The sequence below is a fragment of the Paenibacillus suaedae genome, from assembly GCF_032337355.1.
In the GTDB taxonomy this organism is placed as follows: Bacteria; Bacillota; Bacilli; order Paenibacillales; family Paenibacillaceae; genus Paenibacillus_B; species Paenibacillus_B suaedae.
Window position 1 is genome coordinate 1 of sequence record NZ_JAVYAA010000006.1, and the last position, 115,343, is coordinate 115,343.

The 115,343-nt window shown below is 45.4% G+C and carries 110 protein-coding genes, 2 riboswitches and 1 other annotated feature (1 of these 113 running past the window's edge); of the genes, 34 read left to right on the top strand and 76 right to left on the bottom strand.

Annotation, left to right across the window (positions count from 1 at the left end):
• Window positions 1–399 precede the first annotated feature (399 nt).
• From RQP50_RS21320 to RQP50_RS21415, 20 genes are all read right to left on the bottom strand, one after another.
• On the bottom strand, window positions 400–2,391 hold the full coding sequence (locus RQP50_RS21320) for a S9 family peptidase (protein ID WP_315746680.1): 1,992 nt from the start codon (window positions 2,389–2,391) through the stop codon (window positions 400–402).
• Window positions 2,392–2,524: 133 nt separating this feature from the next.
• Window positions 2,525–3,685 (bottom strand): DUF6348 family protein, encoded by a 1,161-nt coding sequence (locus RQP50_RS21325; protein ID WP_315746681.1) that lies wholly within the window; start codon window positions 3,683–3,685, stop codon window positions 2,525–2,527.
• Window positions 3,686–3,834: 149 nt separating this feature from the next.
• The gene (locus RQP50_RS21330) at window positions 3,835–4,743 is read right to left on the bottom strand and encodes an ABC transporter ATP-binding protein (RefSeq protein ID WP_072732225.1); all 909 of its coding nucleotides are present in this window, start codon (window positions 4,741–4,743) and stop codon (window positions 3,835–3,837) included.
• Window positions 4,743–5,396, bottom strand: coding sequence for a hypothetical protein (locus RQP50_RS21335; protein WP_315746682.1), 654 nt, complete (start codon window positions 5,394–5,396; stop codon window positions 4,743–4,745). Before RQP50_RS21335 ends, RQP50_RS21330 begins: the two co-directional genes overlap by 1 nt.
• A 51-nt stretch (window positions 5,397–5,447) precedes the next feature.
• Window positions 5,448–5,615 carry a hypothetical protein gene (locus tag RQP50_RS21340; RefSeq protein WP_175560838.1) on the bottom strand — a complete coding sequence of 56 codons (168 nt, stop codon included), beginning with the start codon at window positions 5,613–5,615 and terminating at the stop codon, window positions 5,448–5,450.
• Window positions 5,603–6,928 carry a hypothetical protein gene (locus RQP50_RS21345; protein WP_315746683.1) on the bottom strand — a complete coding sequence of 442 codons (1,326 nt, stop codon included), beginning with the start codon at window positions 6,926–6,928 and terminating at the stop codon, window positions 5,603–5,605. The genes RQP50_RS21340 and RQP50_RS21345 overlap by 13 nt, the downstream gene beginning before the upstream one ends.
• 20 nt (window positions 6,929–6,948) lie before the next feature.
• On the bottom strand, window positions 6,949–7,608 hold the full coding sequence (locus RQP50_RS21350) for an ATP-binding cassette domain-containing protein (RefSeq protein ID WP_315746684.1): 660 nt from the start codon (window positions 7,606–7,608) through the stop codon (window positions 6,949–6,951).
• A gap of 223 nt (window positions 7,609–7,831) precedes the next feature.
• A complete protein-coding gene (locus tag RQP50_RS21355) occupies window positions 7,832–8,035 on the bottom strand; it encodes a hypothetical protein (RefSeq protein ID WP_065290921.1) in 204 nt (67 codons plus the stop codon).
• Between the two features lie 143 nt (window positions 8,036–8,178).
• Entirely contained in the window at window positions 8,179–8,787 is a 609-nt protein-coding gene (locus RQP50_RS21360; RefSeq protein ID WP_072732229.1) for a helix-turn-helix transcriptional regulator, read from the bottom strand.
• Between the two features lie 236 nt (window positions 8,788–9,023).
• Window positions 9,024–9,827: a 2,4-dienoyl-CoA reductase gene (fadH, locus tag RQP50_RS21365; RefSeq protein WP_021252412.1), complete on the bottom strand. Its 804-nt coding sequence runs from the start codon at window positions 9,825–9,827 to the stop codon at window positions 9,024–9,026.
• 196 nt (window positions 9,828–10,023) lie between these two features.
• Window positions 10,024–11,082: a right-handed parallel beta-helix repeat-containing protein gene (locus tag RQP50_RS21370; protein WP_315746685.1), complete on the bottom strand. Its 1,059-nt coding sequence runs from the start codon at window positions 11,080–11,082 to the stop codon at window positions 10,024–10,026.
• 100 nt (window positions 11,083–11,182) lie between these two features.
• Window positions 11,183–11,731 carry a GNAT family N-acetyltransferase gene (locus RQP50_RS21375; RefSeq protein ID WP_315746686.1) on the bottom strand — a complete coding sequence of 183 codons (549 nt, stop codon included), beginning with the start codon at window positions 11,729–11,731 and terminating at the stop codon, window positions 11,183–11,185.
• A 194-nt stretch (window positions 11,732–11,925) separates the two neighbouring features.
• On the bottom strand, window positions 11,926–12,357 hold the full coding sequence (locus tag RQP50_RS21380; protein WP_065290924.1) for a GNAT family N-acetyltransferase: 432 nt from the start codon (window positions 12,355–12,357) through the stop codon (window positions 11,926–11,928).
• Between the two features lie 159 nt (window positions 12,358–12,516).
• Window positions 12,517–13,296: a 3-oxoacyl-ACP reductase FabG gene (gene fabG, locus RQP50_RS21385; RefSeq protein WP_028532735.1), complete on the bottom strand. Its 780-nt coding sequence runs from the start codon at window positions 13,294–13,296 to the stop codon at window positions 12,517–12,519.
• 149 nt (window positions 13,297–13,445) lie between these two features.
• Complete coding sequence (locus tag RQP50_RS21390) at window positions 13,446–14,582, bottom strand: FtsW/RodA/SpoVE family cell cycle protein (protein ID WP_315746687.1); 1,137 nt, start codon at window positions 14,580–14,582, stop codon at window positions 13,446–13,448.
• 4 nt (window positions 14,583–14,586) lie between these two features.
• Entirely contained in the window at window positions 14,587–15,732 is a 1,146-nt protein-coding gene (ftsW, locus tag RQP50_RS21395) for a putative lipid II flippase FtsW (RefSeq protein ID WP_315746688.1), read from the bottom strand.
• 38 nt (window positions 15,733–15,770) lie between these two features.
• A complete protein-coding gene (locus RQP50_RS21400) occupies window positions 15,771–16,757 on the bottom strand; it encodes an LCP family protein (protein ID WP_315746689.1) in 987 nt (328 codons plus the stop codon).
• Between the two features lie 3 nt (window positions 16,758–16,760).
• Window positions 16,761–17,315, bottom strand: a complete 555-nt coding sequence (locus RQP50_RS21405) for an FG-GAP repeat domain-containing protein (RefSeq protein WP_065290928.1) — start codon at window positions 17,313–17,315, stop codon at window positions 16,761–16,763.
• Between the two features lie 82 nt (window positions 17,316–17,397).
• Window positions 17,398–18,807: a sensor histidine kinase gene (locus RQP50_RS21410; protein WP_315746690.1), complete on the bottom strand. Its 1,410-nt coding sequence runs from the start codon at window positions 18,805–18,807 to the stop codon at window positions 17,398–17,400.
• Window positions 18,807–19,538 carry a response regulator transcription factor gene (locus tag RQP50_RS21415; RefSeq protein WP_072732219.1) on the bottom strand — a complete coding sequence of 244 codons (732 nt, stop codon included), beginning with the start codon at window positions 19,536–19,538 and terminating at the stop codon, window positions 18,807–18,809. Before RQP50_RS21415 ends, RQP50_RS21410 begins: the two co-directional genes overlap by 1 nt.
• A 155-nt stretch (window positions 19,539–19,693) precedes the next feature.
• Window positions 19,694–19,866, bottom strand: a riboswitch (M-box (ykoK) riboswitch).
• A 358-nt stretch (window positions 19,867–20,224) separates the two neighbouring features.
• Here RQP50_RS21415 and RQP50_RS21420 point away from each other — a divergent pair.
• Complete coding sequence (locus tag RQP50_RS21420; RefSeq protein ID WP_315746691.1) at window positions 20,225–21,574, top strand: lytic polysaccharide monooxygenase; 1,350 nt, start codon at window positions 20,225–20,227, stop codon at window positions 21,572–21,574.
• 63 nt (window positions 21,575–21,637) lie between these two features.
• Here RQP50_RS21420 and RQP50_RS21425 read toward each other — a convergent pair whose 3' ends face one another.
• From RQP50_RS21425 to RQP50_RS21435, 3 genes are all read right to left on the bottom strand, one after another.
• Complete coding sequence (locus tag RQP50_RS21425) at window positions 21,638–22,300, bottom strand: winged helix-turn-helix domain-containing protein (protein ID WP_315746692.1); 663 nt, start codon at window positions 22,298–22,300, stop codon at window positions 21,638–21,640.
• A 156-nt stretch (window positions 22,301–22,456) separates the two neighbouring features.
• On the bottom strand, window positions 22,457–23,392 hold the full coding sequence (locus tag RQP50_RS21430; RefSeq protein ID WP_315746693.1) for an aldo/keto reductase: 936 nt from the start codon (window positions 23,390–23,392) through the stop codon (window positions 22,457–22,459).
• A 44-nt stretch (window positions 23,393–23,436) separates the two neighbouring features.
• The gene (locus RQP50_RS21435; RefSeq protein WP_072732214.1) at window positions 23,437–24,597 is read right to left on the bottom strand and encodes an MFS transporter; all 1,161 of its coding nucleotides are present in this window, start codon (window positions 24,595–24,597) and stop codon (window positions 23,437–23,439) included.
• 259 nt (window positions 24,598–24,856) lie between these two features.
• On the opposite strand from RQP50_RS21435, the gene RQP50_RS21440 reads away from it, so the two are divergent.
• The 8 genes from RQP50_RS21440 (at window position 24,857) to RQP50_RS21475 (ending at window position 31,854) form a co-directional block, all read left to right on the top strand.
• Complete coding sequence (locus tag RQP50_RS21440; protein ID WP_315746694.1) at window positions 24,857–25,948, top strand: hypothetical protein; 1,092 nt, start codon at window positions 24,857–24,859, stop codon at window positions 25,946–25,948.
• Between the two features lie 49 nt (window positions 25,949–25,997).
• Window positions 25,998–26,552: a GNAT family N-acetyltransferase gene (locus RQP50_RS21445; RefSeq protein ID WP_072732212.1), complete on the top strand. Its 555-nt coding sequence runs from the start codon at window positions 25,998–26,000 to the stop codon at window positions 26,550–26,552.
• 344 nt (window positions 26,553–26,896) lie between these two features.
• Complete coding sequence (locus RQP50_RS21450; protein ID WP_072732211.1) at window positions 26,897–27,376, top strand: DUF6530 family protein; 480 nt, start codon at window positions 26,897–26,899, stop codon at window positions 27,374–27,376.
• Between the two features lie 2 nt (window positions 27,377–27,378).
• Window positions 27,379–28,593 carry an MFS transporter gene (locus RQP50_RS21455; RefSeq protein ID WP_315746875.1) on the top strand — a complete coding sequence of 405 codons (1,215 nt, stop codon included), beginning with the start codon at window positions 27,379–27,381 and terminating at the stop codon, window positions 28,591–28,593.
• A 12-nt stretch (window positions 28,594–28,605) separates the two neighbouring features.
• Window positions 28,606–29,724, top strand: coding sequence for an AAA family ATPase (locus RQP50_RS21460; protein ID WP_072732209.1), 1,119 nt, complete (start codon window positions 28,606–28,608; stop codon window positions 29,722–29,724).
• A gap of 140 nt (window positions 29,725–29,864) precedes the next feature.
• Complete coding sequence (locus tag RQP50_RS21465) at window positions 29,865–30,824, top strand: vWA domain-containing protein (protein WP_315746695.1); 960 nt, start codon at window positions 29,865–29,867, stop codon at window positions 30,822–30,824.
• Between the two features lie 40 nt (window positions 30,825–30,864).
• Entirely contained in the window at window positions 30,865–31,224 is a 360-nt protein-coding gene (locus RQP50_RS21470) for a GIY-YIG nuclease family protein (RefSeq protein ID WP_315746696.1), read from the top strand.
• 150 nt (window positions 31,225–31,374) lie between these two features.
• The gene (locus RQP50_RS21475; RefSeq protein WP_021252431.1) at window positions 31,375–31,854 is read left to right on the top strand and encodes a DUF6530 family protein; all 480 of its coding nucleotides are present in this window, start codon (window positions 31,375–31,377) and stop codon (window positions 31,852–31,854) included.
• A 160-nt stretch (window positions 31,855–32,014) separates the two neighbouring features.
• Here RQP50_RS21475 and RQP50_RS21480 read toward each other — a convergent pair whose 3' ends face one another.
• From RQP50_RS21480 to RQP50_RS21490, 3 genes are all read right to left on the bottom strand, one after another.
• Window positions 32,015–32,998, bottom strand: coding sequence for a hypothetical protein (locus RQP50_RS21480; protein ID WP_315746697.1), 984 nt, complete (start codon window positions 32,996–32,998; stop codon window positions 32,015–32,017).
• Window positions 32,999–33,212: 214 nt separating this feature from the next.
• Window positions 33,213–34,190 (bottom strand): NAD(P)H-quinone oxidoreductase, encoded by a 978-nt coding sequence (locus RQP50_RS21485; protein ID WP_072732205.1) that lies wholly within the window; start codon window positions 34,188–34,190, stop codon window positions 33,213–33,215.
• 427 nt (window positions 34,191–34,617) lie between these two features.
• Entirely contained in the window at window positions 34,618–34,776 is a 159-nt protein-coding gene (locus RQP50_RS21490) for a hypothetical protein (protein ID WP_315746698.1), read from the bottom strand.
• A 304-nt stretch (window positions 34,777–35,080) separates the two neighbouring features.
• Between RQP50_RS21490 and RQP50_RS21495 the strand changes: the two genes are divergently transcribed.
• Window positions 35,081–36,553, top strand: coding sequence for a fused MFS/spermidine synthase (locus RQP50_RS21495; protein WP_315746699.1), 1,473 nt, complete (start codon window positions 35,081–35,083; stop codon window positions 36,551–36,553).
• Between the two features lie 104 nt (window positions 36,554–36,657).
• On the opposite strand, the gene RQP50_RS21500 is transcribed toward RQP50_RS21495, so the two are convergent.
• Window positions 36,658–40,917: a beta strand repeat-containing protein gene (locus RQP50_RS21500; protein ID WP_315746700.1), complete on the bottom strand. Its 4,260-nt coding sequence runs from the start codon at window positions 40,915–40,917 to the stop codon at window positions 36,658–36,660.
• Between the two features lie 90 nt (window positions 40,918–41,007).
• Complete coding sequence (locus tag RQP50_RS21505) at window positions 41,008–41,457, bottom strand: DUF3888 domain-containing protein (protein WP_315746701.1); 450 nt, start codon at window positions 41,455–41,457, stop codon at window positions 41,008–41,010.
• A 327-nt stretch (window positions 41,458–41,784) separates the two neighbouring features.
• Here RQP50_RS21505 and RQP50_RS21510 point away from each other — a divergent pair, with 327 nt between their 5' ends.
• Window positions 41,785–42,150 carry a hypothetical protein gene (locus RQP50_RS21510; protein WP_139295434.1) on the top strand — a complete coding sequence of 122 codons (366 nt, stop codon included), beginning with the start codon at window positions 41,785–41,787 and terminating at the stop codon, window positions 42,148–42,150.
• 86 nt (window positions 42,151–42,236) lie between these two features.
• On the opposite strand, the gene RQP50_RS21515 is transcribed toward RQP50_RS21510, so the two are convergent.
• Window positions 42,237–42,986 (bottom strand): SDR family NAD(P)-dependent oxidoreductase, encoded by a 750-nt coding sequence (locus RQP50_RS21515; protein ID WP_021254718.1) that lies wholly within the window; start codon window positions 42,984–42,986, stop codon window positions 42,237–42,239.
• A gap of 170 nt (window positions 42,987–43,156) precedes the next feature.
• Between RQP50_RS21515 and RQP50_RS21520 the strand changes: the two genes are divergently transcribed.
• The 6 genes from RQP50_RS21520 to RQP50_RS21545 all read left to right on the top strand — a co-directional run bounded on the left by RQP50_RS21520 (window position 43,157) and on the right by RQP50_RS21545 (window position 50,775).
• Complete coding sequence (locus tag RQP50_RS21520; protein ID WP_072731656.1) at window positions 43,157–44,041, top strand: LysR family transcriptional regulator; 885 nt, start codon at window positions 43,157–43,159, stop codon at window positions 44,039–44,041.
• A gap of 109 nt (window positions 44,042–44,150) precedes the next feature.
• Window positions 44,151–44,345: a binding site (T-box leader), on the top strand.
• A gap of 98 nt (window positions 44,346–44,443) precedes the next feature.
• Complete coding sequence (gene nhaC, locus RQP50_RS21525; RefSeq protein ID WP_072731658.1) at window positions 44,444–45,868, top strand: Na+/H+ antiporter NhaC; 1,425 nt, start codon at window positions 44,444–44,446, stop codon at window positions 45,866–45,868.
• Window positions 45,861–46,724, top strand: a complete 864-nt coding sequence (locus tag RQP50_RS21530; protein WP_072731659.1) for an MBL fold metallo-hydrolase — start codon at window positions 45,861–45,863, stop codon at window positions 46,722–46,724. Before nhaC ends, RQP50_RS21530 begins: the two co-directional genes overlap by 8 nt.
• 256 nt (window positions 46,725–46,980) lie before the next feature.
• Complete coding sequence (locus RQP50_RS21535; protein WP_072731661.1) at window positions 46,981–48,090, top strand: GerAB/ArcD/ProY family transporter; 1,110 nt, start codon at window positions 46,981–46,983, stop codon at window positions 48,088–48,090.
• Entirely contained in the window at window positions 48,077–49,588 is a 1,512-nt protein-coding gene (locus tag RQP50_RS21540) for a spore germination protein (RefSeq protein ID WP_072731662.1), read from the top strand. The genes RQP50_RS21535 and RQP50_RS21540 overlap by 14 nt, the downstream gene beginning before the upstream one ends.
• Complete coding sequence (locus RQP50_RS21545; RefSeq protein ID WP_072731664.1) at window positions 49,585–50,775, top strand: Ger(x)C family spore germination protein; 1,191 nt, start codon at window positions 49,585–49,587, stop codon at window positions 50,773–50,775. The genes RQP50_RS21540 and RQP50_RS21545 overlap by 4 nt, the downstream gene beginning before the upstream one ends.
• Before the next feature lie 45 nt (window positions 50,776–50,820).
• Here RQP50_RS21545 and RQP50_RS21550 read toward each other — a convergent pair whose 3' ends face one another.
• The 5 genes from RQP50_RS21550 to RQP50_RS21570 all read right to left on the bottom strand — a co-directional run bounded on the left by RQP50_RS21550 (window position 50,821) and on the right by RQP50_RS21570 (window position 58,611).
• Window positions 50,821–53,241, bottom strand: a complete 2,421-nt coding sequence (locus RQP50_RS21550) for an endo-beta-N-acetylglucosaminidase (protein WP_175560809.1) — start codon at window positions 53,239–53,241, stop codon at window positions 50,821–50,823.
• A gap of 500 nt (window positions 53,242–53,741) precedes the next feature.
• Window positions 53,742–54,908 (bottom strand): MFS transporter, encoded by a 1,167-nt coding sequence (locus tag RQP50_RS21555; RefSeq protein WP_315746876.1) that lies wholly within the window; start codon window positions 54,906–54,908, stop codon window positions 53,742–53,744.
• A 182-nt stretch (window positions 54,909–55,090) separates the two neighbouring features.
• A complete protein-coding gene (locus RQP50_RS21560) occupies window positions 55,091–56,224 on the bottom strand; it encodes a zinc-dependent alcohol dehydrogenase (RefSeq protein ID WP_315746877.1) in 1,134 nt (377 codons plus the stop codon).
• Between the two features lie 293 nt (window positions 56,225–56,517).
• Window positions 56,518–57,552, bottom strand: coding sequence for a FecCD family ABC transporter permease (locus tag RQP50_RS21565; RefSeq protein ID WP_315746702.1), 1,035 nt, complete (start codon window positions 57,550–57,552; stop codon window positions 56,518–56,520).
• Window positions 57,553–57,555: 3 nt separating this feature from the next.
• Window positions 57,556–58,611: a FecCD family ABC transporter permease gene (locus tag RQP50_RS21570; protein WP_315746703.1), complete on the bottom strand. Its 1,056-nt coding sequence runs from the start codon at window positions 58,609–58,611 to the stop codon at window positions 57,556–57,558.
• Between the two features lie 395 nt (window positions 58,612–59,006).
• Between RQP50_RS21570 and RQP50_RS21575 the strand changes: the two genes are divergently transcribed.
• Window positions 59,007–60,635, top strand: coding sequence for a multicopper oxidase family protein (locus tag RQP50_RS21575; RefSeq protein WP_315746878.1), 1,629 nt, complete (start codon window positions 59,007–59,009; stop codon window positions 60,633–60,635).
• A gap of 186 nt (window positions 60,636–60,821) precedes the next feature.
• Here RQP50_RS21575 and RQP50_RS21580 read toward each other — a convergent pair whose 3' ends face one another.
• The 4 genes from RQP50_RS21580 to RQP50_RS21595 form a co-directional block, all read right to left on the bottom strand.
• Window positions 60,822–61,502, bottom strand: a complete 681-nt coding sequence (locus RQP50_RS21580; RefSeq protein ID WP_315746704.1) for a response regulator transcription factor — start codon at window positions 61,500–61,502, stop codon at window positions 60,822–60,824.
• The gene (locus tag RQP50_RS21585) at window positions 61,492–62,310 is read right to left on the bottom strand and encodes a sensor histidine kinase (RefSeq protein WP_315746705.1); all 819 of its coding nucleotides are present in this window, start codon (window positions 62,308–62,310) and stop codon (window positions 61,492–61,494) included. Before RQP50_RS21585 ends, RQP50_RS21580 begins: the two co-directional genes overlap by 11 nt.
• Before the next feature lie 471 nt (window positions 62,311–62,781).
• Complete coding sequence (locus RQP50_RS21590) at window positions 62,782–63,243, bottom strand: CcdC protein domain-containing protein (RefSeq protein WP_072731673.1); 462 nt, start codon at window positions 63,241–63,243, stop codon at window positions 62,782–62,784.
• Between the two features lie 306 nt (window positions 63,244–63,549).
• On the bottom strand, window positions 63,550–64,749 hold the full coding sequence (locus RQP50_RS21595; RefSeq protein ID WP_315746706.1) for an oxalate decarboxylase family bicupin: 1,200 nt from the start codon (window positions 64,747–64,749) through the stop codon (window positions 63,550–63,552).
• A 307-nt stretch (window positions 64,750–65,056) separates the two neighbouring features.
• Between RQP50_RS21595 and RQP50_RS21600 the strand changes: the two genes are divergently transcribed.
• Both RQP50_RS21600 and RQP50_RS21605 read left to right on the top strand, forming a co-directional pair.
• Window positions 65,057–65,683 carry a hypothetical protein gene (locus RQP50_RS21600; RefSeq protein ID WP_072731675.1) on the top strand — a complete coding sequence of 209 codons (627 nt, stop codon included), beginning with the start codon at window positions 65,057–65,059 and terminating at the stop codon, window positions 65,681–65,683.
• Window positions 65,684–65,736: 53 nt separating this feature from the next.
• Window positions 65,737–66,099 carry a winged helix-turn-helix transcriptional regulator gene (locus RQP50_RS21605; RefSeq protein WP_072731676.1) on the top strand — a complete coding sequence of 121 codons (363 nt, stop codon included), beginning with the start codon at window positions 65,737–65,739 and terminating at the stop codon, window positions 66,097–66,099.
• Window positions 66,100–66,166: 67 nt separating this feature from the next.
• On the opposite strand, the gene RQP50_RS21610 is transcribed toward RQP50_RS21605, so the two are convergent.
• The 9 genes from RQP50_RS21610 to RQP50_RS21650 form a co-directional block, all read right to left on the bottom strand.
• Window positions 66,167–66,691, bottom strand: coding sequence for an NAD(P)H-dependent oxidoreductase (locus tag RQP50_RS21610; protein WP_072731677.1), 525 nt, complete (start codon window positions 66,689–66,691; stop codon window positions 66,167–66,169).
• Between the two features lie 299 nt (window positions 66,692–66,990).
• Window positions 66,991–67,257, bottom strand: coding sequence for a hypothetical protein (locus RQP50_RS21615; RefSeq protein ID WP_315746707.1), 267 nt, complete (start codon window positions 67,255–67,257; stop codon window positions 66,991–66,993).
• 235 nt (window positions 67,258–67,492) lie between these two features.
• Complete coding sequence (locus tag RQP50_RS21620; RefSeq protein WP_315746708.1) at window positions 67,493–68,266, bottom strand: ABC transporter substrate-binding protein; 774 nt, start codon at window positions 68,264–68,266, stop codon at window positions 67,493–67,495.
• An 88-nt stretch (window positions 68,267–68,354) separates the two neighbouring features.
• Window positions 68,355–69,524 carry an efflux RND transporter periplasmic adaptor subunit gene (locus RQP50_RS21625; RefSeq protein WP_072731679.1) on the bottom strand — a complete coding sequence of 390 codons (1,170 nt, stop codon included), beginning with the start codon at window positions 69,522–69,524 and terminating at the stop codon, window positions 68,355–68,357.
• Between the two features lie 24 nt (window positions 69,525–69,548).
• Window positions 69,549–70,418 (bottom strand): carbohydrate ABC transporter permease, encoded by an 870-nt coding sequence (locus tag RQP50_RS21630; RefSeq protein ID WP_315746709.1) that lies wholly within the window; start codon window positions 70,416–70,418, stop codon window positions 69,549–69,551.
• A gap of 49 nt (window positions 70,419–70,467) precedes the next feature.
• Window positions 70,468–71,334 (bottom strand): carbohydrate ABC transporter permease, encoded by an 867-nt coding sequence (locus tag RQP50_RS21635; protein ID WP_315746710.1) that lies wholly within the window; start codon window positions 71,332–71,334, stop codon window positions 70,468–70,470.
• A 196-nt stretch (window positions 71,335–71,530) separates the two neighbouring features.
• Window positions 71,531–72,649 carry a HAMP domain-containing sensor histidine kinase gene (locus tag RQP50_RS21640; protein WP_315746711.1) on the bottom strand — a complete coding sequence of 373 codons (1,119 nt, stop codon included), beginning with the start codon at window positions 72,647–72,649 and terminating at the stop codon, window positions 71,531–71,533.
• The gene (locus tag RQP50_RS21645) at window positions 72,642–73,337 is read right to left on the bottom strand and encodes a response regulator transcription factor (RefSeq protein WP_072731684.1); all 696 of its coding nucleotides are present in this window, start codon (window positions 73,335–73,337) and stop codon (window positions 72,642–72,644) included. Before RQP50_RS21645 ends, RQP50_RS21640 begins: the two co-directional genes overlap by 8 nt.
• Window positions 73,338–73,508: 171 nt before the next feature.
• A complete protein-coding gene (locus RQP50_RS21650) occupies window positions 73,509–74,498 on the bottom strand; it encodes a phosphotransferase (protein ID WP_315746712.1) in 990 nt (329 codons plus the stop codon).
• 197 nt (window positions 74,499–74,695) lie between these two features.
• On the opposite strand from RQP50_RS21650, the gene RQP50_RS21655 reads away from it, so the two are divergent.
• Genes RQP50_RS21655 through RQP50_RS21665 form a run of 3 tightly spaced genes read left to right on the top strand, consistent with a single transcriptional unit; the run spans window position 74,696 to window position 78,886 of the window.
• Entirely contained in the window at window positions 74,696–75,988 is a 1,293-nt protein-coding gene (locus RQP50_RS21655; protein ID WP_072731687.1) for a glycosyltransferase, read from the top strand.
• Window positions 75,989–76,004: 16 nt separating this feature from the next.
• Window positions 76,005–77,729, top strand: coding sequence for a CotS family spore coat protein (locus RQP50_RS21660; RefSeq protein WP_315746713.1), 1,725 nt, complete (start codon window positions 76,005–76,007; stop codon window positions 77,727–77,729).
• A 20-nt stretch (window positions 77,730–77,749) separates the two neighbouring features.
• Window positions 77,750–78,886 carry a glycosyltransferase family 4 protein gene (locus RQP50_RS21665; RefSeq protein WP_315746714.1) on the top strand — a complete coding sequence of 379 codons (1,137 nt, stop codon included), beginning with the start codon at window positions 77,750–77,752 and terminating at the stop codon, window positions 78,884–78,886.
• A gap of 50 nt (window positions 78,887–78,936) precedes the next feature.
• Here the strand turns inward: RQP50_RS21665 and RQP50_RS21670 are convergent, their stop codons facing one another.
• Genes RQP50_RS21670 through RQP50_RS21680 form a run of 3 tightly spaced genes read right to left on the bottom strand, consistent with a single transcriptional unit; the run spans window position 78,937 to window position 82,209 of the window.
• Window positions 78,937–79,887, bottom strand: coding sequence for an NAD-dependent epimerase/dehydratase family protein (locus RQP50_RS21670; RefSeq protein ID WP_072731692.1), 951 nt, complete (start codon window positions 79,885–79,887; stop codon window positions 78,937–78,939).
• A 55-nt stretch (window positions 79,888–79,942) separates the two neighbouring features.
• A complete protein-coding gene (locus RQP50_RS21675) occupies window positions 79,943–81,238 on the bottom strand; it encodes a UDP-glucose dehydrogenase family protein (protein WP_072731694.1) in 1,296 nt (431 codons plus the stop codon).
• Window positions 81,239–81,243: 5 nt separating this feature from the next.
• Window positions 81,244–82,209, bottom strand: a complete 966-nt coding sequence (locus tag RQP50_RS21680; protein WP_315746715.1) for a sugar phosphate nucleotidyltransferase — start codon at window positions 82,207–82,209, stop codon at window positions 81,244–81,246.
• Between the two features lie 226 nt (window positions 82,210–82,435).
• Here RQP50_RS21680 and RQP50_RS21685 point away from each other — a divergent pair, with 226 nt between their 5' ends.
• Window positions 82,436–82,909: a hypothetical protein gene (locus RQP50_RS21685; RefSeq protein ID WP_315746716.1), complete on the top strand. Its 474-nt coding sequence runs from the start codon at window positions 82,436–82,438 to the stop codon at window positions 82,907–82,909.
• A gap of 110 nt (window positions 82,910–83,019) precedes the next feature.
• Here the strand turns inward: RQP50_RS21685 and RQP50_RS21690 are convergent, their stop codons facing one another.
• From RQP50_RS21690 to RQP50_RS21705, 4 genes are all read right to left on the bottom strand, one after another.
• Complete coding sequence (locus RQP50_RS21690; protein ID WP_315746717.1) at window positions 83,020–84,270, bottom strand: TolB-like translocation protein; 1,251 nt, start codon at window positions 84,268–84,270, stop codon at window positions 83,020–83,022.
• A 108-nt stretch (window positions 84,271–84,378) separates the two neighbouring features.
• Entirely contained in the window at window positions 84,379–85,035 is a 657-nt protein-coding gene (bshB2, locus tag RQP50_RS21695; protein ID WP_315746718.1) for a bacillithiol biosynthesis deacetylase BshB2, read from the bottom strand.
• A gap of 68 nt (window positions 85,036–85,103) precedes the next feature.
• Window positions 85,104–85,448: a YojF family protein gene (locus RQP50_RS21700; protein ID WP_268626637.1), complete on the bottom strand. Its 345-nt coding sequence runs from the start codon at window positions 85,446–85,448 to the stop codon at window positions 85,104–85,106.
• Between the two features lie 129 nt (window positions 85,449–85,577).
• The gene (locus RQP50_RS21705; protein ID WP_315746879.1) at window positions 85,578–86,474 is read right to left on the bottom strand and encodes a DMT family transporter; all 897 of its coding nucleotides are present in this window, start codon (window positions 86,472–86,474) and stop codon (window positions 85,578–85,580) included.
• A 128-nt stretch (window positions 86,475–86,602) separates the two neighbouring features.
• Between RQP50_RS21705 and RQP50_RS21710 the strand changes: the two genes are divergently transcribed.
• Entirely contained in the window at window positions 86,603–87,484 is an 882-nt protein-coding gene (locus tag RQP50_RS21710; protein WP_315746719.1) for a LysR family transcriptional regulator, read from the top strand.
• 106 nt (window positions 87,485–87,590) lie between these two features.
• On the opposite strand, the gene RQP50_RS21715 is transcribed toward RQP50_RS21710, so the two are convergent.
• The 6 genes from RQP50_RS21715 to RQP50_RS21740 all read right to left on the bottom strand — a co-directional run bounded on the left by RQP50_RS21715 (window position 87,591) and on the right by RQP50_RS21740 (window position 92,764).
• Window positions 87,591–88,265, bottom strand: a complete 675-nt coding sequence (locus RQP50_RS21715; RefSeq protein WP_315746720.1) for an O-methyltransferase — start codon at window positions 88,263–88,265, stop codon at window positions 87,591–87,593.
• 29 nt (window positions 88,266–88,294) lie between these two features.
• Entirely contained in the window at window positions 88,295–89,197 is a 903-nt protein-coding gene (locus RQP50_RS21720; protein ID WP_315746721.1) for an aminoglycoside phosphotransferase family protein, read from the bottom strand.
• On the bottom strand, window positions 89,187–89,852 hold the full coding sequence (locus RQP50_RS21725) for an HD domain-containing protein (protein WP_315746722.1): 666 nt from the start codon (window positions 89,850–89,852) through the stop codon (window positions 89,187–89,189). The genes RQP50_RS21720 and RQP50_RS21725 overlap by 11 nt, the downstream gene beginning before the upstream one ends.
• Window positions 89,849–90,853, bottom strand: coding sequence for a Gfo/Idh/MocA family protein (locus tag RQP50_RS21730; RefSeq protein WP_315746723.1), 1,005 nt, complete (start codon window positions 90,851–90,853; stop codon window positions 89,849–89,851). Before RQP50_RS21730 ends, RQP50_RS21725 begins: the two co-directional genes overlap by 4 nt.
• On the bottom strand, window positions 90,850–91,509 hold the full coding sequence (locus RQP50_RS21735; protein WP_315746724.1) for a DUF2625 family protein: 660 nt from the start codon (window positions 91,507–91,509) through the stop codon (window positions 90,850–90,852). The genes RQP50_RS21730 and RQP50_RS21735 overlap by 4 nt, the downstream gene beginning before the upstream one ends.
• Before the next feature lie 385 nt (window positions 91,510–91,894).
• Window positions 91,895–92,764, bottom strand: coding sequence for an SDR family oxidoreductase (locus RQP50_RS21740; protein WP_315746725.1), 870 nt, complete (start codon window positions 92,762–92,764; stop codon window positions 91,895–91,897).
• A 120-nt stretch (window positions 92,765–92,884) separates the two neighbouring features.
• Here RQP50_RS21740 and RQP50_RS21745 point away from each other — a divergent pair, with 120 nt between their 5' ends.
• On the top strand, window positions 92,885–93,841 hold the full coding sequence (locus RQP50_RS21745; protein ID WP_315746726.1) for a helix-turn-helix transcriptional regulator: 957 nt from the start codon (window positions 92,885–92,887) through the stop codon (window positions 93,839–93,841).
• Window positions 93,842–93,846: 5 nt separating this feature from the next.
• Here RQP50_RS21745 and RQP50_RS21750 read toward each other — a convergent pair whose 3' ends face one another.
• Window positions 93,847–94,263: a hypothetical protein gene (locus RQP50_RS21750; protein WP_315746727.1), complete on the bottom strand. Its 417-nt coding sequence runs from the start codon at window positions 94,261–94,263 to the stop codon at window positions 93,847–93,849.
• A gap of 230 nt (window positions 94,264–94,493) precedes the next feature.
• Between RQP50_RS21750 and RQP50_RS21755 the strand changes: the two genes are divergently transcribed.
• Both RQP50_RS21755 and RQP50_RS21760 read left to right on the top strand, forming a co-directional pair.
• Window positions 94,494–94,814 (top strand): ArsR/SmtB family transcription factor, encoded by a 321-nt coding sequence (locus RQP50_RS21755; protein ID WP_315746728.1) that lies wholly within the window; start codon window positions 94,494–94,496, stop codon window positions 94,812–94,814.
• On the top strand, window positions 94,811–95,524 hold the full coding sequence (locus RQP50_RS21760; protein ID WP_315746729.1) for a PDZ domain-containing protein: 714 nt from the start codon (window positions 94,811–94,813) through the stop codon (window positions 95,522–95,524). The genes RQP50_RS21755 and RQP50_RS21760 overlap by 4 nt, the downstream gene beginning before the upstream one ends.
• A gap of 84 nt (window positions 95,525–95,608) precedes the next feature.
• On the opposite strand, the gene RQP50_RS21765 is transcribed toward RQP50_RS21760, so the two are convergent.
• From RQP50_RS21765 to RQP50_RS21775, 3 genes are all read right to left on the bottom strand, one after another.
• Window positions 95,609–95,758 carry a hypothetical protein gene (locus tag RQP50_RS21765; protein WP_315746730.1) on the bottom strand — a complete coding sequence of 50 codons (150 nt, stop codon included), beginning with the start codon at window positions 95,756–95,758 and terminating at the stop codon, window positions 95,609–95,611.
• A 171-nt stretch (window positions 95,759–95,929) separates the two neighbouring features.
• The gene (locus tag RQP50_RS21770) at window positions 95,930–96,631 is read right to left on the bottom strand and encodes a Type 1 glutamine amidotransferase-like domain-containing protein (RefSeq protein WP_072731716.1); all 702 of its coding nucleotides are present in this window, start codon (window positions 96,629–96,631) and stop codon (window positions 95,930–95,932) included.
• A gap of 70 nt (window positions 96,632–96,701) precedes the next feature.
• Window positions 96,702–97,298 (bottom strand): TetR/AcrR family transcriptional regulator, encoded by a 597-nt coding sequence (locus RQP50_RS21775; RefSeq protein ID WP_072731718.1) that lies wholly within the window; start codon window positions 97,296–97,298, stop codon window positions 96,702–96,704.
• A 235-nt stretch (window positions 97,299–97,533) separates the two neighbouring features.
• On the opposite strand from RQP50_RS21775, the gene RQP50_RS21780 reads away from it, so the two are divergent.
• Entirely contained in the window at window positions 97,534–98,790 is a 1,257-nt protein-coding gene (locus tag RQP50_RS21780; protein WP_072731720.1) for an MFS transporter, read from the top strand.
• Between the two features lie 227 nt (window positions 98,791–99,017).
• Here RQP50_RS21780 and RQP50_RS21785 read toward each other — a convergent pair whose 3' ends face one another.
• Window positions 99,018–99,506: a tetratricopeptide repeat protein gene (locus RQP50_RS21785; RefSeq protein ID WP_072731721.1), complete on the bottom strand. Its 489-nt coding sequence runs from the start codon at window positions 99,504–99,506 to the stop codon at window positions 99,018–99,020.
• Window positions 99,507–99,726: 220 nt separating this feature from the next.
• On the opposite strand from RQP50_RS21785, the gene RQP50_RS21790 reads away from it, so the two are divergent.
• The 4 genes from RQP50_RS21790 (at window position 99,727) to RQP50_RS21805 (ending at window position 102,348) form a co-directional block, all read left to right on the top strand.
• The gene (locus RQP50_RS21790) at window positions 99,727–100,161 is read left to right on the top strand and encodes a DUF3995 domain-containing protein (protein ID WP_315746731.1); all 435 of its coding nucleotides are present in this window, start codon (window positions 99,727–99,729) and stop codon (window positions 100,159–100,161) included.
• A 230-nt stretch (window positions 100,162–100,391) separates the two neighbouring features.
• On the top strand, window positions 100,392–100,763 hold the full coding sequence (locus tag RQP50_RS21795; RefSeq protein WP_315746732.1) for a GntR family transcriptional regulator: 372 nt from the start codon (window positions 100,392–100,394) through the stop codon (window positions 100,761–100,763).
• The gene (locus RQP50_RS21800) at window positions 100,760–101,656 is read left to right on the top strand and encodes an ABC transporter ATP-binding protein (protein WP_072731724.1); all 897 of its coding nucleotides are present in this window, start codon (window positions 100,760–100,762) and stop codon (window positions 101,654–101,656) included. Before RQP50_RS21795 ends, RQP50_RS21800 begins: the two co-directional genes overlap by 4 nt.
• Window positions 101,653–102,348 carry a hypothetical protein gene (locus tag RQP50_RS21805; protein ID WP_072731726.1) on the top strand — a complete coding sequence of 232 codons (696 nt, stop codon included), beginning with the start codon at window positions 101,653–101,655 and terminating at the stop codon, window positions 102,346–102,348. Before RQP50_RS21800 ends, RQP50_RS21805 begins: the two co-directional genes overlap by 4 nt.
• Before the next feature lie 100 nt (window positions 102,349–102,448).
• Here RQP50_RS21805 and RQP50_RS21810 read toward each other — a convergent pair whose 3' ends face one another.
• The 5 genes from RQP50_RS21810 to RQP50_RS21830 form a co-directional block, all read right to left on the bottom strand.
• Window positions 102,449–104,527 carry a serine hydrolase domain-containing protein gene (locus RQP50_RS21810; RefSeq protein ID WP_315746733.1) on the bottom strand — a complete coding sequence of 693 codons (2,079 nt, stop codon included), beginning with the start codon at window positions 104,525–104,527 and terminating at the stop codon, window positions 102,449–102,451.
• A 96-nt stretch (window positions 104,528–104,623) separates the two neighbouring features.
• Window positions 104,624–105,217 carry a hypothetical protein gene (locus RQP50_RS21815; RefSeq protein ID WP_315746734.1) on the bottom strand — a complete coding sequence of 198 codons (594 nt, stop codon included), beginning with the start codon at window positions 105,215–105,217 and terminating at the stop codon, window positions 104,624–104,626.
• A gap of 2 nt (window positions 105,218–105,219) precedes the next feature.
• Window positions 105,220–105,978, bottom strand: coding sequence for a MerR family transcriptional regulator (locus tag RQP50_RS21820; protein ID WP_315746735.1), 759 nt, complete (start codon window positions 105,976–105,978; stop codon window positions 105,220–105,222).
• A 142-nt stretch (window positions 105,979–106,120) separates the two neighbouring features.
• On the bottom strand, window positions 106,121–106,567 hold the full coding sequence (locus RQP50_RS21825) for a hypothetical protein (RefSeq protein WP_072731733.1): 447 nt from the start codon (window positions 106,565–106,567) through the stop codon (window positions 106,121–106,123).
• Window positions 106,568–106,572: 5 nt separating this feature from the next.
• Window positions 106,573–107,160 (bottom strand): hypothetical protein, encoded by a 588-nt coding sequence (locus RQP50_RS21830; protein ID WP_072731734.1) that lies wholly within the window; start codon window positions 107,158–107,160, stop codon window positions 106,573–106,575.
• A 286-nt stretch (window positions 107,161–107,446) separates the two neighbouring features.
• On the opposite strand from RQP50_RS21830, the gene RQP50_RS21835 reads away from it, so the two are divergent.
• Entirely contained in the window at window positions 107,447–107,971 is a 525-nt protein-coding gene (locus RQP50_RS21835) for a ClbS/DfsB family four-helix bundle protein (RefSeq protein WP_315746736.1), read from the top strand.
• Window positions 107,972–108,165: 194 nt separating this feature from the next.
• On the opposite strand, the gene RQP50_RS21840 is transcribed toward RQP50_RS21835, so the two are convergent.
• From RQP50_RS21840 to RQP50_RS21865, 6 genes are all read right to left on the bottom strand, one after another.
• Window positions 108,166–109,083 (bottom strand): alpha/beta hydrolase, encoded by a 918-nt coding sequence (locus RQP50_RS21840; protein ID WP_315746737.1) that lies wholly within the window; start codon window positions 109,081–109,083, stop codon window positions 108,166–108,168.
• A gap of 94 nt (window positions 109,084–109,177) precedes the next feature.
• Window positions 109,178–110,293, bottom strand: coding sequence for a DUF4179 domain-containing protein (locus tag RQP50_RS21845; RefSeq protein WP_315746738.1), 1,116 nt, complete (start codon window positions 110,291–110,293; stop codon window positions 109,178–109,180).
• Window positions 110,290–110,823 (bottom strand): sigma-70 family RNA polymerase sigma factor, encoded by a 534-nt coding sequence (locus RQP50_RS21850; protein ID WP_021253554.1) that lies wholly within the window; start codon window positions 110,821–110,823, stop codon window positions 110,290–110,292. Before RQP50_RS21850 ends, RQP50_RS21845 begins: the two co-directional genes overlap by 4 nt.
• Before the next feature lie 161 nt (window positions 110,824–110,984).
• A complete protein-coding gene (locus RQP50_RS21855; protein WP_227775138.1) occupies window positions 110,985–112,325 on the bottom strand; it encodes an alanine/glycine:cation symporter family protein in 1,341 nt (446 codons plus the stop codon).
• A gap of 146 nt (window positions 112,326–112,471) precedes the next feature.
• A riboswitch (glycine riboswitch) is annotated at window positions 112,472–112,577 on the bottom strand.
• A gap of 195 nt (window positions 112,578–112,772) precedes the next feature.
• A complete protein-coding gene (locus RQP50_RS21860) occupies window positions 112,773–114,230 on the bottom strand; it encodes a pyridoxal phosphate-dependent decarboxylase family protein (protein WP_315746739.1) in 1,458 nt (485 codons plus the stop codon).
• A 260-nt stretch (window positions 114,231–114,490) separates the two neighbouring features.
• Window positions 114,491–115,343, bottom strand: the 3' portion of a protein-coding gene (locus RQP50_RS21865) for an aldo/keto reductase (protein ID WP_072731742.1). Its footprint extends 125 nt past the window's final position; only the last 853 of its 978 coding nucleotides appear in the window; its start codon lies off the right edge, out of view — the gene reads right to left on this strand; it ends in the stop codon at window positions 114,491–114,493.

Below are 115,343 nucleotides of genomic sequence, written 5' to 3' on the forward strand. Positions count from 1 at the left end.
ATGCCCTTGCTACGATCCCCAAGTCACCGGCTACTACAAGTCTTCTTCCCTCACATTTACCATAGGGTGAAATCCTGCGAATTCATGAGTCTGAGTGAGGAAACTTAATCATTTTGAGGGAGCTTAATGAAGCAACGTCAGTCTAATACTTTATTTTCTTTCTTCACATACCGAATAAAAATGCACACTGACCCTACGGCAAACTGCAGTGTCATTCCAAAGAGGAATATTCATCTAAATTTATTAATTGAATCAGATATAAGTTGGCAATGTAGCTTAACATTTTAGTTGGAAAGGTTCATATAAAAAAGAACAGATGGAAAGCACATTCTTTCCAATCTGTTCTTATCCAATTCCTATTCGGATTTAATGATTGCTAGATGTCCATCGTTGGTAGACCTACACATATTGCTTCATCCAGCCAACAATTCGGTTCAGACGCTCTACACGAAGCTCTGGGTGCCCGTTGCGCGATAGATCATGATTCGCATCAGGGAACCGCACGAGCTGCGTAGTCTTGCCCAGGCGCTTCAAGGCTACATATAGCTGCTCAGCCTGCTCGATTGGACAGCGCAAATCCTGCTCTCCGTGCAAAATAAGGAGCGGTGTCTGCACATTGTCCACATAGGCGAGCGGTGAATGCTTCCAGAGCTTCTCCGGGTCTTCCCATGGCTGTGCACAGATCTGATACTCGGTAAAGAAATAACCGATATCGCTAACCCCATAGAATGAGAACCAGTTCGAGATCGAACGCTGTGTAACAGCTCCCTTGAAACGATTCGTATGGCCGACAACCCAGTTCGTCATGAATCCGCCATAGCTGCCGCCCGTAACGCCAAGTCTATCTTCATCGATGAAGTCGTAGCGGGCAATCGCCTGATCAACGGATTCCATAATGTCCTCGTAGTCCTTCCCGCCATAATCCCCACGGCAAGCATCCACGAACTTCTGGCCATGACCGAGGCTCCCGCGCGGATTCGAATAGAGAACCGCATAGCCTTGAGCGGCAAGCAGTTGGAACTCATGCATGAAGGAATTCGCATACATCGTATGCGGGCCGCCATGAATTTCAACAATTGTCGGTACCTTATCGCCTGCTGACATTGCTGGTGGCTTCATGATCCAAGCTTGCACCTTCCAACCATCGGTTGTCTGGAACCAGAACGATTCCGGCTGGCTTAGCGTCAGTTCCGCTAGTAAACGTTCGTTCGGGGCTTCAATCAGCTGTTCTTGCCCTGTGCCCAAATTCTTGATGAATAGCTCTCCGGGCTGCAGCCTATCAGCCGAAATGAATACAATCTGCTCTCCGTCCTTCGTGATCGTAAATTGAGTTATCTCCCGATCACCGACCGTTACATATTCACAGCTACCTTCTAACGAGATCCGTGCGAGCTGTACATTTCCTTCAGCTGAGACAAGCGAGTATACAGCAGAACCGTCTGATGTAAAGACGAGTGGCGAGGATCCAAGACCCTTCATATCGGTAACTGCTGCATTGCCTACGTACAGATCAAGGTCGGCAGTAACGCATTCAGGTGCTCCTCCTGCTGCTGGTACGGTGTATACCTTAAGCAGGGTGGCGTTCTCGTATTGTCGGTCATGTCCATAGAATGCAATCGATTGGCCGTCCGGCGAGAATGCAAGCTTCCCGATGACGAGACCAGATTCCGTTATACGGCGGCACACTCTATCCTCACAGTTTATGATATAAATGAATTGACTAAGAACCAGATCAGGGTCAACTTCTTTATCCTCAACACGATTCGTAGAAAAGGCCACTTCCTTCCCGTCTGGTGACCATACGGAATCATGGACATCATAATCTCCGGAAGTCAATTGAACGGATTGGCCTGTTTCGATATGATGAACAAATAAATGAGTGCGCTTGTCGTCCAGCAAGCCTCTTCCATCTGCCTTGCATCTTAACCGATCAACTACGATCACCTGCTTGGCTGACTTCTGACTGTCGTCCGCAAGCTGCTCCTTCTCTTCTTTCTTGGAAGAATCGATACTCGCTGTGTACAACAGTCGGGAACCATCCGGCGACCATGAGAATGCGCTTACTCCGAACTCCGCGCTTGTAATCGCCTCTGCTTCGCCGCCATCAGCTGCCATTGTCCAAATCTGCTGGTGCTTATCCTTCTTGCGAAGAAAGGCCAGCTTCTGGCCATCCGGCGACCAGACCGGAGCGCTATCCTGCTCTCCATGGGTAAATACCTTGCTCTTCGTTCCATCTGCTGACGAGATATGTATGCGAGAGCAATAACCGCTCTTCTCTTCATTGACCTGCTTCGCTACATAAGCAATCGTTCCGTCTGCAGGATTGACATCCGGATCAGACAACCAGACGAACTGGTACAAATCTTCTGCTGTGATGGTACGACGTTCCATTGCAACACCTCCCATGATTGATATACATAGTATGGCATTCTTTTCCGGAAAAAGACAAGTGCATTCGAGCTAACTTCCGCCAATTGCTCCCAATCTCGCAACAGGTTAATAAACTCGACGTGTCTCTCTTTCCTCAACTAAATCGATATTGCTCCGACATTCCGTAAGAAAGCGTCAAGACGCCGCCATCCTTCACCAAGTCCGCTCCCTGCTCCTTCGCTTGGCAAATTACGTTGTAAATAGAGCTGACACTTATATATTGCTTGTATATGTCATCATCAAATTCTCCTGTACGGAAGCCCTCAAACAATGCAGCAGAAATCATAAAATAGCTGGCAAATTGAGTCCGATACACACGGAAGGATTCATCTCCCCTATACAAAAGCATCTCTTCGTTGTAAGTAAGCATATCGAAAGCATGCTCTGCACAGATCTCAGGCAAAAAGGCGTATAGCTCTTGGGCTAAATCAGCATCCTGCAATCTCTCAGCCAATAAATCCGGGAAACTGTCGTACTTCTCCTGCGTATCGCACTCCATGAAGAGGCGTACCGCTGTATGCGTGGCATCCTCAATTTGCTCCGGCTGATATGGATACGGTGTATATGTGTCCTCCGACTGCTGTAAGAAAATAAACTGCTTCTGAGAAGCAAAGCCTTCCACCTGCCACTTACCAGCGATATCCGCTATTATCTGCCCCAATTCGGGACTCGGAATGTCATTAATGCGACACTCGCCAGTAATGTCGTCACCATGCTTTCCGGCATAAATTTTAATATAGCATAGCTTCTGATCGCCGATTCTCTTCGCGATTTCGTCCTTAAGCGTTTCCCAATATGGGGATTCTTCCATCTCAGGCGATGATTCTCCCAGGCCGACGATATTGCTCTTATACGCCTTCCAATGATGCACGGTATCTCCGTATGTCGTATGCAGCGTCTCAGGATTTCTGTCCTGCTCCATGGAGGCGATTCCTTCCATGAGTGAGAAGGCAAAGCCGCCTATTGCGGTTCCGAATGCATTTTTTAGATTACTGCCGATACCCGCCGTCGTTTCGAAAATATCGCGATCCCATTTCGGTGAACTTACTTGAAACTGTAGCATGACCGTCTGATCCGTCCACTTCGCCACATGAGGACGTATCGTAAGTTCCCATTTCGGGATGATGATACAGTCCCCTTCTATCATTTCCTCAGCCTCAAAAATTCCTCTCATCCCTTGATGAAGCAAAAAATGTGCGGGGTCATCAATCTTTTCTTCTTCCCAATCCAGCGCGATTTCTTGTTCTCTCGTCATCTTGTAGCTCCTCCCTATATGTCTGCTTGCTCATATGCTTTATCAAAGGATACCATATTTCAAGGGTTGCCGAGTGACACACCAAAAGAAAACAGCAGCATCACTGATGCTGCCTCTATCCGTTTCACCTGTTTAATTTTTTGCTGCAACTATTTTTCAAAGAAAATATCCTCTAGCGTAACTTGCTTCGGCTCCAATTTATAAAGACGCACTTTGTTGTCCACCAACGTTTGCACGATATCAGGGATGGCTTCCTCATCAGTGATTGTGCAAGTGATTTCCCTTTCTGAAACAGCGAGGTTCTCTGCGATATCGATGAGTTGCTTTTTTATATGTTCCCCCTGCTCGGAAGACAAAGGACTGATTTTGCATAATAATTCGATATGCTGCTGATATTCCTTTCTTAAGTCTTCCATCGTGCCGTATTTGGTAATGACGCCCTGTTCCATAATAGCGATTCTACTGCATAACATCTCCACTTCGTGGAGGTTATGTGAGGTTAAAAAAATCGTCTTACCTTGGATATGAAGGTTTCGAATAATTTGCTGAATATCGACTGCCGATTCGGGATCTAGTCCAGAAGTAGGTTCATCAAGGAAAATAAGTTCCGGGTCGCCGAGCAGCGCCTGCGCTATACCGAGCTTTTTTTTCATGCCAAACGAAAACCCTCTTACCTTGCTTTCTTCATGACCTCGCAGACCCACGATTCCCAAGAGTTCAACGAGATCATCTCGTTTCGATTTCATTCGTTTCAATTCAGAAAAATAAATCAGGTGCCCAAGTGCGGTCATGTCATAATAATAATTAGCTGCATCCGGCATAACGCCAATCTTGCTTTTGATTTCGTTAATCCGGGCATGATTCTCCCCCAGTATATGAATACTGCCTTCCGTCGGACGAACAATCCCGGTCAGCATATTGATAGTCGTTGACTTCCCCGCTCCGTTTTTGCCAAGAAATCCGAACAATTCCCCACGCTTTACTTCAAATGTAACTCCCTTAACGACATATGTATCTTTATATTTCTTTTTCAGACCGTGTACCTCGAGCGCATTCATTATAAGTCCTTCCTCCTGAAAATGAAAATGGACACATATACAAACAGGATGGAAATCACGGTCGGAAAATAGGATTTCCAGTTCGATTCAATGAGATAATAATAAGGAGTTGCATATTTAATGAGCTGAGATGCTTGATTTTCCGTAAAAACGCTCCACATTCCAGCGGCTGGTAACAGTAGTCCACACAGCAAGCTCCCGAAAATCGAATAACTACCTTTGGGAATGATTGTGGATAACAGCATATTCACACCGACGGCAAACGAAATAAACACGATTAGTCGAATATATTCTAAAATATAAAGCTTCCCGATACTTAGGAAAATGACTATGAATGAACAGGCCAGACATACTGCCCAGAACAATAAAATGCCGAGATATTTCCCGAAAACGATGGACGTCTTCGGTACTTTAGTCACGATAAATCGAATGGTTTGGCTCTCCACTTCCCGATTAATCGTATCGTGGGAAAGGGTTAAGACAAATAAAAAACCAAGCACCGTTACAAGGAAACGAATACCTGATACATAGGGATTTGATTCTTCTCCGAACATCAAACTCGGATTATTTTTCACGAAATTCGATATTGAGAAAGCAACGATACAAAACAATAGCACTATCGCAACGGATTTAAAGCTTTTAAATAACGTCAAAAATTCCCTCTTCGCAATTGCGTACATGCCGGTCAGGCCGCCCCCTTTTCTTTATTTGTCATGATGCTCAACCTGATCAGCGCCTTTCTTTTTTCTGTTCCCTGTGAACGCCATAACCAAGCCAACGATCATAATAACGACAAAAATATACTGATAAGGCGTGCTTGAGCGAAACACGATGTAACCAATAAGGCCGATAAGTATAATTAGATGCGCCATGTTATCTCCTCCCTTTTATTTCTTTTTCTGCTTGCCTGCCAGCCAAATGCAATAATGATGAACACGTCGATGATTATATGAAAGTTATAAATGATAACTAACGCTAACAGGCATAATGCACTGTATAACGCAACTAGTTTCAACCTATGTACTTTCGAAATAGGAGGACTTGCAATACGGAATCGGGTGCCGATCAAATAGCAGAAATTTAAGTAAAGAAGGCTTTTTGCCAATACAATGATTGAAATGTCTATAAGCATGTATCTGTAAATGAACCCGATTGATCCGAATAAACAGACAAACAGCAGCCCGCAGCTCTGCACGATCCTTCTTTCCACAAATATGGAAACCGGAAAAAAACGCAGCAGCGAGTGCTTTTCAAGCAGGAAATTCAATCGAATCTCACTGAAGAAGTAAATACTCATAATATAGGCCATTACCATGAAGTTTATCGAGCTGTTCGTGTCCTCTCGCAGCATATAGCTAAACGTAGAATATGCTACGGTCAATGATGCGATAAGAGCATACTTCGATAAAATTTGAATATTTCGTACGTAAGCCAATAATTGATATCCCATAAGCGATTTCCATTGCGAAGGCATGACATAGATGTGGGAGAGCTTAGACATTGAACGGCTTAACCGAATTACGGCAGCGGGGACAGACTTTTTTTGAGCTACTAGCAATTTGGACACAATGATGGGGCAAATGATGGCGGTCAACACAAATCCAGATATTATTATTATATCGAAATAATGGCTGAAAATCACCTGTATGTGATACTGAAGTTGTTTTGCATTGCTGACGAGTAAGCTGATAACCAGCAAAAGAACCGGAAACGCAAAATGATAAAGAAATTTTTCTTTATAAAATATGTAAACATACTCAATCATCTGAGCTATAAAGAGCATGATGAACAGCCTTGTAAACAAAATCAGCACGTCTACCCACGCAACCTGGCACAGAAGAAAAACAAGAATGAAAACTGCATATAACAGCATTTGATCAAGATTTAAAACTTTGCATACATAATTCATCCTAATAATAAGTGCTTTTCTTAGAGGTGTCGTCTTTAGAAACGAAAACAAGTGGCCCATGTTCCCTTTTTTCGGGTCTTCCATAAAAATTGCAATGACATGCAAAAAGAAAAGTATGGAAGGAATGGATTTCAAAACAAGCTCTGTATCTGTTACATACAATAAGGCTACGAACGCCAATCCCCCTGCAATTAGAGCGCTGATAATCGACAGCGCCCACGAAAACGAATACCCAAGTATTCTCGAATAAAGCTGCCGATATTCCTTCATTAACATAACGTCTCTGTCCTCACTCGCTATTTGGCTATCTGCATAATCTGATTGTTCTCTATCCGGTACACGACTGTAGATACTGATTCGAGCAAGTCTTGCAAATGAGTCGTAAATAATACAGACCTATTATTCCTAGCACGTTCTTGAAATAGACTGATCACGGCTTCCACTGAAGATTGATCAAGTCCCTCAAATATCTCATCACATATCAATAATGCAGGATCATATAATAAGGCGCCTAGAAGCAGGGCTTTCTTTTTCGTTCCAAAAGACAATTCCTTCATTAGCCGTTCAAGGTGGGATTCTATTCCTAGCCGTTTGGAAAGATCACGGGCATAATGCAGCGTTTCTTTTTCAGGCAACTGATAAACAGCTACTATGAATCGATAATATTCCAGGGGAGTCAGCAAGTCGCATAGGTCATGACCGTCAGACGGGATATAGGCGGAGTGCAGCCTAATCTGTTCACGATTGTTCAAATGGTGACCGGCAATCGTAACTTCTCCGTCATCGAACGGTTCATAACCTAATATGCATTTTAAAAATATGGTTTTCCCCATCCCATTCTTGCCGACGAGCGCGCAAATTTCTCCCGAGCGGATTTGAAGGTTTACGTTTTCGAATAACGATTGCTTTTGAAATGCCTTGGATAAATTAGAAACTTCTAAAGTAGAATGTGGCATATTTGAATTCTTCCCCAATATAATGTAATATGTGGTGACGGCAGCAAATATAGGTTATCGACAAATCAGATATCAATAACAGGCAAAAGGAAGCAACCGGCAAGTTATTCCTTTTGCGTCATACCCGCTTAGCATGTAATGATGAACAAGTATAGATGACGCCTCTTCTATTCTTGAACCGGGATGATAGGTTCATATCGTAGCGTGCTAAGCGTTTTCTTTATTACAGCCCCAAAATGCGTGCAATAGCTTCCAACACGGACTGGCCGAAACCGGACAAGTAGTTCACCAAAGCATCGTATCCGTTCATAATCGCCTCAACGATCGCCGATCCTGCAATGTACTCAATTGCTTTCTTCACCCAACTGCTGAGACCATTCCATCTGCTGATCAAATACCGAGCAATTCTTGAAATCAAAGCACCCATTCAAAATCCCTCCATTTTCATAGTTTCAACCTACATTTGCTGCCTACCTCAAATATAAGGGTTACTATCCCGAAATTGGAATTAGGTGGAAAACGAATTTTTTGCTTCGGTATCCCGCAACAGTCTCTTCGGTATTACGACTTTTACTGATGAATGTTTCTACTCTTCATCATCTCAATACATTCCCCTCTTGAACGGACGCCCAGCTTTTCATAGATTCGCCTCAAGTAATTCTCGACGGTTCTGGTACTTACAAAGAGCTGTTTTGCAATTTGCATATTCGTAAATTTGCGGAGGACAAAAGACAAGATACGTTGTTCATGTACGGTCAGCACTTTCATGCTGTCATTGGGGGAATATAGTTGGGTTATGCTGGAGATGGGGACAATCGTTTCCCCATGCATAACTGTACTTATCATTCTGGTAATCTGATTCTTTTTCGATTTCCTAGGAAGAATACCGCTTAAACCCAGCTCTGACATGTGATAAAATGAGATATGATCTGAAAGTACAACGATTTTCGATGTGGGTAGAGTTTTATTTATGATCGAAATGATGTCCAATTGATTATCGAATTCTTCCATAGCCACTAGCGCCACATCTATATTGACATTTGGCAATTGGTCAAATGCCGATTTGTCGGGATCCTCCAATAACATTGCCTCTGTAAGACTGACTCCTTCCACAATTTCTTTTAATGCAGATGCTTTTAAAGGGTGATCGCAAACAATTAACACTTTACAAACATCCACTATAATTGCAACCTCCTTATATTCCACGAATATCAACACAAATAGTACTATATTAGGAAAATATCTCCATAGATATGGTAGTCCACTATCCTTCTTCTGTCAACAATATCCCGCTGTACAATTTGTATCATTTCCGTTTTATCGTTTCCTGTCATGCATAATTAAAACGACTTCCTCATAAAGAAGTCGTTTTAATTATGTCCTCGTAATACTCATCATCAGAACGGTATGCTGTCTTACATTGCTCCAGTACGTTCCCACTGGTGAAGAAAGCCTTTATCCAGCCAGCTACCGCCGTCCACGGTAATCACGTCACCCGTAATGAAGGAAGAGTAGCGGGAGACCAAGAAAGCTGCGACAGAAGAAATTTCCTCTTTCGTCCCTAATCGCTTCAGTGCAACGTTATCAATTACCGCTTCCTTCATTTGCTCATTGGCCATCAGCTTCTCAATTCCGCCGGTTCCTTCAATCGGGCCTGGTGCGAGACAGTTGATGCGGATTCCGTATTTCCCCCATTCTGAAGCAAGCGTGCGCGACATGGCAATAACTCCAGCCTTCGCGGAAGCGGAATGCACGACTCCTGGACCTCCTGTCCAAGCATAACTGGCAACAATATTAAGAATCGCGCCTCCATTACCAGCCGCAATCATTTGTTTTCCAACAGCCTGACTGCAGTACCACGTTCCGTTAAGTACGATATTCTCCACTGCGTTCCAGCCATTCACGGTCAAATCCTCGGCCCTGCACACGAAATTGCCTGCCGCATTATTCACGAGAATGTCAATGCCGCCCCATGTCTGTACCGTTTCATGCACCATGGCTTGCACCGTTTCGGGATCACGTACATCGCACTCATATGCCTTTGCCTTTCCTCCATGCGATGTGATTTCTTCTACGACTGGACGCAATCGTTCCATGCTCCTACCACAAATCATGACTGAAGCTCCAAGACGAGCAAAGTAGAATGCCATATCCTTCCCCATCCCGGATGATCCTCCCGTAATTATAGCCACTTTACCCTGCAAAAGATCTTGCTCCATTTCTGCGTTCCCCCTTATTTGCTTCATCACACACAGGTTTCTGCTTCCATTCTGAGCAGATCGGAAATGAGGCATCACACTAGGGAGTTCGCAATCTTATCCGATCGTCACCTTGTTGATATTATGCAAGCGAATACAATACATAATTTTACATTTACCATACCACACGTATTTATATCTGTAAACGCTCTCCTACTTATTTCATTTGAACATCGGTTACATGTACAGTTATATTGCCTCTATACATATTCCCAGCGGGGGATCGAACCGTATTGGCTGCTTGAGCACTTGAATGATTATATGCAGCAATGACGTAGGCATCTGCATTATCCATGTACACAGTGTTATTCATGAATTGATTGTTGATTCCCCATCCGGTTACAACCTCATGGAGCTGGAAAGCATCTACGATCACATTGTTGTTGCCCTGATACCCCACATTATTGCGTATGATGGCATCATTGCCCTTCACATCGATAAAGCTGTCCGCATAGTTCGCCCCACTGATTCCCTCGCCGTAAAATGTGCAATTTTCCACAATAGTTCCGATTGTTCTTTCCTTAATATCAACATGTTCAGCAGTGACATGAGGGCCGAATCCAACATTGCGTATGGTGTTGTAGTGCGTCGCTTGATTGTAGCCAGCCCCTTCAGCAGAACCCACGTATACACCTTCCCCATATCCAGGAGACGTTCTTCCTGTGTGATGGATGCTTGAGTTCTGTATCGTGTTGTATGAGCTGCCATCTCGGAAATGCACACCCTCCATGCCTGTATTGTACACTTCTACATCGCTGATGAGCGAATAATTGGAATGATCCAGGATGATACCCTTCTGTGCATTCGTAAATTTGAGATTGCGTATCTCCCAATAATCGCCTCGTACCCGCAGGGCATATCCCGATGAGGTTGAAGTTCCGGATAGTACAGCAGGATTGGTAGGGTCAGCACTGCGAATTACAATAGGCTGGCCAGATGATCCATTAATGTCTGAGGAAAAACTGCCCGTATATGTTCCCGGCGCAAGCACGATAGAGCTCCCTGGACTAACACTCTTCAATGCCTTGGATAAACAGGATGCCGTATTGCAAGTTATCTCCTTCACATCAATTCTGATGCTTGCTGATAATGGTTCCCCGGCACTACTGCTCCAAGCTAAAGCTTGGGTTGGTACTGAGCTAATTACTAGTAACAAGATCAGGCCGTACATCCATCCTCGTTGTGATCGCAACGTACACGGATCAGCTATTCGCATCCCCATTCCTCCTCATCGTTTTGATACTTAAATATACTTTTCTGACAGAGGGTTCATACGATACAATTTACAATTGCAGCAGTTATAGCTATCGTGGATGTTATTCAGCTGAAAATCGTGCCATTACGATCGTGTTATAATAATGACCGTCTGATAAGAGCTTATCCTTTTTTAAAATTCCTTCTACCTCAAAGCCAAGCTTTTTGTAAAGGCGAATCGCACTTTCATTCGTTTCCACCACATTCAACGTAATTTTCTTAATCCCGTTGGCTTCTGCCCATGCAATCGACTGCTGCATTAGGTTTTTGCCAATGCCGTATCCCCAATATTCTTTCAATACACATACTCCAAATTCAACTTTATGTGAGAATCGTTTCAAATAAGTTCCCGCGCATCTCGAAAATCCGACGATTCGATTCTGTATAACAGCAACGAGAAACAAATTTCTTGAGCTCTCGGAGTCCGATTTGATTATCTGTTCGAATCCGCTGACATCGATGAAGGCCTCTCCTTGTTCGCGATCCATATTTTCGGTCTCTCCGTCAATTTGCATTCTTACTATAGATAACGCTGTCGCGTCGCTGTTCACCGCAGATCGAATCGTATAACTAAGACCGTTAACGTTGAATTCTCTATCATCTATTATCATTTCATATAATCCTCCTTGAAACCAGGTTACCGGAAAGCTAGAACCAAGCATACTTTCTAAACAAAACAAACAAGGATGAGTCTTTAAGCTAGGGAAATGACCCTTTCTGGACTCATCCTTTTATAAAATCTATTTCCTATCGCTTCTTAAATGGAGTACGTGCGTATTCTCCGCCAAATGATTACCTCGTCATACTATTTTGACAGCTTCAAATGCAAGATCGGATAAGGGCGTCCGCTACTATCCGTTTGCGATTCGTCTACGATCGAGAATCCATTTTTCAGATAATACATTTTTGCACGCTCATTATCTGTATTGACATCAACTGAATTCACCCCAAACTCCTTGATAAGCAATTGAATGATTTGTGTTCCGTACCCTTTTCCGATCTCGTCGGGATCTAAAAACAACATCTCCAAATGGTTCTCATTGGTACCCGAAAAGCCGACGAAAGAGCCTTCAACAAACCAAAGACGCACATCAAGATGAGGAAAATACAAAGGGATTTCTTTACGAATTTCCAGCTTATCTTCAAGTTTCAAAAAATGATGGGTAGCGGTTACGGATCTATCCCACAAATTCAAAATGAGCTCATGATCATTTACTGTCGCTTTTCTGTTTTTCATAATAACAATCCTCCTATTTTTTCATCACGCTCCTTTCCACGATTTATTAATGATCTTAATTACACTGCTCCAACCCATGTACGACATCATCATATTCTCCCTTTGCCGTTCTAATCGGTTATTACAAATGAACCTGCCTGTTTTCAATCATTTTATGTATCAGTTCTGCCCCATCGCTTCCAGACTCTCTGGAAGAAGCTGACCGCCATCAACGATGATAGTTTGACCCGTAATATAACCTGCCTCCCTCGAAGCCAAAAAAAGAGCGGCGTAGGCGATATCTTCGACGCTTCCAAGCCGCTTGAGCGGAACGGAAGCTGTCATCGTGTTCAGATAATGATCCCCAAGACCTTCCAAGCCTTCCGTCATGATGTTACCGGGCATGACGGCGTTGATTGTGATATTGTAACGCGCAAGCTCGAGCGCCGCACTGCGCATGAATCCAAGCTGAGCGGCTTTGCTCGCACCGTAGTGCGACCATCCGACATAACCGGTAGCCGGACCCGTAATGGAAGAGGTAACAATAATCCGGCCATACTCCGCTTTCTTCAAAAAAGGCAGGCAGGCTTGAAGGGAAAACAGCGTCCCGCGTGCATTCGTGTTCATCACCTGATCCCAATGCTCTCCTGTCATCTCCTCAATCGTTGCATTCGGAAAAATACCGGCATTGGCACAAAGCACGTCAATCCCCCCGAAAGTACTTGCCGTTTCGCTCGCAACGCTCTTCATCGATTCCAAATCGGCGACATTGCCTTCGAAGGCATGAGCAACGCCTCCGTTCTCTCGGATTTCAGTTGCGGTTTCCTCCGCTTTCGTCAGGCTGCGTGCGACAACTGCGACTTTCGCACCCTTTGCGGCGAATGTTCTCGCAATTCCTTTACCGATTCCTTTGCTTGCTCCAGTCACAACGACCGTCTTATCCTTCAGTGGCGTCAGCATGTAAAAGCGCTCCTATCCCCTGTAATATGTGCTACAATATCCCAGTACTTAGATTCCTTATTATCGTACTACATATCCAAATGTGGAGGCAACTTGAGTTATAAACGCTTGATCGCTCATAAAATCCTCTGAAGTTTGAGCCCTGCTTCTTATGCAGTAATTTGCAGAGGGATGGTATCCCGATGAACATGTACACTCATGACCAAGCCAATCGTAAGCATGTTCGTAAGCAAGGAGCTTCCTCCGTAACTAATGAACGGCAATGATAGCCCGGTTAGAGGGACAAGTCCGATGTGCATGCCTATATTCACGAACACCTGGAAGACGATCATGCCTACTAAGCCAATTACGAGATACCCCCCCGCCAGGTTCATGCTCATATTTGCAATGAGGACAATTCGATAGATAAGCATGAAGTACAGCAGAAGCAAGATGGAAGACCCGATAAACCCGTACTTTTCCCCAATAACAACATAGATGGAATCCGAATACGCATACGGAATGAAGCCCCGATCCATGTAAAATCCTTCACTTCCGCTTAGTCCGCCTGTCCCTATGGCGCTCATTGCATTTTTCACATGCCATGACTTATCAGGGTCGCTGGTTGGATCAAGAAAGGTCTGAATCCTCGACATCTGATGCGGCTTTACAAGTTTGGCCAGTAAATCATGATCCACGAAATAGAGCCAGCAGATCGTTCCAACCGCAATTGCGATCACGGAGAGGCAAATGATCATGTACATCGCCTTCACATTTCCCATCCACAGCATACTTATCATCACGGCGATAAATACGAGTGCGGTGCCTAAGTCCGGCTGCTTCATGATGATTACTGTGGGCAAGAGAAATACTGCGGCAAGTGGCAGGATGTCCTGTACGAAGCGAAGCTGATCCCCTCCCCGCTTCTGCAGCAGATGAGCCGCCAGCAATACTGTAGCAATCTTCATCATCTCTGACGGTTGCAGTTGGAAGCTTCCAATACTAACCCAGCGAACTGCTCCATTAATATTCTCCCCCTTGAACATGACGAGCAAGAGCAGCACAATACCCAATCCATACCATACATAGGATAGCTTCCCAACTAATATATTGTAGTCAATTGTTGCTAGAATCAGCATCGGGACACAGAATACGCCGAACAAGATGAGATTGTTAATATGAATGCCATGCAGTTTCGTATTTATCGTTGCCTCATAGACGGCTAACGTACCAATAGCTACTAGACATCCGACGATAACGAGAGTCAGCTTGTCAACCTTACTAAGTTTACGCAAAAATATGATCATAGGTCTATTCCTTTTGAATTCCTTTCCGACCGCTGCCTTGCAGCTGCTGTCTTCGATAATTATCACGAGAAATGCTAAGAATAATGCCCGTACTTGCCATACATAGAATTAAGGAGGAGCCTCCATAACTGACAAAGGGAAGCGGAACTCCAGTAATGGGAAGTAGACCGGTCACTGCTCCTAAGTTAAGCATGAACTGAATAAAGATCATACTGACGATTCCGGTACCTAGCATAATCGCAAATGGATCATCACTACTCAGCGCAGACATGAATCCTCTTACAACTAGGACAAAGAAAACGAATACAACCAGACATGAGCCAAGAAAGCCGAATTCTTCTCCGATGACCGCAAATATAAAATCCGTATGCGCTTCAGGTAGATAGAACAGCTTCTGAATTCCATGACCAAATCCGGTTCCTGTTACACCACCATGTGCCAATGCATAGATGGATTGAATCAGTTGATAGCCTGAACCCTGTTGGTCATCATACGGATTTATAAATGAAGCAATCCGTTGCAAGCGATAGCTCTGACTGAATGCCAAGAAGATGAGGACAGGGAGAGCAGCAAGAAATAAAACTGCTAGTTGACGCAAATGCACACCGCCAACAATCATGACGGTAAGGCAGATGAAGAGCAGCATAAGAACTGCCCCGAAATCAGGCTGCTTCATAATGAGCAAGGAAATGAAGCTGACGACAATGAGAATAGGCAGCAGGCCTTTCTTAAAGCTTCGAATGCGTTCTCCCTTGTTACTGATAAGTGATGATATGTACATAATGAGGGCAAGCTTCGTAAATTCCACGGGTTGAAACTGAAATCCGCCCACAACAATCCATCTTCTCGCCCCATTCATACTGCTTCCGGCTGCCATTACGACAATCAGCATCACTACTGTTAGCAGCAGGAGATAGGGTGCCGTCTTCTTCCAGACTCGTATTGGAATATTCATCATCACGAACATACCAAGGAGTCCAATGCAAGCGAACTTGACCTGTCTCGACGTGTAATACCATGGATCCTCATGCTTCAAGCTGCTTAACGCGGAACTAGCACTGAAGATCATAGCCGTTCCAAAACATGCGAGCAGCACGACCGAAAGAAGTAAGAGGAAATCAGGTCGGCCTCTTGTGATTGTAGGTTCCATCTCGTATGCCTCCGTTCTTGCACGGGAGAGAATGCAAACTAATGCTTAGATTTAGGCTCCATCAATTGTTCAGCTGTAATTGCAGGATCAAGCCAGTTCGAAATGAGTTCACGCGCATACGCAAGATCCTTCTCGTCCAACTTGTAATACCATATATCATGCATCATCATACCTTCCCCATCTAATGCATAGGTACTGAATTGTGGAATGCTTTCCTTCATGAAAATGGACTTGGCTAAGTCAATCAGATCAGTAGGGGCAATATCTGTTGAGAAGTGATCGCCAGCGAAATCGAGTATTTCTGGAATATGGCTAAATTTATCAAGCTGTACCGCCCGTTCTGCAACCGCCTGCAAAAAGATCCGATTGCGCATCATGCGATTCATATCGGAATCCTCGCGGTAGCGTACAAAGTTGAGCGCCTCAAGTCCGTTATAGATTGGCTTGTTCGCTTCAATTCTGAATTTGTCATGATTCCAGTTTTTATTTACGATATCCTCTGTTATCGGTAACTTAATTCCACCTAACGCATCCACGACGTTCTTGAATCCGGTGAAATTGATCGCTGCATAATGGGTAACGGGATGCTTAAGCAACTGCTCAACACTGTCGATGCTCATCTTCGCCCCGCCAAATGCATAAGCGTGGGCGATTTTGTCTTGCTTGTTCCTGCCTACAATCTCGGTGTAGCTATCGCGTGGAACGGATAATAATAAGATCCGATTTTCCTTACGCCTCACGATGGAGTAGATCATGGAATCGGATCGTCCTACTTCCTTATCCCGCTGATCGATGCCGAGAAGCAGAACCGAAAATGGCTCGTCATGCACTAATGGGTCTTTGATCGTTATCGGCTTATATGTCTCCTCCAGCTTCTTCTCCACCTGATTCGAGAGGAACATGTCAAAAGTCAGGAGGGCAAGTTCCTTGCGCAGTACATATCCCACTGTCATAACGAGCACGAATGACAGCGAGATTACGATCCACTTTTTCTTGATTTTCATAACTGCTCCTTTCTCTTTCATTCCCTACTTCTCTTGAGACTTCCCAGAATGATCCTCTTCATGGATATCAATTAGCCCGCTGTATGTTTTTTTGTCCCATAGTTTTACATCTTTATCTCTCCAGGTGTACACATCCAGTCCATTTTCTCCGCCACCCATTGTCCAACCCAAAATGATTTCCGGCAAGCCGTCCTTGTTGACGTCGGCCATACCTGCATAATCCAGTCCGTATCCATAGCCCTTCGTATTCCAGACAATGTTCCACTGCTTATTCTCATATCTGAGTAAGGCTGCTTTACGCAATTTCTCATTACGCACATTCTCTTCGTATACGATGATTGCTTCATCGTGGCCATCCCCATCAAAGTCGCCGTACGATATTCCTGTATTCCCTCCCCCATGCTTCGGGATTAATAATCGGGAACCGTCTGGTAATGCTCGGCGAACAGCAGCTTCATGGATATGACTGGCGGGTATCGGTGACTGAATGAGGTCGATTGGCGCTGCCGGAACACCACAGCCAACTGTCCAGATAAGAACACCCCAAATCAATACCTGCCGCACAATCTGTTTTTTCATTTGCTCACGCCCACTTTCCTTGCCTGTCCGTATTCCATGTACTAGTGTATATTTTCAATGCTATGAAAGGGTTATGAAATCGTTAAATTTCTCTGCCAATCTCGTGATGAATAGGAAGATAGATTCGAACTTCGGTACCAATGCCCTGCTCACTCTCCATCTCAATTCTGCCTTGATGTAGACGAATAATCTCTTCACTAATAGACAATCCCAGACCGCTACCCGTCGGACTATTCTTCCCTTTGTAAAATTTCTTCATGACCATGCCCAGTTCATGCTCTTGAATACCGGAGCCTGTGTCTCTGACACAAATCATGACTTCATGTTCAAAGGCACGCGCATTCAAATCAATCTCTCCCTGTTCGTTCGTAAATTTAAACGCGTTATCTAATAGGTTAATGAGTACTTGTCTCAGACGATTCTCGTCAGCAAAGATTATAGGGAACATAGGATCTGAATGAATATGAAGCTTGATTCCTAAGCGGGCAGCTCTCGGTGAGAGCAATATACCAATCTGTTGGACTAGACGTGGTACATCGACAAGGCTGAATGCTAATTCCAGCCTGCCGGCATCCAGCTTAGAGAAATCCAATAATTCATCTACCAATTGGGATAGGCGATCGGTCTCGGATTCAATAATATCCAGTCCTTCCGTTACCAAATCATCTTCACGTGTTCCACCTGCTTTCAACGTGACAGCCCATCCCTTAATATTCGTTAACGGGGTTCGAATCTCGTGCGAGACAGAGGAGATAAATTCATTCTTGAGCTGCTCATTGCGGCTAATTCGGGAAGCCATTGCATTCATCGTGTCAGCTAGTGTGCCTAATTCATCCCGATACACCTTTTTGGCGCGGATAGAGAAATTGCCATCTGCCATGACTTCCGCTGCTTTTTTTAATTCGCGGATGGGCCCCGTAATGGTTCGAGATAAAAAGATACTAAGCATAGCTACAATGGCAACAACAAGTACTCCTGCCAATATGAACAAGATGGAAATATAGCGGACAGCATCGATTGTACCGGTCAGTGAGCTGATAAAGCGGACAATTCCAACAGTCTTGCCTTCGGATTGAAGCGGATAGGATACCGAAACAATATGCTCGTTGGTGTCATCGTCAAAACCGCGCCAAGTGCCTACCTCTCCAGCAGCAGCTTGCTGTACATCGGTGTAGCGAATGATCTCTTTGCCTGCTTGCGTACCATATGAATCTTGAATGATGTGTCCAGCAGCATCCATGATCTGCACCTGAGCAGAAGTATGTTGAGAGAAAGCTCGTACGAGCTTCTCCGATTGTTCCGCTACTTCTTCCTCAGCAAAATATTGCTGGAAAAAGGCGGCTGAGATCTCCGCCTGATTAATGAGCGCTCGTTCTACATTGTAGTGATAATAATAGTTCACTGACGTAATCAAGATGACTTCTAAGATGCATACCGTTGTTAATATAACAGCTAAGTAGCTGCCTACTAATCTCTGCCGGATACCTATCATTATTCGCCTCTCTTCCAGCGGTAGCCCATCCCCCATACCGTCTCAATTCGTCTCGGATTCGAGCTGTCATCCTCAATCTTCTCTCGCAGCTTGCGAACGTGGACATCGACTGTCTTCGGGTCACCGACAAAATCCTCTCCCCAAGCTAAATTCAATAATTCATCGCGCGATAATGCCTTGTCGGGATGTTCAAGAAATGCCTTAATCATGCCATACTCCTTCGGAGTCATCTCGATCTTCATCCCGTGTTTACATACTTTATTCGCATCCTTATCTAGGGTAATTGGCCCTGACTCAATTATTCTACTGGATACATGTGAGGACTGATTTGAGCGCCGCAATACTGTGTTGATTCTTGCGACAAGTTCCAGCGGGTTGAACGGCTTCACGATATAATCATCTGCACCGAGCTCTAACCCTTTAATTTTGTCGAAATCCTGCCCCTTCGCTGTCAGGAAGATGATGACCACTTCGGAATCCACATCTCTGATTTGCCGGCATATCTCGAAGCCTTCCATATCAGGCAGCATAATATCGAGAATGACAGCATCCGGTCGATTCGTTGTAAATTGCATTATTGCCTCACTGCCTATCGCAGCTTCTGCCACTTGAAAACCGTTCCGCTCCAGATTAATCGAAATAAAACGCCGTATATGATGGTCATCCTCCACCACGAGCACGTGATTGCGGACGGCTCCCTTTACTTCCATTGTGCTTTCCGATTTGTTCATCTCAGCTTATCCTCCTTAGGTAACGATATATGGACGTAATTGTTGATTGCTCTTGCGCGATAGTATGGTGCCAAACATAGCAAAAAGCCCTCCCTACCAAATGGGAGAGCTAGTATTGAGAATAGTTGCTGCAGCTGAGCACAATTCAAATAAGCTTCATTCCCCCTGGTACAGTTTTGGCACTATACAACGTAAAGAAGCTTGCCGCTTCTTAGCCACATTATGAAAAGCCTTAATCCGGCAATCCCTGTTCTACCCATTGGCATCTCTCGATGTTTCCGGGCAGTGGCCTGTATTCGTATAGGAGCCTCACCTAACGAGGACATATTCATCTTCCTGCATCTTACCTTCAATGTCCGAAACTGTCAATGAAGCGATCGGACAAGCTTCCATATTGGATGGATCTCGATTTAGAACAGCCAAAGAATGTGGCTGCACTTGATTCGAAGGGAGTTTCGATCACATATAAAAATTTTCTTTTCATCATCCTCATAGTTAAAGCGTATACATTTTTCTGTGTTCTGACAATGAGATCCTTTTTCATCCGGTATTGACTCATCATGAGTTTTTATACAATATTTTGCACTGGAAATATCCAATGCCATGAAAGAAGGTGTAACTTCGCCAATCTACAACACCACGAGTTAGCATTAATTGTAATTTTACGCTCAATTTGAAGGAGGAATATGATTTTGACAGTTACGTGTACGTGGAACGCAGGAATGCGCAAATGGTTGGTTGCAGGTGGAATCATGCTCGCGATGTTCGTTGTCACGCTCTTGTTCTCGGGGACTGTATTGGCGCACGGTTACATCGATTCTCCTAGCAGCCGAGCTGATCTGTGCGCGAAGAAGGTGAACAAGAACTGCGGATTTATCATTTATGAGCCGCAAAGCTTGGAAGCATATAAGGGGTTTCCAGCCGCAGGGCCGGCTGACGGCAAAATCGCCAGTGCTAACGGTGCATTTCCAGAGCTTGATCAACAATCGGCAACGCGCTGGAGCAAGGTGAACATTACCCCGGGAACGACTACGTTCCATTGGACGATTGAAGCTAACCACGCTACAACTAGCTGGAAATATTATATTACGAAGCAGGATTGGAATCCGAATGCGCCGCTTAGCCGCGCCTCCTTCGACTTGACTCCGTTCTGCAACGTGGATTATAAAGGCAAGCAGCCTCCGCATTCTTACTCCGACACGTGCAAGGTTCCAAGCCGGACGGGATACCAAGTAATCCTTGCCGTGTGGGAAATTGCAGACACCGCAAACGCGTTCTATAATGTCATCGATGTGGACTTCGGCGGCGGTTCCCCTGTCGATCCGACCCCGCCTACGGCACCATCGAATCTTGCCGTATCGAACGTTACGGCGTATACCGCCAAATTATCTTGGAATGCTTCCACCGACAACGTAGGCGTAACGGGGTATAACATTTATAAAGATTCCACACTCGTTGGATCAACGAATGGAAGCACTTTAGCATACGCGCTAACGGGACTAACGCCGAATACAACCTATTCGTATACGGTGCGGGCCGTTGATGCCGCAGGCAATGAATCCACTAATAGTAACGCCGTATCCTTCAAGACGTCAGCACCGCAGCCGGATACGGAGCCGCCAACTGCCCCATCCCAATTAACCGCTTCGAATATTACTGCTACGAGTGTGAAGCTGTCTTGGACAGCATCAACGGACAATGTGGGCGTGGCTGGATACCGTGTTTATAATGGCTCGAACTTGGTAGCTACCACAAATGGGGTGACGTATACGGTAACAGGGCTTACGGCGAATACCCCTTACACATTCACGGTCATTGCTTATGATGCTGCTGGCAATGTGTCGCCGAGCAGCAATGCTGTAAGCGTCACAACAGCGCCTGCCCCAACGGCCACACCGTGGGCAGCCAATACCTCCTATGCGGCTGGCGCGCTCGTAACTTATAACGGTAAAACCTATGCGGCGCTTGTTGCTCATACGTCTCTTGTAGGATGGGAGCCTCCAAATGTCCCTGCATTATGGTTATTGAAATCGTAAATCGCTGTCTGCCTCTGGGTAGCGTAGACGTAGACTGGAGCCCCTGACTCATCGGGGGCTTGTTTATTGTATGATTGATTCTATGCTTCTGAATTGGTGCAGTACATATCCTCTGCCTCTAAGGTGCTGTAGAATGGTCGGATGACTTGGGTCTGCTTCGATTTTTTCGCGAACTTTCTTGACGTAAATGTAGAGTACACCCTCGGAGGTATCCAACTGATCCGCAAGCTCCTGCGCTGATATTGGTTGTTCGTCTTGATGTACCAAATGATAGAGCAGCTTGAATTCCAGCGTCGATAAGACCTGTTCTTCTCCCTGCTTCTGTATGGAGTGATTTCCGATGTGAAATAGAGTGTGCTTATCACCCAGCATAACTGCTCCATCAATCTCTTTCGCTTGACTCCCATTGATCGGCTCCTCCACGATGTCTACACCCAGCATTCCAGATATGGATTGTTCCCACATCATGATCTTCTTCAAGGTATCCTTCTCATCTGGATTCACGATCATGATAGGCACCTTAGTCTCTGTCATCATGCGGGTGAAGCAAGTGTCATCCTCGATTTGATTCGAATCTAATAAGAATATGCTGCGGGGGGTTGCCTGGGCAATTGCTTCACGGAATCGGTGGCAGTCCTCAATATGATTCAGCTTCATTCTGTCGTCGAATAGATGTCTGACATAAGTAAAGAAAAATTGGTTGTTCGTATACACAGATAATTCCATATCGCTTCCCTCTCTTCGTCATTGCCTTGTTCGCATAGAAGCGTCCGGTTCTATTGTATATAGGGAGAGAAGCAATGTAAATTGTGAAGCCAATATTACAAATACAAGCCCTCCAACATGATTGGCAGGGCTTGTTCCTATATCTGTTATAATCCGTTATCCTTCGAGAATGAGTTGGATTTGATTCCATGTTGATGCAGGAAGCTGGATGCCGCTCGCCGCTGCATTGTCATGAATCTGTTCTACTCGCTTCCCGCCAGGAATGACCGCATCCACGCCTGGCTGCTGCAGCAGCCAAGCAAGTGCGAGATTCGGCAGCGCAAGCTGCTGTTCACTTGCGATTGCCTTCAATTTTTCTACGCGGGCAAGATGCTGCGTGAACACATCGGGCTGGAACAGTTCTAAGTCCTTTCGCCAATCTCCATCATCCAGTTTCATATCAGGTTGGTATTTCCCACCCAATATTCCAAACGCAAGAGGCCCATAAGGAATAAACGAAATATCATGCTCAAGACAGTACGGAATCAGTTCCTGTTCTGCTGAACGATCGAGCATATGATATGGGCTTTGCAATACATTGATTGCATTCGTTGCATTCGCTTCCTTCACTTGTTCAACCGTCGCATTGGAAATACCGATTGCACGAATCTTTCCCTCCTCCTTTAAACGAGTAAGTTCGCCGATTGATTCACTTAGCGGAATGCGCTCATCGATGAAGTGAATATAGTATAAATCGATATAATCCGTCTGAAGCCGCTTCATACTTGCTTCTACAGCATTTCTTAGATAGTCGGGATGATTATTTAACCGAATGCTGCCGTCGTCGAGTTTCTCGATTCCCCCCTTGGTTGCTAGTACAAGACTGTTTCGGCAGTCTTGAATAACTTCCCCAATCAATTGTTCCGAACGCCCAAAGCCATAGGCATCCGCTGTATCCAGTAACGTAATTCCCTGCTCAATGGCTTCTTGAACCGTTTGTTTCCCGATATCTTCATTTACATTGGCGTAGTTGTTATGCCCACCTACTGCATTTGTTCCGAATCCAATCTCCGATATTTGGATGGAAGTTTTCTTTAACGTAGTGTATTTCATTTAAATCTCTCCTTTTCTGAACTATCGTTTTGTCACGAATACAGTTAAGCTGCTTTTGTTACTTCTTTGACGACTGTATCTCTTCTCCAACCATAAAGGGCAACAATAATGGCAACGATCGTAAGCACTGTAGCCGCAATAGGCACTGCTGTGAGCCCGAACCCACTGTGGATGACCCAAGCACCTAGCGATGACCCGAGTGCGATGCCCAAATTAAAGGCGCTTATGTTCAATGATGATGCAAGATTAGGTGCTCCCTTCGCCTTCTCAATGATGCGCATCTGTAAGGCGGGTACATGACCGAACGAGGCCAGACCCCATAACAGAATGGTCAATACTGCCGCCCACTTCACATGGATGGTGAAATACAGCAGGCCCATCGTGAAGGCAGAGAATGCAAGTCCTCCAATTGCTGTTGGCATGATGCGGCGATTAGCAAGCTTGCCCGCCAACGTATTCCCTATTGTCAATCCGACTCCGTACAAGAGCAGAATTGGCGTGATTTGGTCGGATGAAAAGCCCGTGATCTCGGTTAACATCGGTGCAACATAGGTAAAGGCTGCAAAAATTCCGACAAAGCTCAGTATCGTCATTACGAGCGTGAGTTGAACTTGTGCACTCTTCAATACATGCAGTTCTTGCCGCAATTGGCTCTTCGCTTGAAATGTTATGCGAGGTACCCATAGAGCTACAGCAAGTGTGCCTAACAATCCAAGTGCACCAACAGACCAGAAAGACGCTCGCCAGCCCAATTGTTGGCCTACAAATGTTCCTAATGGGACGCCAACAATGTTCGCGACAGAAACCCCGGTGAAGATCATGGCAACTGCACTAGCTTGCTTCTGCACGGGCACTATCTTCGAGGCAACTACCGCACCCGCTCCAAAGAAGGTTCCATGAGCAAATGCTGCCACGAACCGTGCAGCCAGCAGAAATGCATAAGTAGGTGCCAGAGCACAGAGCACGTTCCCTATCACAAACAGCAGCATTAGTCCGAGCAATAGCCGTTTGCGCTCGACCCTGCCTGTAATCGCGGTTAAGAGTGGAGCTCCAATGGCCACACCAATCGCATAGCCAGTAACGAGTAATCCGGCGGCGCTAATGGATACATGCAAATCTTGTGACACCTCTGGAAGTATACCCATCGTAATAAATTCAGTGGTGCCGATCGCAAACGTGCACAGCATAAGCGCCAGCAGGGACATAGTTGAGTTCCTATCTTGTTGACTTCGAATAATGAATCCCTCCGTTTCAGATCGGGTTGTTTCTAGCCGTTAGGCAGCTAGTGAGCGGTTCGCTCTTGCACCTATAACGTTATCAATCTCGGCAGCATCTGTCCTGATTCAGACGTTAAGCTTCGCCTTAATTTTTGTTAAGATAAAGGATAGATATAAAAGTGGATATATGAGAGATATAGATATCATTCATCGTTTACAATCACATGAATACATGGAGGGTTGCTTGTTGGAAACCAAAGAAATTATACGAAATATCGAGGAAATCAGAAACTCCAAAGCACTATGGAAAGAGTTCGAATATGAGGATTCTGACGCAAACTATTGGAAACGATATGCGGCTGCGGTTGCGCTTCAGTATGATTGGAGAGAAGAAGACTATGATTTCATTCGATATTTGATGGAGAATGAAGTGGAAAGTCGTACTCATGACGCCTTCCAAGGATACGGGGATTCCTTGCTGCTCCTCTCTTATTTGCTGGCCAAATTCCGCAAGCTCGAAAATGTATGGACATTTGAGAAAGCAAAATCCGCTAATTTCGATACGTATTGCGGTTATTTTGACGAATTTATCTTCTCAGCTGGAGTGGAACAAACGTGTACATACATAGAGGAAGTTGGACTTACGGAGTCGAACAGCTACCTTTTTGAACGCAAGGATAAATTGAGAACCCTCTATACAGAGCAAGATATCGAATCATTTATGCAAAGAATGGCCCTATGGTTCCCAGACAGCATCGAGAAAGAATCTACAGATAGTCTGTTGTCTCGGGCAATTGATTTTAAGGATGATGAAGAGGCAGATCGATTGTTTGCCATTCTTGAACAGGACGCTGAAACTAGCATCACAACCTTATATTATCGTGCCAAAGAAATCGGTAATTATAAGAAGGCCATCTCTTATAAAGAAAAGGAACTAGATTCTATCAGTGATCCGAGGGATAAGACATCTGCACTCCTTGATATTACCAAACTGCATATCATGAATAACGACTGCGGTAAGGCTTATGAGACTGCACAATTATGGGAACAGCTCCTATCCCAATTTGATAGTTGGCAGGAAACCGGACTGGGGAGATCGATGTGTGAAGCCTGGTTTGATATCTGTCTTGGCTTGAGCAAAGAACAGAAAATGACGACTGCACTCCTCTGCTATGAAAATGGTAAGTGGATGGTCAGCCGCACGAACGCTTGTTACTTAAACCTATTAAAAAAGGCATACGCATGCAGTGAAGTGCTTCAAAAAAAGAAAGACATGCGTTTCTATAAAATGAAAATACAAAAGGAGAAAAAGAAGATAGACCGAATAAAGAGAAGATGATACGCCTATTTATTCTAATCCATCTAAACGAAGTGAGGTAATTTTACGAATGGACATTTCCTATTGGAAAGGCAAACGTATTCGGCTCCGCGCACCTGTTGAGGATGATATCACCATATTCGACAGTTTGGATGACAGCATACTGCAAAATATGGACTCGATTGCATTTCCACGGACACAGGCACAAATGGAAGAATGGATCGAACAAATTTCGCAGGGAGCTTCGGAAAATAGCCATGATTTCTACTGGATCGCCGAGGATGCCGAACAGGGAGACCTTGTCGGTACCGTTGAGATCGATGGCTGCGACCCAAAAAACGGAACCTTCGATTACGCGATATCCGTATTGCCTGCTTATCGGGGCAAGGGCTACGCCAGTGATATGATACTAACCGTTTTGAAGCATTATTTCTTCGAGCTGAGATATCAAAAAGCGACCGTATGCATTTATTCCTTCAACGAAGCTTCTATGAACTTGCACCGCAAGCTGGGTTTCATTCAGGAAGGCAGACTGCGCAGCATGATTTACACTAATGGGAAGTACCATGACGAGGTGTATTTCGGTATGACGAAGGAGGAGTATGAGACATTATACATGAGATAAGTGATTGACGAATTCATAACTTATACGTTCTTAACAACGAGCTGTCGGGCAGTAGTAATTTACTTGCCTAACAGCTCTTTTGTTTTTTCAGTTTCACACATCTAGACTATCTCCGTTCACAGTTGAAATGTTATACATGCGTGTCTCCCCTATTCATCGACTCAATTCCCACAATGAACATAACGATTAACCACTCTTTTTCTCATTCTTACCATGCAGTCAAACGCGGATTTTAGAAAACTGAATTCAAAAAAGATTGACTCCAGATGAGATCCAATATAAACTGAAGCAGTAATTTAGTAAATTAGTAATTTAGTAAATACAAAATTGAAAAGAGGGAGAAAATGAAAATACCCATTACGTTAAAACACAAGCCTGTTGTCGTGTCGGACAATTATGAGCAAATTGATGGCCAATTCGCTAAGAACACAGATGTGAAAGGTCTTTCCCTTGGATTAGCTCAGTGGAATGACAGCCGCAAGGTCGATATTTCCGCCAAGGTATGGAGACATACGGGAGAGAAATGGTCGGAGGATTCGGAGGAACTGCCCCTCCATCGTGTGCTTGATTTATCCATTTTGATTTGCCGATCTGTAGCTCATTTTCACGAAGCATACCGGTTTGAGCATTTGTATGACCCGCAGCAACCCGTCATCGACCGGATTGGTCTGCAAGGAGATGCCATGACGGTGGCAATTGAAACGGAGAATGTGCGAATCAATGAGGACATTAAGCTGTTCAGTCAGGCGCTGAGTGACAACGATGAGATGATCGGCGAGCGTCTTCGCAATTTATCCAAAATATTAAAGGATATGGGGTATTGATGATGTTGTCCAATCGATATGTTCGAACGATTATCCTCTCCCGGGTGCTGCTGCAACTCGGAATTTGGATCCGCAATTATGCGGTACTGCTGTATGTGACCGAATTGACGAACAATAATCCGATTTATGTATCGCTGATTTCAGTTGCGGAATTTGCTCCGATTTTCCTATTCGGACTCATTGGCGGAACCTTTGCCGACCGATGGAAGCCGAAGCGAACGATGGTATGGAGTGATCTGCTGTCTGCCTTGTCCGTTGTAGCTGTGTTGATTGCCGTTTTGAATAACGGATGGATTGCCCTCCTGATCGGATCATTTATTTCCGCCAGTCTGTCCCAATTTTCTCAGCCTTCGGCCATGAAACTATTCAAGCGGCATGTACCAGGTGAACAACTTCAGGGTGTGATGGCAATGTTCCAAACACTTGTCGCCATCTTCACGGTCTTGGGTCCGGTCATCGGCACATTTCTTTTTATACAGTTTGGAATTCACGTATCTCTGATTTTGACGGCTGTCTTCTTCCTGGGATCTTCGTTCATTTTGTCCACACTCCCACGTGATGAGGTAGAACCGAAATCGAGCGATGCGGGCAGCTTCTTCAAGGAGCTGGCGGCCGGACTGCGCTACATTGGGTCAAATCAATCGTTACGCACACTTTGCATGACCTTCGCAGCTGTCGGATTAGCGTCTGGTCTGACTCAACCGCTCCAAATCTTCCTTGTCATCGAGAAATTGGGATTAAACAAACAAGATTTGCAGTGGTTTGTGATGGCCAACGGAGCAGCCATGTTCGTAGGTGGAATTGCCATTATGGGAATCGCCAAAAAGATTAAGCCACAGTTGCTGCTCACGATCGGCTTGCTTGTCGCCGCCGTCTGTACGATGGGAATTGGCGCGTCTTCTCTGATTTGGCTGACTGTTGTTCTCTTAGTGATTAGCGGCTTGTTTTACCCCTGTATTCATGGCGGCATTCAGACGCTTATTGTACGCAATACGGAAGGTTCGTTTATGGGCCGAGTATCCGGCGTGATTACACCTGTTTTTATGGGTATGATGGTCGCTGGCATGTTCATATCCGGTTATTTGAAGGAGATGTCATCACTTCTGACTGTATATGTCGTGAGCGGTATTTTGATTATTGGCGGTGCACTGTTGCTCACCCCTCTCCTTTTTGAAAGAAAACAAAAGATGAGCGAAGCTCCGCATCATGATAGATAGGAGAATATTGAAATGAATGTACATGAAAACTATGTCTTGTCCCCTGCAAGACAACTGACGGATGAAGAGAACAGGCTGATTTGGAAAAAGCCTTCCTCCCATCAGGTCAGCGAAGAAGAACAGCGTATATGTAAAGAAGTAAAACGCAATTGGAATCACGGGGAAATGAAAATTGCTAATATTCTGTTAGAAGGCGATGCCGGTTCCGGTAAAACTCAACTTGCCAAAGCATTGTCTGCGAATTTCAGATTGCCTTATACGAAAATAACCTGCTTTGCCGATATGGATAAATCAGATATTATCGGCGCTATATTGCCCGTCATTCCTTCTGAGCAATTTGAGAAGCTGGAGCCTGAGGAGCAACGCATTTGGCAAGCGATCTATGAGAGCGATAGTTTGCATCACATTACTGAAGTGCTTATGAATGCGCTACAGATTACACAGGAACAGGCCGCCTTACAAATGAAGCAGATGCTAAAGCGTGCAGCAGAATACACCGAGGGCGAAGCGGTTGAGTACCGATTTTACCCATCTGAAATCGTTAGAGCGTATCAAAAAGGATATCTTCTGGAAATTCAAGAACCAAACGTGATTCGTGATGCTGCAGTATTGATGGCGTTAAACTCTGCTCTGGAGCTGGATGGAAGCATGAATCTCCCCACCGAGATCATACACAGGCACCCAGACTTCATCGCAGTCATTACAACAAATCGCAGCTATGCAGGGGCCAGACCGTTAAACGAAGCTCTGCGTGACAGAGTTCAACACACAGAAAAGATGGATCTGCCCGGCAAAGAGGTCATGATGGAACGCGCGATATCCAAAACAGGGTATCAGGATGAAAAGATGCTGAGCGTGTTAGCAGATGTTATTATCATTTTGGATCGAACAGCTCGGGCAAATGCCATCAAAGGCGTGGCTGGAATGCGTTCCTTTTTTTACTGGACAGATGCAGTTGCTGGAGGAGCCTCCGTCAAAGAATCCCTATATCATAAGGTCATCTATAAAATAACAACCGATGATGAAGAAATTAAGATTCTGGAAGAGGCGCTTGAGAAGAATGGTGTGCTTGCTAACTTAGAGGACGTTGCGAATCAGGTAAAAAAAAACGAAAAATCGGTGAACCAATAGAAATCAAGACATGGGGAGATATCGACTCGGATCTTGATTATGATGCTGACAGCCTTACCGAGGAAAAAGGCATAGCACTTAGAAAGTCTGCGGATAGTGAGGATCGTTCATCACTAACATCTGCGGATTCTCACGGCGATATGAAAAGTACAGATACGGGTGAAGACGGCTGCCCCCAATATCATCAGGCCAATCCAGCGCCAATGACTGAGGATGAAAAACAAAAAGAGCGCGATTTTCGCAAAAAACTGAATCGTGCCGCACGGGAAATGGTATCCAATACGATTCATGAAAAGGTGAAGCTAATCGTTCACCGACCAGACTATACGCTAGAAGATCAGCACGATTACGATCGTCTCAGCAGAGGACTCATGCCAATCGTGAGGGAAATTGCTAGAAAAACACTCCCTCTCCTGGAACATGAGGTGTCTTCCGTGTATACAAGGAATCGTTATTATGGAAGCAAGTTTCAGGCGGATAGTGTGGCTTACAGGGATTATCGATACTTTGCCAAAAAACGCCCTCCATCTGAGTCCCCTTCCCTAGTGGTTGGTCTAAGGATTGACGAATCCGCTTCAATGTCTGCGTTTGGCAGATTGGAGGCAGCAAAACAAGCAGTAATGGCAGTCTACGAATTTTGTCAGATTTGCCAGATCCCCATACTCATCTACGGCGACACGGCTGATGTTTCCAGGATGGAGCAAATGTCGATCTTTGCTTACACCGACTTTGAGAAGCCAGATCCAAGCGACCGATTCAGACTCATGAACATCCAGGCCAGAAGTAATAATCGTGATGGAATGGCACTGCGGATGATGGCGGAACGGTTAGCCGTGTCACCACAACAAACCAAGCTGCTCATTAGCATTAGTGATGGACAGCCCAAAGCAATGGACGATTACACAGGAGCTTATGCAGTGAATGACATGCAGCAAACGATAGAGGAATATGAGCGAAAAGGTGTTCGATTCCTTGCAGCTGCAATCGGTCAAGACAAGGATATCATTCATGCCATCTACGGGAATGACCGTTTTTTGGATATTACAAATTTGTATGAGCTGCCAGCAAAGTTAGTTCGAATTATCGCTAGGTATATATAATTCACATTACTCTTTATACTTGAAAAGGAGAACAAACAACATGGATATGAACAAGCGCAAGGAGCTTATTGAAACTTACAAGCAGATCAAGACTTACATGGGGGTTGTTCAGATCAAGAACAACACAAACGGTAAAATCTTCATTGACAGCTACCCCAATTTAAAAAATAAATGGTTCACGCTGCAAATGCAGCTGGACATGGGCAGATTTGCAAATGCTCAGCTCCAGAAGGATTGGAAGGAATTCGGTTCTAGTGCCTTCACCTATGAGATTCTGGAGCAGAAGGAAACCGATAAGGTGACTGACATCCGCTGGGAAGTGAAGCAAATCATAAAGCCATGGCTTGAAAAGTTGCAGCCCTATGGAGACAAAGGATATAACAAGCCACCTAAGGAATAAGTTGTTGGCGTTCATTGCAAGAACTGGCGGGGAGGCTTCCCCGCCAGTTCTCATATTACCCAGATTTCCCGACAGATTGACTATCGTTGATATTCAAGATAAGATGAAACAATCATTTAGTAAATTAGTAAATGAAAAGAGGGTCAAAACATGAAAATACCTACTACGTTAAAACATAAACCTGTTGTCGTGTCAGAAAATTATGAGCAGATTGATGGCCGACTCGCTCCCGATACAGATGCCAAAGGCCTCTCGTTAGGTTTGGCCCAATGGAACGATAGAGGAAAGATTGATATTTCTGCTAAGGTGTGGAGATACACAGGAGAGAAGTGGTCCAGACAGTCAGAAGAGCTCCCTCTTCATCGTGTACTTGATTTGTCTATTCTGATTTGTCGTTCATTGGAGCATTTTCGTGAAGCTTACCGATATGAGCATCTTTATGATCCCGAGCAGCCTATCATCGACCGAGTTGGCCTGCAAGGAGATGCCATGACTGTGGCGGTATGTACGGACAATGAGCGAATTAATGAGGATATTAAGCTGTTCAGCCAAGCACTGAGCAATGACGATGAAATGATAGGCGAACGTTTGCGTACGCTATCTAAAATCTTGAAAGATATGGGGTACTAAAGAAGCTTATCTGATGCATATATTTGCTGAATCAGCAGTGCTTGTTTGTTCGGCAGATACGAAGTCTACATGTTAAGAAAAAGGTGCCTAAAAAAGGCACCTTTTTCTATAAACACACTTCCAGCTCGCCACAGGTCAAGAGTCTGTGATCATAAAGAGATTAATTGGGTGTAAAGGCACCTGTTCCAGCGCTTGAACCATTGCCTACCACAGAAATCGTACCGGTGTCTGTGGTGCGATAGTTGCTGGTAGAGCCTGAATTATGAATTGGATCGCCTGTAAACAACGTGCCGTAATTGGCAGGACTTGCATAATAGTTAAGCGTATTATTTCCTCCTGAATACCAGATGTCGCTCCATTGGAATGGGAACCCGTACATGGCCGCGGCCCACCAAGCCATTTTAAATTTATCTGTCGTATTATCTGTTGGTAATGCACTATTCGGCGCATTTGTGGCAATAACGGCCGTTTCAATACCTTTAATTCTTTTATATGTCAAACATTTATCAGCTTTTACTGACCAATCAGAGATTGATAAATACGTATTGGAAGATATAAGCCAACTTTCAGCAAGATACCAGTCACCAACTCCGACATGGGTCGGCTGGTATACTCCATTTTCGTTCAGATCTCCTCCAATTTGATCTGGATTCCAGGCGTTCATGAACACCTTGAGACCCTTCGAGTGTGCATAATCAGTGACATCATTCTGGATTGTTCTTGTTACAGAGTAGTCAAATCCTGCGCAGTCAAGGAACACACCATATACGCTCATACCACTCCATTTGTTGATTTTTTGCTTAATCGCTGTTGTATCAGGGTTCGGAGTACATCCTAAATTCACGTACCCAAAAACTTTCTTGCCGCCGAGTGCATTTAGATTGTTTATAATCGCGACTGTGTTCGCATGATCGCCATGTGTCGTTTCTTCAAGCCCTGCTCCAAACACGATGATATCAAACTGAGCAAAGGTGTTCGTTGCAGTTGTTACATTTCCACCCGCACCGTTTACGACAGAAGGCCAACCATAATAAATAGCCAGCCGTTGCTGAGGAGTTATAGCTTCAGATGCTCCGGCAGACGGAATAAAACTTGCCAATCCAATGCAAAAAGCAAGCAGAATCAACCATTGATTTTTCTTCATGCCTCTCTACCTTTCTCTCTTCGTATTTGAAATTTATACATCGATATCACTTTCATCCGATGTAGCTGCACTCCCCCTTTTATTCTTGTGACTGACTAGCTGGCATCTCGAGATCATCACTTACACCATCTGCATCCCAAAAAAGACCGCTACAATAATAGTAGCGGCTCATGGTCTTCATTAATACTTTTTATTTTTTTGGTAAACGTGAAATTTATCTCACTTGCAATATGATTTTCCCTGTATTGCGATTCTCTTCCATATGGATGTGCGCATCACTTACCTTCTCAAGCGGGAAGATGGTATCAATAATTGGTTTTATGCTGCTGTTATCGAAATAGGCCAGAACATTAGCTGCAAAATCCTGCGTAAGCCGCGCCTTGTATTCATCACTTCTCGGCGTTAACAGGGTACCTGTCAGCTGAACACATTTTGACATTAAGGCAAACAAATTCATTTGCTCTACCTTCACTCCACCAAGAACGCCGATGAGTACCCAACGACCTTCCTTCTTAATGCTGGCAAGATTCTTCGCCCAATAATCCGCCCCTACAAAGTCCAGAATTACATCTGCTCCCTGCCCATTCGTAGCCCGAAGCACCTCTTCGTCAAAGGATTGCTCCTTATAATTGATGAGTACATCAGCACCCAGGTCTCGACAGAAATCCAGCTTCTCCGCAGAACCGGCAGTTACAATGACGGTAGCCTTGCTAATCTGCTTTGCAAGTTGAATCGCAGCTGTTCCTACTCCACTGGCGCCGGCATGAACAAGCACCGTCTCGCCCTGTTGAAGCTTGCCGATCCAGTATAACGTCTGGTACGCAGTTAAGAATACTTCAGGAATTGCCGCCGCATCAGCAAATGAGAAGGAGTCTGGAATCGGGATCGCCCGATCCATTGGCATGACCGCATATTCGGCATATCCTCCCCCATTTACTAGACCCATTACTCGATCACCAACCGTATAGGTGCTCTCACCATTGACTTCGATGACCGTTCCAGCAACTTCTACCCCTAGAATAGGGTTCGTCGCATATCCGGCCTTGCCTTCACGCATGACAATATCTGTTCGATTCACTGCAGCAGCATGAACTTCGATTAGCAGCTCTCCTGCTTGCGGCTGTGGGCTCGGCAACTCTGTTATCTCCAGCTGTTCTGGTCCACCTGGGTTGTTCACGATTACACCCTTCATTGAGTGCCTCCTTGTTTATTATCTATATTTACATTGTTTGATAGTTATGAAACTATCATATTTAAGACAACCCTTAAAGTCAAGATTATGGTATCGGAGTTCGTTTCTAGGGTATTTTCATGACGTCCCGCCACTTTGTTCTTCTAAGCATTGATTTAGAAGCTTGAGCTGTTTTTGATGGGTGTCATCTATAGTCCGAAAAGATTTATTGCTTGAGTCTGCATACCCATGAAGTAAAATCTCGCCACCTTCAGACATGATATAGGACACCAAATCACCCTTTTCTCCATAGAAAGATAGCAAATAGGCTGGGTATTCGGGGAAATTGGATGCCGAGAAGTCATTTCGAACCCGAATATCTTGAAGTGTACTCATAACGAGCTCAATTTGTTTGTTATCAGTGATGTGAGCATAATTATTGCCTTCGTTATCCCCTGACATAAACTTCTTCAGAAAAATAGATTCGATAATCCATGACTAAATCATGTAGTGAATACGTAATTCGTGTCTGATACACATGATTACCTAGTACGCCCGAAATCAATAACAGGGCAACAATCATAATTGGCATTTTGTATCGTGACATTCCAACCGCCCCCACTATCGTTCTAGTTTTCGTATCTACGTAAATACTACCAGATTATAGAATTCAATAGAGCTACTCTTTTTTGAAACAATTTATAAATGTAAATGAAGTTATTGATCAGATGACGGGATCGCAGATATTTCCCACATGGTAACTGAGGATTGACAGTATGAACAGGTGCAATTGTGTGAACACTGATTCAGAAGCATTGATCCTATTAGCTAATTTGAGGTGTGAATACTTGAATAACCATTTCTCAATCCGTTTTCTATATCTATATGTATTCATCACGGGAGCTTCCGTCATGGCGATTGAAATTGCGGCTTCCCGCTTCCTGGCGCCATACTTCGGTACTTCGATGATTGTGTGGGCGAACATTATTGGACTTATCCTTCTATCACTCTCTCTCGGATATTGGGTTGGTGGCAAATGGGCCGATCGTTGGCCGAGCGGCAAGTTGTTAATGATGCTGTCACTACTGTCCGGTGTCCTTGTGTCCTTATTGCCCTTATGGGGTAGCTTCATATTTCAGTTTCTTACCAATGGCATAATGAATACACCCGTCTGGATTATTTTCTGTTCGTTCTTCGCCGTTTTAATCGTATTTGCTCCCCCTGTATTTTTACTGGCGATGGTGAGTCCGTTTGCAATTCGGTTAGTATCCGATCAATCGAAGGACATTGGCCGTGTAGCTGGCAATCTGTATGCGTGCTCCACATTAGGGAGTTTATTGGGCACATTCGGCACTGCTATGATTACGATCCCATTGTTGGGAGCAAGAGAGTCAATTTATATTTGGTCTGCTGCTCTGATTGTAATTAGCGGTTGGGGACTGCGACATACGAAGCAGCGGTGGTTGGTTTTGCTTCTACTTGTTCCTGTGCTTTCCTATTTCTTCATCTATGACAACGTGTCTACTTCCGCAAATGAGAAAGTCCTCTGGTCCAAGGATACGTTCTACCAATATGTCAGAGTCGTCGAGGCTTCTAATGGAGATATTTCTTTAGTATACAACGAGGGCGGTGGTGTTCAATCGATCCGGAGGGCTAAGCCAGGATTGCATACTGGCGACTACTACAATGATTATTTAGTGCTTCCCTATTTGACCAACTCGCCGGATCAACTGCTCGTATTGGGTTCCGCTGGTGGTACGATTCCTCGGTTGTTGGCTGAGTATGTGAAGCCACAATTTCCAAATATGAATGTTACTGGTGTAGAACTAGATCCCGAGGTTATTGCGCTTAGTTATCAATTTATGGGGCTGAAGCCTGAAGATGCTCAGATTGTGAATCAGGATGCGCGTGTATTTATTAGTAATGCGAATCGAAAATACGATATCATAGTTGTCGACTGCTACTCGCAGCAAATCTATATTCCTGCTCATTTATCGACTGTGCAGTTTTTTGATACCCTTCGATTGTATCTGAATCCAGATGGACTCACTGCTTTAAATGTGAACGTGACAACACCCGATTCTCCACTGCTCTTAGCGATGGCGAAGACAGTGAAGCAGGTATTTCCCAACACGTACATCGTGAAGTCGTCAGGGCAATACAACTACATGATCATCGGATCCATACGCCCGCTGCAAACTGATAATCTCAATCAAATACATCTGAATAGTCCCATTCACCCGCTTCTCGAACAATGGCAGAAAGGGCTAAAGGAAGTGAATGATGAGCTGCTTGCCAACGCACAAGTATTGACTGACAACCACGCTCCAACTGAAATGCTAACAGATTCGATGATTTTTGGGTCAATTCCAGATCGCCCTTAATCCTTATAACGAATAAAGCCACAATACTGAACCTCGAATGTTCATGTACAGTGGCTTATATTTATTTCATTTCTCGTTAATTTCATAACGGATCAGTCGCGGATTTATGAAGATGTTGTGAAGTAAACCGTATATACAGCACTTTGCGTGATATTGGGAGCAGAATAGAGTGATACCGCGTTATTCCTTACGACTGCATTTCCAGGGATGACACTCGTCCAGGTGATTGTAGCTGGTGCTGTTGCTACTGTGGGGTTATATACGTAAACTGGCTGCGCACCAATGTCTGCTGGTCTGATCGAGAACACGATTGTCCCGGTTATGACAGCTGTGGTTACAATCGTTATGGTCGATACAATGCTGCTCGGAGATGGTGAGGAAGCATTGTTATCAACGTCAACACATATTTGAAATAAATAGGTGCCTGCGTCTAAATTATTCACATTGATGGAGCCGGAAAAACCAGATACATTACCTGCACCGAGCACAACATAAGGTATCTCATTAGATACAGCGCCTGGAGAACCAGAGATTCGTTGAAACCCTGAATTCGCCCCGCCAAATAATATAGCTTTCGTGGAAACTGTGGATGATGGCCCTGTGGCGCCAGTTGCTCCGGTTGCTCCTGTTCCACCAGTCGCTCCGGTTGTACCGGTGGTTCCTGTAATACCAGTAGCACCAGTTCTTCCCGTTGCTCCGGTCGATCCTGTCGTTCCAGTCGAACCGGTTGCCCCGGTGATGCCTGTTACTCCAGTACTTCCTGTCGCACCAGTCGAACCGGTTGCTCCGGTGATACCTGTTACTCCTGTTGTTCCTGTCGCACCAGTCGAACCGGTTGCTCCGGTGATGCCTGTTACTCCTGTCGTTCCCGTCGCACCAGTTGAACCAGTTGCTCCGGTGACACCTGTTACTCCGGGCGTTCCCGTCGCTCCAGTTGAGCCAGTTGCTCCAGGGACTCCTGTTACTCCGGGCGTTCCCGTCGCTCCAGTCGAGCCAGTTGCTCCAGGGACTCCTGTTACTCCGGGCGTTCCCGTCGCACCAGTCGAGCCAGTTGCTCCCGTGACACCTGTGACTCCGGGCGTTCCTGTCGCACCAGTCGAGCCAGTTGCTCCGGTGATGCCTGTTACCCCGGTCGTTCCTGTCGCACCAGTCGAACCAGTTGCTCCAGGGACTCCTGTTACTCCAGTACTTCCCGTCGTACCGGTCGAACCAGTTACTCCCGTGGCACCTGTGACTCCGGGCGTTCCCGTCGCTCCAGTTGAGCCAGTTGCCCCTGGGACTCCTGTGACTCCGGGCGTTCCCGTCGCACCAGTCGAACCAGTTGCTCCAGGGACTCCTGTGACTCCGGGCGTTCCCGTCGCACCAGTCGAACCAGTTACTCCCGTGACACCTGTTACTCCGGGCGTTCCCGTCGTACCGGTCGAACCAGTTACTCCCGTGGCACCTGTGACTCCGGGCGTTCCCGTCGCTCCAGTCGAGCCAGTTGCTCCAGGGACTCCTGTGACTCCGGGCGTTCCCGTCGCACCAGTCGAACCAGTTACTCCCGTGACACCTGTGACTCCGGGCGTTCCCGTCGCACCAGTCGAACCGGTTGCTCCAGTGACGCCTGTTACTCCTGTCGTTCCCGTCGTACCAGTTGAACCAGTTGCTCCGGTGATGCCTGTTACTCCGCTCGTTCCTGTCGCACCAGTTGAACCAGTTGCTCCGGTGATGCCTGTTACTCCGGGCGTTCCCGTCGTACCAGTTGAACCAGTTGCTCCGGTGACGCCTGTTACTCCGGGCGTTCCCGTCGTACCAGTTGAACCAGTTGCTCCGGTGATGCCTGTTACTCCGCTCGTTCCTGTCGCACCAGTTAAACCGGTTACCCCGGTGACACCTGTGATTCCGGGCGTTCCCGTCGCTCCAGTCGAACCGGTTACTCCCGTGACACCTGTGATTCCGGGCGTTCCCGTCGCTCCAGTCGAACCGGTTACTCCCGTGACACCTGTTACTCCGGGCGTTCCCGTCGCTCCAGACGAACCGGTTACTCCGGTAATGCCTGTGACTCCGGTCGTTCCCGTCGCTCCAGTCGAACCGGTTACTCCGGTGATGCCTGTTACTCCGGTCGTTCCCGTCGCACCTGCTGAACCGGTTGCTCCAGGGACTCCGGTACTTCCCGTTGCTCCGGTTTCACCTACGGCTCCTGTTGCTCCTGTCACTCCGGTACTTCCGGTTGCTCCGGTTTCACCTACCTCACCAGTGGCTCCTGTCACTCCGGTACTTCCCGTTGTCCCGGTTTCACCCACTGCTCCGGTTGTTCCTGTCGTTCCGGTACCTCCCGTTGCTCCGGTTTCACCTACGGCACCTGCTGACCCTGTCACTCCAGTACTTCCCGTTGCTCCGGTTTCACCTACGGTCCCAGTGGCTCCTGTCACTCCGGTACTTCCCGTTGCTCCGGTTTCACCTGCGGCACCTGTGGCTCCTGTCACTCCAGTACTTCCCGTTGCTCCAGTTTCACCTGCGGCACCTGCTGACCCTGTCGCTCCAGTACTACCCGTTTCCCCTGTCACTCCAGTACTTCCCGTTGCTCCGGTTTCACCTACGGTACCTGTTGCCCCTGTCACCCCAGTACTTCCCGTTGCTCCAGTTTCACCTGCGGCACCTGTGGCACCTGTGGCACCTGTGGCACCTGTGGCACCTGTGGCACCTGTCGCTCCGGTACTTCCTGTTGCCCCGGTTTCACCTACAGCACCCGTCGCTCCTGTCGTTCCAGTACTTCCTGTTGCCCCGGTTTCACCTACCTCACCTGTGGCTCCCGTCGCTCCAGTGCTTCCCGTTGCTCCGGTTTCACCTACGGCACCCGTCGCTCCTGTCACTCCAGTACTTCCCGTTTCCCCGGTTTCACCTACAGCACCAGTCGCTCCTGTCGTTCCAATACTTCCCGTTGCTCCGGTTTCACCTACAGCACCAGTCGCTCCTGTCGTTCCAATACTTCCCGTTGCTCCGGTTTCACCTACGGCACCAGTGGCCCCTGTCGCTCCAGTACTTCCCATTGCTCCGGTTTCGCCTACGGCACCAGTGGCTCCTGTCACTCCGGTACTTCCCGTTTCCCCGGTTTCACCTACGGCACCAGTGGCTCCTGTCGTTCCAGTGCTTCCGGTTGCTCCAGCTTCACCTGCGGCACCTGTGGCCCCTGTCGCTCCAGTACTTCCCGTTGTCCCGGTTTCACCCGCTGCTCCGGTTGTTCCTGTCGCTCCAGTACTTCCCGTTTCCCCGGTTTCACCTACGGCACCAGTGGCTCCTGTCGTTCCAGTGCTTCCGGTTGCTCCAGTTTCACCTGCGGCACCTGTGGCCCCTGTCGCTCCAGTACTTCCCGTTGCTCCGGTTTCACCTGCGGCTCCTGTTGCTCCCGGACTCCCTGTTGCTCCGGTTTCACCTACAGCACCAGTCGCTCCTGTCGCTCCAGTGCTTCCCGTTTCCCCGGTTTCACCCACTGCTCCGGTTGTTCCTGTCGCTCCCGGACTCCCTGTTGCTCCGGTTTCACCTGCAGCACCAGTCGCTCCTGTTGTTCCAGTACCTCCCGTTGCTCCGGTTTCACCTGCGGCACCTGTTGCTCCGGTTTCACCTACGGCTCCGGTTGCTCCCGTCGCTCCAGTACTGCCTGTTGCTCCCGTTTCCCCTATTGCTCCTGTGCTGCCAGTCACTCCAGTGGATCCCGTTGGGCCAGTTGGGCCCGTCGGCCCTGTTACGCCATCAACATACCAGGATTCGGCTAATTGATAAATATCTGCAACGAAAGCGAACCCGGGAGTTCCCTCACCATGATTCATAACCTGAAACGTAAATAAAAATCGAGAGCCCGGAAAAATATCTGAAGAACGAAATGAAGCTGTAACCGAATGATATCGAATGTTCTGCCACGGAATACCCGATTCAATAGAATGCAAATCAGCAGGCAATGCATAGAGTTCATTATCTAAATAATCCGGCGGAATTGGCATCACAGGATTGCCTATTGCATCGATAAGAGTGATACGCATACTGCAAACTTGGTTGCAAAATAGGGTGAAAAAGATAAGATAAGAAATCTCTTCCGTCCCCTCGAGAATTGGCAATGGTACAGACGCCGTAGCAAAACTGCAAACTTCCCCAGCTTTGGCTACTTGCTTGGACCAAATAAATGTCGGGTTGTTTATCTGCTTGAACCACACATTATTGTCACTAGTGAAAGATTCTAGTTTAAGCCATATCTCATTTACATCTACAATATTTACTGCATTCGGGGAATGCCCAGTGATTAATAATACTACAGCCTCGCCAACAGAATCAGCGACAAACACATTCTTATTGCTGCTTGTAATTCGTTGTAAAGGTGTAATTGTCATTCGCAATACCTCTCCATTCAAAACTAAACCATTATCATAACATCTTATGTAAGCAGCTCCAATTTGGAAACCGTTTTGTTTCAGAACCAATTATCGCAGTAATAGGTGCTGCCAATTGAGAGGTAATTGGTTAGTATGGACATGTTGATAGCTTGTTATTTTCACTATGTTCGTAATAAGTGGCGATATTTCTAGAGTCATCCGATCCTGCCCTACTGCAATATGTGGCCCAATGACAGGCTGAACCTCAAGCGTAAGGAGAAAGTCATACCCACGATTCTTGGGATTTTGATCTATTCTCTCTGCCTTTACAATGTCTATTTCATATGGATACACAACAGGATCTACCTTCAATATCTTACTGTAATAAGAATTGACGGCCTCTTGGATTTGGGGCAGAAGCAGAAGCAACAGCATGTCGGGATACAAATCAGAATCTGCCTCTTTAAGCGTTCTATTGACCTCGGCGTTTGCCTGAATGGGCAGGGACAAGACAACTGTGATTAGAATAATGGTTGTAAAAACATAAAATTGTTTCATTTGATTCACCTCATGCAGACTATCTCCAGAATTATGTTCCTCTATACATGTTCAGGTACTAAGATTCGTCTTCACAAGAAATTATTTTGCTCCAGGCAAAATATGTGTTGTTGGTGAAACATATTTGGAATATACTACATTCAAAGCTCACCTATTCATTATGAGAGAAAAACAGTTGAAGGAGGAGAATTCATACATATGGTTAACATGTATCGAATTCTAATAGAGGGATCAATTTACTCAATCCTATTTCTAGTCATCTTGCTCACCTCTCTTGCCTACAATCCAAGAATATGGCTACAGGATTATCCGAAGGATATACAACGGATGGCAAAGCCTAAAGGCAAGACGGAAGAAAGGCAGTTTCTTCTTATAGGCTCGGTTGTCATGCTGCTTACGCTTGCTCCATTGCTATCATCAATTGTACTCGATGGTGCTCAAATTACGTTCTGGAGTACATTCATCCAGTTTTATTTGATTTTCACAATGGTCAGCTTATCTGACCTCATCATCTTGGATTGGTTCATTTTCTGTATCATTACGCCCTCATTTATAATCATTCCAGGCACACAAGGTGCACGAGGATATAAAAACTTTCGATTCCATTTTACTGGATTTTTAAAAGGCGCTATTATTTATGGAGCATTTAGCTTGATATTGGCCGGCATTCGCATTGCAGTAACGTATATTTAATCAAAAAAGACAAGCACCTTGACTCCTAATGATAAGGATGTGAGGTGCTTGTCCGTAATTCAATGTATGATCCTACTGTTGTGATATTACTTAAACGATGCGTATCCTTCATCAGCCATGACGACACTGCCATTAATTGCACTAGCTTCATCAAGGGAGAGCAAGTATACCGTATCGGCTACTTGTTCAGGCTGTGTCAACTTATTGCCAATAACCTTCGCCTTCATCGCATCTACCATGCCTTGGTCTTTGTAGCCTTGAATAATCGGTGTGTCGACAGCACCTGGCGCAACAGCAAGCACTCGAATGCCATATGCAGAGAGTTCCAGCGCAGCGGACTTCGTCATCATGATGACAGCTCCCTTCGTTGCATGGTAGGCGAATGTCCCCGGCGAAGCCAGAAATCCGAACACCGAAGCGGTATTAATAATTACTCCACGAATACCGAGCTCTCTCATCTTGCGTCCAGCTGCGATAATTCCGTACGCAACTCCATGCTGATTCACATTAATCACATCATGGTAATCCTTCAGATTTTGGTCAAGCACAGGAGTCACGCGGCCAATCCCCGCATTATTGAACATCACATCAATTCGGCCGAACGTTTCAACAGCCTTCTCTACGAGTGCTTCTACCTCTTCTAGTTTGGACACGTCAGTTTTGACAAAGATCGCTTCACCGCCCAGTTTTTCAATGAGGGCAACGACTTCTTGTCCTGCTTGTTCATTAAAGTCAGCGACAACGACACGATCCCCTTTTTTGGCGAACTTCAATGCCGTCTCTTTCCCAATTCCACTTGCCCCACCTGTAATAACCGCTACTCTTGTCTCAGCCATGCTCGATTCCTCCTCGTCGAATGTGTACGTGCTTCATTATAACTGTGAGATTATTCATTGACTCTTGCTTCTTGCTATGCCTTTATTGTAACACTCTAGATAATTAACTAAAATTTATATAAACTAATATATAATTAAGTATTACTTAAGTATTGAATTGAGGTGTCAATATGAATATTGAGCAGCTTGAGAACATTGTTGAGGTGGCGAAGACAGGATCTTTAACGAAAGCCGCGCAACAAGCGCATGTAACCCTGTCGGCCATTAGTCAGTCCATTTCCTTACTGGAATCAGAACTAGGCATTCGAATATTCCAGCGTTCACGTGGACAAGGAGCGGTTCCAACGCCTGAAGGTCAAGCAATTATTGGCATTGCGAGTGAAGTATTAGTGAAGATCAATGAACTAAAAGCAGAAGCACAGTCTTATACCAATACCGTCAACGGGCTATTACGAATAGCCACAATTCCCGGGCCAATGCATTTATTAATTGATGTTATATCCCGTTTCAAGCGCGATTACCCTGCTGTCAAATTTGAAATCATGGAAAAAGGCCCCAAAGAAATCGTGGATCTAATCAAGCAGGATAAGATTGATATTGGATTGATCGCTTTATCGGAAAGTCTCCTTCACCAACAGCGCAATTTAACATTTCAGAGACTGCTCGAAGGCAAGCTTGTCGTTGGGGTGAACGAGCAATCACCACTGCGATGGGAACATGTGATAACACCAGATAAGCTAATCAATCAGACGTTCGTCCTCTATGAGGATGAACATATTCGGAATTACATGTCACAGTTTGTTGAAACGTATGGTGGGGTTGATATTTTGTTCATCAGCAACAATACGCAAGCGATTCACAATGCGGTAAAAGAAGGAATTGCGGTGACGATAGGAATAGACTACTCGTTCAAAGAGGATAGTCAGCAAATCATTCCTATAACCTTGGAATCACCTAATATAGAGCGATTTTATTATGGCTGGGTGCATGCCTCAGACAAGCAAATTTCGCACGTGGCGAAGCGTTTTCTGAATCGTTTAAAATCCGAACTCTAACACAGTCATCAAAAAATTACTGTTGACAAACAAATGCAGAGGTCTATAATGTGATTTATCACATGAAAGCCCAAAAGCAAAAAAGCAAGAAAGCAAAACAGTAGAATATCAAAAAGCGTAGAACTAATACAGTAGCTGTCTGTGGCGGAAAATCAGAGACTTGGTGGAAGGTGCGAACTAAGCCGGGACATGCAGTGAATTACAATTAGGGAGCTGACTTCGGTCCGGCAATGCCGTTAAATAGATGAGTGAACAAAAGTTATTTTGTTAATCAGGGTGGTACCGCGGAACTTCCGTCCCTATTTGGGGATGGAGGTTCTTTTTTTATATATACAGGTTGTTCAACAAGTCGACTTATGAGCATCAACCACTACAACTACGACATAAAGGAGTGAAACGAACATGAAACGACAAGTATCAATTGGCTTAGCGCTATTACCTATCCTTGCGCTTATGGCTGCGGGTGCTGCCTCGATTTCCATCTGGAAAGCAGGCATGTTCATCCCGCTTATGATTGGCATCATCGTCACCGTTATAGTAGGGGTGATTAGCGGTTATAAATGGGATGAGCTTCAGGAGATGATGGTAAACGGCGTATCCAAAGCAATGCCAGCAATATTCATTTTGCTTGTCATCGGGATGATCGTTGGAACATGGATTTCTAGTGGAGTCATACCTACCATGATCTACTACGGCTTATCTTTTATTCATCCCTCATTCTTTGTTCCAGCAGTCGCCGTCGTGACTGGCATTGTTGCCATTACGCTTGGCAGCTCCTTCACTTCCATCGCTACGATTGGGTTGGCATTCATGGTCATAGGTGAAGGCATGGGATTCTCCCCCGGCTTAATTGCAGGGGCAGTCATATCAGGCGCATTCTTTGGCGATAAGCTGTCGCCGTTATCCGATACAACGAATATTGCACCAGCAATGGCTGATACGGATCTGTTCAGCCATGTACGGCACATGTTATGGGATACGATTCCCGCGTTTATTATCGCAGTTGCTTTATATGCCCTAGTTGGTACGCGCACAGTAGAAGGTTCGGTCGATACAGCCAATATCGATATGATATTGACCGGAATTCAAAATTCGTTCATTATCCATCCCTTACTGCTGTTACTGCCTGTTCTCACCATATTCTTAATGATTAAGAAACTTCCGGCTCTGCCGACATTGCTGTTCGTAGGCATCATTGGCGGAATAATCTCTATGGTCGTGCAAGGTGATAGCATCAGTTCCATGGTGAACACAATGACAAATGGATTTCATACCGAATCCGGTGTGAAAGCAGTGGATTCCTTATTGAATCGCGGCGGTCTAGTCTCTATGCTGAATACGATCGGGCTGTTGACCATTGCAACTGCACTTGGTGGATTGCTTGAAGGAACATGCATTTTCCAAGCACTTGTTCGGCCAGTCGTATCCAGAATTAAGACGTCAAGTTCGCTCATTGCGACTACTATTGCATCAACCTTCCTTGTAGCCTTTGCAAGTGGAGCGCAATTTCTGGCGATTATATTGCCTACGCGTACATTCGTTCAGACCTACAAGGACATGAATATTGATACGAAAAATTTATCAAGATGTGTGGAAGCTGCCGGAACAGTCGGCATAACATTAGTACCTTGGGGAGTACCCGCTGTGTTCGCAGCAAACATGCTTGGCGTAAGTGCGGAACAATTTATTCCATACATTTTCTTCGCCTTTCTAGTTCCGCTTATTAATATCCTATACGGGATCACCGGTTGGACCATTGTGAAGAAGGAATATCCTGTTCACTCGAACCGTGATCAAGTAACAGCAGGAGGAATTGGACATGAATGAGGTTATCGTCAATATTGTCGGAACAGCACAAGATGCTGGGGTACCGCACCCGAATTGTTTCTGTCAGAATTGTATGGCTGCAATGCACAATGGTACACGCAGACGCGCCGCTTCCTTAGCCATTATCGAACTGGGGCGCAAACAATGGCATCTTATCGATGCAACACCAGATATGCGGGAGCAGATGGCTTCCGTACAGATGAAGTACCAGCTTCAAGGGAAACTCATGAGTAGTATTTGGCTGACCCATGCCCATATTGGCCACTACCCTGGGTTGATGTTCTTGGGCAGAGAGGCCATTGGTGCGAGAGGTGTTCCTGTCTTCAGTGGGGATAAAATGAAGAAGATGCTGGAAACCAACGCCCCTTGGTCGCAATTGGTGGAATTGAATAATATACAATTGAACAGCATTCAACACGAGCGGCAAGAGCAGTTGTCTCCTCTCGTTCGAATAACACCGATTGAAGTACCGCATCGCAATGAGTTATCGGAGACATTCGGGTTCTGGATCGAAGGCCCTTCACGCAAGCTGCTCTACATTCCGGACATCGATCGATGGAACGAATGGGATCGGGATATTTATAACGTAGCGAAGGAAGCAGATATCTGCTTATTGGATGGAACATTCCATTCCATTGAAGAAATTGAGCGGATGGGACGCAATTACAAAGAAATCCCCCATCCTGTCATCACCGAAACGATGGATCGGCTACAAGGATTGGCTGAGCACACTGAGATTTATTTTACCCATTTTAATCACACGAATCCTGTCAACGACCGAACGAGTTCCTTCTCGAAGCTCGTACAGGATAGAGCGTTCTATATCGCTGAAGATGGAATGGAACTTAAATTATAGATTGTTGAACGTTCAACAGCACTGCCTTTCTGCAATGATAAGAAGGCGGTGCTGTTTTTTACTCCACTTTCCAGCGCAGGGATCATCTTTCTGATTAGCGAAGCTTCTGATTTACACTTATGCTGCGGGCATATTAGGGAGGGCGGCACGAAAGGATACATGGATGAATTTCCTAACTTCGACTCAAAATAATGGTGATACATGATCGCATTGATTACTGAATTGACTTGAGATCGAACAAAGGAGAACAAACCTCATGCCGCGTCATTCTATTACGTTTCTGCAAGCCTGCTTTATTATCATCATGTCAACAGGCCTAATGAATCACGTTACCGTTATTCCTCTACTGCTGCGTGAAGCTCATAAAGACGGTTGGATCAGTGTATTGATTGCACTCGTACTCGCCTTCTGCTGGATTCCGCTGCTTTTGATCACTGTTCGAGCCAAGCCGAGTCGCCCCCTACCATTGTTCGCTTGGGTTCATTCGCTAGGTGGCAGCTTTGCCGCATGGATGGTTACAACTTTGATTATTGTGTATTTGTTCTTCTCGGCATTTGTGACATTAGAAGACACGGCAACTTGGACCAAAATCTCATATTTGCCAAATACCCCGACGGTCGTAATCGCTGGTGCATTAATACTCTTGCCCCTCTCCAGTGCCTTAATCGGCATACATTCGATTGCGATCTGTGCCGGCATTCTTCTTCCGATCGTCATTATTCTCGGATATGTCGTAATGAGTGCTAACTTTCAATATAAGGATTATTCGCTTATCTTCCCAATATTCGAGCATGGGATTACTCCTATTATAAACGGGCTCATTCTGATTGGAGCTGGCATGGCCGAGCTGATTCTTATCATTTTCTTGCTGCCGCACATGTCAAATAAACCAAGATTCCGGGGAATGTCTACGCTGGCGTTCATTCTTGCTGGCCTTACAATCGGCCCTTATATCGGCTCTATCGCTAACTTTGGGATTATAAATGCTTCTTTCATGCGGTATCCGGCCTTCGAGCAGTGGAGAATTGTAACCGCAGGCAAATACATTGAGCATCTTGATTTTTTGTCAATTTATCAATGGTTATCCGGTTCTTTCATCCGCATAGCTTTGGCGATTTTCCTCATCATTGATGCCATCCCGCATCGAAGTCATCATACGAGAATCGGTGTTGGCGTGGGGACGGCTGCAATCATATTCCTAGCTGTTGTTGTTTATCGTGATGACATTCAATTCGTTAATCTGTTAAGAATTATCTATTTCCCAAGCGTCACTTATTTGCTTGTATTTCTGTCCGTGATATTCGCTATTCTCACCTGCTACAAACACCGTAGATACAAAGGAGGGATCGTCCGTGAAACCAAATAAAGCGTTGACTCAGAGATCGGATGATGATCCAGCAGGCAGCCAGCCGCTCAGCCTTCAACAGTTATTTTGTGCATTGGAGAATTGTGCAGATGTTCAGAAGAAAACCTACTCATTCGGATCAAGCACGCGCTCGTATACTGTATCTTTCATCTATTGTGAAGGATTGGCTGACACTAAACAGTTGAATCAATATGTGATCCCCCAGTTGAAAGCCAATTTGGAGGATGCCAATTCTGTGCAGGATCTACTTCACAAACATAATAGCTTATTAGCAATCCAGCCTATCGAGGCAAAGAATAGAGTACATGACATAGAGACATTATTGTTTGCTGGACATCTCATTATCGAGTTCAAAGAACTAAACGTCTACTATTCTCTCGATATTGCAGATCCGCCCAATCGAGCTCCCGAAGAATCCAATACCGAAATATCAATCAAAGGACCGAAGGATGGCTTTACGGAGAGCTGTCAAATGAACATTGCGCTTATCCGCAAGCGCTTGCGAACCCGCTCTTTGAAGTGCGAATCCTTTGTCCTTGGTACCCGAAGCCAAACCAAAGTATCCTTACTCTATATAGAGGATATTGCAAATCCAAGCATGATGCGCGATATCAAGCAGCGCATCGAAGCAATCGATACAGATGCTATCGTTAGCAGTTCGCAGCTTGGTGAAGCAATTGGCGACTCAACTTATTCCCTGTTTCCTTTACTCGATTACATTGGGAGACCCGACTATGCCGTACAATCCCTAGTCAGGGGCAGATTCATCATCATTGTAGAGGGAACACCCATGGTGCTTATTGGACCTGCAAACTTGATATTCACGTTAAAATCGCCGGAAGACATCCATTTTCCGTATTTTTTCGTAACGTTTCAAAGGCTGCTACGCATGATCGGCTTAATGGTCTCTATCTATATGCCAGGATTCTGGATTGCGCTAATTGCGTTCAATTTAGAACAGCTTCCGTTCCCTCTCTTGGCAACGGTAACGAATTCTCGATTAGGGCTTCCGCTGTCCGCTCCAATGGAAATGATATTGATGCTTGGTTTATTTGAAATATTCCGCGAAGCAGGCATTCGCTTGCCAAAGGCTGTCGGTCAGACGATTGCCGTCGTAGGTGGACTCATTGTTGGAGATGCCTCGATTCGAGCGGGTCTTAGCTCCCCAACTACATTGGTCGTCGCGGCCGTTACCGCTGTTGCTACCTTTACTTTGGTTAACCAGTCGCTAAGCGGTACAGTCAGCATATTGCGTCTGTTTGTGTTGATCGTGTCGTCCACACTTGGCATGTACGGCTTTTTCATTTCCGTTATGGCCATACTCGTCTATTTATCGGCACTGCATTCATTCGGCATCCCCTATTTATCGCCATTGTCCCCCCCGATTTTCGGGGATATGCTGAAATCGCTTATCGCATTGCCTGTCAGAATTGTGAGCCGACGCCCTATCATGCTCCGAACGACTGATAAGACCCGTGAAGGAAAGGAGCCAAAATGAGCGTATTTGATCACACAGTAGATAAATCTCCGTGCAGACACGGTATAAATAAACGATACTTACTTATCAGCGTTCTTTGCCTATTTTTAATACTTACGGGCTGCTGGGACAGTAAAAATGTTCAGGATCTGAACTACGTCACGGCCTTTGGCATTGATTATGATAAAGGGAAGTATATTGTGTACACAAACTCATTGGAGTTCACGAATGTCGCTAAACAAGAAGGAACAAGATCTCCAAGTAAAACACCTACGTGGATTGGAAGAGGAGAAGGATTTACGCTCGACTCAGCCGTGAACGACATTTATGCTGCTTCCACGCTGCAAATTATTTGGGATCATACGACCGTAATTATTTTCAGTGAGCGCGCCTTACAAAAGGATGTGAATAAGATGGTTGATTCCCTTCTTCGTTTTTCAGGAATTCGATATACTGCGTGGGTGTACGGAACCAAAACCCCAATCGCTGATCTTTTCGCGGTAACGATTCCTTTTAATTTGTCCCCCATTGCGTCTATGCTCTACTCTCCGGATGATATACTGAAACAGCAAACGAACATCCCTCCACTGCAGCTGCAGAAAATGGTCGCACAGCTGAATGAGCCGGGGAGCACCGTATTATTGCCCAGCCTTTCCTTGAACCATGAGGAATGGACGAAGGACAAAAAGATAATTAGTCAGCACGAGCTCAATGGAGTGTTCATCCTTCAAAAAGGGAAGTACAAAAGTTGGATGAAACAAGAACAAGTACTAGGCTTGCGATGGATGTCAAATCAAATCCAGAAGGTACACATAGGAGTAGGGCAATCAACTACCCCTGATGCGGTTCTTACAATTAAGAAGCCCAAATCATCAGTGAAGGTATCTCTGCAAAACGGAGTCCCTAAGTTCAACCTCGAAATCGATGTCCAAGGCTCTGTCGAAGAAATTACGGACAATGCGACCAAAGAACATATCGCCGCCGCGGCAAAGGAAAAAATAAAAAACGACATCCAACAAACATTCCAACAGGGTTTGAACAGAAAGCTCGACATCTATTCGTTACAAAATTGTGTATATCGCAAGTACATCTCTTACTGGCAAAAAAACAATAATGGTTCCTTGCTGCAGCTTACACCCAACTCTCTTAAACAGATTGACGTCCATGTCCAGATAAAGGATTCTGGGATGAACCGTCTGAGCCGATAAATAAAGCCCTGACAATTTTGTCAGGGCTCGCTTGTATGCTTGAAGCTACTGCCCCCACACCTCAAACTCATAGATGCGTGCTGCAGTATCAGATTCTTGTGTCGCCTTGGTTATGTTCAACTTCGCGTAACGAGCTGAAGTTGGTGCAATATTATGTGTCGTCTTGCCAGCACTATTGCCGCTTACTGTCACAGCATCCACCCAATTTACGCCATCTTCACTTAGCTGAATGTTAAAATCTCTAGTATTGAAGTTTGCTGATTCTCCGCCTTCTTGCGCATGCTTGACAATAAATTTATCTACCGTATACATAGAGCCTAAATCGACCTGCAGCCAGTGTGGCTCAGAGCCCGTTGCACACCATTTGCTATTATTTGCTGTAGTTCCGTCAAATGCCTTGGCAGGTGTCTCACCGGGTACGAAGCGGTCTGCCGTAGCATTTTGATTAAGAGCTAAATTCATCGTGGAAGGAGCCTCCTGCCATGCAAAGCTTGCTTGAGCAGCGGAACTTCGTACCCCATTCGTGCCTAAAGCCACCACTTCTAATGTTGTTTGCTGCTCGCCAGAGTTGCGGCTCATCGGTTGAACATAATAGGCTGTATTCGGTGTTGCACCCACGAGCTCACGCGTTCCATCCGGCTTCACTCGATATACTTCATAGGCTTGCACATTGCCGCTGGAAGATGCGTTCCAATTCAAACGGGCATCTGCTGTATTGCCTGAGAAATCGACTTCCTCAATAGCCAGGTTGGTTGCCGCTTCTGGAGCGGACATATCTCCTGTATTCCGAATGGATAATTGCCCAATATTGATCACGTAGTTGTTAATTGCATTGCTGCTGTCGAACTTCAGTGAAATTGCATCAACAGTTCGACCTGCGAAGTTGCTAACGGATATCTCCTTGGTATTCCATACGCCCGGATCCCCATCCCCTACATCAAAGAACTCGAATTGACCCGGATTATCAGCGAACGAAACGCCAACTTTCATATGAGATGCAGTTTGTCCTGTCTTATAGGTAACGGATATTTCCGTATCACCGGACAGCGGCAGATTCGTTCGATAGAGCTTCAGATGCGTTGCGTTCTGTGAACTCAATAAGCCAGACACCTTCAGTGAGCTTCCACCGTAATAAGCTGTACTCCAATCGAAACTCGGCTTCAACGCTGTACCGGAGCTTTCTGTAATCCAACGCCAAGTTGGCAGTACATCCTGTAAGCTGCGATTGTTCCATTCCTTCATACTTAAGACGGAACCATCGACTGCAAATTGATTGCCGTGCCCCGTATTAAAGGTAGTCGTGAACGGCAGATGCTGAATCGATGATTTATCTGCAAAGTAATTAGCGATCCCTTTCCAGCTCGAAGATGTTGTCGTATTGCGTGGGTCGCTGTTCGGACCTACCCAATATTTCATCTCCTTCGTATAGAATTCATCATTGCTCGTTGAACTGCGGTATGTCCAATCTGGCCGATAAATGCCGAGTGAGGTAGCAGGTTTCTGATTGCTTGGGAAGATTCCAGCCCAGTTGACGTTCGTGTTGTAGCCATTCGCCTCTGTATCAATGCCGGCATATAAATCATAAGGATCACGATTTAAGCTGATCGCTTTATTTTTAGAGTTCTGAAGCATAGAAGCGGACCAATTGAAGTTGAGGAACATACTGTCCGCAACCTTTTGCGCACCATTTTGCAGGAACATTTGATTTCGTGCATTTAATTCATTTTGCCAGCTGATGCTGCCGCCGTTCGTCATTGAGTCATACCACATGATGTGCATATTTGATGGCTTATGCGCTTGCAAATATTGCATAAATTGCTGCATCTTCGTGGCGTCCGCCGAATTCCCGCCAGCTGTCTCTTGATTGATGAACCAACCATCGAAGCCGAAGTAACTGGCTGCTTCAATCAGTTTGTCAGCTACTGGGAAGGATCCATCCGGTTTCTGCTGCAGCATTTGTTTCACCCATTGGTATTGGCCACCATATGCAGTTGGAGGGAAGAAGATGGTTCCGAGAATCGGAACTCCATTCTTATGTGCCGCATCAATAATATCAGCACTAGGCGGTACGATCAGGCCCTCGGAAGCTGAACCTCCCCACAGCACCATCACATCAACATATTGCCAGTAACCGAAGGCATCGGCACGGAACTGCCCTGCACCTTGAGACGGAACACCACTCGTATTATCATTCAGCGCCGACAATGCAACAAGCCGGGATTGGTCTTGCGCATTCGGATTTACTTTCTGTCCTGTGAACCGATCTGCAAGTGAGATCGTACCACGGTTGAACTTCGCATCCTTGTCCGTTGTTGGGCTCCACTCTAGGAGAGTAGCTGGATGCCAGTATGAAGTGCGCGGTTGCTCCGCATATGCAGTGGGAGCCATCACCGGGCCGAATGTGGAAATAGCCAGAAGCGAGGTGATGAGTAGAAGCTTCACTTTCTTTTTCATCGTGTTGACCACTGTAAGTCTCCTCCTCGCACCAAAAGGTGCTATATTCGATTACAATTTAAATCTACTAGAAATAAAGCGCTTACATAAGTGTAATTAACTTATATTCAATGTATAAAGTATAGTGTGTTTGAATTGTATATTTGGTATTTATATACATATAAATCAAAATTTAAAACATCCTTCTTTTCATGTGCTTGAAAAAGAAATCTTTTGCATCGAGAGGCTATTTGTGTGCTGAAGTCAATTACGAAGATATTGATAGTTTAGAAATTGAGGGAGTAGCCGTTTACAGTGGTCAACTCAACTGCTTAAAACTGCCTGACTTGAGTGTTTACTCTATTTGATAATTACACGTTCTGTATAGTGCTTCGATGATGGATAGCGAGACTAACGAGACCAATATCCCCTGTTCTATTGGTCTCGATCTCAGAAATACCATCCTACAGTAATTTTTTCCATATCTGGTCTCTGACAGTCTAGCTCCGCCGAGAAACAACTGCCGTACAGAGTTAGCCTTGCGATTGTTGTGAACCGCTTGAAGCTCTGATTGCTAACAAGCCGGAAAGTGCAGCAGCTATCCCACAAGCACATAAGATCAGAAATAAATTGATCTGTGTATGATTCATCACTAGTGCTGCTATCATTGGGCCGGCAGCCACGCCGACAAAACGCATACTGCTGTACAAGGAACTAATCGTACCTCTATGCTTCTTCTCAATGCTTGCGGTTATAAAGGAATCGAGACAGGGCAAGGATGCTCCTATTCCGAGGAAAGCAGCGCTTAGCCAAATGAACAGGGGTACAACAGATTTCGTTGGTATGCACATGCCAAGTCCTACTGCTGTTAAGGCCAACCCGCACACAATGATCCATTTCATTGCGATTTTATTACTTCCTATGCATTTTCCAGCAATAAAAGAGGAAGTACTCAATACAGCCAACGGTATTGCAAGCAGCAAACCCTTTACAATACCCTTATACCCATGCTTGTCTTCCAGCGATTCCGATAAATAAAATAACGAACTGAACAGCATGAACATGCCGAGTCCCCCGATAACAAATATGGCGATTAACCAACGTGAATTCTCTCGAATCAACCTCATCACTTGTATTAAAAAGTCGCGAACGGGTATTGGTTCGGAATCAGAATCAGATTCTTTGGGCTGCTTGACAAAAAAAAGGACGAGCAGAATCGAAATTAGACACAATACTGGAATGGCCCAAAAAGGAAGATGCCAAACGATTGCGACCAGGGCTGTTCCCAAAATAGGGCTCAATACTTTGCCGCATGTATTGGCCGTTTCGATAATGCCGAGACCACTGCTCACATCTTTTTCACTTTTGAACATATCCCCTACCAACGGCAGAACGATGGGCATTGCTCCAGCAGCTCCAATCCCCTGCAGAACCCTTCCCAATAAAATGACAGAGTAGGAATGATCCATCCAGACCGCTGCTGCACCGCACACACTACCTCCAATGCCTGTTATGATAAGGCTGGGAATAATGACTGCCTTGCGGCCAATTCGATCAGATAAATAGCCGGCAATAGGAATGAGGAAAATCGCCATTACGGAATATACGGTAATGAGCAGGCTTGTTTGGAATGAGCTAACCTTCAACTGTCTCCTGATTTCAGGCAATACGGGGATTAGCATTGAATTGCCTAACGTCATTATCAAAGGAATTGATGAAAGTGCTAATAAGTCAAAACGTTTGTCAGCTTGCACTTGGGCACACCTCCGTGGGGTATCCACGTCATTTTAGAATTATTGTACACTTCCTCAATCCTTTTATTCTCTAATTCCGATAAATTAAAACGGATTTAAAGCGAAGTATGGGTACATCTAAGCAACACTTATGGCTTTAATACGACCTTTACGCATTCCTCCTCATGATTATTGAAAATACGGTACGCATGGCTTGCTTGATCCAACGGCATTCGATGCGTAATGATGGCTGTCGGATCAAAACTGCCCTCCATTATTTTGTTATACAGCCACGGCATATAATGGATTACTGGTGCTTGTCCCATTTTTAGTGTAATATTCCTTGCAAAAAAAGCACCTAACGGAAACAAATTATAATTGCCTCCATATACACCTGTTATCTGGACTGTGCCGCATTTGCGAACCGCTTTCGTCGATATTTGGATCGGTCCAAGAGTTCCCCCCTGCAGCTTCAGCTTCTGCTCGATATATTCAAGTGTTGATTTCTTCCCGTCCATACCAACGCAATCAATGACTACTTCGGCTCCCCCATGTGTAATTTCCTTTAAATGCTCCCCCATATCATCATGCTTCGTAAAATCAAACGTCTCGACACGATTTATTTGCTTGGCACGTTCCATTCGATAGGTAAGATGATCAACAGCTATGACGCGTTCGGCCCCTCTCATCCAAGCAAAGCGTTGGGCCATTAATCCTACTGGACCGCATCCAAGTACAATTACGGTGTCGCCTGCTTTAACACCTGCATGTTCCACACTCCAATAGGCTGTCGGAAGCACATCAGATAGGAATAGAAGCGACTCATCTTCAAGCTCGCAGGACGGGGGGATAACGAACGGCGTAAAATTGCCAAAAGGCACTCGAAGGTATTCCGCTTGACCGCCGGGGTAATTGCCGAACTTCTCAGAATATCCGAAATAGCCGCCCGAATCATAATGGGGATTACTATTATCGCACTGGCTCTCCAAATTGTGCGTACAGTAATGGCATTGACCACAGGCTACAGTAAAGGGGATTACAACACGATCACCCTTCTTCACTCGAGCTACTTCCGATCCTACCTCTTCCACAATTCCCATTGGTTCGTGACCGATGATATAGCCTTTTGGCAGTGGAAAATTCCCTTGATATAAATGAAGATCTGATCCGCAAATGGATGTGCTTGTAATCCGCACGATAATATCATCTTTCTTTTCAATCTTCGCGTCATCTACGTTTTTTACTTCGATTGAATTTGCTCCCTGATATGTTACGGCTTTCATCATGATGCACCTCGCTATGGTTGTATGTTATTCCGTTATTGAGACAATATAATCATCGATATTATGTATCAGGGTTAGTAAGTTATTCAAAATAACACGGACTTCTATATTGGCATGAAAAAAGCCGCGCTGAGGCGGCCTGTATTCTATCGTATGAATATGAAAAATTAGCGCCATGTTAGGTCTACAACTACAGGCAAATGGTCGGATGGAAACTGACCGTTAACCTGATCCGAAAGAATGGAGAGAACCTCGCACGGAACCTAATTTGTCATGATCTCGGCCGGTGAACCTTATGCTTTCGAGCGAGTTAATAAATACAGAAAGTAAGGGGCGCCGATTACAGCGACGACAATTCCCGTGGGCACTTCTGATGGCTGTAATATCCATCGTCCAATTGTATCTGCCGTAATCACAAGCAAAGAACCGGTTAAAGCCGAAGTCGGCAGAAGGAGTTGGTGTTTGGGACCCACAAGTCGTCTAGCTAAATGCGGTCCAATGAGCCCCACAAAGCCGATGCCACCGCTTACCGCCACACATGAGCCTGCCAATCCTACTGCCGCTGCCAACAGCAAAATTTGTTCTCTCGATACATATGCCCCCAGCCCAGTTGCCGTCTGTTCACCCAAGTTCAGAACATTCATGATTCGAGCTTTGTAGAATATGTATGGCAATAACACGACGATGAATGGAAGCAGTGCAAGTACATACTTCCAATTCGTTCCCCAGATGCTTCCGGCAAGCCATGTCGCCATCGTTTGATATTTTTCGGGACTAAGCTTCAATGTCAGTACGATCATAGCTGCACTGATGCCGGCAGCTACCGCTATACCAGTTAACAGTAATCGCGTAGGCGATATATTCTCATGCCGTTTGAAGGATAACAAGCAGATGAGCGCTGCTGTAAGTCCAGCCCCAAGCCACGCGAACACTGGCAATAAATAGATCGGAGCCTGTGCAGTTGATGGGTAAAACGAGATGAACAACATTACGGCGAGACCAGCGCCCGCATTAATGCCTAAAATGCCCGGATCAGCCAATGCATTACGCGATATGGCCTGCATGACACAGCCGGATACCGCAAGACCTGCACCGATTAGCAAAGAAATAACAATGCGCGGTAATCGGAAGTCAAATAGGATTAGCTCTTCTTTTTTTGTTCCTGAACCGAACAATGTACGCAGCAAATCCATGGGGGATAAGCGAATAAATCCTGTATTCATGCTAATGATAACCATAATGACAATCAGTACAGCTATCGTAATCATAATCGCTATGCTCCGCTGCTTCTTTCGTTTTTGAATCATCGGTAAAGATAGACTTGTCATCGTTTACAGTCCCCTCCTTTCCTTGCGTGCCAAGAAGAGGAAGAAGGGTACACCGATTAAAGCGATTAATGCCCCAACAGGTGTTTCGTATGGCGGATTCACCATGCGAGCGGCAAGATCAGCGAATATAACCAGCAAGCTGCCAAGCAAGGCTGAGCATGGGATAATCCAGCGATAATCCACGCCAACTAAATAACGGGTAACATGTGGAATAATCAAGCCTACAAAGCCAACAGCTCCAACAACTGATACGGCTGCACCAGCCAAAATAAGCACAATGACCGTGCCTGCCAATCTTACGAGGCGTGTTCTCTGCCCCAGTCCCTTGGCGATCTCCTCTCCAAGACTGAGCATTGTAATCGAACGTGATAATACAATCGCCCCTACAAGAGCAGCTGCAATCCACGGAAACATCACTTCTAGCTGCGGCCATTTCGTGCCCGCTACTCCACCGGCGTACCAAAAAGCCAAATCCTGTCCAATTCGATAATATAATGCGATGCCTTCGCTCAGTGCGGATAAGAGAGCACTGAGCGCTGCCCCAGCCAATACCATTCGAACAGGGGTTAGTCCTCCCCTAGCTAATGAACCAATTCCATACACGAGCCCTGCGCCCAAGCCTGCGCCAAGAAAAGAATACAAAATTAAATACATATAGGGCAAGCCTGGAAAAAATGCAAAGCATATGGCCAGCATGAACCCTGAACCCGCATTCAGGCCAAGCAAGCCTGAATCCGCCAGCGGATTGCGAGTCATGCCTTGCATAATAGCTCCGGCAACCGCGAAGCAGGCTCCTACCAACGCCCCCCCCAATACACGCGGCAGTCTAATTTCTTGAATAATTTGATGCTGTGTTACTTCTGGATTGAAGCGGAAAATCGCCTCCCATACGGTAGACATCCGAATATCTGCCGCACCGAACGATACAGATATAGCGATCCCTAACAGCAATGCGAAGGAACCGCCAATAAGAATAAGTGTTGCTGCCATTGGACGTGAGCGAAATTCAAATGCTTGCGATGCAGCTTCCTTAGGTAAAGACTTAGCCACTTGCCCCATACATGCCACCCTTGCTGTTTCTAAATTATAATGATATTGATTATCATTTGCATTAAGATATATTTTAGGACATTTTTCCTCTTGTGGCAATGGAGAAAATGAATTGATTTTTTGTACAATTGTCACTACTCATTCAGTTCATATCCGTCTTTTTTCAAATAGATGCGGACTAAATTTCTCATTTTCCAATCGTCGTCACGACCAAAATTTTGCCGCTGTGCATGGTCTCCTCCTCGATGTTCAAGCTTTGTATATTCACGATACTGCATAAATTTGTGTTTTTTATGAATCTCCATCATTTCTCCATATTTGCTGTCTATGCTGAGACTGTATTCTACAAGAATGATAATTCGGGAGGCATTGAATTGAAAAGCTTATTCTCAACTCGCAATCGGATGCTCCAAACCATGGTCGTTACCGGGATAATTGCATTACTAGCAAGTGGATGCTGGAACGGAGGAACTGCTAAGGATCATACCAACATGGATCATGCTTCTATGTCGAACCAACAAGAGTCGAAGCTTACATCAAATACAGACACAGATATAGTAAAAGAAATAGTGAAGCGTACTGTAACTACACCTACTGTTGATGGCACATCCCTAACCATTACTGCTCAACCAAGTAACTTGGAAGTATCCAATGGGGTGGTGCTGCCCGTTTGGACATTTAACAATTCTGTTCCTGGGCCGCAGATTCGAGTAAAGGTTGGCGATACTGTCAAGATTAAGCTGGAAAATGAATTGCCGGAGCCTGTATCGATCCATTGGCATGGATATCCCGTTCCCAATGGTATGGATGGTATTCCTGGCGTCACCCAAGATGCTGTTGTTCCTGGGAAGTCCTTCATCTATGAGTTCAAAGCAACGGTACCGGGAACGTATTGGTACCATTCGCATCAAGACAGTGTAAATCAAGTAGACAAAGGACTGTATGGCTCGCTCATCGTCGAAGATCCGAAGGAGCAAGTTGATCGAGACTACACGCTTGTGCTGGATGAATGGATAAGCACGGGAAAGATGAATACGGAGCGAGCAGATGAAAATCAATCGAATATTCAATCAGATATGTCAGGCATGGATCACTCCAAGATGAATATGTCGAAATCCGGCATGAGAGGCATGGATCATGGAACGATGTCAATGGGCGGTCATGATATGAGCATGTACGACCTGTTCACTATGAATGGAAAATCGGGTGATGCAATAGAACCGCTCATGGTCAAGCAAGGAGAAAAGGTTCGGATTCGCTTAATCAATGCCGGATATCTCTCACATCAGATGCATCTGCAAGGGCATGAATTCAAGGTCATCGCTATGGATGGTCAACCCGTCAACAGTCCGGCTGTCATTCAAGATCAAGTGATATCAATTGCGCCTGGCGAACGATATGATCTTGAGTTCGTTGCTGACAACCCCGGTACGTGGCTGTTAGATGAGCACAGCAAAGAGGATCGAGCTCACAATATGAGGGCTGTCATTCAATATGAGGACTTTACGAAGCAGGCTGCCAAATCCGATTCCTCGGAAACCCTGCCTCAGTTCAATCTCGCTGCGTATGGCAAGATGGCGGAAGCGGCATTCACACTCGACCAGACGTATGATCAGCAGGTCATGATGAATCTAAACACAGAGATGCGAAATGGCGAGATGGTTTATACCATTAACGGCAAGGTATTTCCGGACACAGACAAAATCAAAGTTGCCAAGGGTGACAAAGTCATGGTTACCTTCATCAATCAATCGCCAACCGATGATCATCCCATGCATTTGCATGGACATTTCTTTCAGGTATTGAGCAGAAACGGGCAGCCTTTACAAGGCTCTCCTGTCGTCAAGGATACATTGAACGTTAAACCCGGTGAGCAGTATGTTATCGCTTTTGAAGCTGATAATCCCGGGGATTGGATGTTCCATTGCCATGACCTGCATCATGCTTCGGCAGGCATGGTGACAGATGTTAAATACAAAGACTATAAGAGTACGTATGTACCAGATTCGAATGTCGACAATAAACCTGAATAATGAACGAAATGAATACAGCCAAGCCTGTTGGTTAGATAGTCAATAGGCTTGGCTGTTCACAAGGTATCAGCATAAATAGACGTTGATTGATTTCATGATGTCCTTTCATGTCTCATGTTGTACTAGTCATATATCGAGACCACATTCCTATTGCTATTGCTTGTGCTATTACTGGTTACTACCATTTTACTGGACAATCCCATTCCGAAGAGCGTATACGACTGCTTGTGTACGGTCTTCGACTTCCAGCTTCTGCAAGATCCGGTGAACATGTGTTTTCACTGTGCTTTCACTGATGTGGAGTATTGAAGCAATGTCTTCGTTGCGCCATCCATATGCCATTTGTTGAAGCACTTCAATTTCTCTTCCGGTAAATGCTTCCGCACGCTCATCCTGGCATAATGGTTCAAATCGTTGAAGCGCAGGCTTCTCACCGATTCGTATGACTTGACTCATTACTTTGGCTGCAACTGCGGTTCGATAGATCGCTTCTCCACGATGTGCTGCACGAATCGCCTCAAGCAGTTCATTGGGGGTAGCATCTTTGAGCATATATCCTACAGCGCCAGCACGAATGCCATCGAATACATATTGTTCAAGTTCAAATGTTGTGAGAATGATTACCTTCAGTTCGGGAAATGATGCAACAATGTCGCGTGTTGCTGCAATCCCGCTGTATTTCGGCATTTGAACATCCATTAAAAATACATGCGGCTGTACTTGTTCTGCTACGGTAATTGCTTCGCGACCATTGGCTGCATAACCGACCATCTCCATATCTGACTGAGCATTAATAATATGGCTCCAACCACTGCGAACAAGCTCTTGATCATCTGCAATCGCAACTCGAATCAACTCATCCTTCATCCCTGCTCCCCTCCTCTACAATAGGATCGTGAACTACGTAATCGTGAGTCGGTATCGCTACGGATAGCGCAAGCCCATGAGGATGTATGGGCACTAATCGCAAGGTTCCTCCTGCCGCCTTACATCTCATCTCCATATGAGATAAGCCAAACCCAGGAGTTATAGGCGTCTGCCTAACATTCCTTCCATTATCCTGTACAGTCATTCTAATCTCCTCGTCACGCTCTTCGATTGTTATCTTGACCTCCGTCGCAGCAGCATGACGGATGACATTCGTCAATGCTTCCTGAAGAACCCGGTATAGTAGTTCAGAGATGTGTGGTGTCCAAGAGCTGCTGCAGTCTACAGCTTCAAATGTAATCAATAACTGACTCTGTTCTCTAACTTGCTGGATAAGTTTCTCCAGCGCATTCATTCCACCATATATCTGGTTATTATCTGTCATTTGACGCACGACCGCACGAACTTCGGTCAGGCAATTGCGGGCTACCTCGAGAACGGTGGCCATAGCCCGCTCGGCTTCTTCCTTATTCGCTTGCATCATATAGGGCAATGCCTGAAGCTGGACGATGACCGAGGTTAATCCATGTCCGATACTATCATGAATGTCTCTTGCAATACGGGTTCGTTCTTCTAATACAGCATACTGAAGCAGGCGGCTTGTAGCCTCTTCGAGTTCGTGATGAGCACGCTTCAATTCAAGATGTGCCTGCTCCATTTCGATATGCATGTCGCTCAACTGTTGGTGCGCCTCACGCCTCGTACGCGCTCCCCAGAAGATGACATAGATGCCAACGAGCAGAAGCATGTAGACCCCTACTCCATATTCAGATGAATGACTGGTATAAAAAAACATAACTGCGCTAACAGCCGTGATTACAGCTGCAAACACAGCTGCGAGAATCCCTTTTAACCTCAATGCGATGTATGCGATGAGGTAAATAACTAATGATGCTGACGTTCGTACTGTATCAAAGAACACCCATGAAGCCATAGTAAGTAGCCATAGTAATAGGATGATTATGTAATAGTTCCGTGTATTTCGGACTCGTTTGCCTGGAGTCCATATCAGAAGGAAGACGTACGAGACGAACATCGCCAGTCCTATCCCGATACTCCACAATGAAGAAGAATTCTCATATGGGATAAAGATGATGAGGATGATTAGACTTAATATAATCACCCTCAATCGGCTATGCATAGGTTTCTCATATGAAATTATGGATCGATTGACTCGCATATATTGCAGATCACACCTTTTGAGAGAGGGATTCGTGCCTCATATTCTCCCATGGCCTTGCAGCTGTCGATAGCGCAAAAATAGAAAAAAGCGTCTCGCACATACACTGCCAAGCGGAATCATAACGAGTGCATTACTTAATGATACCAGAGCATGCTCTCTCCCCCAATAGCCAATTGCCAAGCGTAGAAGCATTGCAGCCATAAAAATAATGACGCCTGCAATTGAACTCTGTGAAGTTATTTTCCCAGTAACCGGATGAACACGGAGTTTTTCCAAGGAAGCCCTCCACATGCCCAGCCCTATGCCAAGAACAAGACAGATCACATATAGCAGGAAGCTCCTCCAAGTCAAGTTCGCAGTCTGTGAGATTGTCGTAAAGGTTACCCAAATGAACAATACTGGAGTGATCCACATGCGTGATGGGCGCAATTCCTTTTCCTTTCCCATGCGTAGAAGTACGATTGCCAGCACAATCATAAAAGTTGAAGCAGATGTCATGATATCTCCTCTTTACCTTATATTTGATTTTCTAATTAGCAGTATAAACAGAATGCTGCATATTGAAGTCCACCTACAGATTGAATTTTGATAAATAGAATGCATGTTGGTTCATTGCTGCACGCTGTTCATCGTAGAGTTCAATGGTTGAACTAGACATTCATAGCCATTACAGCGTGTTACGAAAAAACGGTGCACTTCCTCACAAAAACAAGCTGCTGCCTGCAGATTGTGAGGATGTACACCATTATCTCCGCTTACTTCTCTATGTAGTTTCAGTGACGAATGACGTTCAGTTATCCGATATTAATGATGTTGTTGCTCAACAACTGGCGGGATTCCAGGATATTTCACGACTGGCCACTTCTCAGTTCGCAGGGCATTCATTAATTCAGGCGAAGCATTCACATTCGATTGGACGAGCTGCTTCGGCGTAAGCGCCATCCATTGATTGAGGGACACGTCTGCAAACCGATCACTCTTGAACATTTCGAGAAACCATAAGCTGTCTGTCCCTGTATTCTGAATATAATGTCCAAACGCAAAAGGAACGTATCCGACATCCCCTGCCCGATAGTTAAAAGTTCGTGCTGCACCATTCCCCGAGAAGACAGTCATTCTGCCCTGTCCGGTAAGGTAATATTGCCATTCATCATTGTTAGGATGCCAATGCATTTCTCTCATGGCGCCAGGCTTAATCTCGACAAGTGCGGCAGCTATCGTCCGTGAAACAGGAAAATTGGTTGAATCCACGATGCGAACTGTCCCACCGGGAGTCGTGATTGGCGGCTGAGCCATCAACCGATGTACGAAACCCGGCTCAATTGTCCCATATGGATCCGGCACCTGCTGACTCTCGATTGAACCCGGTACTTGAGATTGATAAATGTACACCTGATCAGAAGGAATGTGCTCAAATGCACTTATCGGTACACCAAAATTGGCTGATAACACCTCCTTTGGCGTATGCGCAAACCAATCCGATATCGAAAGGGTATTTAGATCCGAAAAACTCCCGTCATCGAACACGAGCAGGAATTCGCAGCCCTCTTCTAGCCCCTGAATGGAATGTGGAATGCCGGGAGGGAAATACCACAGATCTCCCGGTCTAACATCTGCGATAAAATTACGACCATTCTGATCGACCGCGGTCACCCGGGCGCTACCCAGGATCATGAACGCCCATTCTGCCTGCTGATGCCAATGTAGCTCCCTTACCCCACCAGGAGTAAGCCGCATGTTGACACCTGCCAGCGTCTTCGCTACTGGAAATTCTCTAACCGTGACTTCACGCGACCATCCACCCTTATTCAGCTGCATGTGTGCATCAGAAAAGGAAAACTTCAAATTCGGAACAAGTCCTGCATCCGTAACCGGAGGAACCAGCATATCTGGATTTTCCATATCCCGCATGACATCGCGTGGACCGAGGTCTGTCGCTCCAGCACCGTCACTTTCGCGAATGGGCTGCGGAATATGCATCTGCTTCGGATCAATCGTACCCATGATTCCATCTCTCCCTTCTCAGAAACCTATCGAACAACGCTAATGCGATGTTGCGCACATTTAACGTTATCTAGTTAACAAAATTCGAGGAACTGGCAACGATTCCATTGATCCTTATGAACATGATGCTTCGATTATGCGGCATTATTCGTGTTCGGCATGCAATTCAGAGCTAGGAAAATGGATATCTTTCAACAACAACGAGTGATCCCTTATCTAAAGTATATACAAGCATCTTGTTTTAAATGGTATTTATTGTTATTTATCTTCTCGCATTATGGTATAGTAAACTGAAGGAGGGATCCAAGTGAAGCTCCATCGAGTATCAGCATTTGTTTTCATCTGTTTGTCACTGGTAACAGGCTGTATACCAGGATCGTCGGTTCCTGAGCGGATCAATACTCCCCCAACGATAACGTTAACTCCCATTGATCCATTTCAAGGTGAAGCAGCGAAGTTAAAGCCTTTCCTCGGAAATATGACGGGGGCGTTTACTTTGAGATATGAAGGCACAAAACCAAAAGCGAACTTGGATATTGAGATCTGGAACTATGGCAAGAAAGTAAAATCCGTCGGCGGCCTTGGCGATATATTCTTCACACCTAATAAGGAAGAGCGGAAAGAGATTGAGCTTATCATATCCATTGATACCGTTGCTGGCTTAGGACAGGACAATATGAATCATATCAAGATTGGCATCGTCCATGAATCTGGTACAACCCTGTACGGCCTTTCGCCCCCAACAGATCATAAAATGATGGGACGGGGGATCATTTCATATCATGAGCCTCAATCCTTTATTGCACAGGGTACGGTTCGGGTATGGGGCATGCAAATGACGAGTGCAAATCGCATGATTACTGCAGATTTCTCACAGGAATCACTAAGCAAAGTCGAGCAGGCGATCCTCTTCACTTTGCGGTTTGATGATTAATTTACGGTACATCATGTTTATGCTACTATCATTCACGAAGGAGTGTGATGTTTGTGCAAGAACCATGTCTTCCTACTGGTGTGGATGTCAAAGACACCCCGTTTGGCTATACACTGTCTTTAATAGGCGGCAAATATAAAATGATCATTATGTATTGGCTGTCCGAGCATAAGGTCATGCGGCATAATGAGCTGAAGCGAAGCATCGGTACCATTTCATTCAAATCATTAAGCGTTATGTTAAAAGAGATGGAGGCGGATGGCCTTATCCAACGCAAGGAATATCCACAAGTGCCGCCAAAAGTCGAATATTCCTTAACTGAACGTGGTCTATCGCTCATCCCTATAGTAGATATGATGTGTGTTTGGGGAGAGAAGAACAGACTATCCCCCTTAGAAACTGTGGAACATTCATAATGCAAAAGAAGTATCTCCTGCATGAGGAAATACTTCTTTTGCTATTAGACGAGATAGAATTAATGACTTACAGGTTGTCAATGAATTTCACGTAGTCAAGTGCACCCTGATCCAGCTTGCTTGCTGACGGCTCATGCTCCGCCCCGTAAAACGCATAGAACGAGCGATAATCTGCTTTACAATACTGAAAGCTTAATTCGAATGGGGATAATATTTGCTCGAATGTATAACGATATTTCCCTTCCTCGAAGTCCTCTTTTTTAATTCCGGCAGATACAGCCAATGCAGCTTTGCGACCTTTCAGTTTATCACCACTAGAACCATAAGCCCAACCATAAGTAAATACTTCATCAAGCCATTTTTTAAGAAGAGGCGGACAATTAAACCAATAGATTGGGAACTGCAAGACAAGATTGCCATGAGATTCAATCAATTGTTGTTCATGCTGCACATCGATGTTGCCATCCGGGTATGCCTTATACAATTCGTGAATGGTATATTTGTCCGGATACTTCTTGAGTTCTTCAGCCAAGCGTTTATTGACAACGGACGTTTCTAAGTTCGGATGAGTTAAGATAACAAGTGTTTTCATCGATTTGACCTCCATAGATTGGTTTTCCTCTTGAGTATATGATGTAAACTATCTATTTGTAAGTACGCACTTTTAGTTCAGGTACTTACATGAAGGTTAGTATCAAATGGGCAAAACCGACAACACTTGTGCAGATGGCTAGATGCTGGCAACCGCTCCCCCGTCCACCCGAAGATTGCTTCCATTGATGAAAGACGCCTGTCCAGAGGCTAGCACCCGTTACAATGGAGCTGTCTACCCCCAATACCATGTGCAATATAAACAGAGAGGATCGCGCTTTGCACGTCCTCTCTGTTTCCTTACTCATTCAAATACGTTGTCACCCGATTTTGGATTAATTTTGCTACCTCTTCGGCAGACTTCTGGCCAGAAAAATACGATTTTGCTTCTTCCCCGACAATCGAGTATAGCTTGTCTTCACCAGACCGATAACCGCTCGCCGCTGCCAGCAGCTGCTTGGCCTTTATGAAATATCCCTCTGTCGCCTTAACAGCTTGGCCCGATTCCAGCTTAAATTCTCCACTTTCCACTTGCTTCTGTCTTTCGTTAAGCTCCTGTTCATTCATGCAAGTACGGAAAACCCACTTCTCTCTGGCATAGATTGCGCTTGCTCAGATACTAAAAAGGATACCAATTTCCAAGCTTCTTCAGAAACATCCGACTTGGATGAAATTGCAAGCTGTTTTGGAGCAGAAAAAGAAACTCCGCTTGTCTGTCCTGCAGCATGCGGCTTATTCAGCAACACAGGTTTTTTATAAAGCGTATGGGGCCAAAAGATAAAGTCAGGAGGAGATACCAGTGTTATCGAACTGAACAACTGCTCTCCGTAATCTGCCTCTTTCGAAGTAGCAACTTGATGATCATACATGCTCTTGATTTGCTCATAAGAGTAATAAAGCTTGGAGAATCAAAGTTAGCCTTTTGATTGCTGCGATCGATGAACTCGGAAGACTGATCGATGACTATGTCAAGCAGCTGCTCCTCAGGCGGTGTGTTCGCCAATGCATATCGGGAATCGCCTTCATCCATGCTCTTCATAATCTGCTTCGCTACTTGTTCAAATTGCTGCCATGTCCATTTCTGATCATCTACCTGAACGTTAGCCTTCTCCAGTATATTGCCGTCCCCTAGGAAGGTATGCAGGTGTAAGCTAAGCGGCATCGAATATAGCCCGCCATTGATCCCCATCTCATCCACGATATTCGGGTACAAATCGCCCTTTTCCAGCAGCTTCTCTTTTTTGATAAAGTCATTCATATTGAGGAGCAGCTTTTTATTGACATATTTCCCGACAGGCAGGTTGGCAACATCAATGATATCCGCCGCTGCGCCAGATAATAGCTCCGTATTGATTTTTTGCACATACCTGTTGTCATCTTGTTCCTCCACTTTCTCATTTTCTTGCTTAAACAATTGAAGACGAACTTCAATATCTGGATTTTGTTTCTCAAATTTCTTTATTGCAGATACATACCAGGAATTTGGATTGAACAAGGACATCGTTACGATCGTCTTGCCTTCCTTCGTTTTGTTCGTCTTGTCCCCTTCATTCGACGAACCGCATGCCACTGTCATTGTAACGAGCACCAAACTAGTGAAAATAATGATAAGCCGCGCTTATTCATAATATGATCTCACCTCTAATCAATCTTTGAAATCATTTCTATTGGAGCCGAATCCGATTGCCATCTTGCAAAGGTTCGCTGCTGTCTACAATAATTAGTGTTTGTTCATAGACATTGCCTGATGTGATTAACGTTACTTTGTCATTGTTTTCACTTGATGTGACGGGAACCTTGCGTGCCAAGAAGACGTTGCCAAGCGGCCCCAACTGCTCCTCAACTACATAAATGTACAGTCCTTCTCGCTCACGATGAATCGCTTTATTCGAAATGAGAATTCCCTCTTCACGAGAACGCTTCGTAATATGTACACGACCTTCCTCGCCGCCTTTCAAAGCGGAGTTCACCATTTGGAGACGAACCGTTTTCTGTGCAATGGTTGATTTCGCATTCGTCACAAGATCATCAGCAGCTGCTGATCGCCGTTCATTGTCGACGATATCCATAATCAATGCTTGAAGCTCTAGTAACTTGTTCGCTTTGTCCCCCTTTATTACAACCGGAATCTTCTCCCCTATCGATATCGCGAGTAAATCCAACAATTCAGCATCAATCGTAATGTCAAACTGATACCCACGGCTGCTGTTGGCTAGAATGATATCCGCCGCCCCAGAAGACACCACGCCTGTTACTGCGTTAATCTTCGTCACCATGCCATCGAACGGAGCTTTGATTTCCTTTTGCTGTTCCAACTTCTTTTTCGATTCGTTAATTTTACGAGTTTGTATCCCCAAATCCAGACGACGTGTTTGTATTTCGCGCGACGCGGCGCGCAGCTTCATGTCATCCCCTTCGGAAGTCGCAGATTGAATGTATTGATCCTGATAGGTTTGCAGCTCAATCTTTTGCTTCTCCAGATGGGCAATCTCATCTTGCAATTCTTGCTCGGCGGAACTGCTGTCATAAATCAGCAGCGTCTGATCTTTTTGGACGTAGCTCCCTTCTTTCACGTAAATCTTGCTAACCCGCCATGGTGCCGCATTCATTAATTTCACTTCAGACACAGGCCGCAGGATACCACTTGCTTCAAGCTTATAATCTAGGCTCCCTAGTGTCGCTTTCTCAGTAACAACCTTGGGGAGCGTTAACGATTCCAATGTATTGCTGAATAGGGTACAAAACACTAACAGTCCGATAAATAACCCGAACAAGATGACTATCGTTCGTTGACGCTTTTTCTCTGTAGCAGCGACTTGTCCTTCACTCCCCACATTCAATACTCCCTTCAAACCAATCTATCCCTTGATGCCTGACAACTGGACACCTTCGATAAAGTAAGGTTCCACATATAAGAACAAGAGCACCATGGGGGCCATATACAGCATTGATGCAGCAAATGCGACACCCCGCGCCCCTTTATTGATGCTCGATAAATATACGGAGAGTGGCTGCTTAAGCGGATCGTCCAGGAAAATAAGAGGCTGCTCCACCATGTTCCAATAATCCACAAATAGCAAAATGACAAGACCCGCTATTCCTGGTTTGATTAAGGGTGCGATAATCGACCAGAAAATTCGGAGGTGACCAGCCCCATCAATTTTAGCTGCCTCGATGTAATCGTACGGAATGTGCATCATGAACTGGCGAAGCATAAATACGCCGAAGGCGGCAAATATCCCAGGAAGAATAATCGAGCTAGGATGATTCAGCAATCCAAGTTGATCGGCCATCATATAATTGGGAACAAGCGTAACTTGATAAGGCATTAGCATCGTGAACAGGTAAACAAGAAATAGGAGCTCGCGACCACGAAAACGCAGTTTGGAGAAGGCATATGCGGCCAGAGCTGCAACTAAGGTTTGACCAGCGATAATCGGCACCACCATAAATACAGAATTCCAGAACATAGCTATATATTTCGAGTTCTGTATCAATAACATGGAATACTGCTCTATGGACACTTGATCCGGCAGCAGCTTCAAATTCGCGAACTGCTGGGCAATAGCAGATTCAGCTGAACCTACATGTCCAATCAATCCATAATTCAATTCAATTTCTTGTTTAGTCATAATTGAATTTGTGAATGTTATCACAATTGGTGACAATATCAATCCGGCAAACACTGCCATAATGGCCGTCATCACGCTTTTTCGTATTCTTCTCATACGTTGATCTCGTTACCTCCTTTCTCATGTCTGCTGCTCTATCTGTTACTTAGTCCAACGAATGTCGAACACGACGCTCTATGAAATACATCCCCATTACGATGACTAAGATGCAAGCTGCCATTAATGATGCCGCTGCCGTTAGCTTCTGTATGTCCAGGGACACAAACATATTGTTCATATAATGCTGCAGCATATATATGCTGTCATGCGGATAGTCGCCGGCAACTAAGTACGTTTCCCGAAATACCTTGAACGAATTCATGATCGACATGAGGACTACGAAGAACATTGTTGGTGTTAGATACACGAGCGTAATGCTTCTGAACTGACGGAAGCGACCTGCCCCTTCTATATAGGCCGTCTCATAATAGTCCTTCGGAATCTGCTGCAAGCCTGCCAAGAATAGAATCATGTTATAGCCAATGTTTTTCCATATGTATACACCGATGATTACATAGCGAGCGGCGTCAGTCTTCATCCAATCCACACGTTCAAGCATCCAAGTTCCTAACCAAGCGTTAAGGGAACCATTCCAGTCGAAGAGGATCTGCCAAATGAGCACGATAGACGCCGTAGGAACGACGAGCGGCAATACATAGGCTGTCCGCAGAATGTTACGGCAATAGATGTTTTTGTTCAACAAAATAGCGATGCCTAGGGAAAGCACTATGAGGATCGGAACGCTTATAACGGTAAAATAAGTCGTATGTAAAAAAGCTTTGCGAAAAGAGTCGCTTTCGAGCAGTTCGCGATAATTGTCAAGTCCAACAAATTGTCCTTGGACAGCGTTGTTCTGAAATGAATACATGATCCCTTTCACAAAAGGGATGAAATAAAATATCGCAAATCCTAATCCACTAGGTAAAAGAAACATGAAAGCTACAGGTGTATCCTTGCGCAACCATTTTGTCATTTCACACCCCCCATCATTCCTATCCCATTTGAATTCTTCATGTAGCAATGGGGGTCGATATCAGATTCTACGTGGTATGCATCATCCACATAAACATGAAAATCCCCACTTTCTCTCAACGTTTCTCCTATCCTGCACTTAGAATAGAACAAACTGTTTAAAGAAAAAGTGGGGTAAAAATAAAATTTTTCTTAAATTAACGTTGTGAAACTTGAAGAGAATCGTCGTTATGAGAAGGCAAGCGCACTTCGAACATCGTTCGTACCGCATCACTCTGAACGGATATCGTTCCATCATGCTGTGAAATGATATTCTTCGTAATGAATAAGCCTAAGCCTGTGCTATCCCCTTGCTGGGATCGGGCCTGATCAGCGGTATAGAACATGTCAAACAAATGAGGGATATGCTCTGGCTTGATCGGATCCCCATAATTAATCACCTTCACAATCACCTCATTCAACACGATTTGGGCTTGAACATCTACAAACTTCCCATCACTTCCGTAGCGATTCGCGTTAGACAGTAGATTCTCGAATACTCTCGCTAGCATTTTTCCATTTCCGCAAATATACATGTGTGACGGTATATTCAAACGAACCTGTAAACCATTCTTCTCTAGAACGGGATATAGTTCCTCGGTAACCTGTATGAGAAGCTCACTTACATCCATTCGATGCCTCTCAATGGCCGCTGTACCATAATTCATTCTCGTTACTTCAAATAACTGATCGATGAGCTTCTCCAATCGTTGCGATTTAGTATAAGCGATTTCCGTGTAATGGATGATTTGTTCTTCTGTTAATTTTTTATCTCGAAGAATGAGATCCAGGTACCCAAGGATAGACGTTAGTGGAGTACGCAAATCATGTGCCAAATTCATGACCAATTGATCCTTGCTGTTCTCAGCAAAGTCTCCTCTCTCCACCGCCTGCTGCAGCTTAATCTTGGCCAAGTTAATGTCTTTCGCAATAACCCCGAATTCATCTTTGGATTCGATATGTACTGGACTTGCGAAATCTCCGTTGGCAAGCTGGTTAATTCCATCAGAAATCATGTTAAAGTATACTGCATACCGCTTCGTAAGCAAGAAGAAAAACAAGATCGCAAGCGGTGTGAAAATAAGTAAAAAGAAATTAATATCCCCTATATCCCTAATGAAATATCGAACGGAGGTTAATGGATGTTCGTACTTCATGGTGTGATAATACATCTGAAGAAGTTTGTATAGTAAGAAAATGATTCCTCCGGATAGAAGGATACTGACACCAAAAAGGAACAGCATTTTAGCACGGAAGCTGCGAATGATTTTACCCATTGAACGTGTAACCTACTCCCCAGACTGTTTTGATTAATTTGTTTTTCGCGGTATCTTCTTTCAACTTTTTGCGAAGTGTACGAATATGCACCATGACTGTATTCGCATTCTCATAATAAGCTTCGCCCCACACCTGTTGAAAAATATGCTCCGAGCTGAATACCTTCTTCGGGGAGCTCGCGAGCAGGTGCAAGATATCGAATTCTTTCGGTGTAAGTTCAATCGGTTCATCATACAGCCGAACCGAGCGCTGCTCGAGGTTCATAACAAGTCCGCCGTTCTTCAGTACATTGCGAGCTGATGCAGCAGAAGAATTAAACTGCATGCTGCGCCGCAGATGTGCATTCACCCGAGCAACCAACTCCATGGGGTTGAACGGCTTGGTCATATAATCATCCGCTCCTCTAACCAGACCCGTGATTTTATCCAAGTCGCTTGTCTTGGCGCTTACAAATATGATGGGCATATGGTTCTGTTCTCGGATTTGCCGGGTAACTTCATAGCCATCCAGCTTCGGCATCATAATATCGAGTATCGCCAAATCAATGGAATGGCGATGAACAGCATGTACTGCTTCCTCACCATCTGTCGCAATGATACAATGATAGCCTTCCTTCTCAAGATGATAAGCAATTAAATCAGCTATTTCCTTCTCGTCCTCTGCAATAAGTATCGTAATTTCTCTCATGCGATCTACTCCTGTGAAATGGTAACATTCCCTCCCATTGTAACAGATCCTCACTGCAATTACAGAGCTAAGCAGGCATTGAACAATGATCAACCACCTGCTTAGCTAAGCTGTATTCGCTTCATGTAACGAGTACTGCCCATTTTGTGCGCTGTGACCGGATTTGTCAACCTATGCTTGAACTGTTGAAGCCAAGCTTCGAATCCTAGACTTCCCCTCTTTCTCCATCCATTCCAGAAACGGCATCTGCTTCCTATATTGATGCTTCCATTTTACATCGGGTTCTGTGGAATGAATGGATTGGCATAGGAAAAACAAACTAATTCGAGACACAGCAGCAGGGAGCAAGTATATCTCAATATCGGACAGCTTCCCATATCCAGCCAGAAAACGGGCGTCGAAGGTACTCGCATAATTCGGCAGCAATAAGTAGATTACCCATATCGAATAGGCAATGTCGAAGAGGCGTGTTCCGTTCCGTACAAAATCAAAATCCAGCACACAGCTCACTTCATTGCGAATGTACTTCTGATTCCAGAAATGCCAATCACCGTGGATGATTGTCCGAGGCAGCAACGATGCATCTTTGTCGTATTTATGAAGTACTCGGTTCATGACACGCGATACTTCTGCATGCTCCTTGCTAGGAATTGTCGGCAATTCTCGAAGCCGGCTCAACCGTTCCCTTAAATCGCTGCTCTTATGGTAGAATGACCACTCAGGAAGTGGGCCCGGCGGCTCATCTCCCAGAATATGATGGAATCTCCGAAGCATACTTGCACTCGAATGCACTTGCTGCTCCCGGCACAAGAACGATCTGCCTTGTACAAATGGCGTAACTTGAACCCGCTTCCCATCAAGCTCTACAAAGCTCATACCCTTCTCATCCTGAACAGGACGAGGTACAGGAATCCCTTCATTCTCTAGCTTCGCAAGCAGCTTCGAGACATATTGAAGGTGAGCTTCACTTACGGATGAGCTAATAAAGCGTACAACGAATTCCCCATTTGTTGTCGTTATTTTCAGATTAATATTATATGAGCCTTTTAACCTATCTCCTATGCCTACCAATTCCCCTAAGGAGAAATGTTGACAAACGAAATCGATAGCTGCTGCTGTTCGCAGCGATTCGTCTGTGATCATATCGAGTGATGGCTCCATACTCACATCTCCTTCTTCTTGCTTAACCGAAGCAAGTAGACTCTGCTATTCACTATATTCGAAACTTCTTTAGTTTTGGCATTACAATGGTGGAATAAGCAGGACAAATTCCAAAATATACGATTGTACCTTTCACTTTTGTTCCTATGACATATGAATATACTATACGCTAATCCCCTTATAAAGGGCGTGAACCAATGCAGAGAAAAAAACGGACACCGAATGTAACAAAGAATCAAAGAAAGCGCGAAAATCCTAGACGCAAAAAGATTTTCAATACCACACGACACTCTACTTCGGTTACCCTTTCAGAACCTGCTTCCCCCTTATATCGCCCCCCTCCTGTACAGTGGCCGCCGCGTATATTAATGATCATCGATCAATTCAATATTGGAGGAACCGAGACTTACACACTCTCATTGACGCGAGAGCTTATTCGGAGCGGGGCAGTCGTAGCGGTAGCAGGCAAGCGAGGCAAGATAATGGATTCCTTCATTGGTCTCGGCTGTGCGTACTATGAGGTTGATTTCGTGCTTGATAATTATGAGCCTGATGTCCAAAATGCAAAACTGCATCTCGATGTATTAAAAATGATTATTAGCACGGAACGCATTCAAATTATACACGCGCATCAATACCCTTCCGGAGAGCTCGCTAAGCGCGCAGCTGAGGAGATGAATATCCCCTTTGTCTTTACCGTTCATGGCTGTTATTATGATGCGTCGCACATGCAGAAGTTGAAGCCAAATACCACTTTTGTAAGTGTCAGTCCCGCGATCGAGCACGCACTGAACATGGATGGCATTACGTCCCATCTTATCCCGAATGGACTCGATGCAGTGGAATTCAGCAGTTACCCCGAAGCCTATCAGCAGTATTTGCGAAGAAAACTGGGCATTCCGAATAATGCCTTCGTTGTCATGTATGTAGGCCGTCTAACATGGGAGAAGGCAGATATATGCAAAGACGTCATCCAAGCGACATCTGCACTACGCAAAAAATCAGGAAGCTCAATTGTCCTTCTGATTGTAGGCGGCGGCATCCATCAAGAACAAGTCGAGAAGCTCGTCAAACAGGAACGTCATCGAACTGGGGATTCCTTCATCATCTATCCGGGAGAAATGCTGAATATGAGGGCTTGTTACGCCATAAGCGATTGTGTGATCGGTACGGGGCGCATCGCATTAGAAGCAATGGCCTGTCAACGTCCTCTTATTTGTTCGGGGAGTAAAGGTTATCTTGGGGTCGTAGATGCAAGCTGTTATGAACAAGCGTGGAACTCTTGGTTCGGGGATCACCATGCTGCCAATTCCGTACCGAAGGGACTATTGACGGCACATATTGAACGAATCTGGAATATGGACTTCGAAGAAAAGAATGCGATGGTTCAGTCCGGACGAACATTCGTCATGCAAAGATTCCATGTCGCACAAATCACAAGTAAAATGCTGGATGTGTATCGTCAATTACTATTTCCTAAGCGTGACTAAAATCGATGTGGAGGGAATGCCGTTGGTTCAATTTCATATAGAACCGTGGGAACATCTTATTGATACCGTACCACCCGGCACGATTCTGGAACAATATGTGCCTCCTGAGGTTGAAGAAGCAGCACGTTATGTGATAACGAAATATGATATGCAAGTGTCCAGCATGGTGCTGATTACCTCTAAACCTGACAAGGGCGGTGCGATCTGGCGAATTGAAACGAATCATGGGCCACGAAGCCTTAAAGTCCTTCATCGTACTCCTGCTCGCAGTCTATTCAGCATCGGTGCACAGCAATATCTGGTTGAGCAAGGTGCTCGCGTACCCGCCCTCATCCGGACGGTTGAGAACGATATCTATGTTGAGACTGGCGGAAAGCTGTGGATTGTAACGGACTGGGTTGAGCCCATGCAGCCTGTGTCGAAGGTTGACTTAGAAGGAGCTGCTCTTCTCTGCTACGGTCTCGGTGAATTCCATAAGTTCTCGAAAGGATACATTCCTCCTTCAGGTGCCGGCAAGTCCTCAAGACTATACACATGGCCAGCATATTATGAGAAGATCATCTCCAAAATCGGCTGGTTCCGTGACATTGCCGCCGTTTATACCGAATTTCCTGTCAGTCAGAAACTACTCGAAGTCGTAGATAGTTTTGAAACTCAGGCCAAAGAGACATTAGATCGATTGCTGAATGTATCGAAATATTTCAAAATGGTGGCAATGGGAGAACCCTATTGGGGATTAGTGCATCAAGACTACGGATGGTCTAATGGCCAAATGGGCCCAGGTGGAATATGGGTTATTGACTTGGACGGGGTCGCATACGACCTTCCTTTTCGTGATTTACGCAAACTGATTACAAGTACGATGGATGATATGGGCTGCTGGGATACAACCTGGATTCGCGGAATGATAGGCGCTTATCATGAAGCGAACCCAATGGATCGAGAAACGTTCGAGCTGCTATGCTTGGATATGGCGTTCCCGAACGAATTCTATAAGCATGTCAAAGAAATCGTATTTGACCCAACTACCTTCATGAGTATGGAATTGGAAGGTATTCTGCAACGTGTACTTGCTACAGAAAGCACCAAATGGCAGGCTCTAAACGAGCTTGCTGGCGACATCGAAAATTATGAACCCGGAGATTATTCGCAAGTTCCCGAATCATCAATGTGGCAGTTTACCATGCCTGGTATCGAATATCCTAACGGAGAACTTGTATTCGACAAGCTTCCTTCGCTGCCCGAACAACCATCTGATCCTGCTCTTCAGCCAGACGGAGAACTTGCACCTGATGCAATATCTACTCTAATACCTAATGCCGTTGATCAATTCGAGATTGAAGCATCGAGCCTTTTACCAGTTGAATCCATTGACGCAGCTAGCTCTCAAGATGCCCCAGCACAACAGCTTCACGCCGAGGAGACAGCCGTTGCCGCTTCCGCTAATGAAGCGCTTCCGCTCTTCCCTACTCTCACTCTTACTCCTGATACGATCTATGCCGTCCGCCGCCGTAGAACTGTTCGCCGCAAGCGTAGAAGAATACGCCGCCACCGCTCAAGAAGAGTGCTTACGCGAAGACGTCTTGCTATTCGCCGCAAGCGCCGCCAAAAATCTTACATCCTGCGTCGAATCAAGAAAACAAAGTTGTCCCGCACATTCGTCGGTCGAAAGAAGCGGATCTCCCGTTCAGCAGCGATACGCAAATCTATAAAAAAATCACGTTCCGGTAAAACGGGATAAGACAGGAGGAAGCATACGGCATGAACATCTTAATGATCTGTACGGAGAAGCTTCCTGTCCCGAATATTAGGGGCGGCGCCATTCAGACCTATATCGGAGGAGTAAGCTCGCTGTTGAGCCGGAGTCATCACCTTACGATCGTCGGCAGATCGGATCCGGAACTGCCTGATGTTGAAGTTGTCGATGGGATTCGATATGTTCGCATTCCTTCGGAGGGACTATTCGAGGTATATGCCGAAGGAGTTATTCGATTTCTCACTCAGAATGGCAAGCAATATGATCTGATCCATATCTTTAATCGTCCACGGCTTGTTCTCCCCGTGCGGAGTACAGCACCTCATGCCCGAATCGTCTTAAGTATGCACAATGACATGTTCCATCCTGGCAAGATTCATCCGGAAGAAGGAAGAGCCGTTGTCGAACAAACGGATGCCATTATTACCATAAGCAATTATATTGGACAGGAAATATGCAGATATCACCCTCACGCTGCATCGAAAATACGTACAATATATTCCGCAGCAGACCTCTCCCTATTCGCTCCTTGGGTTGAATCCGATTATGCTCGCCAGGCACGCAACAGCCTTCGTACGGAGTACCAGCTGAATTCAAAAAAAGTCATTTTATTTGTTGGGCGGCTATCTCGCAATAAAGGCCCACATGTGCTTGTCCGTGCGATGTCCCATCTGAAGCATTCAGATGCTGTATTAGTCGTAGTTGGCGGCGCATGGTACAGCGATAATAAAGTCAGTGACTATATTGGATACGTAAGAGCAATTGCGGCTCGCTCTCCTGTTCCTGTGATTACAACCGGCTATGTGCAGGCGAACGAAGTCCATCGCTGGTTCTGTGCAGCAGATATATTCGTATGCACCTCAATATGGAATGAACCACTCGCGAGAGTACATTATGAAGCGATGGCAGCTGGCCTTCCATTCCTTACGACCTCTCGCGGCGGTAATCCTGAAGTGATTCTTCAGGGAAATGGTCTTCTAGTTGAAGACCCAGAGAATCCGCTAGAATATGCGAATAAGCTGAATCATCTTCTTGCAAATATGGATGAATGCAGACAAATGGGGCTGCGAGGAAGAAGAATTGCAGAGACACGGTTCGTGTGGCAGCGTGTCGCTCAAGAAATATTAGAGGTATGGGGTTGATTTACTGCTGTCATAACTGTGGCGCCGGCAACTCGGCGCCACCTCCTCCGTTATAGTCCATACAATTGTCGAATCGATGCAACCTCCCGCTCTAGCCCCTGTAGCAGATCGATTTGTGGATCGTAAGCGAGCAGCTTCTGCGCCTTACTGATATCTGCCCATGTGTGGCTTGGCTCCCCATAAGTTCTTCCCATATATTGAATGCCTGCTTGATGTGGAATCAGCTGCTGCAACATATGAATGCAATCCATAATTGACGCTCGCTGCTTGCCGCCAATATTCAATATTTGTCCCAGAATACCATCCGTATGAACAGCGGCTGCAATTCCCTCAACACAATCGGATACATAAGTAAAGTCGCGTGTTTGGCTTCCATCACCAAATAAGGTTATCGGTTCACCGTGAATCATTTGACGAATAAAGCGGTGAAAGGCCATATCAGGACGCTGTCTTGGCCCATATACAGTAAAAAAGCGAAGTATCGTTACGGGAATCCCATCATTATGCAAATATACGCGGCACAGGTTCTCCCCAGTCAATTTGCTGACGCCATACGGCGACAATGGATCTGTGATCGCCCCTTCATCCACTCTCCCCGTCTTATCTCCATACACGGATGACGTAGAGGCATAGATAAATTTGCGTACCGGGCTCGACTTGCATGCTTCCAACAGCCGCTGTGTTGCCACGATATTGTGAGAGGCATAGTGAAGAAAATCCGGCCCCCAGCTCGATCTCACGCCCGGCATGCCTGCGAGGTGGCACACGACGTCGACATCCTTCAGCAGCAGTTCATTATTAGATTGCAATAAATTTGTTTCATGAAAGGTAAATCTATCATGAGTTCGCAATGAACTTAGATTGAGTTCCCTCTGAGGGCGCGGTGTGGACGAGTCAATATAGCCATCAACGCCAATAACGTGTACATGTTCGTCCAGCAGCAGCCGTTCACAGAGATGGGAGCCGATGAATCCAGCAGCTCCCGTCACCAATATATACATATTCGACTACTCTCCTCCTTGTCTATTTCTAACGGAACATTTCATACTCTTCTCTCTATTTGTGCCCACCCACTCCTTCATAATCGTATCCAATTGCTTGCATCTCTTTTGCTCTGAGCATATTTCGGCCATCTAACAGAATAGGAGTTCGCATGATAGGGAGGGCCTCACTCCAATTCATAGATTCGTATACCGCCCACTCGGTGCAAATGATAGCTGCATCCGCATTGTGCAATGCATCCAAAATATGAGAATACTGTGTCAACCGAGCTGTTGGATAGTTGGGAGGAAGTGCAGCGACGGGATCATGAACGCTTATAGTGGCACCACTGTTCCATAATTGGGTAATGATCGCTAGCGAAGGCGCTTCTCGTAAATCATCCGTTCCTGGTTTAAAGGCCAGTCCGAGGATTGCGACCTTTTTTCCATCAAGGGTGCCGAGCTTCGCGGTCAGCTTCGTAAGAAAATAAGCATACTGCGTTCGATTAATGTGAACTACTTTCTCTAACAAGCCTAGATGAATGCCATACTGTTCCGCTGTGCTCAGTAATGCATTGACGTCTTTAGGGAAGCACGAACCACCGTAGCCGATGCCTGCTCGTAAAAAGGAAGAACCGATTCGAGGATCCAACCCCATCCCTTGTGCTACATCTGTTATCGATACACCACATTGATCACACAGTCTAGCCAGTTCGTTTACATAGGAAATTTTGGTCGCGAGAAAAGCATTAGAGGCATATTTGATGAGCTCTGCAGTAGATGGCTCTGTTCGAATGATTGGACACGTATACCTTCGGTACAGGCTGCTTACTACATCGGCCGCAGCTTGCGAATCGCTGCCTAGAATAATTCGATCAGGATGGAGCGCGTCATGAAGTGCACTGCCTTCTCGGAGGAATTCGGGATTGGATACGACGTCGAATGAGATTGGTTTGGTTTGCTTGTTAGCAACCCATTCCTTGATACGTTTCTGAGTACCCACTGGCACTGTACTTTTGACTACAATGACTTTGTGTTCTTGCATATGTTCGCCAATCCATTCGGACACCTGCTGTATATATGTTAGATCAGCACTCCCGTCTTCTCGTGACGGTGTACCCACACAAATAAAAAGAATGTGATGCTTCTCAATCGCTTCCTTAGCATCGCTTACAAATTGGATATTGCCCTGATCCACATACTTCTGCAGCAGTTCTCCTAGACCAGGCTCGTAGAAAGGAAGATCTCCCTTCTCTAAGGAACAGAGCTTTGAATGATCCGTATCAAATCCGGCTATTTTCCAACCATTTTCAGCAAAAGCAAGAGCTGTCGTTGTTCCGACATACCCTAGACCTACTACTAAAATATCCATGCTGTTCACCCCCCGGACGGTGATGCGATAGCGTGTTGATTCGCGATCACATTGTTAAGTTGTACATTCGTGATGCTGACATCCTGAAGCACAATGCTGTTCTCGATGCTGCAGTGATTGATCTTAGCTCTTGGACCGATCGTTACATAGGGGCCTATGATACAGTCCTTCAATTCACTGGTAGAATCGATTACAACTGGTGGGATCAGGCGACATCCGGGATATCGCAACCGCAATTCATGGAGGTCTTTCTCTCCTATGTCTTCCAGTACCCATTGGTTCGCCTCCAGCCATCGTCCTATCGTTCCAATATCAGTATGGTTCTTATCCGTAATCGCATAGCCAATTGAGAATTGATGGTCTATCAACCATTGAATGGCGTGTGTAATCTCATATTCTCCTCTCGGAGAGGGAGTTATCGAACGTACAGCTTGAAATATCTGCGCAGTGAACACATATGCCCCGAGAGAAGCTAAATTTGATTTGGGATGCTTCGGCTTCTCTTCTAGCCCTACTACTTGATCATCCCTAACTTCTACGATTCCATAATCTTGTGGCTGAGCAACCTGTCCTAGTAGCATGCACGCATCGTGTTTTTTGTGCGCTACAACTTCCACGAGTCCTGATAGTGACTCCGTGATTAGATTATCTCCAAGCATAAGTACAAAATCACTCCAGCCAATGTAGCTTTCCGCCTGTCTAACTGCATCTGCAATACCAAGAGGCGTATATTGGAAAATATACGTAATCTCTACTCCCCAACGTTCCCCTCTTCCCAACTGTTCCTGGAATAACATATGGTGTCCAGGTTGAATCACGATTCCAACCTCTCGTATCCCCACTTCTATAAGCTTTTCGATGCAGTAATAGAGAAGCGGAACATTGGCAACGGGAAGCAAAGGTTTAGGGGTCGTGAATGAAAATGGTTGAACCCGTGAACCCTTGCCAGCACTGAGGATTAACCCCTTCATTTTGCTCGCTCCTTTATCGGTTAACAGCCATACATCACTATATGATTCTCAACTCTCCCAAGTAAGGGCTTCTGGAGGTTTATAGATGAAAATATACGGTTGCCATCTGTACTACGAACATATGAAAATTCCACACTCTAACACTTTTATTTGTCCATACCCTTGCAGGTTATGAACATAGAATAGAAGGAACGCTCATAACGTTACCAATTCAATCAAGAGAGGATTGATTCGATTGAGTAAGAATGAATATGTAAGCAAGATTAAAAAATTGGAGGATATCGATAGCGTTGAAGTCGAATATGCCGACGGCGAGAAGGTCGAATTTAAGGCAGATGAAGGCAGTGACCTTACGTCTTTTCTTGAAAAAATCGATTGGGATCAAGTTGAGGATGTCGAAGTCGAGCTAGTTAATGGTGAGAAGAATGGCATTAAATTGGGTGATGATGACGAGGACGATGATGAGGCCTACAGCGACGATGATGATGACGATGACGACGATGAGTCCTATAGCGACGACGATGATGACGAGGACGATGATGAGTCTGACAGCGACGATGATGACGAGGACGACGATGAGTATGACAGCGACGATGATGACGATGACGACGATGAGTATGACAGCGACGATGATGATGACGACGATGAGTATGACAGCGATGATGATGATGACGAAGACGAAGACGATGATGATAAATAAGATTGTTTACGACATAGACAAGACAAAAGACGAGGAGCGAACTCCCCGTCTTTTTTACATCGTTCGACTAGAACCCTCGATGCATGAGCTGGATGTGCCGATGGAACCCCCTAATCACTCGTCCCATAAGGTTGAAATACCTCGCTCCAATTCCATCGCTCATAGTAATTGGTCCCGAGTGTCAGATTTGGAATCCACACATGCGCATTCTTGCCATCAGGTCTTGACAACATAACATCTGCTGTCGAACGATTACTTCGAATCCACGCTACCTTCCTTCCATCTTCCACGAACACAGGCGCATAATCGCCGAATCCCATGGCGGGAGCCGACAGCATCGCTTGTTGCCCTGAATCAAGGTCAACCTTCACAAGCTTAGGCAACGGCCTCTTCTCCGCATCGCTTGACCACAACGCTTCGTCAGCTCTCGACGCGACAATTGTACGATCATTGTACCAAGTGAAGCCAGTCTCTACTTTACCCGCAGGAGTATAGATTTGCTGTTTCATTGGTGTCAAGCTGCTTAATAAGGTCAATTTTTTATTGCTTGTTGCTTCTCTTCCCTCACCCGCAATATAAGCAAGTTGATTTGCACTTGGTGCCCAGTTGAACCATTCTTCATCATGGAGCATGGTTCCCACTTTCAGAAAGGTTGTCCCATCTGAGGACAGCAAGCAGAGTGTATTGCTATCTGCAGATAATGAAGCAGTGGGAACAACGATAAAGGCGATCCATTTCCTATCAGGAGACCATTTGAATGAGCTGGTTAACACGGCAAAGAAATCATCAGTTTGATTGGGAATCCGATACAGCAGTACTTTATTGGGTGTACCTGTTTCGGTGTCTAGGCCAATACGATATAACAATATATCCTCCCATTTCCCAGTTGGCAGCAGCTTAGAGAGTGTGGATACCAAAAAACCATTTCCGCTCGGATTCCAAGCATAGTTCCCGATGTTGTCTTCTATCGTTGTCACAATTGGGGTGCTAGGTGTATCCACATTGGCCATTCGAAGCGTGTAATCGGTTTGAAATGCGACTATGCTGTGCTTGGGCGACCACTGTATATTCTGACCCTTTCCTACTCTTCGAAGCGATTTCGTAGTCATATGGTATACCCAAACCTCATTTTCTTCCTTGCCTTTTGTAAAAGCGACCCACATCCCGTCATGCGACCATTTGGGATTCCGGATGTACTCCCCTGTTGTGATCTGTGTCTCTTGTGTGCCGCTAGTTATCCATAAATCATTGTTGCGAATAAACGCAGCTGTATAGGACGAATTTGTCGGCCATCCACTAGAGGGTGTCGACCATACGAACAGCAGCACGAATACAACTATGGCTTGTATGCACTTTCTCATGACACACCTACTTATCATTTTCCTTAGTGTGCCACTGAAGCGAACAGCATATGTGTTGGCCAGATCATGCATGGATACATTTACAAAAACGTCCGTAAGCGTTAAGCACTAATTGACGAACCGATATTCCCAGAATACTTCCTTGCTATATTTAGCTCGAAATGCCGGATCTTCCAACGTTCCATTGTCTAATAAGAACCTCACTTGCGATTGGTGTGCATGAATAGCGTGTATTTTCTGCTCGACAAAGTCACTAACATCATTCACATCACTTGGCTCCCCTAACACAGCCTTGCGATTCGAAGAGAATGCGATGCACAATACCCTAGGGCGCTCGCTCTCAGGCAGCAGTTTCACAGCCTGCACGACGGCAGCGCCGGTTGCGTCATGATCCGGGTGAACGCTATGCCCTGGGTAGAACGTGTACACGATTTCAGGCTGAAGCTCTAGCAGCAAGTCAGCAATTCTCTGCGACAGCTTATCCTGCTCTTCGAACTCAATCGTTTTATCATGATAGCCCCACATGCGGACATCTTCGATTCCGATCCGCTTGCACGCCTCCAGCAATTCTTGCTTGCGGATGAGCGGAAGAGTCACCCGATTAGCGAATAGAGGGTTGCCCATGTTCCGTCCCATCTCGCCCAATGTTAAGCATGCATAAGTAACGGTCATGCCTTGATGAATATGTCTCGCCAATGTACCTGCCATAATCCCTTCATCATCGGGATGAGGCAGCACGACGACAATGCGCTGTTGTGATTTCATTTGATGTCCCCTCTTCAGTTGTCTCCTAATAATGATCATTCGCAATCAGCAGTGAGAAGGCTTGTTCCTTAGAATGGCTGCTCACTAAGCATGAAGCTGACAAGCAAACGTCCCTCCGAATCATGGCCAGCCATAATCAGGCGTTTCTCGTCGTTCTCTTCCCAATGTGTCAGCCCTTCCGCATAAATCCACCCTTGCTCTGTCTTTAGGCCGATACGATAAGGGCCTGTTCCTGCCAATGTGCCATGTGAATAGCGGACGGGGGCATTTTTAAAAAATACGGATGCTGTCATTTTTGATTTATCCCGATGTGCCGCATAAGCACCAGTAGTCATCTCAAGATGCGCATATAACAACTTATCCTGTAAGCTTTGCAGCTGCTGTTGAACGCGATCTGGTTGTATAAGTTGCATGATTCGTTCCTCCATGGATCAATTAACCGCTGACTTTATGATATGAATTTCAGTTCTCATTGTATCATATAAAGTTAAAGCTTACGTACCTATTCGCGCAAACAACCCGCATCCTACCGTAGCCCTGCTTTAGCTTGCAATTAATGACCTTTCTCGTCTCGACTTCACATTAACAAGGTATATGCTGAACAAAATGAAGACAAGTCCTACTACCAAATTGAACGTGAATTGTTCATCCAAAAATATGACACTTGCGATATTCGAGATGAGTGGAATTAAAAAAGTATAGGCCCCCACCTTGCTGGCCTCCCCAGACCCGATCAGCACAAAGTAAGTCAGCCAGCCTAATGCGATGACGAAAATAGATATAAACAATAAATTCAAGATAAACGACAAGTCCCATACAATATCTGACCAGTTCTCAATGAATGCCCCCGAACCCGTTAGCAGCAAGCCTCCGATCGTTTGCTGCAGCGATACGACCCACAGGGAGTCGACACGCTCGCTAATTCGCTTCATATAGACGGTTCCGAATGCCCAGCTAAGTGCCGTACCAAGTGCGAGACCGATTCCAATCACCGATGCATGCCCAATAATGCCAAACGCACAAATGACGGCAACACCCAGGAAACCAAGCAATAAGCCGAACATTTTTCTCGGATGCATCGATTCGCCCAGCCATAGCCATGAAAACACGCCTAGTAAGACAGGCTGAAGAAATACAACTGCTGAAAAAAGCCCTGCAGGCGTATAGAGCAAGCCGAATGTCATTAGGCCATAGTACAGCACAATATTCAAAAAGGCAGACACTAAATAAATGGGCCACGTTTCCTTGAGCCGCAGGCTTTTGTATCGCGGCAGCGCAAGCAGGAGCAAAATGATCCCCCCGAAAAAGGTACGCAGCCCTGCAAATAACAATGGAGGCGCATACTGAAGACCTATTTTCGTCAAAGGCCAGTTCACACCCCACATAATCACAAGAAAGACAAGCAGCAAAATCGTTTTATCTTTGGACAGCTGGTTCATCATATTCATCCATTCCTTCCCTACCATTCTATCTGTAAAAGTTTACTTACACCTCCATGTATCATGTTATATTGTTTATGTGCATAAATAAAATGAATCATTGTTATAAGGAGCATATCAAAATCGTTATGACCATTACACAATTGCGTACTTTTTTGACCGTAGCTGAAACCTCCAGCTTTACAAAAGCCGGAGATATTCTTCATATGACGCAGCCTGCAGTTAGCCGTGCCATTTCAAGCTTGGAAGCCGATCTAGGCGTTACTCTTCTGATTCGTGATCGAAAGAACGGCATACTTCTAACAGATATAGGAAGGCGCATGCTCATCCATATTCGCGACATTATGATTGGAATTGAGAAGCTGGAACAAGAGGCTGCTGCTGAAAAGGGATTGGAGATAGGCACGATCCGCATTGGCTCATTTCCAACCGCATCTGCCTTTTTCTTACCTAAGATTATTAGCCGTATCGAGCACAGATTTCCTCAGTTGGAAATCGAATTGCATGAAGGGACAATAAACGAGGTTAAAAAATGGTTGGCTTCACGTGAGATAGACATTGGCATTATTACAGAGCCTAGTTTCGAATTTGAGACCATACCACTGTACAATGACAAGATGGTTGCACTCTTGCGGGAAGATCATTCCTTATGTCACAAGCCCATTATTTGCATTCAAGATTTGAATGATGAACCGCTCATCATTTGCAAGGGAGGTAATGAAATCCCCATCATTGACATTTTTGAGAAGACGGAAACCAGCATGAATATCAGGTTTGTCGTTCATAACACGGGGGCTCTGCTCAATATGATCCAGGAAGGGCTGGGAGTGGCCATTTTATCAGAATTATCGCTGATTACTACACCTCCTCATATTGTGACACGCGAGCTCGATCCGATGGTACGAAGAGAGATTTGTTTAGCTGCCCCTTCCCATACGGAATGTTCACTTGCCGTCCAATTGTTCATACGAACAGCACAGGAGTTATTTTGTCATAAAGAAGAGCCTTGATAATCAGATTCTGTTCTGATTCCATCAAGGCTCTATATGCTTCCAATTTTGCTTCTAGCACAAACAGCCCTGCCTCAATTGAGAACAGGGCTGTTCTTCATTTTATTCACTCTTCGACTACTAAAGCCATTACAAATCCATCATAGCCTTTGCTTCCAACGGTTTGAATCGCTGTAGCATTTAAGCGAGGCTCCGCAGCAATCAGTTCGAAGAAGCTGCGCACGCCTAATACGCTTGGATCATCGCTATACTCGTCTACGACAGCGCCGCCGCGGACGACATTGTCCCCGATAATGAGCGTTCCCGGACGGGACAGCTTTAACGCCCATTTCAAATATTCTGGATTGCCCTGCTTGTCTGCATCAATAAAAATAAGATCGAATGGGCCGCGCGCTTCTTCGTCAAGCTGAGCAAGCGAATCAGCGGCAAGTCCTGTTCGAATCTCCACTTTATCCGCTACGCCTGCGTTCAGCAGATTCGATTGTGCGACTTCGGCGTGCTTGAGACTGGCTTCCAGCGTGTATACCCGGCCGTCCTGTGGCAATGCACGGGCAAACCATATCGTACTGTAGCCGCCTAATGTGCCGATTTCTAATATCGTACGAGCACCTTGAAGCTTGGCCAGAAGATGCAGCAGCTTGCCTTGATTGGGTGATACATCATGAGCCGGCAAGCCTGCTGCGGCATTTGCAGCCAGTACCGCTTCCAGCACAGGATCGGAAGGAATGAGCTGCTGATTAAAGTAATGATCAACTGCTGTCCATGTATCGTGTTGATTCATGTCCTAGCCTCCTACTGATTCATGTACGCTTACCTGCTTGAAAAGAGATGTTCTACAACCTCTTTCATTTGTGTCATCTTCTGCATACTCCTGCTGCAATATTGAAGAGTACGCTGCTCTTGTCCGTAACGATCTATGATCGCGACCATGCCTCTCATGATCCATAGGTGTATATTTTCAAGCAGTAGGTCCGCATCTACCTTCCCGTATAGCATATAGCCCTCTATGAAACTGCGCAATGATCTAATACTATCTTCTTGATCGCCATCCCACTTCACACCAGAATCCAGCAAGGCAGCAAGATCAAAATGTGTATTACCGTAACGCGTTTCACCAAAATCAATGATGCGGTATCCTGAATGCGTATATATGACGTTCCACATGCCAAGGTCGGCATGAATCAAGCAATTCTTCTCATGCTGATAGGAAATTACTTGCGTGACATGCGCTTGAAGGTCAAGCAACCACTCTGCTTTTTCATCACGGTATCGATCATGCACGTTATTCCATGCAACAGCCAAGTCGAATCGATCCGGCTGTTCCAGGATGTTATCATCCTGCTGCATGACAAGATGCATTTGTCCCACCGTTTGTCCTAATTCAAGATAGTCGATCTGCTGGCGCTCTATCGAATCCATGTAAGGCTGAAGGTTATAATGAGCTTCATCCAACTTGATACAAACATCTTCCGCTGCAAGAAGGATTGGAGGTGTAATGTTATAGGATTGAAGCCGATTCGCAATTTCATACTCTGTCTTTCCTTGAAGCTCACTTTTTAGCTTGCGCAACACATATTTCCCTTCGCTTGCCACAACAAGCTTTGCATCTGAACTCGTTCCTTTTGCTAACGGTTCAATATAAATGACCTGTCCAATTGAATAGGCTTGCTCTAGCGTCCTACTCCAACCGCTCCATAATGGCTCACTTATCATCTTCTGCGTTCCACTCCTTATGAAATTGCTCCAAAAACTCTTCCATAACAAGATGACGCTTATGAGCCAATTGTTTGCCGCTGCTTGTATTCATAAGTGCTTTCAACTTTAGCAGCTTCTCAGTGAAATGATTAATGGCCGTGGATGGCTGCTGCCTGTACTCGCTTTCGGTCATCGCTTCCCGAGCAGCGAGATTAGGATCATGCATCAGGTGCCCCTTCCATCCGGCATATGCGAACGTGCGTCCGATTCCGATTGCCCCCATTGCGTCCAATCGGTCTGCATCCTGCACGACTTGTCCCTCAATTGAGTCCATCGGCGGATTATTACCGCCATTGTAGGACATATTCGCAATGATCGAAAGGACTTTGTCGCGAACGATTGGTTCGATGCCATTTGACTCCAGCCACTGCTCAACTTTCTGCAAGCCGCTGTCATGATCCAAATTGAGCTTGGCATCCGCCACATCATGAAGCAGTGCCGCTAATTCACAGATGAGCACATCTGCCCCCTCTTCACCCGCAATACGAACCGCTAGGCGCCTCACCCGAGCAATATGCCACCAATCATGGCCGCTGCTGTCACGGTACAGCTCTTCGTAGACATATTGCTCCGCCCGTTCAATCCAGCCCTGCTGCTCAGCATTCAACTTCATTTCGTCGCCTTCCGAATGTCCGTTAGCTCCGACGACGCTGGATGCCGCAACGCCTCTAGAACAGCCTGAGCTTCATACCCATCACGAAAATCAAAATAATCGGCATGCTCTCCGTGAATGGCACGAATGACCTGCGCGACTATCGGAGTTTGCTCCATATCTTCAACGGCTACCTTCTCCAGTGGCTGTCCAATTGCTCCAACATGCAGCTCACTCCAATTTTCAAGGGCAATTGTGCCTTCACTGCCATAAACAACGAGAGAAACACGTTCCGCGCCTGCCATACCCGACAAGCCATTCACATAGATCGGAACCTCACTGTTCATCAGCATTTTTGCATGTATCCCCGTTTCGCAGCGATCTTCATCCGCTGGAAATTCCAACTCGCTCTGAACATGCGTAATCGTGCCGAACAGCTTCTGTATAACGTTAATCCAGTGAACGCCTACCTCTAGCACGAATCCACCCTGTGCTCGTGTCGAAATCCAGCTATTATGCTGCCAACTGCGCGGCCACGTTGGAAAATGCAGGATAAGTTCCATGCTGCGGATCGTTCCAATGGCCTGTTCCTTGATCATCTGCTCCATTCTTTTCACAGACGGCTCGTGCGGCATCGAGAAATGGATAGCATGTACAACATTCGCTTCTTCTGCCAGCATGAGTAATTCAGCAGCTTCCTCCAAATTGTTAGCAAGCGGCTTCTCACAGAAGACATGGATTTTCTTGCGCAATGCAGCGCGTACGATATCATGATGATAGGCAGGAGGGACAGATACGTATAGAAGATTGATATCCATTTCCGCTAACATCTTGGAATAGTCAGCATAGTATTGCACTTGTGGGTAATCTTGCTGACATTGCTCTCGCATTGCAGGACTCGCCTCACATATCGCTACCAATTCCACCTGCTCTGCCAACGCTGGACTGGAAATGGTTCGAATCATGTATCTGCCCATATTTCCCAGGCCTACAATCGCTAGTTTGATCTTGTTCTTCGTCATTGTTCGCTCTCCATTCCATTCCTAGATTGTATGTATAAATTCCACAATTCCGTAACAGGCACAGCTTTCCTGCTACTGCGCTCCGCCGAGCCTTCTTCCGTCCACAACGGCGGAAAATAACTGATTGCTTCATTCACTTTCAGTTCAGTAATATCGTTCTCCCAGCCATTCCATCTGAATGTACGGTAAAAAAGCTCCAAGTCTCCATTAGCCAGCCACTCACAAAAAGCGGAGTACGACAATTCCGTATCCTCCCACTCTAATGTATCTGGGGCGAAATAATAGACGTGATGTCCTTCGCTCGAGAAGCAGCCGCCATTCAAGGCAAAGAAACCACCTGCCAGATCATAGGCAATTATGCATGCGCCATGCAGCAGAGTAATACCAATGTCACTACCAAAGCCATTCCAACTTAGTAAATCACCGAATATCGCATCATTTCCGGAGCCGAGCAGCTTAATCCACCCCCCATCCACGATGATGCCTCCCGAATGACGAGCAATTGCACCTAGGTAACTACGTTCGCTTACTTGCAAAGTCGACAATGTATGGTTTGCTCGCACAGGATCGACTGACAATACATGGATACAATTGTTTCCATGTTCAAACAACTGCAGAATCTCGTCCCATGTCTGCCCATTTACAGCGTTGCTCAATACCTCATCCCCTTCTACGGCATGAAATTCTTGCTGATAGAGCGTGCGCTAAACAGCATGTGTTCAACCTTCTTTGTTTCATTCATGACGTTCCCCTGTCTTACTATGCGCTATAGGAATCAATACCGTCAATCAAAAACGAATTCGAAATGTCTGATTCGAAGAATGACTCATGACTTCATTCATCCACGTTCACATATATATGGTGCAAACCCGTTCCATACCGTGACATCACATGTCTCATTTTCATTGAAAAACAAGGTTGAGTTGCGAAGGGCATCCCATGTCAGGATGCCCTTCATTTGCTGCCTTGGCAGGAAATACAGGTTGTCATTGTTGGATACATCGATAACAGAAGTATGAAGTATCCCCTATTTGTGTGACTTTACAGTCCAAGTTTTGCGGCATAATTGCCCCAGTGAGGTCTATTCCCATCCTCGTCAACGAAGTCATACTGATCAGAAAGTCCCCAGGAGCTGAGCGTCTGCCCCGTTTTCTCTATTTTCTTCGGATCAGCCGCAAGTGCAGCAATCGCTCTTCCAACATATATCGGTGTTTCAGACATAATGAAATGCGGCTCCTGCTTCAGCGCATCCTTCCAATTGTCCTTCGTAACGCCGAAAAGATCGAGCATCGCTTCCGAACGCAAAAACCCAGGAGTAACCGCAACAGCAGTAACTCCGTGTGGACGCAATTCTTCCGCCATAGCTGCTGCCAAATGAATCGCTGACACCTTAGCCAGACTGTAATACAAGTTTCCACGATAACGATAGTCAACGCCATCCGTAATCTCAATAATGAGCCCTTGCTTCCGCTCTACCATTAGCGGCGCACCATAATAGCTCGTTATCATGTGAGAATGAACCGCTCTCTCCTGCATGAGCAGCCCATCTCTAAGTGAATGCTCCCAGAATGACTTGCCCCATTCCGTCAATGGATCACCGCCCCATACATCATTCACCAAGATATCAAGGCGACCATTTTGTTCGTTCCGCACTTTTTCGAAGAGGGCTTTCACTTCATCTTCCTTCGTATGATCCACCTGTACCGGTATCCCGATTCCCCCAAATGCCGTTACGATTTCTGCCGTATCCTCGATCGTTTCCATGCGCTGCATATCGGATTGCGCTGCTCGTGTGCTTCTTCCTGTACAGTATACAGTTGCTCCTGCTTCCCCTAGCATTGCCGCGATCCCTCGCCCTGCCCCCCTCGTCGCTCCCGCTACAACCGCAATTTGATTCTGCAATGGTTTCATGCAGTTACCTCCTCAAATGATTTGACTTTTTCTTAAGTGTAAAGGATGATATATGACAACGACTGTCATATTAATATAGTTCGGATAATCATCACCTGATTCAAGATAAGGGAGTGTCACATGCGAGCCGATCGATTAATGTCTATTATGCTCATGCTGCAAAGCTATGGCAAAATGACAACGCGAGACCTAGCCCAGAAGCTGGAGGTATCTGATAGAACCATTATGCGTGATATGGAGTCCCTCAGTATGGCCGGTATCCCGGTCTACGCTGAGCGTGGTTCCAGCGGAGGGTGGTCGTTGTCAGAAGGGTATCGAACGCAATTGACGGGCATGAAGCCGCAAGAATTGATGTCATTGCTCTTAATGAAGTCCTCGTCATTAGTTGACGATCTCGGTCTTCGACAAGAACTCGACAATGCTTATCATAAATTGCTTGCCGCAAGTCCGATTGAAATGAGGAGAGACGCCGACATCGCCAGAGAACGTATACACATAGATGGGGCGGGATGGCGCCAAACGGAAGACACTGCACAATACCTATCAAACGTGCAGCAGGCCGTGTGGATACAGCATAAGCTGCGCATCACCTATGAACGGCACGACAGTATTGTGATTCGAGACATCATGCCGCTCGGATTAGTTGCCAAACGAGGAGTATGGTATGTCGTGGCTCAAGTAGAAGATGGGTTCCGCAGCTATCGCATCTCACGGATACGCAATGCAGAAATGTTGAATCAAGCTTTTGCCCGTCCTGACGGATTCGATCTTGCTCGCTATTGGGAGGAATCCACAAAGCAATTTACGTCTACCCTGCCTCGGTATCCTGCACGAATTGGTGTTAGAGATGATTTACTCCAACGTCTCAAGCATGAACGATACGTGAAACTACTACAAATCGAGTCTGCTCATGAGGGCTGGTATTATGCTGATGTGGAGTTCCATACGCTTGATTCAGCAGCACAAATTATTCTAGGTTTTGGCTCCGCGATCGAAGCAATACAGCCTGGCGAACTGCGCAACAAAGTCATAAGCGAAATACGAAATATGCTGTCAACATACGAGGGAGAGCAATAGAGCAATCAATCGTGATCTCCCTCGCCTCCTGCTAGCTTTCCAAGAAATCCAATATATCGTCGCGAGTCAGCTCGTAATGCATCCAGCTCAGCCCGCTCCTTGACTTCTTTCCATAGTCCCTCTTCTGCTTTGCGAAGCGTCGTGTCCACTTTATCCAAACGGAACGGCCGAAAGATGTTATACAGCATATTAACGGCACTACGTTCCGCATCTGTTAACGAGTATTGCTGGCCTTCTATCTTGCTGCTGTCCGTATATGAGTTGCTATAGTACTTTAAAACAATATCTTCTCCACTCGTCGTGTTGACGATCGCCACATACCGGTGTTCATCCTCCCAGCTATTATCAATTAATCGATAGAAATTAACCGTATCGTCCCTATACATCTGTAACATGTTCGCCACATGAATGTTCGTAATCATAGTCTAGTCTCCTCGCGAGCAAGATTTTCAAAATCATTTTCTGATGACATGGAATGCCATTAATCTGCCATGAAATATGCCTTGAAAATATCTACTTGTTAAACATGTCATTCACACCGTACAGCCGCACATAAGCGATAGATTACCAAATAAAATGCAGATTTTGTTAACGATCTTGTTGACAATGGCTTTTTCGTCGAATATCATATAACCATACGGTTATATATGAGGTGAGTATTACGGATATTTATCGTGTTCTAAGCGACCCGACACGCAGGACGATTCTTCATATGCTCGCACAAGGAGATCGAACGCAATCGGATTTTGTTCAGTTTTTCCACATCTCTCAACCCGCCGTTAAAAAGCACTTGCAAATTTTATTAGAAGAAGGAGTGATTAGCGAGCAGAAGCAAGGAAAATACCGAATTTACCGTTTGGAGCGAGCCTTGCTGCAATCTGCATATCAATCCCTTTTGCAAGATATGGGTTACATATTAGGAGATCGCTTAACTCAACTCAAAACATTTTTGGAAGGTGAAGATAACCAATGAACAGCTTTCAATCCGTGAAAAGAGATATGATTATCGAAGCGCCCATTGAGAAGGTATGGAAGGCATTAACAGAAGCAGAGCAATTAACTCGCTGGTATGCCAAGGAAGCAAGTGTTGATTTCCGTGTTGGCGGTCGAATGGAACTGGATCATGGATGGGGAGCGAGCACTTCAGGCGTCATTACTGAAATTGAACACGGCAAGCATTTCATTCTGCAAGGCGAGGATATGTCGTTGACCATTACCACACTTACCCAAGAGGCTGCTGGCGTTCGAGTTTCAATCGAGTACCGCCTTGAACTTCCTTTTGGAGATGCGGGACAAGCGATTGCCGACAATATGGCGTATGGAACCCTTCTCTTCCTTCACAACTTGAAGAACGTATACGAGATCGGTCAGGATTCACGAGATAAAATGTGGAGAACATGGATCGGCATTCAGCATATGACTGTTCATCCGCAAGACGGGCAGCCGGCTGGCTCCAAGGTATTGTCGGTTAAGGATTCTTCCCCAGCCGCTGTTGCTGGACTCCAACCTGGTGACATCATAGTGAACATCAACAACAAGACCATTTCTAGCTACTCTGACTTGGAAGCAGCCATCTGTGAACTGGCGATTGATGAGCAAGTTAGTCTAACCGTATGGCGTAACGAAGATATCATTAGCATTACTTGCAGCATTGGCAGCTATCCCGTTCCATATTGCGTATAAGCATCATTCCGGATAGAATTAAAGAAGAGCAGATCGTTTATTTATCTAACGATCTGCTCTTCTATTTGAATGATGCATGGAATTCTACGAGGTTGAACCAATCATCTGCTTCAAGATAACTTCATAGGCTTCAACAAATCGTTCCATCTCTTCGTCTGTTCCGATTGACATTCTTAGGAAATGTTCTGTTCGAGGCATCATAAAATGACGTACGAGTATCCCTTGCGTTCTCATTTGCGCCTGCATGGTTTTCGCTGAGATATCTCTCTATATTTCTCTATTTCTTTCTCTTCTTTTTATAGTTTTTACTTTTTTAGGTCTCTCTAGATTCTATGTGCTACTCTTTGTTTCTCTTTATTTCTCTTTGTTTTCCTATGTCATACCTATGTGTCACCTATGATTCACCTATGATTCACCTAAGAACACGGGAACTAGCCCGTTTTCTGTTATGACTCCGTTTCTAGATTCTACGCAGTAGGCTCTTGCATGCGGTCTGGAGCTGATCACTCGATGTATGTTCCGATCCAAATAGTGAATACCTACACCATCATCAACAGCTATGCCATGTCCAACCATGCCTTCCTGCATTAACCGATGATAGCTGGGTCTCCGCTCTTGTTCCCCATCATAATGCGGACAATTGCTTCCTGGCAAAAGCCCTAAGCAAGTTAATCCGGTCAGCTCCCCGGGTACTGAATCTGTTACTCCTTCTTCGAACCAACAGATGGAACCAGCACTTAACCCAGCCAAAATAATGCCTTGCTCCCATGCTTTCTTCAGAATGGCATCCAAGCCCCATTCCTTCCACAACACTAGCAAATTGCGTGTATTGCCGCCGCCAACATACATGATGTCTTTGCTCAGCACATAGTCTTCCAAATCCGTCGTCGGAGGGTTGAATAATGACAGATGGGAAGGCTCACATGCATGTTCTCCAAATGCCTTATAAAACCGCTGTATATACCCATCCGCATCTCCGCTTGCTGTTGGCACAAAGCATACTTTCGGATTTTCCGAACTAGCTTGCTGCAAGACATACAGATCCAGAAGAGGGTTCTCCGGCTCCATCGAGAATCCTCCGCCTCCCATTGCAATAATTTGCTTCATCATCGTTCCCTCCTGAGATTACTTATTCATCATCTTTTAAAGATCTCATTGATTTACATGATCGATTCAGCTACTTTGATTTCATCCGCAACCCGTCTAATACAACTCCCAAGCTGTGCAACGCAACGGCCAGCTCCTTCTCCGCATCCTGAGAATTAGCTACCCAGAAGGCTGCGTTCATAAGCCCGCCGTTCAACATCCGTGCTAATGCATGACTATCCGTAACCGCAATGATTCCTTCGTCCATAAATTGCTGAAGCATTGTTGCCATTGTCGCTAAGCATTGAGACTGAGAAGGATGAGTAAATCCATTCCCAAGAACGGAAGGCGCGTCTCTAAGTACGATGCGCTGAATTTCCGGCTCAATTGCCATTTCAATATACGCACGGCATCGACCAACAAAGCCTTCCCATGACGTTGCTGCCGCATTCGAAATATCGTGAAGGCGATTATCCATCTCTTGATCAATTTCGTCAACAACTGCCGCAAGCAGACCCTTCTTATCGCCAAAATGATGGTACAGCGCACCTCGCGTCAATCCTACGGAAGCAGTTAACTCATCCATCGACGTATTGGCATAGCCGATTGTTCCGAACGCTTCTCTTGCCGCTTCAAGCAGCTTTCCCTTTGTCTCCTCGATCATTTCTTTTCTTGCTTTTCGAACCATGTTCCCTCCTGCACCGTTATGCTGTTTGCACGATGCTAGCTCAGTTTTATATTTCGTTCTATTCTACAATAAAATTTGAAATTAACAAGATTTATAACATACAGATCCGAGACATTTCATACCGCATTTTTCCTCGATTGTTATTGACATACACCACGTATGTGAATATTATAATTGCATACGCTTCGTATGTAAATGGAAACTACCCTATTTCAGCTAGGAGGAACATTGTAATATGTTACGTGCTTATCGAGAATTATTTGCTGCTCCGGGTTCTCATATTTTTTCTGCCGCTGGATTTATCGCTAGAATGCCGATCTCTATGACTGGAATCGGCTTGGTTACCATGATTGCTCAAATGCGCGGAGAATACGGTCTCGCTGGAGCCATCGCTGCCACTTTTGCCTTCGCTTCGGCGCTGCTTGCCCCGCAAATATCCCGATTGGTTGATCGGTTGGGGCAATCACGAGTTCTTCGTCCCGCAGCAGCGTTAAGCATTATCTCCATATCGGCTCTGCTGCTATGTGCACGATTAGGCGCGCCCGATTGGACGCTCTTTCTGTTCGCAATCATGGCTGGCTGCATGCCCAGCATGCCCGCAATGGTGCGTGCACGTTGGACGGAGCTGTATCGGGGATCGCCCAAACTGCATACTGCTTATTCCTTTGAATCCGTCGTCGATGAAATTTGCTTCATTATCGGCCCTGTCATTTCCGTTGGATTATGCGTGTCCGTTTTCCCAGAAGCTGGCCCTCTCGCCGCATGCTTATTTATGGCATTTGGCATTGTACTATTTACGATGCACAAGAGCAGTGAACCGGCAGTACAGCTGCAGCATAACACGAGTCAGGGATCTGTGTTCAAAATCGGTGCATTGCGCTTGCTTGCTCTTACACTTGCTGCAATCGGCACGATATTTGGAACCGTGGATGTTGTAAGTGTTGCCTTTGCCGAACAACAGGGGAACACCATCGCAGCCAGCTACGTCCTGTCTGTCTACGCAATCGGATCATGCTTGGCAGGTCTTATCTTCGGCACACTTACAATCAACATACCGTTGTATCGTCAATTTGCAATTGCGGTTAGTCTTGCATTGGTAACCTTGCTTCCTCTATTCTTCGTCAACAATCTAACTACATTGGCGATTACTGTCTTCTTTGCGGGTATGTCCGTCGCACCTACGATGATTATCACGATGGGATTGGTGGAGAAGATCGTTCCTTCACATCAGTTAACCGAAGGAATGACATGGGCAACAACAGGACTTGGTATCGGGGTTGCGCTTGGCTCTGCGATTGCTGGATGGATGGTGGATCATTTTGGTGTACATATGGGGTTCACGGTGGCAATTGCAGCTGGTGTGCTTGCGCTTGGCATTATGATGGGCGGTTATAAAACCCTTCGCTCAGCATACAACTTTGCAGTAGCAAGTTCTGATCCAAGTTCAGATCATTCAATGAATGTGCCGAGCAACAAAACATATGATTGTTGATAAGAGGAATTGAGGAAAGGATACGATCAGAGTATACGTAGAAAACGAAATCTGTACTCGAAAAAAGTCCAAAAAACGTATTTCCCGAAGAGACATGACAGAATCATGTTTCTTCGGGTATCTGCACAACATACCACAAGTTTGCTTCTTCGTGAGCGTTTTAAAGCATGACTAAATCCTGCTTCTTCAGGTATGCCATTCTAGACATAAATGAAAACTCATTTTGTCTACTCGTCCCATATTTGATCCAATTTATCTGCATAGAAACGAATTGCTTTCTCGAAACTAGCGATTCCTGCATCATTCGTCGTATCTACTAGCTCTGTCAGCAGTAATTTCATCGCTTCTGCATGCTCACCAACATTGTACAGTGCCATTGCATAGAACACCTTAAGCTCTCTATGATTCGGGAATTCACTCACACCCTGTGCCAATATCTCCTTCGCATCTTCGTATTGGCCCAGTGTCCGATAGGTGCTTCCTAGGCCTAATAAAGCTCCAGGTCGATGAGATTCACCTAATTGATTGCGAAGAGCTGCTACATAATAGGGCACCGCCTGCTTCTCTAATCCTAAGTTATCGTGTGCGCATGCCATTTGATACAGCAACTCGGCATTATTCGGGTCCTTCTCCAGCAATTGTGCAAAGATTGTTATCGCCTGCCCGGCTTGCCCTTGAGCCCTCAATTGAACTGCTTCTTCATATGTGCTTTCCATTTCTACCGTTCTTCTCCCTTATTGACCAATTGATAAATGGATCTATAATGAAATTAGCAATCATTTCTTCATCTACCAGAAATAATTACAACCATCTTATCACGTAAGAACTTTTGTTATCAATCTAAAATGCTCTTACCGTCCTCTTTGTCAATCAGCATTGCCTTTCAGCAAATATCATCGCTCAAACCTACATTCAGTAAAAAAGGAGGAATCGTTGATGGAATCAGTAATCAGTCTTGTTGCGGCCTGTATCCTATATCTCATCAGCCTGCTCCATGTATATTGGGCATGCCGTGGTACATGGGGCACAACAGCTGTAATTCCCGAAAAAAATGGCAAACGCACATTCTCTCCACGACCGGTAATGACCCTGCTCATTGCTGTTCTTCTTGCCCTTGCAGCCGTCATTTTACTTATGCGTGCATCCTACATTTCATTTCGTTTCAATGCTGTTCTCCTGCAAGCAGGCGCATGGATATGCGCTGTCGTATTCGCCTTGCGAGTCATAGGCGACTTCAATTATGTCGGGTTGTTCAAGCGAATCAGCAACACGAAATTTGCAAAAATGGATACCTGGCTGTATGTGCCTCTATGTACTTTCTTATCGTTTGCATTTCTACTATCTATTTTCTTTGGTGGAACGCAGCAATAAAACCATGATTCCTTCTACATACAACATACTGCGAATAATAGACTCGCTTCCCCTTCCGGCAGCGAGTCTTTGTATTTCCTTCAGCGTTAGAACATCCCCTTATTCCTATTCAACGAACAAGATTGCAGCATCGAACCAAATCAGAAAACTGGGTAAATGTGGGTTGACAGATAACACCATCAGTTATATAGTTAGTTACATGAGTAATTAACCAGTTTGGTGGTGTAGATATGACAGTCACAATGGACGACAGCCGCCCCATTTTTGTGCAAATTGCCGAACGGATTGAGGATGACATCATCGAAGGTCGATTGCCAGAAGAATCGCAAGTCCCTTCAACGAACCAATTTGCTTCCTTTTTTCAGATCAATCCCGCTACTGCGGCCAAGGGTGTCAATTTGCTGGTTGATGAGAACATTTTGTACAAAAAGCGTGGGATAGGCATGTTTGTATCGACAGGAGCGAGAGCAAAACTCATGGAAAAGCGGAAAGAACTTTTTTACGAACAGTATGTGGTCTCCATGATTCGCGAAGCAGAGAAGCTTGGCATTTCCAGGGAACAATTAACAGACTTGATTCAGAGAGGAGATCGAACGCAATGAGAACCATTGCTGAAGTTAAGGGATTAACCAAGTCATACGGTGATGTTACTGTCGTACACGATGTTAGCTTTACACTAGAAGCTGACAAAATTTATGGCCTGCTTGGGCGCAATGGCGCAGGAAAAACAACCATTATGCATATGCTGACTGCACAATCGTTTCCAAGCGGCGGTGAACTGTATGTGTTCGGGGAGTCGCCTTATGAGAATAATCGCGTTCTGAGCAAGATTTGCTTCATTAAAGAAAGCCAGAAGTATCCAGACAGCTTTCGAGTCATTGATGTGATTGATCTCTGCCCTTCCATCTTCCCGAATTGGGATAAAGAATTTGCATCTAAGCTGCTGAATGATTTTAATCTTCCCTTGAAGAGACGAGTCAAGAAGCTGTCACGCGGCATGCTGTCTTCCGTTGGCATTGTTATTGGATTGGCAAGTCGAGCTCCGCTGACCATTTTCGATGAACCCTATCTTGGACTTGATGCAGTGGCTCGCAACTTGTTCTACGACCGGTTGATTGAAGATTATGCGGAACATCCGCGAACGATCGTGCTGTCCACACATTTAATCGATGAAGTCAGTCAATTTTTAGAGCATGTGATCGTTATCGATGGGGGTAAGATCATTTTGAATGAGGAAAGTGATGCTTTGCGAGGCCGTGCCTACTCCGTCGTTGGTCAGAGGGAACTAGTTGAGTCATTCATCTCTGGAAATACAATCATCGATCGGCAGCTGTTAGGTGGACTGCTATCTGCAACCGTGCTTGGCAAGCTGACTCCTCATATCCGAGAACAAGCAGAATCGTTAGGCCTTGATCTCTCAACAGTATCCCTGCAGCAGCTTATTGTTCACCTCACAAAAAGAAAATCTGATCGCAAGGCGGTGGATTCTCGATGAATCGAGTAACAACCGTTATGAAAATGTACAGCAAGGATCACATACTTTGGTTTCTCGCCCCGTGGTGTTTTGTTCTGCTCCCTAGTTTTCTGATTAATGTGTTAGTCGGCTATTTGCTCCAACCGGAACGAGGTTACTTCAGCGGTGGATTGGTCTCTATTTTTATCTATCTATTGGTTCTCGGCATCGTAGCCGTTACTCAAACCTTTCCCTTCGCATTTGGAATTAGCATCCGCAGAACAGACTACTATTTTGGAACCAATTTGATGCTACTGCTTTCCAGCGTAACAGTTGCCACGATTGTAATGCTAATGTCCATTAGCGAAAGCAGCATTACACAGAGCTTAGGCGTAAATTTCCATTTCTTTAGTCTACCGTATCTTACAGACGGAAATTTATTTGAACAATGGTGGACTTATTTTGGCACAGCTATACATCTTTGCTCCTTAGGGTTCGTCATTGCCATGTTCTTCCGTCGTTATGGCCGCATGGGAATGTTCATCTTGTTCCCAGTCATGCTTGTCATTTTCTCCATCTTCAGTTATCTCTGTACGTACTACAACTGGTGGGGCAGCATATTCACATGGATCGGCAGCCATTCAGCTGCGCAACTTGCTTCTTGCTTATTCGCCTTGGCGGTTTTCTATTCGTTACTTTCCTTCATCATGATCCGAAGAACAACAATTGCTTAGCATATCAACAAACAAAGCCGCCGGATATATATCCAGCGGCTTTTCAGCTAAATCATTACCTAGTGACTCATGATTTCGTATAAGAAAAGATTACTTTTACTTATTTAATCGAGACTTCGAACTTAGCTCCCGCTTCACCAGCAAATACAATGGTACCACCGCTAGGCAGTTCAATTCCTTGTTTCCCTGTTGACGATAAGGAGAATTGTACGACTTGCCCCTGCTCATTGTACACTGCAAATGAAGATTGCTTAGGCATTGTCTTAACGGTCAGCTTCTTCCCAGCAACTGCTTTAGGAAGCTTAAACCATCTTGCATAACCATCCTCTTGAATGCTTACAGTAGATTTCGAACCTTGATACAATGGCTTAATTGTATCCTCTGATACCATAATATACCCTGAACTATCTAAGTACTCCACTCCGTCCTTTGTGAAGAACTGATATTCCATAGTATCCCTTCCGCCCATAGCTGGGATTTGCACCTGATTACTTGCCGAATCCGGGCCTGTAATGGTCTTATCATCCACATAACCAGGCAGTTCGGCGTGTTTATTGATTTTACCCCCGTCCATAAGTAGATAAGCGATTGAGCTATATTTTTCACTCACCGGAAAATACTTTTTGCCTATGCGCTTCGTCCATGCGGACTCAACTTCTTTGGAGATATCATTTTTCTCGAGCTTTTCACCAGTATACTGAGTCAGAGCTAGTTGAGAAAGTCCTGGTACATCTAAGTACATACTTTGCCATAAATAGGTGCGTCCATTGTCTTTCGCATCGAACCTTATCTTCGTCGTGCCTTCTTCATCCATAAATGTGCCGTCTGCTGTATATACATACTTCGCTGCGGGCATGTCAGGTGCTTGATTATAAGTGATTGACAGTTCACCGCTCTTAGCAATCGCTACTTTCATGACAACATTGGTAGACGCATAATAACCTGCATTTTTGGCAACATCAGCTGGCATTGCCGCTTTCTTCGGCTTGCCGAATGATTTAGCAGGTTTTAACTCCTTAATCGTACCTTTCTCTTTCAATGCCTGCAGCACCATCTCGTTCGCCAACATCGCATTTGTCGAGCTGGATCCACCCGAAGACAAGACGGCCGCTGCCATATTGTGTTCTGGAAGTACAACGAGCGAAGCATGATACATGATCGTGTCGCCGCCCTTATTCTCAGCTTGAATACCATATCTATTGAATGGATAGAGATTTACACTGTCCCAGCCAAGTCCATAATTCACGATCGTGTCGACTTCTCCTTCTGGCCAGAATCCTCGCTTATATTCCTCTTGACGCATTGCTTTCACAGATGTAGACGACAATACTTTGTCATTCTCCCCTGTAAAGATTTGCGCGAAACGAACAAGATCCTCAGCCGTCGAGTATATCCCACCCGCACCGATGACATTGGCGTTTTCCGTAGGGAGCTGTCCTTCATATGCAGGGTGATACGTGCCTGCAAACTTTGTTTTATCTACATTGTCCAACGGTGTTTTCGTATGAGACATAGCTGCTGGTTCTGTAATATATTGATGAAGGAATTTAGTAAAGCCCATTCCGCTCACCCGTTCTACCAGAATTTCAGCTAATGTAAATCCATCATTGCAATAAACAGAAAATGCACCTGGATCAGCCTTCAGCGTCTGCTTCTTCAATTGCTCCAGCAGCGTATCATGGTTGATCGTGTCATTGTCCCCGAGCAAGAAGCTATTTCCTAACGTTGATCCCCGGAGCCCCGAAGAGTGATTCAACAGCATACGTGGTGTAATCTTCTTATACCGTTCATCCTTCATTGTGAATTCAGGGATGTATTGCGCAACAGGGGTATCTAGATCTACCTTTCCTTCTTCAACCAGTTTCATAACGGCTACCGTGGTAAATACCTTGCTGGTTGATCCGATTCCATACATCGTGTTTTTCGACAGTGGTACTTTTCCTTGAGCATCATTTTTTCCGGCTTGCCCAGATACTATGATGTTACCATGATCAATGAGTGCATATTGAATACTTGTCGTACCGAAAGTGTCCGTTAGCAGTGAAGCTTTTTCAGTAGCAACTTTTTTAGTAGCGGAGTAATTCAAGCCCCCATTTGAAGCTGCGGCCATTGCGCTCGTCGGAACAAGCATTGCAACAACCATACTTATTGCCAATACCAAAGACAAGCTTTTCTTCATTCTTATGCCTCCCCAATTATGTACTTATAGGATAGTACGTTTGAACGCTAAGAAAGTTCAGTTTATTTCCAGTAACATCTGATTTATCTCGACGAATCACCCCCCATTAGCATGTTGGATCCCTTGATTTAGCTTCAGCAGCAAAGCTTCCGGGTTATCACACCTGAATACCACGGAACGTTTCGGGATCGTCCTCCCGAACAACCCTTTTGTCTCGATTGGTTCTTTTAGAACAATTTCGTATTGTGGGGAATCACAGATAATGACAGCATAATGCATATCTTTCGGAATTTTCTCCCCCATGCTGATTTCTTTGGCTTTCTGTATGACGGCAACATTGTTCAGGGGCACTTCAATCCTGTTTTGATAACCACAACGAATAATGATTCGATTGTCCACAACTAGGTGTGGCAAGTATTTTGCAGATTTATATAGTGCCATCAGATAGAACAGTCCATAGATATTAATAGCTGAAAGGATCCATGCAGCAAGTTCACTCCACATTTGTACGAGAAAATGAAACAATACACCTTCGATTATAAGTAAAATGGATAAAAAGACGGCCATAGTTTTGAACTGTGAATGTTGATGATAGGAGAATGCCTCTCCCCGCTCCTTACCTGGTTTCTTCATCCAAATCATAATCGAATAATAGATTAGATGACGTACATCTGATACGATGCTTGACATCTTCAGCTCCTCCTTAACTGATTTTCCTCAAATCGATTTACGGCCTCTTTGATGTAATACTCTACTTCCTTGGAGAATATGGACACGTAAAGCTGCGAATGATCATCGAGATCTAACTCCGCTATTTTCTCCTGATAATGTGGTGCAATGTGTTCATTCATAGTCGTAATCATGTGCTCGATGGTACGCTGAACCACTACTTCGGATGGCGATACTCCTAATTTGCAATAATGCTGCAATTGATTCACAATAGCGAGCATTTCCCTCTCGAATTTTAGTCGTTCCTGTGGGGAAAGATGCTTTAGAAGCGCATGTTCGATAACTGATTGTGGCAATCGGTCTGATAGCCACTCTTCTTGTTCCTTTTCACGATGGATCGAGTGGATGATCGCTAGTAACAGGTCACTGTCTAAATCTTCATCTTGCATAATCTGTTCCACCCGCGTAATCGTATTGATTACATAATCAAGCTCTTCTCTTTTTTTCGCGAGCATAGCTTTCTGCTTTTGCAGTGTATCGCGCATTTGAGGTGAATCATGGTTCGCAAGGTAATCCGCGATTTCCTGTAAAGAAAACCCCAAATATTTGAGAGTAATAATTTTCTGCATGGTTGAAATGTCATCCTTACTGTACAGACGATGTCCATGTTCATTGTAACTAGAAGGAGCCATCAACCCTTTCCGATCATAAAAATGAAGCGTGCGTTCTGTAACACCAGTTAGTGTTGCAAAAGCTTTAACGGTATACATGTGTTCATTCAATAGGACATCTCCTCTCGTCATATTACCTTCAATGTACACTATGACGTAACGTCATAGGCAAGGCTTGAAAACAGAAAGAAACAGCATCTCACCTTAGATATGGAGAAATGCTGATTCCAGTAGTACCCTATTCCAGTAGTTATTAAGATATTACCGTATAACTGAGCTTCTTTTTGCCAAAGTTAATAGCCGCTTGATGATTGGCAGTGCTATATTTCCCGAAATAGACATCAATCCAACGATATGAGAGTTTAGCTGTATTCTTGAGATCCCCTGTATCTTCCACAACAAACGTGTTTATCACGTAACCGCCTGGAATCGATATGCTCTCATTATTATTTAATACAATCATTGTACCAAACGGAAAAACAGGCTTGTTCCAGTTTCCCGCCCCCCAGATTGTCGGATGCACAGCAACACCACCGATGTAGGCAGCTTTTCCACCAGCAAACACCGGGTTATTGTCTCCTGCTGCCCCTGTATAAGCAGTAAAATCTTCATTCATATACGTGATATCCGCCTTCGCTGTAGATACTCCGGTAAATAGAAGTGCTGCTGACATGATTATGGCTGCAAACCACTTTCTCATCTTAATCACTCCCCTTGTCCAGACAATATCCTCCCCGTTACAGCATCGAACTCGATCTGCTGCAGTTGATCTTGATCATCTCGGCCAATCACCTTAATTGTAGTCAATCCTTCTCCTGCCTGAAGAATAAAGTGATAGCCGTTAGCCCATCCATCTCCAGGCAGCAAATGTCTTGACCGTATGCTTTTGAGTACTGCCACAGTACTGTCAATCTTGACCTTGTCGGTAGATACCATCCATTCGGAATTGTAATTACCTATTCCAGGTATGACCTTATCCACCTTTCCATCCCGAATCGCAATAACAGCGCGCTTGTTCGCAGGGGCACCCACTTGTAAATTCCATCGACTCCTTGTACCTTCTTGTCCACTTGTCTTCCCTAACCCGTCATCCACGCTTGTCACATAGAGTAGGACAGCTTCGGGATTCCACTTTTTTGCCGCTACCATTCCAACATGCAGTGCATCGATAAGCGATAATTGACTGTGTGAATTAGTACGTTCAACATGCGAATCATCCATTACAAAATGGTATATTAGTAATGAACATGCTAATACGATGACTGCACTTAGCGTGGCAAACATCTTATTCATCCCTAGCAAGCACCTTCCTGTAAAGTACTATGATATAGACCAAAATCCTTTTATTGCCATTATTGCTATCACTACTCTATCAGACCTTTCAAAACAAGCTCAATAGACAGACATGGATCTTGGAACAATCCCATTAGAGCCTATGAATGAATATCCCCGATTGCAAAGGGACTTTTCCAACTCTGCAGCGAAATCAAAATTTCCAAAGTTCAATTATTGTTGACAACCAGTTGTCAAGTTACCAATGTCATACTATATACAGGAACTGAATAGGAGGGATAACACGATGACAGCATATCATTACAACAATAAGGCTGCCTTAATTGATGCAATCCAATATACCTACAGGCGGTTTGATGAAGAATTCAACGATATCGAGGACGGTGCAAGGGATGTTCGGATCACTGGGGTAGATCGAACTCCAGCCGAGATCATCGCCTATCAATTAGGCTGGCTGCATCTCGTTATGGGGTGGGACAAGCAGGAACAGGAAGGCGAAATCGTACATATGCCTTCTCTAGACTATAAGTGGAATCAACTCGGTGCATTATATCAATCTTTCTACGAGCATTATTCATCTTACTCGTTAACTGAATTGAGGAATCAACTTAAGGATGCCGTACAGTTGTGGGTGAATTGGATTGATAGCTATAACGATGAGGCGTTGTTCAGACAAGGGGTTCGCAATTGGACAGGGGACAAGCAGAATTGGCCGATGGCTCGATGGATACATATTAATTCGGTTGCTCCATTTACAAATTTCCGAACGAAAATTAGAAAATGGAAGAAAGGTTTTCTGAGTATGACTTAACTCTATTATCCTAGTTGTACAGCGACAGATCAGTACGCTCGTAACCGGATATGAACCGTCTGCCGCTGATTCAACTAGGAATTTATCTATTCACCTTTTTATCTCTTCTTTTTATCTGTATCTATATCTATATCTATATCTATATCTATTTCAAATTTTCTATATCTAGTTCAAGCAAATGATTGTATCTATTGTTACCTCGTCATAATAGAGGCAACGTCCTGGATGGCCGTCCGTGCAGCGCCGCTTATGCCCGCGAGTTGGAAAAATCCATGATTGACACCGAAGTACTTCCTGCACTCTGCACCAACTCCTGCATCAAGCAGCCGCCGATACAACATTTCTCCCTCGTCTGCAAGAGGATCGAATTCGGCAAGAAGAATATGTGTGTATGGCAATCCTTCCAATTCGCTGCGCTGAATAGGACTTGCCTCTGGATGTTCTGCCGGAATGTCTCCGAAATAAGCTTCAAAACCGCTGAGCAGTGCGTCGCGAGTGATCACGTAATCATCTCCGTACCGTTGATAACTATCGCTTGCTCCGCTTGCATCCAACATCGGATATATCAAGATTTGTCTTGTTGGCATCCATTCCTTTTGCGCCTTGAGCCGCAAGGACGTTACTAGCGCAATGTGTCCGCCCGCACTATCACCTGCCAGTGTAATATCGTTCGGATTTCCTCCCCATGATACGGCATGCTCACGCACAATTTGTGCAGCCTTATAGGCATCATCATGAGCTGCTGGATAGGCATGCTCTGGTGCCAAGCGGTAATCTACCGCTACCACGATCGAGTTCCCCTTGTTAGCTAATGCTCTTAACTGGCGGTCATGAGTTGTGAAATCCCCGCTCACAAAGCACCCGCCATGATAATAGATCATAACAGGAAGATTAGACTCATACGACGGTCGGTAAATGCGTAAAGGAATGGAATCGATCGTATGATCGGTGATTTTCCAAATAGGCTCCGCTTCTCCTGCCAACACAACCGATTGTACATAACCTTGACGGCGATCCTGATAGCTCTGCTGTCTCGCAGAAGGACGTCCTGATTCAATAAAATCCTTAACGATGCTTCGAATACCTGGTTCCAAATCATTCAAGCGCTCCATGATGTGAACTCTCCTCCGACTGAAATACATGATGTAATGGCATAATTCCATCAATATTCATGTTACACGCGAATGATCGAGGAATGCAATCCTCTCATCGAACGGGCAGCTTGAACTCCAGCTGTGGAATATAGTTCTTATCCGGGCCTTTTCTTACAAACGGCTTAATGACGATAAAGCTAGGCTTCACCTTGAACGGCTCGTAAGAGGTTGAGAACACCATTCCTTTTCCTTCTCCTGAACCATTCCCAGCAATTGCATTCTGTTCATTTCCCTGCTCATCCTCGATATCGAACTCAAGATTGAGGAACCCATCAACTTTATAGTTATCCGGTATTGCATCCAGCATTTTACGATAATCTTCTTCTCCGCTTGCCCCGTGGACACCGACGAGCAAGCGGGTTGTGATGGGGGTAATTTCGACTCGATCGATCGTCATATTTATCGAATCATGTGATTTGGTCTCTGATGTCTTCAGGATAATCGTTCGCTCCGTATCCTTCTTGATCGGGAAGAGGAACTCGTAATTCTCATCCACATCAGCCAAATACACGACCATCTTCATTTCGAACGAGTCTGGAAGCTCGAGATCAGCAGAATCTAAAGCGGTAACGATTATCGATTGCGGAGCATGCTCCCCACCCGGCTGCAGTCCCATCCCGGTATTTATCTGCTTGTCTCCCATATAAAAATCGATATTATTGGCCCGCTTGCTAAGCATGCGCTGCTTGTTCCATAACTGAAAAAAAGACTCCTTCGCCGCATTCGCATCTTCTCTACTGAGCACTAGAGAAAGCCTGCTGCCATCATACATCATCTCAGAAATCGTGAGCGTCACTCCCTTATGGGATACGCGCTGATTGACTGAGGTGACCATCCCCTTCTCTCCAGCGGTTTGCAAGCCAAGATCCCCCACCAGTTTGAATACGCTATTCATGAACGGAATCTGCTTCAACGTCTGTGCGATCGCTGGAGAGGCAAGACCCGAGAAGATCATGACAATCCCGAGGCTCGCTACACCCGCTGTTGAAATCAACACTCTGCGCAGCCAGCGGTTCTTCCGACTTCTTCTCTTCCGTCCAGGAAGCATCTCGTCGATGATCTGGTATGTCCGATCCATCCGGTTGCGAACGGATTCTGGCAGCTCGCTAATATATGGTTCCCTAAGCTGTTCCAGTCGCTGATCGATAGGCAGTTGTATGTCTTTCATCCGTTCATCTTCCTTTCTTCAGTATCATCCAGCCATTCTGCGAGCGTGTGACGTGCCCGATGCAGCCGTGTCTTCACCGCGCCCACGGACATATCCATCATCTCGGCGATCTGATGCATAGGCAAATCCTGAAAATAAAACAAAATAACAATATTGCGAGATACTTCCTCAAGCCGATAGATCGCCTGACGCAAATCAAGATGATCACTGTATTCAGCCGTGGCAACACCAACTTCTGGGAGTTCAGCCAGCATGATGATGCGAGCCTGCTTCCGCAATATCATATTGCATTCATTGATCAATATCCGAAAGAGCCAAGTCTTAAAATAGGCATGATGATTTAGGTTGGTCAGTGCGCGATAAGCCTTGAGCACAGTCTCCTGCATCGCATCTGCACAATCCTCATCCCTTCTGACGATCGACCTGGCCATGTTGAACATTTGGGCTTCATGCTGCTTGATGAGTCGAATAAACGCTTCTTTGTTACCTTCCTTAGCCAATCTCACTTCTGTCTCTATATCGCTATGCAAGCCGTTTCTACTCCCTTCTTTACCCCATACACGCGAATCAAACTGTCAATTAGATGCACAAGATAGGCAAAAGGTTTCATTAAACGCAAAAAAACTGCCAAATGTTCACTTTCATGCATTTGGCAGTTTACTTAAGAACAGGAATAGCTTCCTGCTTCTATTTATTTTTCGGATTCCCTATGCTTCCAATATAGACGCGTCTCAGACACAACGACTCCAGACAAACCGAGCAGTGCAACTAAGTTCGGCAGCGCCATTAATCCATTTACAATATCAGCAAGCTTCCATATCATATCCAGCTTGATAAATGCCCCAAAGCCAATGATCGCAATGAACATAAGGCGGTACGGCAGAATCGATTTGACACCGAATAAATAAACCATGCACCGTTCGCCGTAATAGTTCCAGCCAAGAATCGTCGTAAATGCAAATAAAATCAAGCAAAACATAAGAATGAGGGAACCGTATGGCAGCGCAGCATCAAATGCTGCCTGTGTCATGGCCGCTCCTTCCATTGGGCCATTCCATACACCCGTTACAATCAATGTTAATCCTGTAAGCGAGCAGACGATGATCGTATCGATGAATGTTCCGGTCATTGATATGAGTCCTTGCTCAGCCGGCCATTTCACCTTCGCAGCCGCGGCCGCAATCGGTGCGCTTCCGAGACCTGATTCATTCGAGAATACGCCTCTTGCAATCCCGTTGCGGATCGCCATCATAACCGTTGCTCCCAAGAAGCCGCCACCTGCTGCTGTTGCATTGAACGCGCCATGGAAAATTAACGACAGTGCGTGCGGTATCTGATCCGCAAATGCAATAAGCACAACAAAACTCGCGATAAAATAGATAATAGCCATGACAGGAACAATTGTCGTCGTCACATGCGATATACTCTGAATCCCGCCAATTGTAACAAGCGCGGTCACGATAGTGACGATTGCCGCAGTGACTACTGCAGGTACACCAAGGCTTGCTTCTGTAGAAGTGACGATCGCATTAATTTGCGGAAATGTACCAATTCCAAGTAAGGCAACCAGTACTCCGCTAATCGCAAAGAACACAGCAAGCGGCTTGAATTTCATGCCAAGTCCCTTCTCAATATAATACATAGGACCGCCTAGCACTTGTCCATTGTCATCAATGTTGCGATACTTGACAGCAAGCAATCCTTCCGCATATTTGGTGGCCATTCCGAAGAATGCAGCAACCCACATCCAGAACAATGCACCGGGTCCACCCACCTTTATTGCAGTAGCAACCCCCACGATATTACCAGTTCCAATTGTCGCCGCCAACGCAGTAGCCAATGCACCGAAGCTGGATACATCCCCTTCTCCCTCGTTCTTCGACTTGAATATTAACTTCAAGGCGAGCGGCAGGCGGAACAACTGTAGCGCTCCCAAGCGGATCGTTAATAAAATTCCCGTTCCTACTAATAAAATAAGAAGCGGTGCTCCCCATACCATGTTGTTCAATTTGTCTAACCATTGTTCCATCATTGTCAAATCAGTTCCCCTCTTTGTGAATAATAAAAAGAGTCAAATCGAATGATTTGACCCTGGGGACATGTGTGCAGAATAAATAACCTGACGTAAGTGACATACCTAAATAAGATCATCATACCAATGACTTACGATTTCTACGCTTCTGCATCCCTGTCCTTTTACCTGAGAGTTTTAACGAATTCATGAGATTCAATTCGCCTTGCCCCTTCGGTGCCCCAATCATGGAGTCTCTCCAGAGTCCTGTCCATTTACGGTCCTGCTTATACATACTCGAGCTCAAGGTTCGATATGCCTAGGCGCCTGAGAGCTTACCCCTTCGGCTAGACGATTCGTCTATCTCCCGCAAACTTCATCCAGTTATAAAGTTGTAGGTAACATTATAGTAGACACACTATCATTGTGCAATGATCCACTGCATTGTAATTTATCCCATACCATTTATCACACATGTGCTCGTTGACTGTAATATAGGGATCTGGCCTCATTTAATAAATGAATGAGTTCTTTCATATTCTGTTCGCTCGTATCGTAATTGGTAAAGCATGCACGCAGCGTTGGTACACCATGAATGGTAAATACGGATAGCCACACTTTCCCTGTGCTCAATACGTGTTGATTCACAATTAGAGCGAAATGCTGATCGTTTCGTTCCCATGCTTCTTGATCAAGAAAGCAGATGACAGGCAGCACGGTATCGTTGGCAACTGTCCAGCCAGATCGCATTAATTCTTCTCTGAATCGCTTGCCCATTTCAATTTGATGTCGCAAGACAGCCCGATATCCTTCCCAACCCGCAGTAGCCAGGGATAGATACAGCTTCAATCCTATAAATCTCCGTGACCATTGAATGGAATGCGTATATGGATCGATCGTATGCAGCTCTCCTCCCTCCTTCGGCATATAATCTGCCGTTATACGGAAGGTTTCATTCAATATACGTGAATGCCGTGTGAAGTACATGCCCGCCCCCATCGGAACGGACAGCCACTTATGAGCATCAAACGCGATTGAATCTGCTTGCTGGATACCATCCACATGGTAGGACATTTCGGAATCCAACACGATTGCACCGCCATAAGCAGCATCTACATGAAGCCACATCTGTTCATGCTCCGCTATTGCTGCGATGTCCATTAACGGATCAATTGCACCGGCTCCCGTCGTTCCCGCTGTAGCAATAATAAGAAATGGGGCAAAACCCTGCGCGCGGTCTATACGTATTTGTTCTAATAACGCGTCTATATCCATTTGCAAGGAATCGTTCGTACGAATGGAGCGAATTGAATTCGTTCCAAGCCCACAGGAACGAGCCGCTTTCACCAATGAATGATGACTCTCTTCAGAAGCATACAGAATGGGTGGCTTCTCCAGAGCTGCTAATCCGTCTGTTGCATACTTTGGAAAATGATAAGATAGAGCCGTTAAGACAGCAGTCATATTAGCTTCCGCTCCCCCAGTCGTGAAAGTTCCATCAGCAACATCACGCGGGTAACCAAATTGAACGGCGAGCTCACGCAGTACGTAATTCTCAATCTCTACCGCGAGCGGCGCATGACTCCATGCAGCAAGCTGGGGGTTAAACGCCGCTGTTATCGTGTCTGCCATAATCCCCATAAAGTTCGGACGGGGATTGTATAAGCCATAATATCCTGGATGTGCTGTGTGCACTTGATATCGACGCAGTCCTTCTATAACATGCTGAACCGCAGTTTGAGGCTTGACAGGAGCAGCAAAGTCAATTTGCTCCGCATACTGCACGATTTCTGACGGGATTAATTCAGGGGCAACTACTACCTCGTCGGTGTATGATAGATACTGACTGATTTTCTCTAACGTATATGAGCCTAGCATATACTGTTCCTCAGTTGATAGATCCAAGATCGGATTCTGTCTAAGCATACAGATTCCAGCAACTCCCTTCCACTGTTCAATTCAAGAAAGATGTTCCAATTGAATAATAGCTTACCGACCAAGACGACAATTGAACAGGTACAGTTTATCAGTTCGCTATGAGGACAGGCCATTTATCCCCCTATTATACATACCGTCCTACCATTTACATCGTATTTTGAATATGAGCGCAAGATTTCGAAATCTCAACTCAAAAAAACCGCCCCTATTATCTAGAGACGGTGTCTATTGCTTCCTTACTTTCTCATTTACTCAGGCAATCGGTATACAGCAAAAGGTTCACCATACCGATATCGACGGCTTATTTCATCCAATCGGTTCAACTGTTCTTCATTAAGTTCGACATTGACACTCGTTATATTGTCCTCTAACTGCTCCACCTTCGTCGCTCCTACAATGACTGTCGATACACAAGGCTGGTGCATAAGCCAAGCTAATGACAACGAGCTTGGGCTGCAGCCGATATCCGCTGCCAATTCGCTCACCTGTTCACTTAACGCAAACCGTTCTTCATTGAAGAATTTGTAGAAATTCGGATCCGTATCTGCTCGTGAGCCAGCTGGCTTCTGATCTTCTACTCGATATTTTCCTGTCAGAATTCCTCCTGCAAGCGGATAATATGGAATGATTCCCACCCCTTGATCCTGACATAGCGGAACCAGTTCCAGTTCTGGCGTTCGATCAGCTAGTGAATAGCTGGTTTGCATGGACACATAACGATTCAGACCAAGCCGTTCACTGATGCCAATCGCCTTCATCAGCTCCCAAGCAGCGTAGTTAGACGCTCCGATATACCGCACCTTGCCTGAACGTATCATATCATCAAGCGTCCGCAGCGTCTCCTCAAGTGGAGTATGCGGATCAAATGAATGTATTTGATACAGGTCAATATAATCGGTATTTAGCCGCTTCAAGCTATTGTCTAATTCCTGCTGCAAATGAAAGCGAGATGACCCGCGCTCGTTCGGCCCCTGTCCTCGAATTAATCCTGCCTTCGTTGTCAGCACGACATTGTGTCGATTGCCTGTCAGCGCCTCACCGATGATGCGTTCTGATTCTGAACCAGCATAAATATTAGCCGTATCAATAAAGTTAATGCCA

Bases quoted from the DNA above. Each gene is read 5' to 3' on its own strand.
- RQP50_RS21480 (WP_315746697.1), bottom strand. From the start codon at position 32,998: ATGAAGAAAAATCAATGGTTGATTCTGCTTGCTTTTTGCATTGGATTG.
- nhaC (WP_072731658.1), top strand. From the start codon at position 44,444: ATGAAACGACAAGTATCAATTGGCTTAGCGCTATTACCTATCCTTGCG.
- RQP50_RS21640 (WP_315746711.1), bottom strand. From the start codon at position 72,649: ATGGGTAAAATCATTCGCAGCTTCCGTGCTAAAATGCTGTTCCTTTTT.
- RQP50_RS21860 (WP_315746739.1), bottom strand. From the start codon at position 114,230: ATGCTTAGACAGAATCCGATCTTGGATCTATCAACTGAGGAACAGTAT.
- RQP50_RS21705 (WP_315746879.1), bottom strand. From the start codon at position 86,474: ATGAACCAGCTGTCCAAAGATAAAACGATTTTGCTGCTTGTCTTTCTT.
- RQP50_RS21495 (WP_315746699.1), top strand. From the start codon at position 35,081: ATGGCGATTGAAATTGCGGCTTCCCGCTTCCTGGCGCCATACTTCGGT.
- RQP50_RS21490 (WP_315746698.1), bottom strand. From the start codon at position 34,776: ATGTCACGATACAAAATGCCAATTATGATTGTTGCCCTGTTATTGATT.
- RQP50_RS21765 (WP_315746730.1), bottom strand. From the start codon at position 95,758: ATGAGAACGCAAGGGATACTCGTACGTCATTTTATGATGCCTCGAACA.
- ftsW (WP_315746688.1), bottom strand. From the start codon at position 15,732: ATGGAACCTACAATCACAAGAGGCCGACCTGATTTCCTCTTACTTCTT.
- RQP50_RS21630 (WP_315746709.1), bottom strand. From the start codon at position 70,418: ATGAGAAGAATACGAAAAAGCGTGATGACGGCCATTATGGCAGTGTTT.
- RQP50_RS21690 (WP_315746717.1), bottom strand. From the start codon at position 84,270: ATGAGAAAGTGCATACAAGCCATAGTTGTATTCGTGCTGCTGTTCGTA.
- RQP50_RS21805 (WP_072731726.1), top strand. From the start codon at position 101,653: ATGAATCGAGTAACAACCGTTATGAAAATGTACAGCAAGGATCACATA.
- RQP50_RS21520 (WP_072731656.1), top strand. From the start codon at position 43,157: ATGAATATTGAGCAGCTTGAGAACATTGTTGAGGTGGCGAAGACAGGA.
- RQP50_RS21570 (WP_315746703.1), bottom strand. From the start codon at position 58,611: ATGGGGCAAGTGGCTAAGTCTTTACCTAAGGAAGCTGCATCGCAAGCA.
- RQP50_RS21410 (WP_315746690.1), bottom strand. From the start codon at position 18,807: ATGATAGGTATCCGGCAGAGATTAGTAGGCAGCTACTTAGCTGTTATA.
- RQP50_RS21855 (WP_227775138.1), bottom strand. From the start codon at position 112,325: ATGATGGAACAATGGTTAGACAAATTGAACAACATGGTATGGGGAGCA.
- RQP50_RS21380 (WP_065290924.1), bottom strand. From the start codon at position 12,357: ATGAAAAACAGAAAAGCGACAGTAAATGATCATGAGCTCATTTTGAAT.
- RQP50_RS21485 (WP_072732205.1), bottom strand. From the start codon at position 34,190: ATGAAGGGTGTAATCGTGAACAACCCAGGTGGACCAGAACAGCTGGAG.
- RQP50_RS21665 (WP_315746714.1), top strand. From the start codon at position 77,750: ATGAACATCTTAATGATCTGTACGGAGAAGCTTCCTGTCCCGAATATT.
- RQP50_RS21460 (WP_072732209.1), top strand. From the start codon at position 28,606: ATGAATGTACATGAAAACTATGTCTTGTCCCCTGCAAGACAACTGACG.
- RQP50_RS21635 (WP_315746710.1), bottom strand. From the start codon at position 71,334: ATGACAAAATGGTTGCGCAAGGATACACCTGTAGCTTTCATGTTTCTT.
- RQP50_RS21355 (WP_065290921.1), bottom strand. From the start codon at position 8,035: ATGGGTGCTTTGATTTCAAGAATTGCTCGGTATTTGATCAGCAGATGG.
- RQP50_RS21325 (WP_315746681.1), bottom strand. From the start codon at position 3,685: ATGACGAGAGAACAAGAAATCGCGCTGGATTGGGAAGAAGAAAAGATT.
- RQP50_RS21405 (WP_065290928.1), bottom strand. From the start codon at position 17,315: ATGAAAAAACAGATTGTGCGGCAGGTATTGATTTGGGGTGTTCTTATC.
- RQP50_RS21680 (WP_315746715.1), bottom strand. From the start codon at position 82,209: ATGAAGGGGTTAATCCTCAGTGCTGGCAAGGGTTCACGGGTTCAACCA.
- RQP50_RS21750 (WP_315746727.1), bottom strand. From the start codon at position 94,263: ATGATTACGAACATTCATGTGGCGAACATGTTACAGATGTATAGGGAC.
- RQP50_RS21430 (WP_315746693.1), bottom strand. From the start codon at position 23,392: ATGAAATACACTACGTTAAAGAAAACTTCCATCCAAATATCGGAGATT.
- RQP50_RS21375 (WP_315746686.1), bottom strand. From the start codon at position 11,731: ATGATAATAGATGATAGAGAATTCAACGTTAACGGTCTTAGTTATACG.
- RQP50_RS21530 (WP_072731659.1), top strand. From the start codon at position 45,861: ATGAATGAGGTTATCGTCAATATTGTCGGAACAGCACAAGATGCTGGG.
- RQP50_RS21580 (WP_315746704.1), bottom strand. From the start codon at position 61,502: ATGAAGGATGAGTTGATTCGAGTTGCGATTGCAGATGATCAAGAGCTT.
- RQP50_RS21585 (WP_315746705.1), bottom strand. From the start codon at position 62,310: ATGCTTCTGCTCGTTGGCATCTATGTCATCTTCTGGGGAGCGCGTACG.
- RQP50_RS21555 (WP_315746876.1), bottom strand. From the start codon at position 54,908: ATGACGTTAGGCAATTCAATGCTAATCCCCGTATTGCCTGAAATCAGG.
- RQP50_RS21515 (WP_021254718.1), bottom strand. From the start codon at position 42,986: ATGGCTGAGACAAGAGTAGCGGTTATTACAGGTGGGGCAAGTGGAATT.
- RQP50_RS21450 (WP_072732211.1), top strand. From the start codon at position 26,897: ATGAAAATACCCATTACGTTAAAACACAAGCCTGTTGTCGTGTCGGAC.
- RQP50_RS21560 (WP_315746877.1), bottom strand. From the start codon at position 56,224: ATGAAAGCCGTAACATATCAGGGAGCAAATTCAATCGAAGTAAAAAAC.
- RQP50_RS21730 (WP_315746723.1), bottom strand. From the start codon at position 90,853: ATGACGAAGAACAAGATCAAACTAGCGATTGTAGGCCTGGGAAATATG.
- RQP50_RS21815 (WP_315746734.1), bottom strand. From the start codon at position 105,217: ATGTCAAGCATCGTATCAGATGTACGTCATCTAATCTATTATTCGATT.
- RQP50_RS21655 (WP_072731687.1), top strand. From the start codon at position 74,696: ATGCAGAGAAAAAAACGGACACCGAATGTAACAAAGAATCAAAGAAAG.
- RQP50_RS21710 (WP_315746719.1), top strand. From the start codon at position 86,603: ATGACCATTACACAATTGCGTACTTTTTTGACCGTAGCTGAAACCTCC.
- RQP50_RS21415 (WP_072732219.1), bottom strand. From the start codon at position 19,538: ATGAACAAATCGGAAAGCACAATGGAAGTAAAGGGAGCCGTCCGCAAT.
- RQP50_RS21425 (WP_315746692.1), bottom strand. From the start codon at position 22,300: ATGGAATTATCTGTGTATACGAACAACCAATTTTTCTTTACTTATGTC.
- RQP50_RS21330 (WP_072732225.1), bottom strand. From the start codon at position 4,743: ATGAATGCGCTCGAGGTACACGGTCTGAAAAAGAAATATAAAGATACA.
- RQP50_RS21785 (WP_072731721.1), bottom strand. From the start codon at position 99,506: ATGGAAAGCACATATGAAGAAGCAGTTCAATTGAGGGCTCAAGGGCAA.
- RQP50_RS21715 (WP_315746720.1), bottom strand. From the start codon at position 88,265: ATGAATCAACACGATACATGGACAGCAGTTGATCATTACTTTAATCAG.
- RQP50_RS21590 (WP_072731673.1), bottom strand. From the start codon at position 63,243: ATGACATCTGCTTCAACTTTTATGATTGTGCTGGCAATCGTACTTCTA.
- RQP50_RS21465 (WP_315746695.1), top strand. From the start codon at position 29,865: ATGAAAAGTACAGATACGGGTGAAGACGGCTGCCCCCAATATCATCAG.
- RQP50_RS21700 (WP_268626637.1), bottom strand. From the start codon at position 85,448: ATGCAACTTATACAACCAGATCGCGTTCAACAGCAGCTGCAAAGCTTA.
- RQP50_RS21840 (WP_315746737.1), bottom strand. From the start codon at position 109,083: ATGGAGCGCTTGAATGATTTGGAACCAGGTATTCGAAGCATCGTTAAG.
- RQP50_RS21660 (WP_315746713.1), top strand. From the start codon at position 76,005: ATGCCGTTGGTTCAATTTCATATAGAACCGTGGGAACATCTTATTGAT.
- RQP50_RS21670 (WP_072731692.1), bottom strand. From the start codon at position 79,887: ATGTATATATTGGTGACGGGAGCTGCTGGATTCATCGGCTCCCATCTC.
- RQP50_RS21835 (WP_315746736.1), top strand. From the start codon at position 107,447: ATGACAGCATATCATTACAACAATAAGGCTGCCTTAATTGATGCAATC.
- RQP50_RS21810 (WP_315746733.1), bottom strand. From the start codon at position 104,527: ATGAAGAAAAGCTTGTCTTTGGTATTGGCAATAAGTATGGTTGTTGCA.
- RQP50_RS21475 (WP_021252431.1), top strand. From the start codon at position 31,375: ATGAAAATACCTACTACGTTAAAACATAAACCTGTTGTCGTGTCAGAA.
- RQP50_RS21545 (WP_072731664.1), top strand. From the start codon at position 49,585: ATGAGCGTATTTGATCACACAGTAGATAAATCTCCGTGCAGACACGGT.
- RQP50_RS21620 (WP_315746708.1), bottom strand. From the start codon at position 68,266: ATGACAGTGGCATGCGGTTCGTCGAATGAAGGGGACAAGACGAACAAA.
- RQP50_RS21780 (WP_072731720.1), top strand. From the start codon at position 97,534: ATGTTACGTGCTTATCGAGAATTATTTGCTGCTCCGGGTTCTCATATT.
- RQP50_RS21345 (WP_315746683.1), bottom strand. From the start codon at position 6,928: ATGTTAATGAAGGAATATCGGCAGCTTTATTCGAGAATACTTGGGTAT.
- RQP50_RS21565 (WP_315746702.1), bottom strand. From the start codon at position 57,552: ATGACAAGTCTATCTTTACCGATGATTCAAAAACGAAAGAAGCAGCGG.
- RQP50_RS21825 (WP_072731733.1), bottom strand. From the start codon at position 106,567: ATGAGAAAGTGGTTTGCAGCCATAATCATGTCAGCAGCACTTCTATTT.
- RQP50_RS21800 (WP_072731724.1), top strand. From the start codon at position 100,760: ATGAGAACCATTGCTGAAGTTAAGGGATTAACCAAGTCATACGGTGAT.
- RQP50_RS21645 (WP_072731684.1), bottom strand. From the start codon at position 73,337: ATGAGAGAAATTACGATACTTATTGCAGAGGACGAGAAGGAAATAGCT.
- RQP50_RS21725 (WP_315746722.1), bottom strand. From the start codon at position 89,852: ATGAAGTTGAATGCTGAGCAGCAGGGCTGGATTGAACGGGCGGAGCAA.
- RQP50_RS21595 (WP_315746706.1), bottom strand. From the start codon at position 64,749: ATGGGTACGATTGATCCGAAGCAGATGCATATTCCGCAGCCCATTCGC.
- RQP50_RS21320 (WP_315746680.1), bottom strand. From the start codon at position 2,391: ATGGAACGTCGTACCATCACAGCAGAAGATTTGTACCAGTTCGTCTGG.
- RQP50_RS21505 (WP_315746701.1), bottom strand. From the start codon at position 41,457: ATGAAACAATTTTATGTTTTTACAACCATTATTCTAATCACAGTTGTC.
- RQP50_RS21610 (WP_072731677.1), bottom strand. From the start codon at position 66,691: ATGAAAACACTTGTTATCTTAACTCATCCGAACTTAGAAACGTCCGTT.
- RQP50_RS21455 (WP_315746875.1), top strand. From the start codon at position 27,379: ATGTTGTCCAATCGATATGTTCGAACGATTATCCTCTCCCGGGTGCTG.
- RQP50_RS21400 (WP_315746689.1), bottom strand. From the start codon at position 16,757: ATGAAAGAGAAAGGAGCAGTTATGAAAATCAAGAAAAAGTGGATCGTA.
- RQP50_RS21760 (WP_315746729.1), top strand. From the start codon at position 94,811: ATGAACAGCTTTCAATCCGTGAAAAGAGATATGATTATCGAAGCGCCC.
- RQP50_RS21790 (WP_315746731.1), top strand. From the start codon at position 99,727: ATGGAATCAGTAATCAGTCTTGTTGCGGCCTGTATCCTATATCTCATC.
- bshB2 (WP_315746718.1), bottom strand. From the start codon at position 85,035: ATGAAATCACAACAGCGCATTGTCGTCGTGCTGCCTCATCCCGATGAT.
- RQP50_RS21740 (WP_315746725.1), bottom strand. From the start codon at position 92,764: ATGAAACCATTGCAGAATCAAATTGCGGTTGTAGCGGGAGCGACGAGG.
- RQP50_RS21615 (WP_315746707.1), bottom strand. From the start codon at position 67,257: ATGAATGAACAGGAGCTTAACGAAAGACAGAAGCAAGTGGAAAGTGGA.
- RQP50_RS21470 (WP_315746696.1), top strand. From the start codon at position 30,865: ATGGATATGAACAAGCGCAAGGAGCTTATTGAAACTTACAAGCAGATC.
- RQP50_RS21770 (WP_072731716.1), bottom strand. From the start codon at position 96,631: ATGAAGCAAATTATTGCAATGGGAGGCGGAGGATTCTCGATGGAGCCG.
- RQP50_RS21830 (WP_072731734.1), bottom strand. From the start codon at position 107,160: ATGAATAAGATGTTTGCCACGCTAAGTGCAGTCATCGTATTAGCATGT.
- RQP50_RS21675 (WP_072731694.1), bottom strand. From the start codon at position 81,238: ATGGATATTTTAGTAGTAGGTCTAGGGTATGTCGGAACAACGACAGCT.
- RQP50_RS21575 (WP_315746878.1), top strand. From the start codon at position 59,007: ATGCTCCAAACCATGGTCGTTACCGGGATAATTGCATTACTAGCAAGT.
- RQP50_RS21370 (WP_315746685.1), bottom strand. From the start codon at position 11,082: ATGCGAATAGCTGATCCGTGTACGTTGCGATCACAACGAGGATGGATG.
- RQP50_RS21435 (WP_072732214.1), bottom strand. From the start codon at position 24,597: ATGTCCCTGCTGGCGCTTATGCTGTGCACGTTTGCGATCGGCACCACT.
- RQP50_RS21650 (WP_315746712.1), bottom strand. From the start codon at position 74,498: ATGGAGCCATCACTCGATATGATCACAGACGAATCGCTGCGAACAGCA.
- fadH (WP_021252412.1), bottom strand. From the start codon at position 9,827: ATGGAGCAAGATCTTTTGCAGGGTAAAGTGGCTATAATTACGGGAGGA.
- RQP50_RS21745 (WP_315746726.1), top strand. From the start codon at position 92,885: ATGCGAGCCGATCGATTAATGTCTATTATGCTCATGCTGCAAAGCTAT.
- RQP50_RS21775 (WP_072731718.1), bottom strand. From the start codon at position 97,298: ATGGTTCGAAAAGCAAGAAAAGAAATGATCGAGGAGACAAAGGGAAAG.
- RQP50_RS21340 (WP_175560838.1), bottom strand. From the start codon at position 5,615: ATGGCGCATCTAATTATACTTATCGGCCTTATTGGTTACATCGTGTTT.
- RQP50_RS21350 (WP_315746684.1), bottom strand. From the start codon at position 7,608: ATGCCACATTCTACTTTAGAAGTTTCTAATTTATCCAAGGCATTTCAA.
- RQP50_RS21535 (WP_072731661.1), top strand. From the start codon at position 46,981: ATGCCGCGTCATTCTATTACGTTTCTGCAAGCCTGCTTTATTATCATC.
- RQP50_RS21500 (WP_315746700.1), bottom strand. From the start codon at position 40,917: ATGACAATTACACCTTTACAACGAATTACAAGCAGCAATAAGAATGTG.
- RQP50_RS21445 (WP_072732212.1), top strand. From the start codon at position 25,998: ATGGACATTTCCTATTGGAAAGGCAAACGTATTCGGCTCCGCGCACCT.
- RQP50_RS21795 (WP_315746732.1), top strand. From the start codon at position 100,392: ATGACAGTCACAATGGACGACAGCCGCCCCATTTTTGTGCAAATTGCC.
- RQP50_RS21390 (WP_315746687.1), bottom strand. From the start codon at position 14,582: ATGATCATATTTTTGCGTAAACTTAGTAAGGTTGACAAGCTGACTCTC.
- RQP50_RS21510 (WP_139295434.1), top strand. From the start codon at position 41,785: ATGGCAAAGCCTAAAGGCAAGACGGAAGAAAGGCAGTTTCTTCTTATA.
- RQP50_RS21420 (WP_315746691.1), top strand. From the start codon at position 20,225: ATGATTTTGACAGTTACGTGTACGTGGAACGCAGGAATGCGCAAATGG.
- RQP50_RS21845 (WP_315746738.1), bottom strand. From the start codon at position 110,293: ATGAAAGACATACAACTGCCTATCGATCAGCGACTGGAACAGCTTAGG.
- fabG (WP_028532735.1), bottom strand. From the start codon at position 13,296: ATGCTGACGCCACTGAAGGATAAGACGGTCGTTGTGACTGGAGCAAGC.
- RQP50_RS21720 (WP_315746721.1), bottom strand. From the start codon at position 89,197: ATGATAAGTGAGCCATTATGGAGCGGTTGGAGTAGGACGCTAGAGCAA.